General features: G+C 63.6%; 103 protein-coding genes, 7 pseudogenes and 2 riboswitches (2 of these 112 cut by a window edge). Of the genes and pseudogenes, 57 read left to right on the forward strand and 53 right to left on the reverse strand.

Annotation, left to right across the window (positions count from 1 at the left end; all coding sequences use genetic code 11):
- Positions 1-245 (reverse strand): IS3 family transposase gene (locus NTH_RS20750; RefSeq protein ID WP_338529413.1) (it extends 867 nt beyond the left edge of the window). Within the gene, positions 1-245 belong to an annotated coding region that runs on past the window's edge; the region does not span the whole gene.
- Between the two features lie 153 nt (positions 246-398).
- Here NTH_RS20750 and NTH_RS20755 point away from each other — a divergent pair.
- Positions 399-1262: an aminopeptidase P family N-terminal domain-containing protein gene (locus tag NTH_RS20755; protein ID WP_422392458.1), complete on the forward strand. Its 864-nt coding sequence runs from the start codon at positions 399-401 to the stop codon at positions 1260-1262.
- Positions 1263-1292: 30 nt separating this feature from the next.
- Here NTH_RS20755 and NTH_RS20760 read toward each other — a convergent pair whose 3' ends face one another.
- From NTH_RS20760 to NTH_RS20775, 4 genes are read right to left on the reverse strand one after another with little or no spacing between them, the layout of a single operon-like run.
- Positions 1293-2882 (reverse strand): asparagine synthetase B family protein, encoded by a 1590-nt coding sequence (locus NTH_RS20760; RefSeq protein WP_338532123.1) that lies wholly within the window; start codon positions 2880-2882, stop codon positions 1293-1295.
- Between the two features lie 25 nt (positions 2883-2907).
- Positions 2908-3798, reverse strand: coding sequence for a GHMP kinase (locus tag NTH_RS20765; RefSeq protein WP_338532124.1), 891 nt, complete (start codon positions 3796-3798; stop codon positions 2908-2910).
- A 26-nt stretch (positions 3799-3824) separates the two neighbouring features.
- Positions 3825-4646, reverse strand: coding sequence for an NTP transferase domain-containing protein (locus NTH_RS20770; protein WP_338532125.1), 822 nt, complete (start codon positions 4644-4646; stop codon positions 3825-3827).
- 26 nt (positions 4647-4672) lie between these two features.
- Positions 4673-5290, reverse strand: coding sequence for a CDP-alcohol phosphatidyltransferase family protein (locus tag NTH_RS20775; protein ID WP_338532126.1), 618 nt, complete (start codon positions 5288-5290; stop codon positions 4673-4675).
- Between the two features lie 406 nt (positions 5291-5696).
- On the opposite strand from NTH_RS20775, the gene NTH_RS20780 reads away from it, so the two are divergent.
- From NTH_RS20780 to NTH_RS20810, 7 genes and pseudogenes are all read left to right on the forward strand, one after another.
- Positions 5697-6524 carry a DeoR/GlpR family DNA-binding transcription regulator gene (locus tag NTH_RS20780; RefSeq protein ID WP_338532127.1) on the forward strand — a complete coding sequence of 276 codons (828 nt, stop codon included), beginning with the start codon at positions 5697-5699 and terminating at the stop codon, positions 6522-6524.
- Positions 6454-8031, forward strand: coding sequence for an alkaline phosphatase family protein (locus NTH_RS20785; protein WP_338532128.1), 1578 nt, complete (start codon positions 6454-6456; stop codon positions 8029-8031). Before NTH_RS20780 ends, NTH_RS20785 begins: the two co-directional genes overlap by 71 nt.
- The gene (locus NTH_RS20790) at positions 8000-9673 is read left to right on the forward strand and encodes an ABC transporter substrate-binding protein (RefSeq protein ID WP_338532129.1); all 1674 of its coding nucleotides are present in this window, start codon (positions 8000-8002) and stop codon (positions 9671-9673) included. Before NTH_RS20785 ends, NTH_RS20790 begins: the two co-directional genes overlap by 32 nt.
- A gap of 116 nt (positions 9674-9789) precedes the next feature.
- Complete coding sequence (locus NTH_RS20795; protein WP_338532130.1) at positions 9790-11652, forward strand: ABC transporter ATP-binding protein; 1863 nt, start codon at positions 9790-9792, stop codon at positions 11650-11652.
- A pseudogene (locus NTH_RS20800) lies at positions 11649-11891 on the forward strand (ABC transporter permease); the annotation flags it as partial. The gene NTH_RS20795 and the pseudogene NTH_RS20800, both read left to right, overlap by 4 nt.
- Before the next feature lie 84 nt (positions 11892-11975).
- Complete coding sequence (locus NTH_RS20805; protein WP_338532220.1) at positions 11976-12596, forward strand: ABC transporter permease; 621 nt, start codon at positions 11976-11978, stop codon at positions 12594-12596.
- Positions 12593-13459: an ABC transporter permease gene (locus NTH_RS20810; RefSeq protein ID WP_338532131.1), complete on the forward strand. Its 867-nt coding sequence runs from the start codon at positions 12593-12595 to the stop codon at positions 13457-13459. The genes NTH_RS20805 and NTH_RS20810 overlap by 4 nt, the downstream gene beginning before the upstream one ends.
- 5 nt (positions 13460-13464) lie before the next feature.
- On the opposite strand, the gene NTH_RS20815 is transcribed toward NTH_RS20810, so the two are convergent.
- Entirely contained in the window at positions 13465-14361 is an 897-nt protein-coding gene (locus NTH_RS20815) for a LysR substrate-binding domain-containing protein (protein WP_338532132.1), read from the reverse strand.
- Positions 14362-14481: 120 nt separating this feature from the next.
- Between NTH_RS20815 and NTH_RS20820 the strand changes: the two genes are divergently transcribed.
- The 7 genes from NTH_RS20820 to NTH_RS20850 are packed head-to-tail and all read left to right on the forward strand — an operon-like array spanning position 14482 to position 21191.
- Entirely contained in the window at positions 14482-15540 is a 1059-nt protein-coding gene (locus NTH_RS20820; RefSeq protein WP_338532133.1) for an ABC transporter substrate-binding protein, read from the forward strand.
- A gap of 45 nt (positions 15541-15585) precedes the next feature.
- Complete coding sequence (locus NTH_RS20825) at positions 15586-16659, forward strand: ABC transporter ATP-binding protein (protein ID WP_338532134.1); 1074 nt, start codon at positions 15586-15588, stop codon at positions 16657-16659.
- Positions 16652-17539, forward strand: coding sequence for an ABC transporter permease (locus NTH_RS20830; protein ID WP_338532135.1), 888 nt, complete (start codon positions 16652-16654; stop codon positions 17537-17539). The genes NTH_RS20825 and NTH_RS20830 overlap by 8 nt, the downstream gene beginning before the upstream one ends.
- The gene (locus NTH_RS20835; RefSeq protein WP_338532136.1) at positions 17536-18330 is read left to right on the forward strand and encodes an ABC transporter permease; all 795 of its coding nucleotides are present in this window, start codon (positions 17536-17538) and stop codon (positions 18328-18330) included. The genes NTH_RS20830 and NTH_RS20835 overlap by 4 nt, the downstream gene beginning before the upstream one ends.
- Position 18331: 1 nt before the next feature.
- Entirely contained in the window at positions 18332-18655 is a 324-nt protein-coding gene (locus NTH_RS20840) for a (2Fe-2S)-binding protein (RefSeq protein ID WP_338532137.1), read from the forward strand.
- Positions 18652-20064, forward strand: a complete 1413-nt coding sequence (locus tag NTH_RS20845; RefSeq protein WP_338532138.1) for an FAD-dependent oxidoreductase — start codon at positions 18652-18654, stop codon at positions 20062-20064. Before NTH_RS20840 ends, NTH_RS20845 begins: the two co-directional genes overlap by 4 nt.
- On the forward strand, positions 20061-21191 hold the full coding sequence (locus NTH_RS20850) for an NAD(P)/FAD-dependent oxidoreductase (protein WP_338532139.1): 1131 nt from the start codon (positions 20061-20063) through the stop codon (positions 21189-21191). Before NTH_RS20845 ends, NTH_RS20850 begins: the two co-directional genes overlap by 4 nt.
- Positions 21192-21225: 34 nt before the next feature.
- On the opposite strand, the gene NTH_RS20855 is transcribed toward NTH_RS20850, so the two are convergent.
- From NTH_RS20855 to NTH_RS20865, 3 genes and pseudogenes are all read right to left on the reverse strand, one after another.
- The gene (locus NTH_RS20855; protein ID WP_338532140.1) at positions 21226-22482 is read right to left on the reverse strand and encodes an MFS transporter; all 1257 of its coding nucleotides are present in this window, start codon (positions 22480-22482) and stop codon (positions 21226-21228) included.
- A gap of 24 nt (positions 22483-22506) precedes the next feature.
- Positions 22507-23664, reverse strand: a complete 1158-nt coding sequence (locus tag NTH_RS20860) for an ornithine cyclodeaminase (protein WP_338532141.1) — start codon at positions 23662-23664, stop codon at positions 22507-22509.
- Positions 23665-24058: 394 nt separating this feature from the next.
- A pseudogene (locus tag NTH_RS20865) lies at positions 24059-24319 on the reverse strand (transposase); the annotation flags it as partial.
- Positions 24320-24365: 46 nt separating this feature from the next.
- Between NTH_RS20865 and NTH_RS20870 the strand changes: the two are divergent.
- From NTH_RS20870 to NTH_RS23170, 3 pseudogenes are all read left to right on the forward strand, one after another.
- A pseudogene (locus NTH_RS20870) lies at positions 24366-24666 on the forward strand (NAD-binding protein); the annotation flags it as partial.
- Positions 24667-24819: 153 nt separating this feature from the next.
- A pseudogene (locus NTH_RS20875) lies at positions 24820-25074 on the forward strand (transposase); the annotation flags it as partial.
- Positions 25075-25344: 270 nt separating this feature from the next.
- Positions 25345-27558, forward strand: a pseudogene (locus NTH_RS23170) (IS3 family transposase).
- On the opposite strand, the gene NTH_RS20890 reads toward NTH_RS23170, so the two are convergent.
- On the reverse strand, positions 27555-27821 hold the full coding sequence (locus NTH_RS20890) for a gamma-glutamylcyclotransferase family protein (RefSeq protein WP_338532142.1): 267 nt from the start codon (positions 27819-27821) through the stop codon (positions 27555-27557). The pseudogene NTH_RS23170 and the gene NTH_RS20890 overlap by 4 nt on opposite strands.
- 505 nt (positions 27822-28326) lie before the next feature.
- Between NTH_RS20890 and NTH_RS20895 the strand changes: the two genes are divergently transcribed.
- Entirely contained in the window at positions 28327-28833 is a 507-nt protein-coding gene (locus tag NTH_RS20895; protein WP_338532221.1) for a cytochrome P460 family protein, read from the forward strand.
- Positions 28834-28982: 149 nt separating this feature from the next.
- On the forward strand, positions 28983-29261 hold the full coding sequence (locus NTH_RS20900) for a hypothetical protein (RefSeq protein ID WP_338532143.1): 279 nt from the start codon (positions 28983-28985) through the stop codon (positions 29259-29261).
- 67 nt (positions 29262-29328) lie between these two features.
- On the opposite strand, the gene NTH_RS20905 is transcribed toward NTH_RS20900, so the two are convergent.
- Both NTH_RS20905 and NTH_RS20910 read right to left on the reverse strand, forming a co-directional pair.
- Entirely contained in the window at positions 29329-29691 is a 363-nt protein-coding gene (locus NTH_RS20905) for a response regulator (RefSeq protein ID WP_338532144.1), read from the reverse strand.
- A complete protein-coding gene (locus NTH_RS20910; RefSeq protein WP_338532222.1) occupies positions 29688-31904 on the reverse strand; it encodes a PAS domain-containing sensor histidine kinase in 2217 nt (738 codons plus the stop codon). Before NTH_RS20910 ends, NTH_RS20905 begins: the two co-directional genes overlap by 4 nt.
- 421 nt (positions 31905-32325) lie before the next feature.
- Here NTH_RS20910 and NTH_RS20915 point away from each other — a divergent pair, with 421 nt between their 5' ends.
- Complete coding sequence (locus NTH_RS20915; protein WP_338532145.1) at positions 32326-33840, forward strand: malonate--CoA ligase; 1515 nt, start codon at positions 32326-32328, stop codon at positions 33838-33840.
- An 87-nt stretch (positions 33841-33927) separates the two neighbouring features.
- On the opposite strand, the gene NTH_RS20920 is transcribed toward NTH_RS20915, so the two are convergent.
- On the reverse strand, positions 33928-34407 hold the full coding sequence (locus NTH_RS20920; RefSeq protein ID WP_338532146.1) for an Lrp/AsnC family transcriptional regulator: 480 nt from the start codon (positions 34405-34407) through the stop codon (positions 33928-33930).
- A gap of 144 nt (positions 34408-34551) precedes the next feature.
- Between NTH_RS20920 and NTH_RS20925 the strand changes: the two genes are divergently transcribed.
- Positions 34552-35565, forward strand: coding sequence for a 1-aminocyclopropane-1-carboxylate deaminase (locus NTH_RS20925; protein WP_338532147.1), 1014 nt, complete (start codon positions 34552-34554; stop codon positions 35563-35565).
- On the opposite strand, the gene NTH_RS20930 is transcribed toward NTH_RS20925, so the two are convergent.
- Entirely contained in the window at positions 35544-36077 is a 534-nt protein-coding gene (locus tag NTH_RS20930; RefSeq protein ID WP_338532148.1) for an Lrp/AsnC family transcriptional regulator, read from the reverse strand. The genes NTH_RS20925 and NTH_RS20930 overlap by 22 nt on opposite strands.
- Before the next feature lie 171 nt (positions 36078-36248).
- Here NTH_RS20930 and NTH_RS20935 point away from each other — a divergent pair, with 171 nt between their 5' ends.
- Positions 36249-36812, forward strand: coding sequence for a dihydrofolate reductase family protein (locus NTH_RS20935; RefSeq protein ID WP_338532149.1), 564 nt, complete (start codon positions 36249-36251; stop codon positions 36810-36812).
- The gene (locus NTH_RS20940; protein ID WP_338532150.1) at positions 36809-37570 is read left to right on the forward strand and encodes a class I SAM-dependent methyltransferase; all 762 of its coding nucleotides are present in this window, start codon (positions 36809-36811) and stop codon (positions 37568-37570) included. Before NTH_RS20935 ends, NTH_RS20940 begins: the two co-directional genes overlap by 4 nt.
- Before the next feature lie 145 nt (positions 37571-37715).
- On the opposite strand, the gene NTH_RS20945 is transcribed toward NTH_RS20940, so the two are convergent.
- The 5 genes from NTH_RS20945 to NTH_RS20965 all read right to left on the reverse strand — a co-directional run bounded on the left by NTH_RS20945 (position 37716) and on the right by NTH_RS20965 (position 41588).
- Positions 37716-38552 carry an SIR2 family NAD-dependent protein deacylase gene (locus NTH_RS20945; RefSeq protein ID WP_338532151.1) on the reverse strand — a complete coding sequence of 279 codons (837 nt, stop codon included), beginning with the start codon at positions 38550-38552 and terminating at the stop codon, positions 37716-37718.
- Between the two features lie 30 nt (positions 38553-38582).
- Complete coding sequence (locus tag NTH_RS20950; RefSeq protein WP_338532152.1) at positions 38583-39173, reverse strand: NUDIX domain-containing protein; 591 nt, start codon at positions 39171-39173, stop codon at positions 38583-38585.
- 52 nt (positions 39174-39225) lie between these two features.
- Entirely contained in the window at positions 39226-40146 is a 921-nt protein-coding gene (locus NTH_RS20955) for an NAD(P)/FAD-dependent oxidoreductase (RefSeq protein ID WP_338532153.1), read from the reverse strand.
- Between the two features lie 184 nt (positions 40147-40330).
- Positions 40331-40627, reverse strand: a complete 297-nt coding sequence (locus tag NTH_RS20960) for a DUF2934 domain-containing protein (protein WP_338532154.1) — start codon at positions 40625-40627, stop codon at positions 40331-40333.
- 73 nt (positions 40628-40700) lie between these two features.
- A complete protein-coding gene (locus tag NTH_RS20965; protein WP_338532155.1) occupies positions 40701-41588 on the reverse strand; it encodes a choline sulfate utilization transcriptional regulator in 888 nt (295 codons plus the stop codon).
- Between the two features lie 111 nt (positions 41589-41699).
- Between NTH_RS20965 and NTH_RS20970 the strand changes: the two genes are divergently transcribed.
- From NTH_RS20970 to NTH_RS20980, 3 genes are all read left to right on the forward strand, one after another.
- The gene (locus NTH_RS20970) at positions 41700-42641 is read left to right on the forward strand and encodes a choline ABC transporter substrate-binding protein (protein WP_338532156.1); all 942 of its coding nucleotides are present in this window, start codon (positions 41700-41702) and stop codon (positions 42639-42641) included.
- A gap of 78 nt (positions 42642-42719) precedes the next feature.
- A complete protein-coding gene (gene betC / locus NTH_RS20975) occupies positions 42720-44234 on the forward strand; it encodes a choline-sulfatase (RefSeq protein ID WP_338532157.1) in 1515 nt (504 codons plus the stop codon).
- A gap of 326 nt (positions 44235-44560) precedes the next feature.
- Complete coding sequence (locus NTH_RS20980) at positions 44561-45127, forward strand: HdeA/HdeB family chaperone (protein WP_338532158.1); 567 nt, start codon at positions 44561-44563, stop codon at positions 45125-45127.
- Between the two features lie 139 nt (positions 45128-45266).
- Here NTH_RS20980 and NTH_RS20985 read toward each other — a convergent pair whose 3' ends face one another.
- Positions 45267-46181, reverse strand: a complete 915-nt coding sequence (locus NTH_RS20985) for a helix-turn-helix domain-containing protein (protein WP_338532159.1) — start codon at positions 46179-46181, stop codon at positions 45267-45269.
- 128 nt (positions 46182-46309) lie between these two features.
- On the opposite strand from NTH_RS20985, the gene NTH_RS20990 reads away from it, so the two are divergent.
- From NTH_RS20990 to NTH_RS21010, 5 genes are all read left to right on the forward strand, one after another.
- Positions 46310-47677: an alpha-glucosidase/alpha-galactosidase gene (locus NTH_RS20990; protein ID WP_338532160.1), complete on the forward strand. Its 1368-nt coding sequence runs from the start codon at positions 46310-46312 to the stop codon at positions 47675-47677.
- Positions 47678-47831: 154 nt separating this feature from the next.
- Positions 47832-48710 (forward strand): manganese catalase family protein, encoded by an 879-nt coding sequence (locus tag NTH_RS20995; RefSeq protein WP_338532161.1) that lies wholly within the window; start codon positions 47832-47834, stop codon positions 48708-48710.
- A 329-nt stretch (positions 48711-49039) separates the two neighbouring features.
- Positions 49040-49303, forward strand: a complete 264-nt coding sequence (locus tag NTH_RS21000) for a helix-turn-helix domain-containing protein (protein ID WP_338532162.1) — start codon at positions 49040-49042, stop codon at positions 49301-49303.
- Between the two features lie 578 nt (positions 49304-49881).
- Positions 49882-51084: an MFS transporter gene (locus NTH_RS21005; RefSeq protein WP_338532163.1), complete on the forward strand. Its 1203-nt coding sequence runs from the start codon at positions 49882-49884 to the stop codon at positions 51082-51084.
- A gap of 49 nt (positions 51085-51133) precedes the next feature.
- Positions 51134-52273, forward strand: a complete 1140-nt coding sequence (locus NTH_RS21010) for a hypothetical protein (RefSeq protein WP_338532164.1) — start codon at positions 51134-51136, stop codon at positions 52271-52273.
- A gap of 49 nt (positions 52274-52322) precedes the next feature.
- Here the strand turns inward: NTH_RS21010 and NTH_RS21015 are convergent, their stop codons facing one another.
- From NTH_RS21015 to ugpB, 4 genes are read right to left on the reverse strand one after another with little or no spacing between them, the layout of a single operon-like run.
- Positions 52323-53399: a sn-glycerol-3-phosphate import ATP-binding protein UgpC gene (locus NTH_RS21015; protein ID WP_338532165.1), complete on the reverse strand. Its 1077-nt coding sequence runs from the start codon at positions 53397-53399 to the stop codon at positions 52323-52325.
- 16 nt (positions 53400-53415) lie between these two features.
- Positions 53416-54252 (reverse strand): sn-glycerol-3-phosphate ABC transporter permease UgpE, encoded by an 837-nt coding sequence (gene ugpE, locus NTH_RS21020; protein WP_338532166.1) that lies wholly within the window; start codon positions 54250-54252, stop codon positions 53416-53418.
- Positions 54253-54261: 9 nt separating this feature from the next.
- Positions 54262-55143: a sn-glycerol-3-phosphate ABC transporter permease UgpA gene (gene ugpA, locus NTH_RS21025; RefSeq protein ID WP_338532167.1), complete on the reverse strand. Its 882-nt coding sequence runs from the start codon at positions 55141-55143 to the stop codon at positions 54262-54264.
- Between the two features lie 57 nt (positions 55144-55200).
- The gene (ugpB, locus tag NTH_RS21030) at positions 55201-56523 is read right to left on the reverse strand and encodes a sn-glycerol-3-phosphate ABC transporter substrate-binding protein UgpB (protein WP_338532168.1); all 1323 of its coding nucleotides are present in this window, start codon (positions 56521-56523) and stop codon (positions 55201-55203) included.
- A gap of 382 nt (positions 56524-56905) precedes the next feature.
- Here ugpB and NTH_RS21035 point away from each other — a divergent pair, with 382 nt between their 5' ends.
- The 5 genes from NTH_RS21035 (at position 56906) to NTH_RS21055 (ending at position 62622) form a co-directional block, all read left to right on the forward strand.
- Complete coding sequence (locus NTH_RS21035) at positions 56906-58525, forward strand: ABC transporter substrate-binding protein (RefSeq protein ID WP_338532169.1); 1620 nt, start codon at positions 56906-56908, stop codon at positions 58523-58525.
- A 70-nt stretch (positions 58526-58595) separates the two neighbouring features.
- A complete protein-coding gene (locus NTH_RS21040) occupies positions 58596-59576 on the forward strand; it encodes an ABC transporter permease (RefSeq protein WP_338532170.1) in 981 nt (326 codons plus the stop codon).
- 3 nt (positions 59577-59579) lie between these two features.
- Positions 59580-60536: an ABC transporter permease gene (locus NTH_RS21045; protein ID WP_338532171.1), complete on the forward strand. Its 957-nt coding sequence runs from the start codon at positions 59580-59582 to the stop codon at positions 60534-60536.
- Positions 60533-61591: an ABC transporter ATP-binding protein gene (locus NTH_RS21050; RefSeq protein WP_338532172.1), complete on the forward strand. Its 1059-nt coding sequence runs from the start codon at positions 60533-60535 to the stop codon at positions 61589-61591. The genes NTH_RS21045 and NTH_RS21050 overlap by 4 nt, the downstream gene beginning before the upstream one ends.
- Complete coding sequence (locus tag NTH_RS21055; protein ID WP_338532173.1) at positions 61588-62622, forward strand: ABC transporter ATP-binding protein; 1035 nt, start codon at positions 61588-61590, stop codon at positions 62620-62622. The genes NTH_RS21050 and NTH_RS21055 overlap by 4 nt, the downstream gene beginning before the upstream one ends.
- Here the strand turns inward: NTH_RS21055 and NTH_RS21060 are convergent.
- Together NTH_RS21060 and cobD are read right to left on the reverse strand one after the other, a co-directional pair.
- Positions 62614-63120, reverse strand: coding sequence for a tyrosine phosphatase family protein (locus NTH_RS21060; RefSeq protein ID WP_338532174.1), 507 nt, complete (start codon positions 63118-63120; stop codon positions 62614-62616). The genes NTH_RS21055 and NTH_RS21060 overlap by 9 nt on opposite strands.
- Positions 63117-64157: a threonine-phosphate decarboxylase CobD gene (cobD, locus tag NTH_RS21065; protein ID WP_338532175.1), complete on the reverse strand. Its 1041-nt coding sequence runs from the start codon at positions 64155-64157 to the stop codon at positions 63117-63119. The genes NTH_RS21060 and cobD overlap by 4 nt, the downstream gene beginning before the upstream one ends.
- Between cobD and cbiB the strand changes: the two genes are divergently transcribed.
- Positions 64156-65115, forward strand: a complete 960-nt coding sequence (gene cbiB, locus NTH_RS21070) for an adenosylcobinamide-phosphate synthase CbiB (protein WP_338532176.1) — start codon at positions 64156-64158, stop codon at positions 65113-65115. The two genes, cobD and cbiB, sit on opposite strands and share 2 nt — an antisense overlap.
- A gap of 109 nt (positions 65116-65224) precedes the next feature.
- Here the strand turns inward: cbiB and cobO are convergent, their stop codons facing one another.
- The 4 genes from cobO to NTH_RS21090 are packed head-to-tail and all read right to left on the reverse strand — an operon-like array spanning position 65225 to position 67317.
- The gene (cobO, locus tag NTH_RS21075; protein ID WP_338532177.1) at positions 65225-65839 is read right to left on the reverse strand and encodes a cob(I)yrinic acid a,c-diamide adenosyltransferase; all 615 of its coding nucleotides are present in this window, start codon (positions 65837-65839) and stop codon (positions 65225-65227) included.
- Position 65840: 1 nt separating this feature from the next.
- Positions 65841-66380, reverse strand: a complete 540-nt coding sequence (gene cobU / locus NTH_RS21080; protein ID WP_338532178.1) for a bifunctional adenosylcobinamide kinase/adenosylcobinamide-phosphate guanylyltransferase — start codon at positions 66378-66380, stop codon at positions 65841-65843.
- A complete protein-coding gene (locus NTH_RS21085; protein WP_338532179.1) occupies positions 66373-67119 on the reverse strand; it encodes a CbtA family protein in 747 nt (248 codons plus the stop codon). Before NTH_RS21085 ends, cobU begins: the two co-directional genes overlap by 8 nt.
- A gap of 15 nt (positions 67120-67134) precedes the next feature.
- Positions 67135-67317: a CbtB domain-containing protein gene (locus tag NTH_RS21090; RefSeq protein ID WP_338532180.1), complete on the reverse strand. Its 183-nt coding sequence runs from the start codon at positions 67315-67317 to the stop codon at positions 67135-67137.
- A 34-nt stretch (positions 67318-67351) separates the two neighbouring features.
- Positions 67352-67549: riboswitch (cobalamin riboswitch) on the reverse strand.
- A gap of 61 nt (positions 67550-67610) precedes the next feature.
- Positions 67611-67816, forward strand: a riboswitch (cobalamin riboswitch).
- 39 nt (positions 67817-67855) lie between these two features.
- Here NTH_RS21090 and NTH_RS21095 point away from each other — a divergent pair.
- Genes NTH_RS21095 through NTH_RS21125 form a run of 7 tightly spaced genes read left to right on the forward strand, consistent with a single transcriptional unit; the run spans position 67856 to position 76035 of the window.
- Positions 67856-68314, forward strand: a complete 459-nt coding sequence (locus tag NTH_RS21095; RefSeq protein WP_338532181.1) for a DUF1636 family protein — start codon at positions 67856-67858, stop codon at positions 68312-68314.
- Positions 68311-69348 (forward strand): cobalamin biosynthesis protein CobW, encoded by a 1038-nt coding sequence (cobW, locus tag NTH_RS21100; protein WP_338532182.1) that lies wholly within the window; start codon positions 68311-68313, stop codon positions 69346-69348. Before NTH_RS21095 ends, cobW begins: the two co-directional genes overlap by 4 nt.
- A gap of 4 nt (positions 69349-69352) precedes the next feature.
- On the forward strand, positions 69353-72703 hold the full coding sequence (gene cobN / locus NTH_RS21105; RefSeq protein WP_338532183.1) for a cobaltochelatase subunit CobN: 3351 nt from the start codon (positions 69353-69355) through the stop codon (positions 72701-72703).
- On the forward strand, positions 72700-73905 hold the full coding sequence (cobG, locus tag NTH_RS21110) for a precorrin-3B synthase (RefSeq protein WP_338532184.1): 1206 nt from the start codon (positions 72700-72702) through the stop codon (positions 73903-73905). Before cobN ends, cobG begins: the two co-directional genes overlap by 4 nt.
- A complete protein-coding gene (locus tag NTH_RS21115) occupies positions 73905-74537 on the forward strand; it encodes a precorrin-8X methylmutase (protein ID WP_338532185.1) in 633 nt (210 codons plus the stop codon). The genes cobG and NTH_RS21115 overlap by 1 nt, the downstream gene beginning before the upstream one ends.
- Entirely contained in the window at positions 74534-75274 is a 741-nt protein-coding gene (locus NTH_RS21120; RefSeq protein WP_338532186.1) for a precorrin-2 C(20)-methyltransferase, read from the forward strand. Before NTH_RS21115 ends, NTH_RS21120 begins: the two co-directional genes overlap by 4 nt.
- Positions 75271-76035, forward strand: coding sequence for a precorrin-3B C(17)-methyltransferase (locus tag NTH_RS21125; RefSeq protein WP_338532187.1), 765 nt, complete (start codon positions 75271-75273; stop codon positions 76033-76035). The genes NTH_RS21120 and NTH_RS21125 overlap by 4 nt, the downstream gene beginning before the upstream one ends.
- Here NTH_RS21125 and NTH_RS21130 read toward each other — a convergent pair.
- Positions 75999-76769 (reverse strand): cobalt-precorrin-6A reductase, encoded by a 771-nt coding sequence (locus NTH_RS21130; RefSeq protein ID WP_338532188.1) that lies wholly within the window; start codon positions 76767-76769, stop codon positions 75999-76001. The genes NTH_RS21125 and NTH_RS21130 overlap by 37 nt on opposite strands.
- 1 nt (position 76770) lies before the next feature.
- Between NTH_RS21130 and cbiE the strand changes: the two genes are divergently transcribed.
- Genes cbiE through cobF form a run of 8 tightly spaced genes read left to right on the forward strand, consistent with a single transcriptional unit; the run spans position 76771 to position 83864 of the window.
- The gene (gene cbiE / locus NTH_RS21135) at positions 76771-78039 is read left to right on the forward strand and encodes a precorrin-6y C5,15-methyltransferase (decarboxylating) subunit CbiE (RefSeq protein ID WP_422392459.1); all 1269 of its coding nucleotides are present in this window, start codon (positions 76771-76773) and stop codon (positions 78037-78039) included.
- Positions 78036-78422 (forward strand): cobalamin biosynthesis protein, encoded by a 387-nt coding sequence (locus NTH_RS21140; RefSeq protein ID WP_338532190.1) that lies wholly within the window; start codon positions 78036-78038, stop codon positions 78420-78422. Before cbiE ends, NTH_RS21140 begins: the two co-directional genes overlap by 4 nt.
- Positions 78419-79183 carry a precorrin-4 C(11)-methyltransferase gene (gene cobM / locus NTH_RS21145; protein WP_338532191.1) on the forward strand — a complete coding sequence of 255 codons (765 nt, stop codon included), beginning with the start codon at positions 78419-78421 and terminating at the stop codon, positions 79181-79183. Before NTH_RS21140 ends, cobM begins: the two co-directional genes overlap by 4 nt.
- Positions 79180-79956 carry a uroporphyrinogen-III C-methyltransferase gene (gene cobA / locus NTH_RS21150; RefSeq protein WP_338532192.1) on the forward strand — a complete coding sequence of 259 codons (777 nt, stop codon included), beginning with the start codon at positions 79180-79182 and terminating at the stop codon, positions 79954-79956. Before cobM ends, cobA begins: the two co-directional genes overlap by 4 nt.
- Positions 79953-81266, forward strand: a complete 1314-nt coding sequence (locus tag NTH_RS21155; protein ID WP_338532193.1) for a cobyrinate a,c-diamide synthase — start codon at positions 79953-79955, stop codon at positions 81264-81266. Before cobA ends, NTH_RS21155 begins: the two co-directional genes overlap by 4 nt.
- A gap of 3 nt (positions 81267-81269) precedes the next feature.
- Positions 81270-82058 (forward strand): adenosylcobinamide-GDP ribazoletransferase, encoded by a 789-nt coding sequence (gene cobS, locus NTH_RS21160; protein WP_338532194.1) that lies wholly within the window; start codon positions 81270-81272, stop codon positions 82056-82058.
- 10 nt (positions 82059-82068) lie between these two features.
- Positions 82069-83082 carry a nicotinate-nucleotide--dimethylbenzimidazole phosphoribosyltransferase gene (gene cobT, locus NTH_RS21165; protein ID WP_338532195.1) on the forward strand — a complete coding sequence of 338 codons (1014 nt, stop codon included), beginning with the start codon at positions 82069-82071 and terminating at the stop codon, positions 83080-83082.
- A gap of 8 nt (positions 83083-83090) precedes the next feature.
- On the forward strand, positions 83091-83864 hold the full coding sequence (cobF, locus tag NTH_RS21170) for a precorrin-6A synthase (deacetylating) (RefSeq protein ID WP_338532196.1): 774 nt from the start codon (positions 83091-83093) through the stop codon (positions 83862-83864).
- A gap of 113 nt (positions 83865-83977) precedes the next feature.
- Here cobF and NTH_RS21175 read toward each other — a convergent pair whose 3' ends face one another.
- On the reverse strand, positions 83978-84607 hold the full coding sequence (locus NTH_RS21175; protein WP_338532197.1) for a cysteine hydrolase family protein: 630 nt from the start codon (positions 84605-84607) through the stop codon (positions 83978-83980).
- A gap of 109 nt (positions 84608-84716) precedes the next feature.
- The gene (locus tag NTH_RS21180; RefSeq protein ID WP_338532198.1) at positions 84717-85859 is read right to left on the reverse strand and encodes an ABC transporter substrate-binding protein; all 1143 of its coding nucleotides are present in this window, start codon (positions 85857-85859) and stop codon (positions 84717-84719) included.
- Positions 85860-86050: 191 nt separating this feature from the next.
- Between NTH_RS21180 and NTH_RS21185 the strand changes: the two genes are divergently transcribed.
- Together NTH_RS21185 and NTH_RS21190 are read left to right on the forward strand one after the other, a co-directional pair.
- Complete coding sequence (locus tag NTH_RS21185) at positions 86051-86947, forward strand: MurR/RpiR family transcriptional regulator (protein ID WP_338532199.1); 897 nt, start codon at positions 86051-86053, stop codon at positions 86945-86947.
- On the forward strand, positions 86944-88260 hold the full coding sequence (locus NTH_RS21190; RefSeq protein WP_338532200.1) for a glutamine synthetase family protein: 1317 nt from the start codon (positions 86944-86946) through the stop codon (positions 88258-88260). Before NTH_RS21185 ends, NTH_RS21190 begins: the two co-directional genes overlap by 4 nt.
- A 3-nt stretch (positions 88261-88263) precedes the next feature.
- On the opposite strand, the gene NTH_RS21195 is transcribed toward NTH_RS21190, so the two are convergent.
- Genes NTH_RS21195 through NTH_RS21215 form a run of 5 tightly spaced genes read right to left on the reverse strand, consistent with a single transcriptional unit; the run spans position 88264 to position 92352 of the window.
- On the reverse strand, positions 88264-88905 hold the full coding sequence (locus NTH_RS21195; protein WP_338532201.1) for a cysteine hydrolase family protein: 642 nt from the start codon (positions 88903-88905) through the stop codon (positions 88264-88266).
- Positions 88902-89957 carry a branched-chain amino acid ABC transporter permease gene (locus NTH_RS21200; protein ID WP_338532202.1) on the reverse strand — a complete coding sequence of 352 codons (1056 nt, stop codon included), beginning with the start codon at positions 89955-89957 and terminating at the stop codon, positions 88902-88904. Before NTH_RS21200 ends, NTH_RS21195 begins: the two co-directional genes overlap by 4 nt.
- A gap of 1 nt (position 89958) precedes the next feature.
- Positions 89959-90849, reverse strand: a complete 891-nt coding sequence (locus NTH_RS21205; RefSeq protein WP_265517194.1) for a branched-chain amino acid ABC transporter permease — start codon at positions 90847-90849, stop codon at positions 89959-89961.
- Positions 90846-91568, reverse strand: a complete 723-nt coding sequence (locus NTH_RS21210) for an ABC transporter ATP-binding protein (protein ID WP_338532203.1) — start codon at positions 91566-91568, stop codon at positions 90846-90848. Before NTH_RS21210 ends, NTH_RS21205 begins: the two co-directional genes overlap by 4 nt.
- The gene (locus tag NTH_RS21215; protein WP_338532204.1) at positions 91561-92352 is read right to left on the reverse strand and encodes an ABC transporter ATP-binding protein; all 792 of its coding nucleotides are present in this window, start codon (positions 92350-92352) and stop codon (positions 91561-91563) included. The genes NTH_RS21210 and NTH_RS21215 overlap by 8 nt, the downstream gene beginning before the upstream one ends.
- 132 nt (positions 92353-92484) lie before the next feature.
- Between NTH_RS21215 and NTH_RS21220 the strand changes: the two genes are divergently transcribed.
- Positions 92485-93264, forward strand: a complete 780-nt coding sequence (locus tag NTH_RS21220) for an N-formylglutamate amidohydrolase (RefSeq protein ID WP_338532205.1) — start codon at positions 92485-92487, stop codon at positions 93262-93264.
- A 198-nt stretch (positions 93265-93462) separates the two neighbouring features.
- Here NTH_RS21220 and NTH_RS21225 read toward each other — a convergent pair whose 3' ends face one another.
- The 13 genes and pseudogenes from NTH_RS21225 to NTH_RS21280 all read right to left on the reverse strand — a co-directional run bounded on the left by NTH_RS21225 (position 93463) and on the right by NTH_RS21280 (position 112128).
- Positions 93463-94884, reverse strand: coding sequence for a UDP-N-acetylmuramoyl-tripeptide--D-alanyl-D-alanine ligase (locus NTH_RS21225; protein WP_338532206.1), 1422 nt, complete (start codon positions 94882-94884; stop codon positions 93463-93465).
- A complete protein-coding gene (locus tag NTH_RS21230) occupies positions 94865-96547 on the reverse strand; it encodes a hypothetical protein (RefSeq protein WP_338532207.1) in 1683 nt (560 codons plus the stop codon). The genes NTH_RS21225 and NTH_RS21230 overlap by 20 nt, the downstream gene beginning before the upstream one ends.
- 65 nt (positions 96548-96612) lie before the next feature.
- The gene (locus NTH_RS21235) at positions 96613-97761 is read right to left on the reverse strand and encodes an HlyD family efflux transporter periplasmic adaptor subunit (protein ID WP_338532208.1); all 1149 of its coding nucleotides are present in this window, start codon (positions 97759-97761) and stop codon (positions 96613-96615) included.
- The gene (locus tag NTH_RS21240) at positions 97758-99932 is read right to left on the reverse strand and encodes a type I secretion system permease/ATPase (protein WP_338532209.1); all 2175 of its coding nucleotides are present in this window, start codon (positions 99930-99932) and stop codon (positions 97758-97760) included. The genes NTH_RS21235 and NTH_RS21240 overlap by 4 nt, the downstream gene beginning before the upstream one ends.
- Before the next feature lie 58 nt (positions 99933-99990).
- Positions 99991-101184, reverse strand: a complete 1194-nt coding sequence (locus tag NTH_RS21245; RefSeq protein ID WP_338532210.1) for a TolC family protein — start codon at positions 101182-101184, stop codon at positions 99991-99993.
- Positions 101185-101676: 492 nt separating this feature from the next.
- Positions 101677-104631, reverse strand: a complete 2955-nt coding sequence (locus NTH_RS21250) for a hypothetical protein (protein WP_338532211.1) — start codon at positions 104629-104631, stop codon at positions 101677-101679.
- A gap of 99 nt (positions 104632-104730) precedes the next feature.
- Positions 104731-104997: pseudogene (locus tag NTH_RS23175) on the reverse strand (BapA prefix-like domain-containing protein); the annotation flags it as partial.
- A gap of 263 nt (positions 104998-105260) precedes the next feature.
- The gene (locus NTH_RS21255; RefSeq protein WP_338532212.1) at positions 105261-106391 is read right to left on the reverse strand and encodes a glycoside hydrolase family 88/105 protein; all 1131 of its coding nucleotides are present in this window, start codon (positions 106389-106391) and stop codon (positions 105261-105263) included.
- 130 nt (positions 106392-106521) lie between these two features.
- Entirely contained in the window at positions 106522-107787 is a 1266-nt protein-coding gene (locus NTH_RS21260) for an ABC transporter substrate-binding protein (protein ID WP_338532213.1), read from the reverse strand.
- Positions 107788-107811: 24 nt separating this feature from the next.
- Positions 107812-108939, reverse strand: a complete 1128-nt coding sequence (locus NTH_RS21265) for an ABC transporter ATP-binding protein (protein ID WP_338532214.1) — start codon at positions 108937-108939, stop codon at positions 107812-107814.
- Between the two features lie 2 nt (positions 108940-108941).
- Positions 108942-109775: a carbohydrate ABC transporter permease gene (locus tag NTH_RS21270; protein ID WP_338532223.1), complete on the reverse strand. Its 834-nt coding sequence runs from the start codon at positions 109773-109775 to the stop codon at positions 108942-108944.
- Between the two features lie 74 nt (positions 109776-109849).
- Entirely contained in the window at positions 109850-110734 is an 885-nt protein-coding gene (locus NTH_RS21275; RefSeq protein WP_338532215.1) for a carbohydrate ABC transporter permease, read from the reverse strand.
- Positions 110734-112128, reverse strand: coding sequence for an alpha-galactosidase (locus NTH_RS21280; protein ID WP_338532216.1), 1395 nt, complete (start codon positions 112126-112128; stop codon positions 110734-110736). The genes NTH_RS21275 and NTH_RS21280 overlap by 1 nt, the downstream gene beginning before the upstream one ends.
- Positions 112129-112293: 165 nt before the next feature.
- Here NTH_RS21280 and NTH_RS21285 point away from each other — a divergent pair, with 165 nt between their 5' ends.
- Positions 112294-113211 (forward strand): helix-turn-helix domain-containing protein, encoded by a 918-nt coding sequence (locus NTH_RS21285; protein ID WP_338532217.1) that lies wholly within the window; start codon positions 112294-112296, stop codon positions 113209-113211.
- Positions 113212-113307: 96 nt separating this feature from the next.
- On the opposite strand, the gene NTH_RS21290 is transcribed toward NTH_RS21285, so the two are convergent.
- Entirely contained in the window at positions 113308-114765 is a 1458-nt protein-coding gene (locus NTH_RS21290) for a mannitol dehydrogenase family protein (RefSeq protein ID WP_338532224.1), read from the reverse strand.
- Positions 114743-115343: pseudogene (gene kduD / locus NTH_RS21295) on the reverse strand (2-dehydro-3-deoxy-D-gluconate 5-dehydrogenase KduD) (it continues 142 nt past the right edge of the window). Before kduD ends, NTH_RS21290 begins: the two are co-directional and overlap by 23 nt.

Raw genomic sequence — 115343 nt, forward strand, 5'->3', positions numbered from 1 at the left:
TCGCGCAGCGTCGACACGTCCATCATCGACTCCGCCAGAAGCTTCTTCAGGCGCGCATTCTCCTCCTCCAGCGCCCTCAGCCGCTTGGCCTCCGAGACCTCCATGCCGCCATACTTCTTGCGCCAGGTGTAGAACGTCGCGTCGCTGATCCCGTATTTGCGGCACAGCTCCGTCGCCGATAGCCCGGCCTGGTGCTCCTTCAGAATGCCGATGATCTGCTCGTCCGAAAAGCGCGATCGCTTCATTGCCAGTCTCCTCTCTCCAAAGAGAGACTAACCACAAAGCGAGGACATTTCAGGGGAGCACGTCAGGAGCAGGCTGGAAACGTACCGGCGAGAAGGCCGGTGATTACGTCGCACTGCTGTTCGACGATGCGAGGTGCCGGGTATGATGCTTTCTTGCTGTTCAAAAGCGAGGATATGTATTGGCTCACCGGTCTGGACACCGATGGCTTTTATGTCCTCCACGCGATGCTTGTTACTGCCGATGGCAAAGTCGACTATCTCGGCCGTCAGGCTGACTACAACAACGTTTTTTATAGCTCGATCCTGGAAGGTTGCAGGGTTTTCGATGAACTGGCCGGTTCCAGCCGTGGGCAGGCTATCAAAACGTTGCTCCAGGACCACGGTCTAGCAGGAGGCCGGATCGGAATTCAGTACAATACGATGGGTCACCGTGCCGATCTCTACGTCGACGTCGTCGCCGCCCTTGAAGGCTGGTGCAGCTTCTCTGATGCCTCGCCGACGATTGACAGGCTTCGCCTAGTGAAGTCTCCGGCAGAAATCGAGATGATGCGCAAGTCCGCGAACATCGTCCAACTGATGACGGAAACTGCTATCGCGGAGACCAGGGCCGGCGTTTTCGAAGGGAAGATCTTCGGAGCCCTTGCCCAGACGATCTATGAGAACGACGGCGATCCATGCGCGCTACGCTATCCAATCGGATGCGGGCCGGCATCCAAGCTCGGCCGCTACACGTCGGGCCGACACCATGTGGCCGACACAGATCAGTTCATGTTCGAGATCGGATGCGGATACAGACACTATCATACCGCCATCTACTTCCACGTCCTCGTTGGTGATGCCCCGCGGCAAAGGTTGTGCGGCAGACGAAAAGTATCAGAAAGGGTACGAACGACAGTCCGGCGACAAGTTGCATGTCCGCGCTGTCTGGCAGCAGTCGAACGAACATGCCCGCCATCGGGCTCAACACGGAAGCGAGCAGCATGGCCGGAACGGCCAAGGCTCCACCCGTACGCCTGAAACGCCGGAAGTCCTGGACCGTTGCCAATTTCATTGGACTGCCCCGACTGCCTCCGGGCGCACCGGAAGTTCATGCGCGAACGCCCGGTACCAGGCGTCGAGAGCACACAGGTTCCAAGCGCGGTGTACAGCCGGTCTGGCTGCAGAGACCGACAGTTCATGGATGGCATCGCCAATGCAATCGGCGTTGAGGACGGCCCCGATCGGCCCTGGTCGCTCGCGCTGGATAGCGCCAAGCCGACCGACCAGCCATTCGATCATCGCGCTGTCGTAGCGGAGCTGTTGAATGCCCTTTGGGCGCTCGGCGATCTCGCGAGGCAGTATCTGCGCAGCTGCTTGCCGCAGGATGATTTTGTTGCGGCTTTCGTCGAGCTTCTGGTCATCTGGTATAGAAAGGGCAAGAGTGATCAGGCGCGAAGCGGTGAATGGCATAAGCGCCTTCATATCGAACCGCTGCGCGAATCTCTCCTGCGCACTCAGCCTTTCGTCGCGCGCGAGCAGCGCCTTTTGAAGGGCGGCTGACAGGATGCGGCCACCCGTGCCCGTACCGTGGCGACCGCCGATTGGATAGCAGTCGCGCCAAATGGCACGATGCGAGTCCATTCCGGCAAACAGGGTGTCGGACATATTGCCGGAGAACAATATGTCGACTTTGCCGGCAGCGGCCTCGTGGGCAGCAAAGAGGCAGGGGTATTCATCATGTCCGCCAAGCGTTTCCATCGCCAGAATCGCAGCCGGCAGAAGCCGATCGAGATCACCTGGTGAGACGAACACATCGTGATGCGTAAAGTTTAGGGCTGCCGCAGTCGCACGTGCGCCGATGATCTCAGGATCGTCTTCGCCATACCCGACGGTGAAGGAATGAATTTGGGCTTCGGGTAGGCGCTGACGGAGTGTTCCGCCGATCAGTGCCGAATCGATTCCGCCGCTCAGCATGATCCCCACCCGTTGGTCGGTTTTTGCACCGAACAAGGCTGCAACGCTTTCTTCAAGCGCCCGTGTAATGTCGCGCGGGCTGGCTGCAACCGCCTCGTGCGAGGCCTCCCACGGCGTTTGGCGGTGCATTCTGATCGTGCCCGAAGCTTCACGGACCAACAAATATCCCGGTGGAACAGGCCGAATGCTTTGGAAAAAAGTCCTGTGAGCAGGGGTCCAACCGTCATCGAGAAAGCGTTGCATGGCGCCGGCGTCCAAGGACCGGTCGATGCCATGCTGCATGAGAAGCAATTTGCATTCGCTGGCGAAGAATAGTTCGGTCGGGCTGGCGGCGTAGTAGAGTGGTGTGATTCCGATGGCGTCGCGGCACAGCAAAAGCCGATCGGCGACGTCGTCATAAAGGCCAATAGCGAAATGACCGTCAAAGCGGGACGTATCGAGCGTTCCATCGCGGCGATACTGGTCTGCAATGTCTCTTGCGGTGATTTTTTTGCCTGCCTGCAAGCAAATTCCACTCAGCGCGACCATGACGCCGCCGCCTTCATGCAGCTCGTCATCATCACAATGGGCGGCCATCGAGCAGCCGTTCCGATTGAGTCTGCGCTCGTGCGTGGCACGTAGCCAGGATGCCGGCCTTTCGAATTGTGAGTACCCTTTCCCGGATACACCCGCTATCTGGCCCATTTCCAGCCTCCTCCTCTCATCGCCCTCACACACAGTGGGGGTGAGGCGCGCCGTGATACTCGGGGAAGAAACCCAGATGGAGCAGCTCGCGCTGAATCGTCTGTACTGAACGACTGTGGTAGCGCCACTCCGGTCTCAGGATGATGCCGATCATCCGACCGCTATGGGCAACCTGCAGCCCAGGAGCTTTCGCGTCACGAACGATTTCCAGAATTTCATCGAAGTGCGGCTGTGGGAGATGGCGCTGATTGATGATCGAGCTTCGCGTCGCCACTTCCGCGAGCAAGGCAAGATCCTGCTTTTTGAAGGCGCGGCGCAGCAATGCGCGGAGCACTTGAAATTCATCGATCTCGTCATCGCTGTAGCGCGCTGCGGTGTAGTCCAAAGTATCCACCGGATCATTCGGAGCGGCATTGAAGCTCAGCAGGGAAAAGCGGGGCAATCGCCATTTGTAGCGTTCGAGCACCCTGCCTTCGCGCTGGCAGACAAGATGCGGCCACTTGAGAAACATAATTCCGTCGCTGGCGGTTTCTGCTTGTACAGCAAGCCGGAACAGGTCCCTCGATTTGACCGACGCGCCGAGCAGGCGGGCTGTTGCACCAACGCTCGACACAATATCGGCGGTCGAGGATCCAAGGCCAAAGCCCTCGGGGATATTTGACTTGATCGTCACATGGATGCCGGTTGCGCCCCGGTTCGCCCTTTCGAGGAACATCTTGATCGCTTGGAGCGCCTTCCGCTTGTGTTTAGGCTCGATCTCGACGGTTGCACTATTGGTGCTTCTAGCCAGCGCGATACTGTGGCGCGGGACGAACGGCAGCGTGACCAATCCACGATGCAAACGATCCTCCCCGTCGCGGAACACGCCCTGGATGATCTCGCCGTGATGGCCTATCGACGATGCGCTTGCATACATTGTAGCTCCTCCCTTCCGCCGGAGAATTAGGCATTCGCTGCCCACTGCTCCGCGGCTTGCAGGTCAATCGGTCGGTCAATCTCGAAAGCGGCGATCCCTTGATCTTCGATTGCGACGTCTGCAATCGTGTAGGTGTCACGCAGAACGCCTGACAGGACATCTTCGTAGTAAAGTGACGTCTCGCGGTTGGCGACTGTGCGACCGATCTCGCGGAAAAATATCTTGATGAGGTCAGAGGAGAACAACAGGTACAGGCTGATTGTCTTGCGGTCGCCAGCTCTCGCCTCTGACGGCTGGCGCAGGACCTTCAGCCGCCATCTGCCGTTCTGCATGCGCAAAACGGTGCCTGCTTCATCGCGGGCCAACGCACGAGTCGGAATGACGATGTCGGAACCCGTTTCCCGGAGCCAATCGTGAGGCAGCCGCGAAAGGAACACATCGCAATCGGATATGGCAACAGGGGCAGTTGGGCAGGGGGCGACCGCCAGAGACGCGATATTGTTTGTGCTCGCGTAGTTGGCGGCGTGCACATAACTCACCTGCATACCGCCGGCGTTGGTGCCGAGCGCGTCACGGATCTGGTCACCCCGATAGCCGAGAACGACAGTAAGATTCTTTACGCCCGCTTGCGAAAGCTGCTTCGCCAGCCTTGGCAATAGCGGCTCGCCATTGACGGCAACAAGCGCCTTGGGGCATTCGCGGGTGAGGGTACCGAGGCGTGCTCCCAGTCCCGCAGCGGAGACGATGGCGCTCGTGACAGGGCCCACGCTCGATCCGGATTCGGTGGAGGATTTCCGAGCTTCCTGACGTGCTTTTGCTTCATTGTCAGACGGATTTTTGACGGACATGTCGATCGCTCCTAGGGGCGGCTGAGTCATAGGAAAGTCGCAAGGGACAGGCCGAGGGCGAGGATCAGCGTCACCACAACCGCGCCCATGTTCATCTTGGGGAAAGGAAAGGGTGCCACGTGCAGAAATGCTGTCAAAATCGCCGCCGATCCAACAAGAACAGGCTGTGCTTGCGGTGCAACAAGAAGCGAGGCCCAATAGGTTGCCGTCAGCACCAGGATGTTGTGCGGCAGAGGGAGCCCCAGGAAAGCGCCGTCCTTGAGGCCATGCACGTTGAAATAGCTCAAGCGCAGCAGTCCGGCCGCGCATAGGAGGAAGCCGCCCGCAAGGGCGATGGGGTCGCCCTTTCCCAGTACGATGAGAAAAATCAGCGGAAAGCCGCTCCCGGCGAGAAAATCGGCATGGGAATCCATCTGCTTGCCGATTTGTTGCATCTCTGGAGTCCTGCCCGGTTGCCGCCGGGCAAGAAGGCCGTCAAAGGAATCCGCGACATGAGCCCAAAGCGCGAATGTAAGCGCTGCGGCTAGAGCTCCGTTCAGCGCACAGTAGCAGGCCGCCATTGCAGCCAGTGCGCCTGCGAAAGTCATGAGGTTCGGCCCGTCTTCCAAGGAGCCGAGGATGGGCAGAGCGTTTCTCAGTTGCATCACATAAGGTCCGCTGCACTCGTTTCCGGGGATAACCAAAGAGATGTCATAAAACTGTCATTTGATTAAGAAATAAAAATCTGTACAGAGCAAGCAAATAATTCCAATAGAAAATACGCATACATCAGACAAAAAATAAAATAATCTACGCGCTGCATATTGTGATCGTATATTCATAAATTTCATTCAGCCATTCGGTTAATCTATAGTTTCATTGTTCGCGACCTCGTAACGGGAAAGCGCGGAGTGGTTTCTGCGATCTGTGAGAGGCAAGAGGCGGGGCGCGCTACGGCGATTCGCTACCTGTCGTGACTTCTCCACATAATCACAAGTGCCACCAAAGATTGTCACATCGCTGAAGCATTAGGCTCCTAATGTCCGCCCCTGAAATAAGGGGATGTGTGGGATGTTGAGACTTACTGCGGCCAGCAGGCAGCAAGCGTTGGCCGAAATGATCGGTGCCGGGACGGGTATTACGATCAGCGATGTCGCCGAGAGCTATGGTGTTTCCACCGAGACCATCCGGCGCGATTTGCTCCAACTGGAGAAGAACGGCCTCATCAAACGCGTTCATGGCGGCGCAATGCCTGTCGGCCGGGAGGCACCGGTCGCCTTGCGTATGCAGGAAAATGCAGTGGAGAAGCGCCGAATTGCGAAACTCGTGCCTCCGCTGCTTACGACCGATCAGTGGGTCTTCATCACCGGCGGAAGCACCACACTGGAAGTCGCCAAAGAGCTGAGCTACGGGCCGTCGCTTTCGGTACTCACCAACATGCCGGCAATCGCCGAAGCGCTGCAGGGGCCGGCCCGACACAAGGTTGTTTTGACTGGTGGGGAGTATGCCAGTGAGGACGGCGCGCTGATAGGTTCTCAGGTCCTCGACGCCATCGATGAGTGCGTCTTCGACGCGTCGATTATCGGCGTCTACGGCTTCGACGAGTCCTATGGCTTGTTGGAAGCGGAGAAATATTATCAGCGGCTGAAACAGCGCATCGTGGCCCGTTCCAGGAAAGCCATTTTTGTCGCCGATCGCAGCAAATTCGGCTCCTCGGGAAAGTACTGCAGTGTCCCGCTTGATCGGATCGGGACACTGGTCACGGATGCCGCGCCGCCTGCTTCGCTGGCTGCCCGCCTGAGAGAGGCCGGCGTGCGCACCATCCACCATGAAGTTGCGCGCCGCCAAGAAGCCGATGCGCCGGAACACACAGGCATGGAAGGCGGGCAAAATGACTAGGCCGGAGCGCGTCATTCTCTTTGGTATAGACGGGTTGCGGCCTGATATGGTGACCGAAGCGTCCATGCCGAACCTGACAGCGTTGCGTAGTTGTGGCGTGTGGTGCGGCAATCATCGCACGGTTTTTCCGAGTGAAACGCGGGGAGCCTTGACGGCGCTGGCAACAGGCACGCAGCCGGCTGTCAACGGCGTGCTTGGCAATCAGTTTCACGCGCGCGGCGGGCACATGGGGCAGACCTTCACGCACGCTGTCCAGCATTGGCGAACTGCTGACGCAATGCTGCCCGGGGGTATGGTCAATGCGCCTGGCCTGGCGGAGATCCTTGCGCGCGAAGGACGGTCCTTGGCCGTGGTTACCTCGAGCGGGCAGGGCTCTCTGGCTGCGTTGAACTGGAAGGGAGCCATTCACGGGCAAACCGGCTTCAATGTCAGGCATCCGCAATTTTCCTTTCCAGCCGGGGCCGCTGCTGCGATCCGTGAGCGGCATGGCATTCCACTTGATGGATGCGCTGAGGGCTCCGAGGGTAAGGCCGTGGAGACGTTTATTGACACGATTTGGCCGGATGTGAGGCCCGATGTCTCCATTATCTGGCTAACGGAAGCCGACAGCGCGGCGCATGTGCACGGCCTCGGCGCAGAAGAGCATCTGGCGGCGATGCGCCGATGCGACCAAGCTTTGGGGCGCCTCGTCGCCTGGCGGGATGCACTCCCCGAGCGCGAAGAGATATCCCTGATGGTCACATCCGACCATGGTCACGTCACCATCTCCGACCATATATCGGTAGGGAGCGTGCTCGTGGCGGCCGGGTTCAACGCCGATGATACCTTCGAAGGCGGTGCGGACATTCTGGTCGGCGCCGGTCGCGCAGCGGGGCTGTGGTTCAGGAAGCCCGAACTTTCCCTGATGCAGGACGTTTTCGACTGTCTCGGTGAGCAGCCATGGTTCGGGGGCGGATTTAGCACTCCGGCCGATCCAACCAGCCATCTCGGCCAGGTGGAGGGAACACTGTCGCTCAACCTCATAGGCGTCGGCCATAGGCGCGCACCCGATCTTTACATCAACCTGGCTGGCAACAATGGCAGTAACCGCAACGGCATTGCCGGCGGCGCCTGGTGCGACGTCAGCAACTATAACATCGCCGTCGGCGGCGGCACACATGGTGGCCTGCATCGCCTTGAATTGGCATCGGTCTTGCTGGCGGAGGGACCGCGTTTCGCGACCGGGGCGATAAGTCATCTGCCCACGGGCATCTGTGATCTCGCTCCGACAATCCTGCACCTGCTGGGTTGCGAGTTGCCCCGGTCTGCAAGCGGTCGGCCGCTAACAGAGATCATGCGCGGCGGTGCGCCGTCCGAAGAGCCGTGTCTGCACGAATACATGGCGAGCCGTGGTGGATCCGCCACGTATCTGACCGTTTCTCGGTTCCTGGCGGTCAATTATCTCGGCGAGGCATGGTCCGCAGTCGAGCGATCCCGTGAGGCGGCCAGAACCGACGAAGCCGCGTAGCGGCGAAAATACATCATCCGGTCGGACCGCGATGGTCCGGACACAACGACGACAGGAGGCAGGCGTGAACGATAAGCATCTTACAAGTCATTTTGAACTGCTAGGCAGAATTTCAGGTGGCTTCGCCGCTGCAGCTCTTTTCTTGTCGGCGATGCCGGTGCAGGCGCAGCAAGTAGCCGACAGACCGCGGCTCACGGTCGCGGTGCAGGAACTGCCCGACAGTCTGGAACCGGTCATGAAGACACGAACATCTGCATTCCAGGTCGTCCCAAGCATCTTCGATTTCCTTATCGAGACCGACTACAGCGACAATTTCGACAGGAAGCCGGGTCTTGCAACGAACTGGAAGCGCATCGACGAGAGGACGATGGAGGTGGACCTGCGCCCCGGCGTGGTCATGCATGACGGGCGCGTGATGACCGCGGAGGACGTGGCGTTTTCCTTCGGGCCGCAGCGGGTCAGCGGCGAAGATGCGCCCGCCTATGGCCCCAGCCGCGCCTATCTGAAGACAATCGAGCGTGTCGAGGTGGTGGACGAGGACACGGTCCGCTTCGTCACCTCCAAGCCGGACCCGGTCCTCGAAGCCCGCTTGTCGGGATGGATGTCCCAGGTCGTCAGCAAGAAGGCGTTCCAGGAGGCGGAGAGTTTTTCCGATTGGGAGCGTGCACCCGTTTCGACAGGACCCTACAAGGTGCAATCGTTCAAGACCAAGGACGAACTGGTGCTTGCGGCGCATGACGATTATTGGGACGGTACGCCGCCCTACAGCACCATCAGATATGTCGAAGTTCCTGAGCAGTCCTCCCGCATCGCGGGGCTTGTTGCTGGCGATTATGACATCATAACGGATATTGATCCCGACCAGTTGGAACTGGTCGAAAGCTACGGCGATCTGGAGGTGGTTGGCGGCGATACGATCATGACCCGGTCCATCCGCTTCAGCACAAACCATCCGGTTTTGAAGGATCCTCGCATACGGCTTGCCCTGTCGCTTGCCATCGACCGGCAGGCGATCGTCGATAGCCTGTGGGATGGCCGCGTCGGTCTCACCAATGGCTTTCAGTTTCCGTACTACGGGGAACTCTATATCGAGGAGCATAAGGGGCCAGGCTACGACCCCGACAGGGCAAGGGAGCTGATGGCTGAGGCGGATTATGACGGTTCGCCCATCCCGTATCGGGTGCTCGAACACTGGTATCCGGTGGAGTTGCCAACCTCAGAGGCGATCGCTGCAATGTGGGAGGCAGTCGGCTTCAACATCGACATGCAGGTACAGGCAAGCTGGGATACGATTCTTGTCGAGAACCCCGCATTTATCCACAACGGCGCCACATTGATGAACATTCCCGATCCGGTTGGCGGTCTCTGGAGGGTTTACGGGGAGGGGAGCAGCATTGATCGCCGCAATCAGTGGCGCAACGAGGAGTTCAACAAGCTGGGGAACGTTCTGGAGACGAGCCTCGATCCGCAAGCGCGGCGCGATGCCTTCAAACGCATGCTGCAGATCGTCGATTGGGAAGACGTGCCGGCGACGGAACTGCATATGCGTGGCGCTTTCTACGGCAAGCGTGCCGGGATTGATTGGCAACCGACACCTGCTCCTTATCTGGATTTCGGACCGACCGATACGGGAGTGAATTAGTGGCGGCGGCCGAATACCCGGAAAGCCTATCGCTAGCGACCGCTACGCGCCGCCGGGTTGAGCACCCGCCGGCGGCTCGTTCCGACGATGTCTTGCTGAGGGTGCGGGGCTTCGGCGTGACGTTTCAGACAGCGCGAGGTGAAGTCCGCGCCGTAGAGAATGTTTCCATCGATATCGAGCGCGGCGCTACATATGCATTTGTCGGCGAGAGTGGCAGCGGCAAAACGGCAACCTGCCTCGGGCTTGCGCGGCTTCTGCAAAGCAGGCACCGCCTGACCGGTTCGGCTGCCTTTGACGGGTTCGATCTTGCCACCGCGGATGAGCGCACCTTGGCTGCCATTCACGGCCGGCGGATCGGGTTTGTCTTTCAGGATGCCGCCGGAAGGCTCGACCCCTTGCGCAATGTCAAAAGCCATTTCCTTACGACGACAAGGCGGCTCCTCGGCCTGCGCGGACCTGCCGCGCTTGCCCGCATCCTTGAAAGCCTCCGCAATGTGGGGCTATTCGATGTCGAGGCGGTCCTTGCGAAGTTTCCGCACGAACTGTCGGGCGGCATGGCACAGCGGGTGATGATTGCACTGGCCCTTGTCGGCAATCCGGACCTCATCATTGCGGACGAGCCGACCACGGCGCTTGATGCAGGTAACCGGCTGACCATTCTCTCGCTGCTGACGCGCCTCGCGCGACAGCATAGCGCGTCGCTTATATTGGTGACCCATGACCTTAAGGCGGCTTCGTTCTGCGACGTGCTCGCGGTGTTCTACGCCGGCCAGGTCGTCGAGATCGCCCGGATCGACCACGGCTATGACATGCTGCGTCACCCATACAGCAGGGCCCTGCTGCGAGCCGCGCCGCACCTTGCTGAAGAATGGCCGGCCCGTCCCATTCCCGGCACGATGCCAGCGCATGGCGAGCGCGGCTCCGTTTGCCGCTTTGCACCGCGCTGCAGTGCCCGCCGTATCGCCTGCATGAACGAGCCACTGACTTTCAAGGAAGATCGACAGGGGGGCGTTCTCTGCCAATTCCCTATGGTCGAGGAAAGCTTCGACGAGGCCACAGAGCTGATATCGGCCGGCGAAACGCGTGGCGCTGCGCGGCCGGTTCTATCGGAGCCGGTGCTCGAACTCGATCGTGTTTCCAAGGCATTCCACGCAAGATCCTTATTCGGCTTTGGTCGGAAGCGGTTGGGCGGCCATGCATTGCTGGACGTTTCCCTGGTGGTGCACAAGGGAGAGTGTCTGGCCCTCGTCGGGGAAAGTGGCAGCGGAAAATCGACAATATGCAATCTCGTGCTAGGGATGTGCCAGCCAAGCGCGGGCCGGGTCAACCTTCGTATCGACGGGGAAGAACCCTTCGCCGGCGCAGCGCGAAAATCCGTGCCGCGCGTACAGATGATCTTTCAGGACCCGCAATCGGCGTTCGATCCTCGCATACCGATCGGCGAGCAGGTCGCCGAGCCTTTGCGGGTGAATGGGATTGGCACTGCAGCAAGCCGCCTTCGGGAGGCACGCGCCATGTTCGATACGGTGCGGCTGGAACACGACTTCCTTTCGGCGCGTCCCCGGCAATTGAGCGGCGGACAATTGCAGCGCGCTGCCATCGCCCGCGCCTTGATCCTGCGTCCGCAGTTGCTTGTATGCGACGAGCCGACCTCCGCCCTCGATGTTTCCGTGCAATGTGAGATCGTCAACCTGTTCGGCGAATTGAAGCGATCGATGGGCCTGGCGATGCTGTTTGTAACGCACGATCTTGCCGCCATACGGCCAATTGCCGACCGCATCGCCGTGATGCGGGCCGGTGAAATCGTCGAGGAAGGCAGTACCGCGCAAATCATTGCAGAGCCCCGCCACCCCTACACACAAAACCTCATTGACCTGAGCGGCGGTCTTTCGCTTGGCCGGGCGGATGCCCAGGACCGAGGCCGGCAACCAGATTTGTGGCCGCTCGGACATGACGTGAGGGAAGGCGTTGTGGCGTGACAGCCGTCTTCATCCTGACGAAGCTGTTCCGTTCAGCGCTGACGGTCGTCCTCGCCCTGGCGTTCACCTTTGTGCTTCTGCGTTTCGCTGGCGATCCAGCGCTGGCTGTCCTGGGCGTCGATGCGGCGCCGGAGGCGCTCGAACATTTCCGCACACGCTATGGGCTCGATCACAGCGTTGCGCATCAGTTCGTCTTCTACCTCTCGAATCTTATGAGCGGCGATTTCGGAACATCCTTGCGCGACGGGCGTCCGGTCGTCGACGTCGTCTTTGAGGCGTTGCCGAAAACACTGCAACTGATGGGCATCGGTTTCCTTCTGGCAATGGCCATCGGCATTCCGGCGGGCCTTTTGGCCGCCTTGAAGCAGGGACGGTTTCTCGATCGCCTGGTGATGTCGCTGTCGGTCATAGGCTTCAGCCTGCCGAACTTCTTTCTTGGCCTCCTCTTGATACTGATTTTCACGCTGTGGCTTCGCCTCCTTCCGGCAGGCGGCTCGTCGTCCCCGTTGCACTTCGTGATGCCGGTCATCACGCTTGCTACGGCCTATATCGGGATCGTTGCCCGCTATGCGCGCGCGTCGATGCTGACGGTTCTCGAAAAGCCATATCTCGTGGCAGCGCGCGCGCGCGGCGCGTCGACGATCACCATCGTTATACGACATGCCCTGCCGAACGCCGCTATTCCGATCGTAACGATCTGCGGCCTTGTCTTCGGCAGCCTGCTTGGCGGGGCCGCCGTCATCGAAACAGTTTTTGCCTGGCCGGGCATGGGCCGGCTCTTGGTGAACTCGGTGTTGGCGAAGGACCTGCCGGTCGTGCAGTTCATCGTGATCATGCTGACCGTCGTTATGGTTGTCACCAATCTCTGCATTGATTTGGCCTACCGCCTGTTGGACCCGCGTATCGCTTCCTCGCCTGCAGGAAGCCAAAGGAAAGGCGCGTGAGTGTGAGGACGTCGCCATCCCGCCAAGAGATTCAGCCTTTCCGCCCGCCAATCGCAGCAGGCCTGGCGCTGGGGTGGATACTGGCTCTCCTATCCCTGGGCCTGGTCGTCCCGCTTCTCGCCCCGCTTGATGCCAATCAAGTGGATCTGTCCGCCCGACTCCTGCCGCCGGCTGGCTTTGGCGGATCGCTCGAACATCCTTTCGGGACGGATCAGTTGGGCCGCGACTTGTTCGCGCGCGTTTGCTCGGCCATTCGCATCAGCCTGCTTTTGGCATTGGTCGGAACCGTCGCCGGCGCATGCCTGGGCATTGCGCTCGGCTTCGCCGCCGCGCATTTCGGCGGTCTCGTTGACGATCTCGTTACGACCCTGATCGATTTTCAGGCAGCGTTGCCATTTCTCGTACTGGCCATCGCCAGCATCGCTTTCCTGGGAACCAACATTTATGTCTTGCTGCTCCTCGTCAGCCTTTACGGCTGGGAGCGCTATGCACGCCTGGCGCGCGGGCTCGCCTTGTCGCATAGAAACAACCGCTATGTCACCGCGGCGCGAACCTATGGCGCAAGCTGGCCGACTATCTACTGGCGTCATATCCTGCCGAACGTCTCGGGCATTCTGGCGGTCAATGCCACCTTGAACTTTCCCGAATCCCTTCTTCTGGAAACGACCTTGAGCTTTCTGGGCCTCGGCGTGCAGCCACCCAATGCAAGCCTGGGCTCAATCATGAATGCCGGGCGCGATCATCTTTTCTCGGCATGGTGGATTGCGGTGGTTCCGGGGCTGCTGATTTTTTTCACCACATTCTCTCTGAGCGTTCTGGGCGACATGCTGAATAGCGGGGACATGGCGGAGCGTGTTGCTTAGGAGTGTCATTTCACCTCGTTCAACCGCGCCACTCCCGACAGATGTTCCAGGAAATCGTTGACCAACACGGGACGGGATCCGTGCTTCGGCAGCGCCGCATAGGTTGTGAACGGTATGCGAGGACGAAACGGCCTTACGACGATATCAAGTGACTGGTGCCGGTCCATCGCGGTGACCGGATCGACGATGGATACGCCCATGCCATCTTTGACGAACGCGCAGGCTGTCGCGGACAGCCCTGTTTCGATGACGATCCTGCGGGCGATGTCCGCTTCCTCGAATACGCGATCGACATGGTGGCGGAAGGCTGAGTCCGGTCCCAGCGAGATGAAGTGTTCTCCCGCCAGGTCTGCGGGTTCAATGGCTGTTTTTTCCGTCAAGGGATGACCCAGCGGAAGGATGCAGACGCCCGCCAGCGATTGAAAGGGCTGCAGTTCCACGCCGGCATTTGCCGCGATGTCGGAGGCAAAGCCGAGATCTGCGTGACGGCCTGCGATCCATTCCACCACCCGGCTTGCCGCCCTTGCATTCAGCTCTACCGTTATGTCGGGGCGCCTCTTCATGAAGGAAGCCACAGCACGCGGAAGATAGTCGAGCACCAGCGCCGGAATGGCCACGATGCGCAGGTGGCCCGACTGGCCGCGCGCCAACTGACGCGCATTGCGATCAAGATCGTCGATCGCGGTAAACACACGGTCGATCTGCTGAAGCAGCGTCTGCGCTTCCGTGGTTGGTAGAAGGCGACCGTGAGAACGCTCGAAAAGCGTTAGTCCCGTTCCCAACTCGAGATCGGCTATCAGCTTGCTGACGGTCGGCTGCGTGAGGCGAAGGAGTTCGCCCGCGCCCGTTACAGTGCCAGCCAGCATCACCGCTCGAAAAGCTTCAAGTTGCCTCATATTCATCAGCGTCCGCCCTAATGCATGCATTCTATGAATACGGTAGAGGAAAATTTGAATTTGAATCTATATTCTGCTGTCGATAAGTTTGTCAAATTAATGTCATAAAGAGACAAGGGGAACTGAATGCGTCACATTCTCAAATCGCCCGGGATACAGCTTGTGATCCTCTCGCTCGGGGGTGCCTGCGCGGCCGTCATGCCCTCACAGGCCGAAGAGGTCCTGTATTTGGCCGCTTATGGAGGGTCTTCCGAAACGGTCCTGCGCGAGATGATCTTGCCGCCGTTTGAAGAGGAGTACGATGTCAGGGTCAAATACGTGGCTGGCGCTTCGACCAACAATTTGGCGCGGCTTCAGGCCCAGCGCAACAATCCCGAAATCGACGTGGCCATTCTCGATGATGGCCCCATGCAACAAGCCGTCGGGTTAGGGCTTTGCGCGCCGATTGCTGAAGCCCCCATTCTGGATGAGATTTACGATCTCGCCAAGCAAAACGGCGATGGGAAATCGATCGGAGTAGGCATCGTTGCAACGGGGATTGCCTACAACACCGACGTCTTCGGGGCCGAGGGCTGGCCGGCACCGGCGTCGTGGCTTGATCTTGCCGACCCGCGCTTCAAGGGACGGCTGACTGTTCCAGCCATCACCAATACCTATGGCCTGCACACGCTCCTTGCCATAAACAGCATAAAGGGTGGCGATCTCGAAAACATCGATCCTGGCTTTTCCTTTATTTCCGAGCACATCGCGCCGAGCGTGCGGAGCTTCGAGACGTCGTCAAGCAAGATCTCCGAGCTGTTCCAGACCGGAGAAGTGGCGGTTGGGGTCTGGGGTAGCGGGCGTGTTGCCTCCCTCGCCGCTGCAGGGTTTCCAATTGAACTCGTGCAGCCCCGAGAGGGGGCCATGGCCCTCCTGACGACGATCTGCCCTGTCGAGGGGAGCGATCAACCAGAGCTGCAGCAGACCCTCATCCAGCACTTCTTGTCGCCGCAGGTCCAGGCAATTCTGGCTCAACACAAAGGATGGGGGCCAACGAACAAGACCGTCGATCTACCTGAAGCCGTCGCCGAAATGGTTCCATATGGACCGGACGCAGTGGAAAAGCTCGTCAGCGTCGACTGGGCGAGCGTCAACGAGAACCGGTCGGAATGGACAAGGCGGTGGACGCGTGAGGTCGAACAGTGACCGCTGCCGCCCTTTTCGACTACGCGCCGCATGGAGGGATTTGAGATGGCATTCCTCGAACTGCACGGCCTTTCCAGGATGTTCGGCAGTGTCGTTGCTGTGGAGAATATCAATATCGATGTCGCGAAAGGCGAATTCGTCTCCCTTCTCGGACCTTCGGGCTGCGGAAAAACAACAACTCTTAACATGATCGCGGGGTTTCTGGAGCCCAGCTCAGGCCGCATCCGCCTCGACGGCACGATGCTCGATCAGATCAGGCCGTGTGATCGCGGACTCGGCGTCGTGTTCCAGAATTACGCGCTGTTTCCGCATATGACGGTGGCCGAAAACGTGGCCTTTGGACTGGAGATGAAGCGCGTCCCGCAACAAGAGGCCAATCGCCGTGTGGCGGACATCCTCGAGCTTGTGCGCCTCGATGGGCTAGCGGCCCGTTATCCCGCACAGCTTTCCGGCGGCCAGCAGCAACGTGTCGCTGTTGCCCGCGCATTGGTGATTGAGCCGCCGCTGCTGCTGCTGGACGAGCCTTTGTCCAATCTCGACGCCAAGCTGCGCGAAGAGATGCAAGTTGAGCTTCGCCGAATCCAGCGCACGGTTGGGACTACGACGATCATGGTGACACATGATCAGGCGGAGGCGATGGCGCTCAGCGATCGCATCGCCGTGATGAACCGCGGCCGTCTTGAGCAAACGGGCAGCCCACAGGACGTCTATGACCGCCCAGTCACGGCTTTTGTCTCCAGTTTTCTTGGCAAGACCAATCTCCTGCAGGCACGGCTGTTCAAAAACGACCGGGATGTATGCCGGATCGACATCGCCGGGCACTGCTTCTCAATAGCCGGATCGCAATGTTCCGGCTTTGCAGATGGAACGGTGCAGGTTTCGCTTCGTCCCGAGAGAATCCGTGTTGTCACCGGGCGCGCCGCCGGTGCTGCCTCTGTTGCAGGACAGATACGCAGCCGAGTTTTCCTGGGTGACCGTTGGGTCTACGAAATTGAGAGCGCACTGGGCCCACTGCTCGTCCACCAGCCCAATTCGAGCACAACCGTTGCCGAAGGAGATGCGGTGGCGCTTGCCTGGGACACGTCCGACCTGCGTATCGTCGAGGCCGGCCATGCGTAATGCCTCTCTGCCATACTGGCTAAGCGCGCCGGCCCTGACCTTCTATGCACTATGCGTGGCCGCGCCGCTGGCGGCGACATTTCTTCTGAGCCTGAATGGTTATCAGGATGGCATCGGCGTCCTACCGGTCCTCGGGCTCGGCAATTACGCCCAAATTCTGTCGGACCCCTACTTCCACCTCATCTTCGGCCGCACCTTCGTCTTGGCGTTGGCAGTAACCGCGTTGTGCATCTTGCTCGGAGCTCCCGAAGCCTACATCCTCTATCGCATGGAGGCGCCATGGCGCGGCCTGTTCCTGACGATCATCCTCGGGCCGCTGCTGATCGCCGTCGTTGTCCGCACGCTCGGCTGGGCCCTACTATTCGGCAGCCATGGTGCGATCAGTCAGACGCTGCAGATGCTGGAACTGGCTGATCGGCCAATATCGCTCATGTATACCATGACGGGCATGGTGATCGCACTGGTCCATGTGCTGGTGCCCTTTGTGGTGATTGCCGTATGGGCTTCGCTGCAGCGGCTGGACCGCAACATCGAACTTGCAGGAGAGTCGCTTGGCGCGAGCCAGTTGACGATCTTGCGGCGCTTGGTCCTTCCGCAAGTTATCCCCGCGATCGTGTCGGGCTCCATCATTGTTTTTTCGCTGGCAGCGACAGCTTTCGCCACGCCCTCCATCATTGGAGGGCGGCGCCTGAAGGTGGTGGCAACGCTTGTCTATGATGAATTTCTCACCACGTTGAACTGGCCGTTGGGCGCGGCTATCGCGGTCTTGATGCTGATCGCCAATATCGCGCTCATCCTCACCTATAGCCGCCTGATGGAACGGCGGCGCGTGGAGCGCCAGAAGGCGGTGTCGGTTGCTTTTCAGGAGAAGGTCGCATGAGACGTAACGGACCACTGGCGCTGGTATTCCATGCCGCCTTCGTGATGTTCATCGCGGCACCTCTCGTCGCTGTCGGATTGGTGTCGTTTACGGACAAGGCTTATCTCTCAATGCCGTTCGATGGCGTTTCCCTGCGCTGGTATGCTGCTCTGCTCGATGCGCCTGCGTTCCTGCAGGCGTTCCAGATCAGTCTGGTTCTGGGGGCCGCATCCGCGACTATCGCCACCATTCTGGCTGTTCCGGCGGCGCTGGCTCTTGCCAGACTGGATTTTCGCGGTAGGGAAGCCATCAACGCCCTGCTTCTTTCGCCACTGCTCATCCCGCATGTTGTGCTTGGCGTCGCGTTTTTACGCTTCTTCGCGGGCATTGGCCTGTACGGCACATTGGCCGGCCTCATCATGGCCCATGTGGTGATCATCCTCCCCTATGCGTTGCGGCTGACCATTGCGACGGCAAGTGCCATGGATCCTCGGCTGGAGCAGGCGGCAGCCTCGCTCGGCGCGGGCCCGTTTCCGGTGTTCCGCCGGGTGACCCTGCCGATCATTCTGCCAGGCGTCGCCAGTGGCTGGATATTGGCGTTTCTCACAAGCTTCGACGAACTGACGATGACGGCCTTCTTGGCATCGCCGTCGACGGTCACGCTTCCGGTGCGGCTCTACCTGCACATTGAGGAGACTATCGACCCGATGGTGGCCTCCGTATCAACGCTGCTGATCGTCGGCGCTCTCGCGCTCATGATGGTGCTTGATCGGGTCTACGGGCTTGATCGGGTGTTCATCGGAAAGGCTTGAGATGGCGGTATTCGAATTCGTATCACATGCCGGGTTCACTGCGGCGAGCCAAAAGGCGCGGGTTACCATCACTGTGGACGGCGAGCTTGTACAAACGGCTGAGTGCACACGCATCGCCGCCGTCCTGCTCAGCCTGGATGAGCACGCGTTCCGGCGCTCTCCGATCTCCGATGCGCCGCGCTCGGCCTATTGCATGATGGGCATATGCTTCGAGTGCCTGGTCGAGATCGACGGTCGTCCGAACCGGCAGGCGTGTCTTGCCTTTGCACAGGACGGCATGGAGGTTCGCCGTGGCCTTGACTCACAGGCGCAGGCAGAGCGATGAGCGGCGTCTATGACGTGGCCGTCGTCGGTGCCGGTCCGGCCGGCATGACGGTCGCAACTCATGCTGCGGCTCAGGGACTTTCCGTCATTGTCTTGGATGAGCAGGGCGGGCCGGGCGGGCAGATCTACAACAGCGTTGAGCAAAGCCCGTTGCGGGGCCATCCCGCGCTGGGCAAGGACTACGCGCGCGGCCTCGACCTGGCCCGAGAGTTGCGTGGTTGCGGCGCGGAATATGTCTGCGGAGCAAATGTCTGGCAGGCCGAAGCAGGCGGCGCGTTGTGGCAAGTTGTGTTCTCCAGGCAGGCGCGAGCCAGGCGCATCGAAGCGCGCCAACTGGTACTCGCCACGGGCGCGTATGAGCGCCCCTTTCCGATACCCGGCTGGGAGCTGCCGGGAGTCATGTCGGCGGGGGGGGCACAGATACTGCTAAAGTCGGTGGGGCTTGCAAAGCCCAATGCCATCTTCGCAGGCAGCGGACCACTCCTTTATCTCGTTGCGCTTCAATATTTGCGAGCCGGTATTCCGGTACGCGCCATTCTCGATACCACCCACAACGCGAACTACCGTCGAAGCCTGAAGATGATACCCGGTGCCCTTGGCCGGTTCTCCACATTGTTCAAAGGCATGCGAATGCTGCTTGCGCTGCGTTCAAGCCGCACTGCCTTCATAGGCGGCGTAAGTGCGCTTGCGGCGGAGGGGGAAAGGCGTTGTCGGTCAGTGTCCTGCCGTGCGAATGGGAAGGTCTATCGGTTCGAAAGTGCAGAGATGCTGTTTCTGCATCACGGCGTCGTTCCCAACGTTCAACTGGCACTTGCCACCGGTTGCGAGCAGCACTGGGACGCACAGCAACACACATGGTGCATTACCTGCGACCCTTGGGGACGGACTTCGCGGCCGGGCCTCTATGTCACCGGCGATGCTGCCGGCATCTTGGGGGCTGACGCGGCGCGCCTGCGTGCGCAACTGACGGTATTGGCGGTGTCCGCCAAGATCGGGCGCATCGAAAAAGAACAGTTCCATTCGGAAAGCCGCCGACTGCAAGCGCAGTTGCGCAAGGAGGAGGCCTTGCGCCGCTTCCTTGATGCGCTCTATGAGCCACCTGAGCAGTTCCGCATCCCTTCCGATGCCACATTCGCGTGCCGGTGCGAGGAAGTCACTGCCGGCGCGATCAGGGAATGCGTGCGTGCCGGTGATGGCGACCCCAACCGCATCAAGAGCTTGTTGCGCTGCGGGATGGGGCCGTGCCAAGGGCGGATGTGCTCGATCACGGTTTCACAGATCGTTGCCAGAGAGAAGCGACTCTTTCCGGGAGACATCGGGCAGTTTCGTTCGCGCCCGCCGGCAAGGCCCGTCCACCTCGATGAGCTTGCCTCGCTTGCGATGGAAGAGGATACTGGTGTGCCCGCATGACCGTATCGAGTGATGTCATCGTGATTGGTGGCGGGTTGCACGGCTGTTCCGCAGCTTTCCATCTCGGCAGCCGAGGTTACAAGACACATGTGCTCGAGAAGGATTACTCCGGCCGGCACGCCTCCGGGGTCAATGCTGGTGGGGTGCGCACGCTGGGCCGCCACAAAGCAGAATTGCCCCTCGCTGTCGCCGCTAAGAAGCTCTGGGCCAACATTGAAGAGATTGTGGGGGAGGATTGCGGTTTCCGGCCGGTCGGAGGGGTTCGTGTCGCCGAGAATGCTGAGGAAATGCGCCGTCTGAGCCTTCGCAGCAGCTCGGTAGCGCGACTCGGCCTTGAGCATGAGGAAAGGCTGATCGATGCCGATGAACTGCGCGCCCTTTTGCCCGCGATCAGCCGTGCCTGCGTGGGTGGGCTGTATGTTGCAGGCGATGGTTTCGCCAATCCTTTCCGGACAACCGAAGCCTTGCGGCGGCGTGCGATCGAACGTGGCGCGGCCGTGTTCGAGGGCGTTGAACTGGCGCGTCTTTGCTACAAGCAAGGTGTCTGGCATGCCGTTTCGGAATGCGGGCGGGAGTTTCAGGCGCCCATTCTGATCAATTGTGCCGGTGCATGGGGGGATCGCGTTGCCGCACTGGTGGGCGACCGAGTGCCCCTGTCAGCGAACGGCTCAATGATGATGATAACGAGCCGCCTGCCTCGCATCGTCAAGCCAGTTGTCGGCGCAGCTGGGCGATCTCTTTCGCTGAAGCAGTTTGACAACGGAACCATCCTGATCGGGGGAGGGCACAGGGCGCCGGTCAATCGCGACAAGAACGAAACCACTTTGAACGTCAACAAGCTCGCCCTTGCCGCACAAACGGTCGCCGAGCTCTTTCCTGCGCTGAGACAGGTGCAGATCCTGCGCTTCTGGTCGGGTATCGAAGGGTTTACGCCCGACATGCTTCCAATCGTCGGTGCAAGCAAGAACGCGCCGTCTGCTTTTCACGCATTTGGATTTTCTGCCCACGGATTCCAGCTTGGACCGATCGTCGGACAGGTTCTCGCCGACCTTGTGGAAAAGGGCGAAACGGATTTGCCGATAGCGGCGTTCAGCCCCTGCCGTTTCAACAGTAAAGCCGCTGCATGAGGGCCGGGCCGCTGCCCTACGCCCAGGAGGTATCCTACTGCCTCTCACTCGCGTCGAAACGGTCGGAATTCCTCGGAAGCGAAGCGCCAAGTCTCAGAAAGAGGGTGCCTGCAAGAACTGCGGCGGCAGAGAGGAAGGCGGTCCGAACACCCGCATGTTGCGCTAGGCTTCCCCACAGGAGGCTGCCTATCATCAATCCGCCGAAGGCGCAGGTCATGTAGGCCGAAAGAGCCCGGCCGCGAAAGGCATTGCTGGCATTGAGCTGAACGGCCGTGTTCAGCGTCGTCAGCATGACGACCCACGCAAACCCGCCGAGCGCTACCGCGGCCGCCGCCAGCGGCAATATCTCGGCCTGCGCCAGCAGAAAGAGCGACAGCGCAAGAGCCAGGGATGCGCCGGATAGCAGACTCTCAGGGTGCCGGTTCTTTCTCCAATGGGCCAGTGCGAAGGCGCTTACCATAGCCCCCAGGCCAAAGAACCCCAGCAGCAACCCATACTCCATCGATGTGCCGGAAAACCGTTGGTTAGTCAGGACGGGGAGGAGGGCAAGTATCGCGCTTGAAGGAATGCCCACCGCCGCTGCTCTGATCAACACGATGCACATCAGCCGGCTCGAAAGCACATAGGAGGCGCCTGATCGCAGATCTCCAACGAGTTTGGTGAAGGATGGATTGGCCCTTTTCGGGAGATCCTTCGGCATACGCAAGAGAACGAAAATGAGCGCCAGCGAAGCCAGCATGTTGAAGATGAAAGCGCCCATGGGAGCATAAATAGCGACAACCAACCCGCCAATCGCCGGACCGGCGATACGCGAAAAATTAAATCCTACGCTGCTGAGCGTCACTGCCGCCGGCACCTGCTCGTTGGACACGAGATCGCGAATGGAAGCCTGCCATGCAGGCGCTCGCAAGGCAGTCCCCACCCCGACAACGAATGTCAGTAGGAGCACGAGCATTGGATCCGCCAAACCCGACGCACAGATCACCACAAAGATGGTGGCGCCAAAGAGAACCCAAACCTGGGCGCGAAGCTGCAGCGAGCGGCGTTCGCATGTGTCCGCTAAAGCGCCCGCCAGGAAGGAGAGTAATAAAACCGGCGCGCTATTTGCAGCCTGGACATAGGCAACGAGATCGGCCCGATTGACAAGCTCGAGCATGAGCCAGGCAGCGCCGACTGCCTGCGCCCATGCGCCCATTCCGGCCAGCACCGTCGCCACCCAAAGATTTCTGAATGCCGGCACACGCAAAGGTGCGAACACGATTTCGACGGTCGAGGAGGAGGGTTGCGACATGCCAATGTTCCAGCGCTGCCTGGCTTACGCCGCTCCGGCGGTGCTCGCTTCTTGCCGTTGCCTGTCTTCGAATACGTGTTGGGCGACATAAAGATCTAGGACCGGCAGTCCAACGCAGGTTACAAGAGCAGGTTTGCGGAACGCGACGCGCGGACTGCGCGAAAGCGACCAGAGATTGCCGATCTGGTAGTTGGGGGCCTGTTCGGAAAGCTTGAGCCCGCGTGACTTGAAATAGAGCGACACGCTTTGCGAGGCCCTGTGGCAAACCGCATCGACGTCATCACAGAAAACGGTTCCCTGCTCCAGCGTACGGCGAATGTAGGCTCCAGGAGTCTCGTCGCCTCCAAGATGCAGAACCACCGCGTCATGCGCCAGCGCGTTGGCGTCGAACACGGGAGCGGCGGCATTCGATGCCGTGATCACGTAGGCACAGGCACCCAGTCTATCCATACCCTTGGCCGCAACGACCGGAAAAGGCAGGTTTTGATACGCCCTTGTCAGGGTCTCCGCACCCTCCGGAGACCTGCTTTTGACATATACCATTTCGATACGGTCACCATGATGCGCGGCCAGATCCGCCACCACCTTCTCGGCGACCCTTCCGGCACCGATGAGGAAGACGCTGAATGTGTCGTAATCAGGCAAGAAGTGATCAGCCACGATCGAGGCGTAGGCGCCTGTTCGGGCGGCTGAAATTTCGGTGCCATCCATGATGGTGAGGGGCTGCATGGTCAACTTGTCGAAGAGCAGGATCGTTGATTGTGAGCGCGGCAGGTGGCGGACGCGGTTATAGGCGTTCGATCCGACGATCTTGACTGCGCCATATCGGTCATTGACGCTGACCAGGGCGCTGAGTTTCCAGTTCAATCTTTCATCAGCCAGGTCAACGCTTGTATCGGCCGAGCCCAATAGTTCAAGAAGCTCGCATTCCCTGGGTTGAACGGCGACTTTTGCACCATAGGCAACGCCGCTCGCCATGGCTGCTAGTGCCTTTCTCGCAATTTCTCCCACCAATAGCGATGCGTGGCTGTCAAGCGCGTACCCTCCGCTATTGCTGTCTTCGGAGCCGTCCCGGGCATGCGAAGCCACTGGACGAGCTGCGGATTTGGCTCGGCATTCGGGAAGATTGAGGCAAGTGCCGATGCCAGCCGCTGTGTATCCTTGCGTGCGGGAACGCGACATAGGGGAACCTCCAAGTTTACATGCGGTAGCGCAAGTTCACGTGCAGACGGAAAACATTGAAAGGGTCCGGCGGGCGCTGTGTGTGCCTTGAGTAGCGCCTGCTTGTTGCAGGGAAATGACGAGTACGTGTACCTCTTTGGGAAAATATGCTGTTTCTTGGAAAAGCTCCGTGCAGGTGTTTGAAACGGAGGGGACAGCAAACTCCGCGCTCATGGGATCGCAACTGTTCCCCGTATATTGAGCGGGTTTAAGCGATGGTCACACCATGCAGAAGGTGGAGGTCGCGGTAAGTATCCGAAAGTGCGGAACGGCACGGCCTGGACATTGCCTCTCATGCCGCGGCGTGTTGGTAAGCCCGGAGAGTATCGGATATTTTTGCGTGAGGCCGATTTCGTCACTGGCTGACGAACCTTTCGCCGAATGGGACGGCGAACTGCGTCTTGGCCCTGAACCACTCGCATGGCGGCCGTTCCCATTCCGCAACCGCGTGATTGAGCACCAGATATAACAGCCTCATCGTCGCCTCGCTGCTGGGAAATTGGCCGCAGGTGGGAGCGGCCCGGCGCAGCTTCGAGTTCAGCGCCTCGATCGCATTGGTCGCGTATATGATCTAGCGCACGCTTTCAGGGAAGGCGAAGAAGGGAATGACGTGTTCTCAATTGCGCCTATCTCGATGCTCCGCCGGTCCTCGAAGTGATAGCAAGAACATCAATCTGGTGGGTGATGTTGGCGATGGGAAGAGCACAAAAGTCGCCAACCAGATCATCGTCGCACTGACAATCGGCGCGCTGTCTGAAGGCCTTCTCTTCGAAACGGGGGCTGACCCGGCGAAGGTGTGTGCCGCGCTGGGTAACTTCGCTTCGTCGAGGTTTGGAGTTGCACGGTCAGCGAATGACCGATCGGAATTTCGAGCCGGGATTCCGTATTTCGCTGCACCAGAAAGTCATCGAGAGCGCTCTCGATGCAGCGCGCAGTATCAACATGTCGCCGCCCTCGACAGCAAACTTGGACTATGTTGGCCCATCACGCCGCTGCCTGGAAAAGGCACTGCTGACATCGACGGTTGCGCGCCCCCGCAACCAAAAAATCACCATGGCCTGCTGCCGGTTTCGTGGACACCGAGATAAGGTGCTTTGACGAAACCGGAGTTTGTGAATGCAGAGAAGGAAGTTCAGCCGCGAGTTCGAGGTTGAGGCGGTGAGGTTGGTCAAGGAACGAGGCGTGTCGGTCGCCCAGGCTGCCCGCGATCTTGATCTCCATGAGAATGTGCTGCGCAAATGGGTCAGGGAACTGGGCGCTGATCCGCAGCATGCGTTTCCCGGTCATGGGCAGATGAAGCCGGAGCAGCTCGAGATCGACCGGCTGCGCAAGGAGGTCGCGAAGCTCAAGGCGGAGCGTGACATCCTAAAAAACCACCCCGGGCCACTGCTCGCCTGCGCGCGGTAGAAACCGCCCTGTGCTACTCTCGATCCGTGAGGGCAGCGGCCGTTAGCTTATTGGTGGGATCGACCCCGTTAAAAAACGTGGCCCATGGGTTCATGCGCACTTGAGAGTGGTGACGCCGGCTGTCCGCGCGATCCCGATTAGGAAGATGAAGGACTGGCATAACCCACGCCCTCCAACCCGAACGGAGGAGATGCCATGACGAAGATCACGACCGGCGGCCACCCGGACATGAAGATGGTCAATTCACATGCCGCGGCGGTGGACATCGGTTCGACGATGCACATGGCGGCGGTAAATCCCGATGTCTGCGAGACGCCTGTACGTGCTTTTGGAACCTTCACGCGGGATCTGCACGATCTGGCGACGTGGTTCCGATCCTGCGGTGTGACGAGTGTCGCAATGGAATCGACCGGCGTCTACTGGATACCCGCCTTCGAGATCCTCGAGCAGCACGGGTTCGAGGTGATCCTGGTGAATGCGCGTTACGCCAAGAACGTGCCGGGACGGAAGACAGATGTCAGCGATGCCGCCTGGCTGCGGCAACTGCATTCATACGGCCTGCTACGTGGCAGCTTTCGCCCCGAGGCGGAGATAGCTGCGCTGCGGTCCTATCTGCGCCAGAGGGAACGGCTCGTCGAATACGCAGCGGCCCATATCCAGCACATGCAAAAGGCGCTGATGGAGATGAACCTTCAACTCCATCATGTTGTCTCCGATATCACCGGAGTAACCGGCATGCGGATCATCCGGGCTCTTGTAGCCGGAGAGCGAGACCCAGACGCGTTGGCCGCTTACCGGGACGTGCGCTGTCAGTCGTCCATCGACAAGATCCGGTCGGCACTGATTGGGAATGACCGCGACGAACACATCTTCGCGCTGGCTCAATCCCTGGACCTCTACGATGCCTATCAGGCAAAGATTGCCGAATGCGATCAAAAGCTGGAAGCGTCCGTCGAAGTGCTGACCATCCGTAACGCGAACCCGGCCCCGTTGCCGAAGCCGCGCTTCCGTCAGAAGCCAGCCGGCGCACCGGCGTTCGATGTCCGAGCAGCCCTGCACGGCGTCCTCGGCGTGGATCTGACCCAGATACACGGCATCGGACCATCTTTGGCACTGAAGCTCGTCGCGGAATGCGGAACGGATCTACGAGCATGGCCCAGTTCGAAGCACTTTACATCCTGGCTTTGCCTTGCGCCTGGCAACAAGATCTCAGGCGGAAAGCTCCTCTCATCACGGACGCGACGATCCTCAAGTCGGGCGGCGGCCCTGTTGCGGCTGGCCGCGATCACGCTTGGACGCAGCGACACGGCGTTGGGAGCATTCTATCGACGGCTGTCGTCCCGCATCGGCAAACAGAAGGCGGTGACCGCCACTGCACGCAAGATCGCCGTGCTCTTCTATAACACGCTCCGCTTCGGCATGACCTATAGCGACCCGGGTGCGGCAGCCTATGACGAGCGGCATCGAACACGCGTTCTTGCCAACCTCCAGCGTCGAGCCCGATCTCTCGGCTACGAACTGGCTCCCGCGCCAGCAGCAGCGAGTGTTTCTTAGGAAGGCCGCAGCCTACTTTGCAAAGGACGCGATATGAGGTTCGCATTCATTGCGAAGCACCGTTCGATCTGGCCGGTGGCATGGCTGTGCGAGGCGCTGGATGTGTCACGGTCGGGCTTCCATGCCTGGCTCAACCGCAGCCCCAGCAACCGCTCGCGGCAGGATGAGGAACTGGTGACGGCGATCGATCGCAGCTTCAAAAGCAGCGACCGCACCTATGGCGCCCGCCGCGTCTGGCACGACGTTCTGGCCGAGGGTCTTTCCTGCGGCTTACATCGTGTCGAGAGGCTCATGCGCCAGAACGGGCTTCGTGCCCGGCCTCGGCGCCGTGGGTTGCCAAAGGACACCGGCGAGCGAGCGGCTGTGTCGGACAACCTCCTCGACCGTGCCTTCGAGGCGTCGGCGCCGAACCAGAAGTGGATTGCCGACTTCACCTACATCTGGACCGCCGAAGGATGGCTCTACGTTGCCGCAGTCATCGACCTGTTCTCCCGCCGTGTGGTCGGCTGGGCCATGAAGGCGGAGATGACGGCGCAGCTCGTCACCGACGCCCTCATCATGGCGATCTGGCGCCGAGGCAAGCCCGACAGTCTGCTGCATCATTCGGACCAGGGCAGCCAATACACGAGCGAGCAGTTCCAGCGCCTGATGGCCGACCACGGCATCACCTGTTCGATGAGCCGGTCGGGCAACGTCTGGGACAATGCTGCGATGGAGAGCTTCTTCTCGTCGCTCAAAACCGAACGCACCGCGCGCAAGGTCTACAGGACGAGGGATGACGCAAGGGCCGACGTGTTCGATTACATCGAGCGCTTCTACAATCCGCGGCGCAGGCACTCGACACTGGGCTATCTGAGCCCCGTGGAGTTCGAGGAACGAGCTATGTTAGCTTAACCTCGTGTCCGAAAAACCGGCAGCAGGCCAAGCCGATCCAGCTTTTCAGTAGTTTTGTCATCCACCTCGTATAGCTCACCGATGATCTGGCACCCGACACCCGGTTCGTTGAGCATCATCGGCGCGAACCACGGTCCGGCGACGAGGAGGGGATAACGCTTCCGGGTCCTGTGTCCTCCCAGAAACTTCGCTCCCGACAGTCCCTGCTCGTGAAGCGGGAAGCTCGTCTTTAGTGTCCCGAAGACAAATACCTTTTGCACCATGCGTTTTGGCTCCTTGCGATGCGGCGAGCTTCGGAACGTCCACAATAAGTCGTCAGCGAACGGCCGCTTCCCAGAGCTGTTTCATGACGCCTTGGTCCGAGTGCCTCTGATCGCGACGGATCAGTGGCAGGTCGCCGCCAGGAACTTGTCCAGGGCTGGCTGGGTCATGGCGTCATGATAAGTGACCAAATAGCGATGGTCGAACCAGCCGAGGCCTCGCGCGCGTGTGGCTGCGCTCGGGCACTTACTGTCTCCAACATTGCCGATTTCGACTGAATGAGCACTACGACGCATTCGCTACTGCGGCTCGAGGTTTATCGTGCGACTGCCGGCATCGTAGCTAACGCGCCGTTTTGATGCTCAGGCCGCGTGCAATTAGTTCTCGCCGTTTCCATTCGGCCTCGACCAGTTCGCGGCGGCGACTGCAACAAAACTGCCTTTCGCGTGTTTCCTCTTATGGCCTTGCACGGGCCCGATAAGAGGAGGATCCGATATGAGATTGGTGATGATCGCAAGCGCCTTGGGCCTCGCGGCAGGCACCGCGTTCGCGCAAGATTTCGGCGGACAGGAGGACCAGGATTACGCCCGGCAGCTCTGGCAGAACATGGAGGAGCGCAACCTGGCGGGGGAGGGCGCTGTTCAAGCCTTTCCGTACCCAGGGACGGATCCGCACGGCGTGATGCTGGAGACGTTCTATACGGACGCTACGGTCGACGGTCACACGGGAGCGCTGGTGATCAAGCGCAACTATGGTCCGGAAGGCGTTACTGTCGATCAGGTGCTGGACAACCGCGGCGACCATCTTGCCGCCGTGACGGTCATGTTCCGCCGAGTAGAAGGTTATGCGCCCGAGTCCGGCAATTGGTTCTGGGCCAAATACCTGCCCGACGGCTCCCTCGATGAGACCCCGGAGGGCACGCCCATAGCGGGGATGGCTCAGGGCTGCATCAGCTGCCACTCCACGGCAGAAGGCGAAAATTATTTGTTCACGACCAACGCAGATCTCAACTGATCGAGGTCGGGAACAAGGGCACGTGCCAACCCGGCACACCGACCGCCTTTTGCGCGGCCGCCGGCCGCAGCGGTAGCGTCCTGCCCCTGGAGCAAGACCGGCTCTTCGAGCTGCGTCTGTTCCCTTCGGCCGGAGTTCGCCGCGCGAGCGTGCTCCATTCGGATGCCGGCGGCATTGGTGCGGAAGGCCGCGTCGACACGTTCCTGCTGGAAATGTCGGATGGCAAGCTGGCCCTTCGGAGGTCGTTCACCGGCAAAGACCCCTGTCCCTACGAAGCGGTCCGGCTCTCCCTCCCGAGAGCCGGGAACTGGGAGTGCGATGTGGACGGGCAACGGGTCCCTGCGGAGGCGGAAGGCTGGACCGTCCGGCGCGACTTCCACGCGGCACAACTCCTGCCGCCGGCCACGAATGAACGGTTGTCGAACTGAAGCGGCAAACGAACGGGGGAGGGCTTTACGCTGGCTGGCGCGCCGCTTGCTAAGGCTGCCGCCATCCTCAGCGGCGAAGGGCCAATGTCATCATCTTTTGCAAGTCTACGATCGAGAAAGGCTTGCCAAGCACGGGATGGCCGGTGAATTCGCGCGGCAGGCCATTGATCCCGTACCCGGTGCTGAACACCAGCGGTATCTGGCGTTCGCGAAGGATCTCGGCGACGGGAAAGACAGGCTGGCCGTCCAGGTTCACGTCCAGTATCGCAAGATCGATCTCTGCCGTGGCCGCAATCTCGCGCGCACTGGCGAGCCTCGCCACCGATGCAGCTATCTCACAGCCCATTTCCTGGAGCATGTCCTCGATCATAAGCGCCACGAAGCCCTCATCCTCGACGACGAAGACCCTCAGACCTGAAAGCCCGGTCATGCCCTTGCCGGTCCCATGGGTGCCGATCCTGCCAAAGCCGACGGCCCCACAGGAATTGAGATGCGGCAGCATACGCCCGTTGGTTCGAAGACGAGGTCGAACTGGCCCCCGAGATCGCGTTCGATGCAGCGCTCCATCAGGCGGCTGCCGACCCCACGCCGCATCGGCGGTTTTACCGGCGGCCCGCCTTGCTCGCGCCACTCGAGGTTGAGCATCGTCTGATCCGACCTCGCCTCCAGGCGCCAGGCCACCGAAAGCGTTCCGCACTCCGACAGCAGCGCTCCATATTTGACGGCGTTCGTTGCAAGCTCGTTCAGGGCCATCGTGAAGCTCAGGGCGGCCCGGGGATTGAGATGTACGGAAGGCCCGTCGATCGCGATGCGTTCGGCTGCCTCGCCGGCCAGAGGCGTCAGCACCTCACGGGCAAGCAAATCCAGCGGAGCATCATCCCAGTGCCGCTTGGTCAGCAGATCGTGAGCCCGGGAAAGAGCCAGCAGCCGGGCCTCGAACCGCTGAGAAAAATCTTCCAGGCTCTCTGCATGACGCGCAGTCTGCCCGACGAGAGACTGTACGGTGGCGAGCGTATTCTTGACCCGGTGATTGAGCTCGTCGATCAGGGTCCTTTGCCTGCTTTCGGCCTGCTTGCGCTCGGTAATATCGATAAGCATGTTAATGGCGCCGACGAGGTTCCCTTCGGCATCATGCAGGGGCGTGGGGTAGGGGATGAACGGGATGCGCCTGCCATCGGGCCTTTCGGCTATGGCCTCCACGCCGCGCACGGCGCGGTTTTCCCTCAATGCCACCGCCATGGGACACTCGTTGTGCGGCAGGGGTGTGCCGTCGGGATTGTAGAGACGCCAGGTGACGCACCATAGATCGCCGACTTGAGGCGTCCGCCCGGACATCTCGGCGGCCGCTTTGTTGTAGAAGGTAATGTGCCCTTCCGCGTCGGTCGTATAAACTGCGGCCGGTAGCGCCTCGAGCAGGTCGCGCATATGCTGCTGGTTCTCGCGTATCCGATCCTCCATCAGCTTCGCCGCGGTGACGTCCTGTATCACCCGAACGCCGTAAAGAAAGACGCCGGACGCATCCCGCACGGACGAGCTGTGGATGTCGAGGTATACCATTGTGCCGTCGGGCCGAACCGCCCGCTTGCGCAGTGCATAGCTGTCGAGTTCGCCGCGGATCTGACGCGCGTAAAGCGCGCGGTCATCCTCGCGATCGTCTTCCAGCGTATAGTCGAAGAAGGTCACGGTCAGGAGTTCTTCGCGGGAGCGTCCCAGCATTTTGCAGATGGCATCGTTCACGCGAAGCAGGCGCCCATCCGCATCGGCTTCGGCAATCCCGATGGTGGCCGCCTCGTAGGTCGCCGCCAGGCGATCCTCGCTCTCGCGACGGGCACTTTCTGCTTCGTAGAGGTCGGTAACGTCGGTCGTGAAGCAGCGTGTGTTGACGAACCTGCCGTCTTCAAAGCGGCTGTTGGATGTAATCAGCACATGTTTGATGGAGCCGTCCCTGGCGCGAAGGCGTGCGGGATAACGGTGCAACTTTTCACCGCAAGACAGTTTCCGGAGGATATCGCTGATAACCGGTACATCTGCATGGAACTCCCCTATGTGCCGACCGACATATTCTTCGGCGGTGTAGCCGAGAAGGGAGAGTTCGGCCTTGTTCGCGCGCTGGATCATTCCATCGCCGTCCACGATGTGGAGGCCGATCGCGCTGTTCTCGAAGAAATCTTCCAAGTCGGCGCTCTTCCGGCGTATTTCCTTCTCCATGGCCTTATGAGCGGAAATGTCCTGAAAGCAGTTAATCGCCCCTTGGATCTTGCCTTGGTGGTCTCTTAGTGCACGGATGTTGACCAGCGCGACAAAGCGCGAGCCGTCCGGCCTCTCCATGACGATTTCGCCGTTGCGCGTCGGCGCGCCGGTCAAGACTGCCGTCGCCATCGGGCAATCTTCGTGGGCCAGGGGAGTGCCGTCCGGGAGAAAAAGGCGATGCGAGCCGCAGAAGCGCACGCGCTCCTTGCCGAGCGAGGGGGCACGTCTCCAGCGGTCGGCCGCCTCCCTGTTGTACCGAACGAGCCAGCCTTCGTGGTCGCAAAGATAGACCGCCCCGGGGATGGCATCGAGCGCGCTTGGCGCGGCCGCCACGAGCGCATCGTATTCACTCAGCCTGCGGGCCGCTACGGGAAATTCCTCTACACTCGACATTGGCAATCCTGAGCTCTTTAACCTCGCCGGCACCGCATCGACGCCGGCACCCAGAGTCCCGCGCGCAAACACCGGCCCCCGGAGGTCGAGCAGGGAAGGAAGTGAAACGTCCGACGCCACGTGTAGTTCCATTCCTGTCGCTCGAATACGCGCTGCATTAAAACCGGGAAAGCTGCCGGCTGCTACACTGCCACCCGACCGCACGGTTGTAGCGCATGGCCTGATGGCACATTATCTCTATAAGCTTGAAGAAATCGAAGCCAATCGTGAGGCCCTTGCCGGGCGCGGCGAGGTGGTGGCGGCACAGCCCGTCCGGCGGCTGGCGCCGGCAGGCCGTGCTTCGCGAAGCCCGGTGCGAGTGTCCGGCTCGACCGCACGAGAACGAGCACGCCGGAACAAGAGCCAGCAGGGAGCTTTCCGAATGAGCAACCACATGTTCGACGCCATAAGGGATGCGGCCGATCCGGGCACCACCTTCATCGAGACGCTCGATGGGCGGGTATGGACATATGGTGACATGCTCGCCTTCTCCGGCCGCCTCGCGGCCACGCTGGAGAAGTTGTCGGTAGAGCCCGGCGACCGGGTCGCCGTGCAGGTGGAAAAGAGCCCCGAGGCGCTGATGCTCTATCTGGCCTGCCTGCGCGCCGGCGCTGTGTATCTGCCGCTCAACACGGGCTATACGACGGCCGAACTCGACTATTTCATCGGCGATGCGGCGCCGCGGCTGATAGTCTCGACGCCCGCTGCGGCCGACGGCATCCGCGCGATCGCGGCCAAGCACGGAGCACGCGTCGAAACGCTGGACGACAAGGGCGGCGGGACGCTGTTGCAGCGCGCGCGGGGCGAGGGCGCCCATTTCGGCGATGCGCCGCGCGGGCCCGATGATCTGGCGGCGATCCTCTACACCTCCGGTACGACGGGCCGCTCGAAGGGAGCGATGCTCACGCATGACAATCTCCTGTCGAACGCGCTGACATTGCGCGACTACTGGCGGTTCACCGAGACCGACCGTCTGATCCACGCTCTGCCGATCTTCCACACGCATGGGCTTTTTGTCGCCTCCAACGTCATCCTCCTGTCCGGCGCATCAATGCACTTTCTGCCGAAATTCGACGCCGACGAGGTGTTGCGGCTGATGCCGAAGGCGACCGCGTTGATGGGGGTGCCGACCTTCTATGTGCGACTGCTGCAGCATGCGGGGCTGAACCGTGAGGCAGCGTCCGGCATGCGCCTTTTCGTCTCCGGCTCGGCACCGCTGCTTGCCGAGACCCACAAGCGGTTCCGCGAGAGGACGGGCCACGCCATTCTCGAACGCTACGGCATGACCGAAACGAATATGAACACGTCGAACCCCTATGACGGAGAGCGCGTCGCCGGCACTGTCGGTTTTCCCCTTCCGGGGGTTTCGCTGCGCATCACGGACCCCGAGACGGGCAGCCCGCTCGGCACGGAAGAGACGGGCATGATCGAGGTGAAGGGCCCCAATGTCTTCAAGGGCTATTGGCGCATGCCGGAAAAGACGGAGGCCGAATTCCGCCCGGACGGATACTTCATCACCGGCGATCTCGGCAAGATCGACGCGGACGGCTATGTTCACATCGTGGGGCGCGGCAAGGATCTCGTGATCTCCGGCGGATACAACATCTATCCCAAGGAGGTCGAGACCGAGATCGACCTGCTTACCGGCGTGGTCGAAAGCGCGGTCATCGGCGTGCCGCATCCCGATTTCGGCGAGGGCGTCACGGCGATTGTCGTGCGCAAGCCGGAGGCCGGCATAGACGAGAACACAGTGCTCGGCGGCCTCAAGGACAGGCTCGCGCGCTACAAGCAGCCCAAGCGGGTGATCTTTGTCGACGACTTGCCGCGCAACACTATGGGCAAGATGCAGAAGAACGTCCTGCGCGAGACCTACAAGTCGCTTTACGGGAATGGCTGAGCAGGAAATCTCATTCCGGCGGCGAGAACTCCTCATGGACGTCAATTAGGGCGCAGTGGACCTTAAGCGCCCTGGCCCGTGGCGCTGCTAGAAATCGAGCAGCGCCCCGTCCACCACCTCCTTCATGACAAAGAAGGTTCGCGTCTGGCGCACGCCGGGCAGGGCGATCAGCCGGCTGCCGTGCAGGCGATTGAAATCGGCCATGTCGCGTACGCGGATCTTGAGAAAATAATCGAAGTCGCCGGCAACCAGATGGCAATCGAGGATGAACGGCAGTTTCCTGACCGCGGTCTCGAAGGCTGCAAAGCTCTCCGGCGTCGAGCGGTCGAGAACCACGCCGACCATCACCAGTGCTCCACGCTCGACACGCCCGGGGGCGACCGCGGCGTGGACACCGCGAATATAGCCGGCTTTGAACAGCCGCTCGGTGCGGCGGTGGCAGGTGGCCGGGCTGACATCGACCAGCCTGGCCAGATCCGCGTTCGTTAACCGGCCGTCGCGCTGCAATTGCCGCAGGATCTTCCGGTCGATCCTGTCCAGCGCCTGCTTCTCGGAAGATTCTTTCATATATCCGGCCATGAGCTATGATTTCGGTCGAAGCAGGAACATCTACAGCTATTTCTGAGGAGATCAAAAGCAAAGTTTGAAAGCACCTTCCGCAGGTGATGCGCTAGTTTTCGGCATTCTCCCGTTCATCCGGAAAGGCTGCCCATGCTGGAAAAATTCGAGCGCTACCCGCTCACCTTCGGACCCACCCATATCGAGAAACTGGAGCGCCTGACGGCCCATCTGGGCGGCGAGGTGGAGCTTTACGCGAAGCGCGAGGACTGCAATTCGGGCCTTGCCTTCGGCGGCAACAAGCTGCGCAAGCTGGAGTATATCGTGCCCGACGCCATCGCCTCCGGCGCCGACACGCTGGTGTCGATCGGCGGCGTGCAATCGAACCACACGCGCATGGTGGCGGCGACGGCGGCCAGGATCGGCTTCAAATGCCGCCTGGTGCAGGAAAGCTGGGTGCCGCATGAGGACGCCGTCTACGACCGGGTCGGCAACATCCTGTTGAGCCGAGTCATGGGCGCGGATGTGGAACTGGTCGACGAAGGCTTCGATATCGGCATCCGCGAGAGCTGGGAAAATGCGCTGAAGGACGTGGAGGCAAAGGGCGGCAAGCCCTATCCCATCCCCGCGGGCGCCTCGGTGCATAAATATGGCGGGCTGGGCTATGTGGGCTTCGCAGAGGAGGTGCGCGCGCAGGAAAAGGAGCTCGGCTTCAAGTTCGACTATATCGTGGTCTGCACGGTGACCGGCTCGACGCATGCCGGCATGCTGGTCGGTTTTGCTGCGGACGGTCGGGCGCGCAACGTCATCGGCATCGACGCCTCGGCAACGCCGGCGCAGACCAAGGCTCAAGTGCTCGACATCGCGCAGAAGACGGCGGCGCTTGTGGAACTGGGTCGCGCGATCGAGGAAGACGACGTGGTGCTCAATGAGGACTACGCCTATCCCGTCTATGGCGTGCCATCGCAGGAAACCAAAGAGGCGATCCGCCTTTGCGCGCGGCTGGAAGGCATGATCACCGACCCCGTCTATGAGGGAAAATCCATGCAGGGCATGATCGACCTGGTGAAAAAGGGGTTCTTCCCGGAGGGCTCGAACGTGCTCTACGCGCATCTGGGCGGCGTGCCGGCGATCAATGGCTACAGCTACGCCTTCCGCAACGGCTGAAGGCATTCCAGAAAGTGGATTACGGGCGTTCGAGGCAAGTCGACAAAACGATATAGCTCTTGGTGCTCTCCGCGCTCGGGGCCGCATGGAGACGCACGAGAAGGCTTCACGCGCGCGACCTTGAGGCGCAGCGCACCTTGACCGACATGCTCGTGTCGCCCGTTACCGGTGAACTTCTTCCACCTCCGGCAAGCCGGCGATCGACATGAGCTCCTTCGTCGCCCCCCAGCCGACGGTATCGATATGAACAACGGCTGGGAGCGGCTTGCCGGTTGCAGGCCCATCGAGCAGCGCCGCCGTTCGGCGCGCGCAAAGCCCGCCGCACACAGCTTCTTCACTCGGTCGTGAACCGCGGGAGCCGAGAGGCCAACCGTCTGCCCAAGCTCTGCAAAGCTGATCCCGGCGCCAACGGTCAGCGCGCCTAATATCTTTCGGTCGAATGCATCGAGCATGGACCTTGGCGTAGGCTCCGGCCGAATGGTGTCTGTTTTTTTCGCACTCGGCGCCGACATCCTTCCTTTGAATGACGTTCTGCGATTATATCATTCTGCCGAACAGAGTTAGAGCGAATCGATGCTCCTGCGCAGGATGGAGAACCGGCCCATCCGAAGTGACTCTTACTCGCCGGAACAACGAACACCCACGATCCGCTGCTGGCGAAGTCCAAGCCCAAGGAGAGAAAGATGGGAAAGCTGACATACGGGATGATGATGTCGCTCGACGGCTTCGTCGCCGATCCGTCGGCCCATTTCGACGATGAGGTCCTTGCGTTCATCAACGATGAGATGCGCAAGACCGGTACGGAAATTTACGGACGGCGGATGTACGAATCCATGGTCTTCTGGGAAACCTACGACGAACAAAAGAGCGGGTCCGAACACGCGAAGGAATTTGCTCGTCTCTGGAAGGGGCTCGACAAGCTGGTCGTCTCGTCGACGCTGGAACGGGCGTCGAGTGACAAAACGCGGATCGCGCGCGCGTTCCGGCCGGAGGAAATCCGGCGCCTCAAGGCGGGAGCGTCCAAGGACATCGCAGTCGCCGGTCCAACGCTGGCCGCGCATTTCATCAAGGCAGGACTGATAGACGAATACGCGCTCTACTTTGTTCCGGTGGTAATCGGCGCCGGCAATCCGGTCTTCAAAGGTATCGAGGGGCGACTGGATCTCGATCTTGTCGAAGAGCGCAGATTTTCCACGGGCATGGTGTTCCTGCGCTATGCGCCGCGAAACCCCGGAATGTCCGCATGACCTTCAATCGCGCTGATTTCTATGACGCCGAACTGCGCCGCCACAACGAACATCTGCGATCTGCCTTCAAGATCGGCATGCGGGACCACGTGCTCGATGTTGGCTGCGGCGCAGGACAATCCACGCGAGACGCCGCCCGCATCTCTCGGGAAGGGAGCGTTCTTGGCGTCGACGTTTCGGACGCGCTGCTGCAGGTCGCCCGCCGGCGCAGCAAGCAAGAAGGACTGCGCAACATCGCGTTCGAACTGGGTGATGCACAGACCAAGGCGTTCCCTGCCGCGCATTTCGATGTCTGCATCAGCCGTTTCGGTGTAATGTTCTTTGCCGACCCCATCGCCGCTTTCACCAACATTGGCCAGGCAATGCGCCCCGGAGCGCGCCTTGTGCTCATGGTGTGGCAGTCTGCCGACCGCAATGAATGGGCCACCGCCATTCCGAACACGCTGTTTCCAGGGACAGATCCATCCGGCGCCGCCACATTCTCGCTCGCTGACCCGGGAGTGACGAGGTCCATTCTGGCAAAGGCCGGTTTTGCTTCGGTCGAATTTGCCGAAGTGCGTGAGCCCGTCTTCTATGGTCCCGATATCGATGCTGCCTATGACGCCGTGACCAGCCTATTCATGGCGTCGGATGACCAGAAGAGCGCCGAGCCTGAGGACGCCTCTCGGCGACTGCGCGCCTTGCTGGCGTCGCATCTGACTTCGGACGGCGTGCTATTCGATTCGCGCGCCTGGATAATTACAGCGCACAAACCGTAACATGGAAACCGGCCAACGTCGGGGGACGCGCCGGGCAATTGAACTCTCTCTATATCCGGCAGATCGCGTAATCTATCTTATGGAACCATGCGATCGCGGCTTTCGTCAGAGTATCGGCCGGCAGCACCCATTCGCCAGATTTTTATCAGGAGATCGAGGCAACGGCTTCCTTCAACCTGCACAGGAAGCGGTAGGTGGCTTCCTGTGCATCCCCGGCCTCATCATCCGTCAGCATGGTAATGCCCCATCGGGCGAGGACCGCCTCTTCCACGGAATTGCGGCGCGGCATGAAAACGTAGGACTGCGGCCGGTCATCCTCACGGCCGGACCAGTGCCATGTCTGCCACAGGCGATGGAGGAGAAGCCGGATGTTCATGTCGGAGAGGCTGTAGCCGATGAACAGAACCGTGTTGCCGAGGGCGTCGGCGCGGAACTTCACATCCAGCGGCGAGTCGAAGGCCAATCTGTCGAAATAGTCCGTCTCCGTGAGCACCAGAGAAGCATCATCGTCGAAGTCGCCGTGGAACTTGACGATCTGCGTCACGTCCGGACCCGCCTGCGCGATGTCGCGTGCATTGACCACCTTGGCGAAAGGCTTGCCGTGGATCTCGAATGCCACCTCCAGATTGCGATCGTAGTTCGTGGTGCAGATGGCCGGGAAGTCGAGCTCCACGATCAGCCTGTGCAACGGTGAATCCCGCACCTTGTCGCGCGAGACCATCCAGTGCCTGTCCATCCAGCTCCTGAGCGGGCCGAGGCTGCCGAACTTCAGCCTGTAGTATTCGGCCAATGTCTGGTAGCCGCCTTGCCTTCGCTCAACCACCTCAGGACCGACCTCGAGTTCGCGTTCCATGTGCTCGATCAGGCTGTCCCAGGAGGGCAGGCCCACGCTCATCGAGATACCGGCGCCGACAAACAGTATGGAGCGGCGTTCGCGGATGGAGCGCGCAAGATCCTCGATTTCTCTGGCCTGGCCGGACATTCGGACGGAAGAAGCTCCCTTGACGGCGCCCTAACCCTCGGTAGAGTTGGACGTTCCGGCCTCCGCGCCGAAAAGCTCGGGGCGACGCAGTCTCATCGCGAGGACGAGGGTCAGCGTTTTCATGTCGAGGATCCGGCGGCTGTCGGCAAGCGTTGCCAAAGGAAGCTCCACCACCGTTATGTTCTCGTTCTCACCATCAAGCCCGCCGCCTTCGCCATTTCTGCTGTCAGGCGAATAGGTCGCAAGATACAGCGCCACCCGCTCGGTCGACACACCGGGCGTGCTCCAGACGGTAGCGACATGCTCGACGCGGTTGGGCGTGAGGCCGGTTTCCTCGAGAAGCTCGCGCCGCGCCGCCTCCGCAGCCCCCTCGCCTGGATCGATCACTCCGGCGGGAGCTTCAAGCAACTCCTCCTGGAGCCCCCGCAGCAAAACAGGGGCCCGCAACAGCCGCACCAGTGTCGCCACCTTGCGCTCGGGATCGAAAGGCAGGATCGCGGCGGCATCGGCTTGATCGACGATCTCGCGCTCGATTTCCCGATCGCCAGTCAGGATATTGTTCTTCGATACCGTGACATATCCGGAGTAGACGACTTTCCGCCCGGCAATACGCGTCTTCATTTTGCCTTTCCCTTCCTCGCCATATAGTTCGCCGCCGCCCGCGAGCGCGGTGCTACTCTTTCACGTCTTCCGCGCCGAGGCTGTTGTGGATGGCGGTCGCGGCGGTAGCCGCCTGACCGAACGCCACCGCTATCTGGTTCAACGAATGCACCACGTCCCCGGCGGCGAAGATCCCGTCGACGCTCGCCCGCTGATGCGGCCCCACCAGGATATGACCAGCCTCATCGCGTTGAACACCGACCGCAACGGCCAATTCCGACCGCACATTGCAGCCAAGCGCGGGGTAGATGACGTCGAACGGTCTTTTCTCCCCGTCTCGGAGCAAGGCTTCGTAGCCTCCGCTGCCGGATTGGATGTCGCCGGCATTGTCGCAGATGCCGATCCCGGCCTTCCCTGCCCCGGCACGGATATGAGCCGGAACCTGATCGGGATCATTCGCCAGAAGCGTCACGTTCGGGGAGTATGTCCTGAGGAAGACCGCTTCCCGGAGCGCATGATCGCTGATGCCGAACACGGCGATCTTCTTGTCGACGGCCTCAAAGCCATCGCAGACGGGGCAGAGGCGAAGCGTTCCGCGGTCGATATTCTTGTCGATCTCCGGAAGATCGGGAATGAGATCGACGACCCCCGTGGCAAGAAGCAGACGCGGCGCCCTCAGCCTTGCGGCTCCGCAGTCGGCTGCGAAGCCGGCCTCGGTGCGTTCTATGCTTTCGACCGCACGGTCGAAGAACCGCGCGCCATAAAGGGCAGCTTGCTCGCGCAATCTGGCCAGCAGATCACGGCCGCTGATCCCATCGGGAAAGCCGGGGCAGTTGTTGATACGGGGAATTCTCCGCGCACGGCTGTCCCCTGCGTCGGCGACCACCACCCGGCGGCGGTACCGCCCCAGATAGGTGGCCGCGAGCAGACCGGCGGGGCCCGCGCCGACCACGATGCAGTCGAACGCGTCGGGATACTTCGCTCGGGCACTCATGACGCCGACCGTATGGCGATGAAGGCCGGCACCAGCGAGGGCAGACGACGCGATCGGGCTGCCGCGCCAGTTCGCACAGCGACGGCGTCACCCCTGCGAAACATCGGCGGCTCCTGCGGCTGCGCATCCCGTCGCGGCGACGGAAAGGAGGAAGGCGCCCGAAGAGCCAATGATGCGCCTTTCCCTACTTTCTCTTCCTGGCATTCCCGCTCGCCTTGCCGGCCGTTTGCCCGCCTGCGCTCCCGATTGATCCAACGCCGGAGCCGGGGCTCGCTTTGCCTGGGACCGTGCCTCCCGGCTGCAGCCCGCTCGAAAGCCCGCCAGCGCTTGAATCGCCTCTGCCGCTCTCGGCGAGGGATCGATCTTCGCTGTCGATCTGTTCGCTGGCTTGCTGCCAATGCTCGATGTCGCGGCCCTCGGGCCGGCCTTCGCTCACCCACAGATCGTAGGCACGACGTCTGATTCTATCTTCCCGGTCCACCTGTTCTCTCCGCCATCGACAATCGCTATTCGAACTGCTGGTCTTTCCGGTTGTTCCCGGCGGTTGTTTCGATTCAGGCCTCGTCGACCAGCCATTGCGTGAGCGCTTGCGCAGCGCCGGTTGCCGGCCGGTGTGGCACCAGCCAATAGCCGAAATCCTTGCGCTGCACCTCCGGGGCAATTGCGACGAGAGTACCGGCCGCCAGGAAGGCATCCACCAGACCGATCCAACCGAGGGCGATGCCTTGCTCCGCAAGGGCTGCCTGGACTACGAAGCTGTAGGTATTGAGCCCTAGGTCGCCCTGTGCGGGTTCGCGTGTCACGCCCTGCGCGGCAAGCCAGGTCGTCCAGGTGAGCCAGCGCGGTCTGCCGGATGTTTCAAGATGAAGCAGCGGCGCCTTGGCGAGCGCGGCAGCCTCCTCGAAGGGGCCGAACCGGGCGAGGAAGCCGGGAGTGCAAACCGGCACGACACGCTCCGGCATCAGGAGCCGGGCCGTATCGGGAAAATCGTCCTTCCCGCCGAACAGCACCGCCGCATCGGCATTTTCCTCCAGATCGTCCTCCAGGCTTTGCGAGGCGACGATATGCACTTCCACCTGCGGGTGCAGGCGGCGGAAATCGGCCACGCGCGGCATCAACCAGAACGCGGCGAAACCATAGTCGGTGAAGATCCGGATGGCCGGCGCCCTCGCCTTCCGCCGGATGTCGCGTGCTGCCTCGTCGATGCGCTCCAACCCGGAATGGACGGCGCGGAAGAGCGCCTCTCCCGGCTCTGAAAGCCGGCTCCCGCCCTGCGAGCGATGGAAAAGCTGGACCCCGAGTTGGTCCTCGACGCGCCTGATCTGATAGGTCACCGCCGGCTGCGAAAGGCCCAGTTCCTGCGCAGCCCGTGTCAGGCTGCCCAGTCTGCCGACCGCATCGAAGATGCGCAGCCAGCCCACGTCCAATAATCGGTCTTTCATAAAGAATCTCTATGGCCTTGATCAAAAAACAGCGGCTTTAAAGATATGCCCATATGCAGGTTTAATTGAAGCAGCTCGGTACACGTCAAATGCAAATAAGGGGAATCCGCCATGGCACACCGTCGCTTCTGCCTTGCAGTCGCCGCTATCCTTTCTCTCAGCGCCCCGGCTCTGGCCGCCGACCCGGAGAGCTGCAAGACCATCCGCCTCTCCGACCCCGGATGGACGGACATCAGCTCGACCAACGCCATTGCCTCCGTCCTCCTCGAAGGCCTTGGCTACGCACCTGAGGTCCAGACCCTATCGGTGCTCGTCGGATACCAGTCCCTGAAGAACCAGGACATTGACGTGTTTCTCGGCAATTGGATGCCGGCACAGCAGAAATTCGTCGACGACCTCAACGCCGCCAATGCCGCCGAGGTGCTGGTCAAGAACCTTACCGGAGCGAAGTTCACCCTGGCGGTGCCGAATTATGTGGCCGAGATGGGCGTGCGTGACTTCAGCGATCTCGATGCCCATGCCGACGCTTTCGACCGGGAGATCTACGGCATCGAGCCCGGCGCCCCCGCCAATGAGAACATCCAGCGCATGATCGCGGCCGACGATTTCGGCCTCGGAGACTGGAGCGTCGTGGAATCGAGCGAGGCGGGAATGCTCGCCCAGGTGGCGCGCGCCGAAAGGGCACAGGAGCCGATCGTGTTCCTCGCCTGGGCGCCGCATCCGATGAACCAGAACTTCGACATCACCTATCTGGCGGGAGGCGACGACTATTTCGGGCCGGACTATGGCGGCGCGGAGGTGTTCACGCTGGCACGCTCCGGCTGGTCCGAGCAATGCCCCAACGCCGCGCAATTCTTCCGCAACCTCGTTTTCACCATCGAAATGGAGAACGAGATGATGGGCAAGATCCTGGACGAGGGGAAGGATCCGAAGGCTGCCGCCGCCGAATTCCTCAAGGCTCATCCAGAGGTGCTCGAACCGTGGCTCGCGGAGGTCGCAACGCTCGAGGGCGAGCCCGGCCTTCCGGCGGTAAAAGCGTCCCTCGGCCTATAGGCATTGCACCGGCGCGCGCGGCTGTGCCTGCCGCGCCGGCCCACCTCTTCATCATCTCCCCGGGAGCACCCGCGCACCATGAAGCGCCCGAACATCCTCATCCTGATGGCCGATCAGCTTAACGGAACCCTGTTCCCCGACGGTCCGGCCGAATTCCTGCACGCGCCCAACCTTGCCGCCCTTGCCGGGCGGTCCGCCCGCTTCGCCAACACCTATACGGCAAGCCCGCTCTGCGCTCCCGGACGCGCATCCTTCATGTCCGGCCAACTGCCGGGCCGCACGCGCGTCTACGACAATGCTGCCGAGTTCGCCTCCGACATTCCCACCTATGCGCACCACCTGCGCCGCGCCGGCTATCACACCTGCCTTTCCGGCAAGATGCATTTCGTCGGCCCGGACCAGCTCCATGGCTATGAGGAGCGGCTGACGACGGACATCTATCCAGCGGATTTCGGCTGGACGCCCGACTACACCCGTCCCGGCGAGCGCATCGACTGGTGGTACCACAACCTCGGCTCAGTGACCGGCGCCGGCGTAGCCGAGATCACCAACCAGCTCGAATATGACGACGAGGTCGCCTATAACGCCACCCACAAGCTCTACGATCTGGCGCGCGGGCAAGACCCCCGACCCTGGTGCCTGACGGTGAGCTTCACCCACCCGCACGACCCATACGTGGCCCGCCGCCGTTTCTGGGACCTCTACGAGAACTGTCCCGCCCTCGATCCGGCCGTCCTCCCCATCCCCTTCGAAGAGCAGGACCCGCATTCCAGGCGGCTTATGCTTGCCAGCGACCACGCCGCCTACGAGATAACGCCGGAAGACGTGCGCCGCTCCCGCCGGGCCTATTTCGCCAACATCTCCTATCTTGACGAGAAGATCGGGGAGATCCTCGACGTCCTCGAGCGCACGCACCAGGCGGATAATACCATCGTCGTCTTCCTCTCCGACCATGGGGACATGCTCGGCGAGCGCGGCATGTGGTTCAAGATGAGCTTTTTTGAGGGATCGGCCCGCGTGCCGCTGATGATCGCCGCGCCGGGCCTGCCGGCCGCGCGCGTCGATGCACCGGTTTCCACGCTGGATGTCGTGCCCACGCTCGCCGCTCTTGCCGGCGTCGATCTGGCCGAGGTGCTGCCCTGGACCGACGGCGAAAGCCTTGTGGAGGTGGCGTCGGGCAACCATCGGCGCGCGCCGGTGCCGATGGAATATGCGGCCGAGGGTTCTCACGCGCCGCTCGTGGCGCTCCGCGAGGGATGCTTCAAGCTCGTGCTGTGCGAACTCGATCCGCCTCAGCTCTTCGACCTGGAGGCGGACCCGCGGGAGCTTTCCAACCTCGCCGTCCAGCCGGCCCATGCCGAAACGCTCGCCGCGATGACCAAGGCGGCGAGGGAGCGTTGGGATCTCGATCGTTTCGATGCCGAGATCCGCGCCAGCCAGGCGCGCCGGCACGTGGTTTACGGGGCGCTGCGCAACGGGGCCTACTACCCCTGGGACTACCAGCCGCTGCAGCGCGCTTCGGAACGCTACATGCGAAACCACATGGACCTCAACGTGCTGGAAGAGGAGAAGCGCTTTCCGCGCGGCGAGTAGAAGCGGCGCGAACTAAGCGCCCCGCTTGTACATCCGCCGGGGACGGGTAGCGCCAACGGCGCTTGCTTGCCATTGCGCATCGATACGGTCCAGTCCGCTTGGTATCCGGCCCAGCCCGCACATCCCGCAGCTCATTGGCCGACGGCTCGGAAATCCGCCAGCTGATTTGATCGCAACGTCAGACAACGGGTCGGCCCGCAGGGCCCGTCCTGCTCGTCGGCCTGCCGGCTGGTCTATTTTTGCAGGCGGAGGGAACACCGCGCGCGGATGAAGGTTCAGCAGCCGTGAATAAGCAGTACCTCAAACTCGATCGGGAGAATCTAACCATGAAAAAACTTCTCATGACCTCGGTTGGCGCAGTTGCGCTGACAGTAGGGGCCGGCGTCGCGCTGGCGCAAACGGACAGCGGCGCTTCGGCAAACGGAATGGGCATGTCGCCTGACACCATTACCTGTGCGCAGATCGTGGAATTGGAGACTGAGGACCAGGAGCGCACGCTGTATTTCATCGCCGGCTATCAATTAGCGCACGGATCCGACACCTCGGCCGCGGCCTCCGGGACGGCCACGACAGGTGATACTACCGCTTCGGCGGAGACCGGCACGACCGGCGGCGCGGCCGGCACGACCGAACCGTCCGACACGACAGCCGAGGCCGATACCGACGCTACCGGCGACGCCGCGGGCACCGATACCGCAGCCACGGCTGAAACGGACGCGACGGGCACGACTGCCAGTACCGACACGACGACCACTGCCGGCACGACCGGTGACATGGGAGCCGGGGGCACCATGCCCGAAATCGACGTCGAGACCGTCATGACCACCTGCCGGGAGGGTCCGGACCGGATCGTTGTCGATGTCCTCGGTGAACAGGGCGGCACCATGCAGTAGCCCGGCTCGCCGGCCGGAATGCCTGCCGCCCTTTCGGGCGGCGGGCGCCCGCAAGCCTTTGCGGATCGCGCGATTGCCGCGAGCACGGAAATGCACGTGGGCGGCTGTCTCCTCGGGGTCCTCCTGTTTCAGGCGGCGGCTACACGAACGACCGCTTCTGCCGCATCTCGAAAGGCGTCACGCCGTAGGCATCCCTGAAGTGGACGTAGAACTGGCTTTGTGAGGAAAAGCCGGACTGGTAGGCCACATTGGCGATCGACAGATTGCCTTCGAACAGCAGCGCCCGCGTCCGGATAAGCCTCATCCGGATGATGAAGCGGCGCATGGGCGTGCGCATCACGCGCGTAAACAGGTTGAGCGCGTAATTGGGATGCAGACCGACGACCCTGGCAATGTCCTTTGCCGCGATCGGCTCTGTCAGATGTTCATGGATATGGCGCACCATCGAGACGACATATTGCAGCGGCGTAGCCGTGCGTGGTCCTGGCTCCAATGCGTCTACCCATGGCGGCAGGCATTCATCCCATCCGACAAGGGCGGCGCGCCGCAGCATGGTGGTGATTTCCTGCTTCAATATATCCGCCCGCTCGGCATCGCCGCTGCGGTAGTCCCGGTACCATCTTTGAAGAAGGCGGTCGTCCACAGCGTCGGTCGGCAGCAAAATGACGCCGCCGCCGATCATGGTCTCCGTCAACCGGCCAAGGCCCGTCATGCATAGAAATGCATCGAGCGGCAGGTAGATGTTGCATTGGAGGGCGTGCGCGTCGGCCCCGCGGTCGATATTTACCGCTTGATGCGGAATGCCGGCCCAGAACATCGCAAGCCGTCGCGGCGGGATTTCGACGGAACGGCCGTCGAAGCGATAGGCCATTGCGCCTTTCGTCAGCCAGTTGAACTCGATATGGCCGTGCCAGTGCTCGGTCTCCATCGGCCGGGATGCAAACCAGCGCATGCCAAACCGGCCAAACGCCTTGCTGCCGGCGTAAAACCGCCGGTCGGGCCGGGGCAATGGCTTTGCCTTTTCCTGGCCGGCTGAACCTGCTGTTTGCGGCACGCTCACTGCCCTCCTCGCCCACTCGTCTTTAAAAACCGGAACAGATGCTTAGAGAACCGGATTGCGCGCAATGGCGCAAGAGGTACGCTTCGCCCTGACATTGCCGCCTGAATTTCGGAGCCAACGGAATGGCACAGCCAAGAATCGCCTTTATCGGCGCCGGCTCGACCGTCTTCATGAAGAACATCATCGGAGACGTGTTGCAGCGCCCCGCTCTCGGCGGAGCGACCGTAGCGCTGATGGATGTCGACCCGCAGCGCCTGGACGAAAGCGCCCTCGTCGCCGGCAAGCTCGCCGCCACGCTCGGCGTCTCCGCCAAGGTGGAAACCTATACGGACCGGCGCGCCGCCCTTGAGGGCGCCGACTTCGTCATCGTCGCCTTTCAGATCGGCGGCTATCAGCCGTCGACCGTGATCGACTTCGAGGTGCCGAAGAAATACGGCCTGCGGCAGACCATCGCCGACACGATTGGCGTGGGCGGCATCATGCGCGGCATCCGTACCGTGCCGCATCTGTGGAAAGTGTGCGAGGACATGCTGGAGGTCTGCCCCCAAGCCATCCTCCTGCAATATGTGAACCCGATGGCCATCAACACCTGGGCAATCGCGGAAAAGTTTCCGCAGATCAGGCAGGTGGGCCTGTGCCATTCGGTTCAGGGCACGGCCTGCGAGCTCGCGCGCGAGCTCGGGATTGCGGTCGGCAACGTCCGATACCGCGCCGCCGGCATCAACCACATGGCCTTCTACCTCACTTTCGAGGAGAAGATGGCGGACGGCAGCTTCCGCGACCTTTATCCCGACCTCTTGAAGGGATATCTGGAAGGCCGGCTCCCGAAACACCGGTCCATGCCGCGCTGCCCGAACAAGGTACGCTTCGAAATGCTGCTGCGCCTCGGTTATTTCGTGACCGAAAGCTCGGAGCATTTCGCCGAATACACGCCCTGGTTCATCAAGCGCGACCGGCCGGACCTGATCGAAAAATTCGCAATCCCGCTCGATGAGTATCCCAGGCGCTGCATCGAGCAGATCGAGAGCTGGAAGGCGCAGGCGGAGCGGTACAAGACGACCGACCGCATGAAGGTGGAGGCCAGCCACGAATATGCCTCCTCCATTGTCAACGCCGTGTGGACGGGCGAGCCTTCGGTCATCTATGGCAACGTGCCGAACGACGGCTACATCACCTCGCTGCCTCGAGGCTGCGCCGTCGAAGTGCCCTGCCTGGTCGATGCGAATGGCATCCAGCCGACCGTCGTGGGCAAGCTGCCCCCGCAACTGACGGCGATGATGCGCTCGAACATCAGCGTGCAGGAGCTGACGGTCGCCGCCCTCATGTCGGAGAACCGCGAGCACATCTACCACGCTGCGATGATGGATCCGCACACCGCCGCGGAGCTCGACCTCGAGCAGATCTGGAATCTCGTCGACGAGCTTATCGCCGCCCATGGCGGCATGCTTCCCGAATGGACGCGCGCGGAGGCGAAGCGACAGGTCTCCTAGTTGGGTTTCCTCCCAACTTGCGCCCTGTCTTTGCGGCCGGGCGTCTTTTTGGGTTTGCCCCCCTCACGGCTCAGCCGGAACCTATGTCAGCGGTTCCAGTTGGGGGCGAACCGGCAGCGCCGGCTGCAGGTTCCCCCAAGCCAAGGAGACCTACATGTTCTTTCGGACCAACAAGTATCAGTACAATGCTAAACCGGAGCGACCGGATCCCGTATACGCGAAGAAGCTTCAGGAAGTCCTGGGCGGCCAGTGGGGCGAGATCAGCGTCATGATGACCTATCTCTTCCAAGGTTGGAACTGTCGCGCTCCTGAAAAGTACCGCGACATGATCCTCGATATCGGTACCGAAGAGATCGCTCATGTTGAGATGCTGGCCACCATGATCGCGCGGCTGCTCGAGACCTCGCCAGTGGAAGCGCGCGAGGACGCCGCCAAGAACTCGGCCATTGGCGCAGTGCTCGGCGGCACTCGCATGGAGGATGTGCTCGTCTCCGGGATGAACCCTCAGCACGCCATAGTTTCAGGCCAGGGAGCGACCCCTACCGACAGTGTCGGCTATCCCTGGAACGCCCGCTACACCATATCCTCGGGCAATCTTCTTGCCGACTTCCGTTTCAACGTTACCGCCGAATCGCAGGGACGGCTTCAGGTCTGCCGGCTCTACGAGATGACCGACGACCCGGGCGTGCGGGACATGCTCTCATTCCTGATCGCTCGGGACACCATGCACCAGAACCAATGGCTCGCCGCCATCGCCGAGCTCGAGGCGGACGGGCTGGATATGACGCCTGCTCCCGCTACGTTCCCGCAGGAGCGAGAGAAGTCCGAGGTGGCGTATCAGTTCTGGAACTGCTCTGACGGCACCGCGAGCGAGCAAGGCCGCTGGGCCAAAGGTCCCACTCCGGACGGCAAGGGCAAGTTCGAATATCTGGCCGACCCTCAGCCCTTGGGCGAAACGGTCGAAGAGCTCGCGGCGGGCGATCCGCGCCTCCACGGCACGCCTAAGAAGCCGAAGCCGCCGGTCGCGTCGTAACAATTTCAGCTCCCACCAGGAGCCGGTAGCGCACTGGTGGGAGTTGCCGCATGTCGCCTCCCCCGATGGGCTGGTACAGACGAAGATGGCGAGGTCCAACGCCTCCTTCTCGGGAGCGCCGCGCAATGAGTCGATGCGTTGCCGCCGGCGGGAGACGGATTGAGTTCTTGATCGGCGGCCAATCAGCCTCCATATTGTGCGAGCGCCTCTTTGTTTTCGAGAGTGCCTGTACTTTCGGATGCTGCCCCAGGAAGGCATTTCGGCATCCGCCCCACATCGACCGACATCTATCGGATTTCCGCTCGGCCGATCCACTATTTGGAGGCAAAATGGCTACTGCAACGCCCTTTGCGCTGCCAGAGGCAGTGTCCAATGCGATATCAGCGGGGACGAGCATCGTCCGTGCTTACCGGGAACATCTCGGCTACACTATAGAGGACGTGGCCGTCACGAGCGGCCTGACCGCCGAAGAGATAGAACAGATCGAAGCCGGCCACCGCTTCGACAAGGGCTACCGGGAGCGGATCGCCCGGGCGCTGTCGCTGCCAGATGGCGTGTTCGATCTGGAATCGGACATATCTGACGCAGCGTGAGAGCTGAACGCCGATGGCCGCAGCTCGCAAGGTGTCCAGCCACGCAATGGTCAAGCCGAGAAGGATGGCGGTGCGATGACGGCCTCTGCGACTGCGGCCGGGTGACGGACCGCGCCAGGGGCCGAACAAGCCACTGTGAGCCAGGGCCGCAATGCCGAAGATCAAGATTGCGGCACCAGGAAAGATGGAAATCACCCGTCTCAGTTCGAAAGCGAGCGCGGCAGAGCGCGCGGGTTTTTCTCCGGAAGATCGATAGCATTACCTGAACCAGTCCCCAAAGGGCCCCGAATCCAGCTCGTGTCGCAAACGGCATTGAGCAATCCAGGAAAAGTGGAAGCGGTTTTCGTCCGGACCTTCGCAAGATCAAGTCGATGGAATCACCTGGCGTCCCGCATGGATGCGGAAAGCGCCGTGGGTCCGGAGCCATGGGATTGAGGGCCGCCGGCAAAAGCTAAAAAATCCGGTGGTTCTGTCGAATACACGTCCAGCCGATCGTCCTTGGATCGCAAATGACGCCAAAAGGCGCAGATGCCGCCGCTTGGCCGGCGATTGTTGATCGAAACAGGGAGCAACCGGGGATGGACGATTCGTACCGCTGGGTAATCATCGGCGCGGGCGCGCTTATGGGCTGTGTCGCCATGGGGGCGATGTTTTCGCTGGCGGTCTTCCTGGACCCGATGTCCGCGGCAACCGGCTGGTCGCGTACAGGCATTTCCAGCGCGATGACGGTCAATTTCCTGGCCATGGCCCTCGGCAATTTCGGCTGGGGCGCGGCAAGCGACCGCTTCGGCACCCGCATCGTCGTGCTCATCGGCGCGGTGTTGCTCGGGCTCGCGCTGGTGCTGGCGAGCCGGGCCCAATCGCAACTCGAGTTCCAACTGACTTACGGCATTCTCGTCGGGCTGTCGGCAAGCGCCTTCTTTGCACCCATGATTGCAGCGGCCACGGGCTGGTTCGACAAGAACCGCAGCCTTGCGGTCTCGCTCGTCTCGGTGGGCATGGGCGTGGCGCCGATGACGATCTCGCCCTTCGCGCGATGGCTGATCTCGACCTATGATTGGCGCACGGCGATGCTGGCCATCGGCCTTACCGCCTGGGCGCTGCTGATACCGGCCGCCTTGCTGGTGCGCCGCCCACCTGCGCCGGTCGCAGCCGACGCCGCGTCCGGTCTCGCCGCCGGCGCCCACGGCGTTTCGGTGGGGACGGCGCTCCGGTCTCCCCAGTTCCTGGTTCTTGGTCTCACCTTCCTTGCCTGCTGCGCCGCGCATTCCGGGCCGATCTTCCACATGATCAGCTATGCCATGGTTTGCGGCGTGGCGCCGATGGCGGCGGTGAGCATCTACAGCGTCGAGGGCCTGGCGGGGCTCGGCGGCCGCGTTCTTTTCGGCGTCCTTGGTGATCGCTTCGGCGCCAAGCCGGTCCTGATCGCCGGGCTGCTGGTGCAGGCCCTGGCGATCGGGGCCTATACCGCCGTCAATCAGCTTGAGGAGTTCTATGTGCTCGCCGTGATCTTCGGCGCGACCTATGGCGGCGTCATGCCGCTCTACGCCGTGCTTGCCCGCGACTATTTCGGGCAGGCCGTGATGGGAACCGTGTTCGGTGCCGCGACCATGCTGTCGAGCATTGGCATGGCGTTCGGTCCGCTGGCGGGCGGCTGGGTGTTCGACGCTTTCGGCGCCTATGGCTGGCTGTTCATAGGATCCTCTGCCGTGGGCTTCGGCGCACTGGCGGTGGCCTTCGCCTTTCCGGCGCAGCCGCGCGAGCAGCTACGGCCGGCATAGCGCCGGCAGCACGGTTGCCAGAACTTTTGTTCGAGAGATGGAGGAAAAGTTGACGACGACGACAAGCATCTCTGACAGGCGGGCAGTCACGGAGCGGCGAGCGGATCTGGTTATTCTTGCCCTGTTGTTCCTGCTGACCGGGCTCTGCCCGTCCGCCGCGGCGTCGGCGGCGAAATGGAATGCCGCGACATGCGATGGCGAGGCCGACCCCGACTTCATCTGCGGCCCGGCCAATGCCGAGGATCTGGTCAGGATTCCGGGCACGCACTGGGTGCTGGCGAGCCACATGGCCGGTCCCGGCGAAACCCGAGGCATGTTCTATCTCTTGAATGCCGCCGACCACTCCTGGCGCAGCCTTGAAATCGATGCGATCCAGGCGGAACCCGACAGCGCCGCCTATCCCGATTGCCCCGGCCGGCCCGCCTCGGCCTCGTTCCATGGCCAGGGTCTGGCGCTCGCTGAGCGGGAGGACGGTCTGAGGCTGCTCGCTGTGGGACATGGCGGGCGAGAGGCAGTGGAGATCTTCGACATCGTGCTGGAGGCCGACAAGGAGCCGTCGCTCGTCTGGAGGGGCTGTGTGCCGGCGCCCGACGGTGCGCAGTTGAACAGCGTCGCGGCGTTGCCCGACGGAGCTTTCGCCGTGACCAAATTCTTCGACGAGAACGACACCGGATGGACGGAGAAGCTGACGGCCGGGAAAGCCACCGGAGCCGTGCTCGAATGGTCGCCTGGTAACGGCTGGGAGGAGGTCGAGGGAACCGCCATGTCGGGACCCAATGGCATCCTCGCAACGCCCGATGGCAGCGCCTATTTCGTCGCCGAATGGAGAGCCCGCAGGGTGCACAGGATCGAGCGCAGTGCTGTTTCGCCGCGGCGGCAATCGGTCGATATCGGCGTGTTTGCCGACAATCTGCAGTGGGATGAGGCAGGCCGCGTGCTGGTGACCGGGCAGCGCGCGGAGAATGTCGAGGCGTTCGCCGAATGCCCGATGAGCGACGCCCGCGTCTGCCACGGAGCCTTCGACGTGCTGCGCATCGATCCCGAGACCCTCAAGGCCGAGACGATTGTGCGCGATCCCGGATCCAAGGAGTTCGGATCAGGCACGACGGCGCTCGATCTCGGATCCGAATACTGGATCGGCACCTTCCGAGGCAACCGCATCGCCCGCATCTCCAAAACTGGGCCGTGATGCCGCGCATCGGCGCGCACGGGGGAAAGGTGCCACGGTTTTTCCGATCTTAGACCCGCCGCCCCGTTTCGGCGTCGAAGAGGTGCACCGAGCCGCGGTCGATGGCCAGCGGGAGCGTGTCTCCGGGGGCCACTTTGACGCTGCCGGGAAGCCGGGCGATGAGCCCGCTGCCGGCGCCGTTGGCGCCGCTCAGGTTGCCATGGGCGAGCGTGTCGGCGCCAAGCGTCTCAACCGCCGTTACGGAAAGCTCGAGCACCGCCTCGTCCGATGCGGCCAGTTTCAGATGTTCCGGGCGTATGCCGAGCAGAACCGGGCGCTCGGTTTCCGCCAGTTCCGCATCGCCGAATGTTAGCCTTCCGCCCCCTTCCAGCGCGAATACCGGGCCTTTGGCGGTGCCTTCCAGCATGTTCATCGCCGGTGAGCCGATGAAACCGGCGACGAAGCGCGTGGTGGGCCGTTCATAGACCGCCATCGGCGTGTCGATCTGCTCGGCAATCCCGCCATTCATCACCACCAGCCGGTCGGCCAGCGTCATCGCCTCCACCTGATCGTGCGTGACATAAAGCGACGTCGTGCCAACCGAGCGCTGGAGCTGCTTGATCTCGAGCCGCATCTGCACGCGCAGCTTGGCGTCGAGATTGGACAGCGGCTCGTCGAAGAGGAAGACCGCCGGGTCGCGCACCAGTGCCCGGCCCATGGCGACACGCTGTCGCTGCCCGCCGGATAGTTCGCGCGGCTTGCGGTCCAGATAGGGCTGGAGCTGCAGCATGGCCGCCGCCTTGTCGACGCGCGCGCGGATTTCCTCCTTCGACTGGCCGGCGATCTTCAGCCCATAAGCCATATTGTCGAAAACGCTCATATGCGGGTAAAGCGCGTAGTTCTGGAACACCATCGCGATGTTGCGTTCGCGCGGCTCCAGATCGTTGACCACGCGACCGCCGATGTCGATCGTTCCCGCGGTAATGCGTTCCAGCCCCGCGACCATGCGCAGAAGCGTCGACTTCCCGCAGCCGGAAGGCCCGACGATGACGATGAATTCGCCGTCGGCCACGTCGAGGCTCACTCCATGAATGACCTCGGTCTTCCCGTAGCTCTTCCTGATGTCGCGGATGGAAATCGTCGCCATTCCGGTTCTTGTCCTTCTATTTCTCGGTCTCGACGAGGCCTTTGACAAACAGCCGCTGCATCAACAGGACGACGGCCACCGGCGGCAGCACGGCCAGCATGGCCGCCGCCATGGTCACCGGCCAGTTGCCGTAATCGTCGGCGATCGGCATCATCTGCTTCAGCCCCATGACGATGGTGTTCATCTCGGGCTTCGTGGTGATCAGCAGCGGCCACAGAAACTGGTTCCAGCCATAGATGAAGAGGATGACGAACAGCGCCGCGATGTTGGTCAACGACAGAGGCAGTAGAATGTCCTTGAAAAAGCGCCACGGTCCCGCCCCGTCGACGCGCGCGGCCTCCAGCAACTCGTCGGGCACCGTCAGGAAGAACTGGCGGAACAGGAAGGTCGCCGTGGCGGACGCGATCAGAGGCAGGATCAGCCCGGAATAGGTGTTGAGCAGGCCGAGCGAGGCGGCGACCTCGTAGGTCGGCACGATGCGCACCTCGACCGGCAGCATGAGTGTCATGAAGATGGCCCAGAAGGCCAGCATGCGGAAGGGGAAGCGGAAATAGACGATGGCGTAGGCCGACAGGATCGAGATGGCGATCTTGCCGACTGCGATACCCATCGCCATGACCAGAGAATTGAACAGCATCCGCCCCACCGGCACATGGACGCCGGAAGTCAGCGCGCGCGCGTAATTGTCGATGAAGTGCGGACCGGGCACGAGCGGCATCGGCGGCCGGATGATCTCGAAATGCGTAAGCGTCGAGCCGACGAAGGTCAGATAGATGGGAAAGCAGACGATGACGATGCCGGTGATCAGCACCAGATGCATCACGATCGTCCCGATGCCCCGTTTCTCAACCATGCCTGTTCCTCAGTAGTGCACGCGCCGCTCGATGTAGCGGAACTGGATTATCGTCAGCGCGCCGACCACGACCATCAGGATGACGGATTGCGCCGCCGACGAGCCGAGGTCCTGGCCGACGAAGCCGTCGGCATAAACCTTGTAGACGAGGATGGTGGTCGACTGGCCCGGCCCGCCCGCCGTCATCGTGTGGATGATGCCGAAGGTCTCGAAGAAGGCGTAGACGACGTTGACGACGAGCAGGAAGAACGTGGTCGGCGAAAGCAGCGGAAAGACGATCGTGCGGAAGCGGTGCCACTTGCCGGCTCCGTCGATGGCCGCCGCCTCGATCAGGCTCTTCGGGATCGCCTGAAGCCCGGCCAGGAAGAACAGGAAATTGTAGCTTATCTGCTTCCATGCCGCCGCCAGGATGACCAGCGTCATGGCGTGCGTGCCGTCGAGCACGGGATTCCAGCGGAAGCCGGCCGCCTTCATGTAGAACGCCAGGACGCCGATCGACGGCTGGAACATGAACAGCCACATGACGCCCGCCACCGCCGGTGCCACCGCATAGGGCCAGATCAGCAATGTCTTGTAGGTGCCCGCCCCCTTGATGACCTGATCCGCAAGCACGGCGAACAGCAGCGCCACCGACATCGACACCAGCGTCACGAAGAAGGTGAACACCGCCGTCGTCGTGAAGGACTGGAGGTAGTAGCGGTCGGTGAGCAGGTACTCGAAGTTGGACAGCCAGACGAAGCGCGAGCTCAGCCCGAACGGGTCAGGCAGCAGAAGCGACTGGTAGAGCGCCTGCGCCGCCGGCCAAAAGAAGAATACGACGGTCACGACCAGCTGCGGCGTCAGCAGCAGATAAGGCAGGAGCCGATGGTCGAAGGTTACGCGTTTTTCCATATCGGGGCATGCGGCTTGCGGCCGGCAGGTCGCCCCGCCGGCCGCAAGCCTTGTCCGTCAGCGTACCGACTGCTCGAAGCGGCGCAGCAGCTCGTTGCCCCGCGACACCGCCTGGTCGAGCGCCGCCTTGGCGTCCTTCTGGCCCTGCCAGACGGCTTCCAGCTCCTCGTCGATGACCGTGCGGATCTGATCGAAGTTGCCGAGTCGGATGCCCTTGGAATTGTCCGTCGGCTCCTTGCCGGTCATCTGCTTGATGGCAACGTCCGTGCCCGGATTCTCTTCATAGAAGCCCTGCTCCCTGGTCAGCTCGTAGGCCGCATGGGTGATCGGCAGATAGCCGGTGTCCTGATGCCATTGCGCCTGCACTTCCGGGCTCGACAGGAAGGTCAGGAACCTGGCGACGCCGGTATATTCTTCCGCCTCGTGGCCCGACATCACCCAGAGCGAGGCACCGCCGATGATGGTATTCAGCGGCGCGTCCTCCACGTCCGGCCAATAGGGCAGGTTCGTCACCGTGAAGGGGAAGTCGGCTTCCGCCTTGACGCCGGCATAGCCGGCCGACGATTCGGTGAACAGGGCACATTCGCCCGAGCGGAAGCGCGCCCCGCCCTCATTGCGGCGGCCGGAATAGCTGAAAAGCCCCTCCTCGGCCCATTCGCCCAGCTTGGAGATATGCTTGACCTGCAGATCGCCGTTGAAGACGAGCTCCGCGTCGACACCCTCGAAGCCGTTGGCCTGCGTGGCGAAGGGTACGTTGTGATAGGCGCCGAGATTCTCCAGATGAATCCACGATTGCCATGCGGTCGTGAACGGGCAGGCCGAGCCCGATTCCTTCAGCTTGACGAGGATCTCCTCCACTTCCGGCCAGGTGGCGGGCCTGGCTTCCGGGTCGAGGCCGGCCGCTTCCAGCGCGTTCTTGTTGAGATAAAGGACCGGCGTCGAGGAATTGTAGGGCAGCGACAGCATCTGGCCGTCGGCGGTCGTGTAATAGCCGGCTACCGCGGCCAGATAGGCGTTGGCGTCGAACGGTTCCGCGGCTTCCTCCATGATCTCGTAGACTGGCTTGACGGCGCCCTCGGCCGCCATCATCGTTGCCGTGCCCACCTCGAAGACCTGCAGGATATGTGGCTGCTCGCCGGCACGGAACGCGGCGATGCCGGCATTCAGCGCTTCCGAATAATTGCCCTTGAGCGTGGCGACGACCTCATAGTCGTTCTGGCTTTCGTTGAACTTAGCCACCTGTGCGTCGAGCAGCTCGCCCAGCCGTCCCGACATGGCGTGCCAGAACTGTATCTGCGTCTGCGCCTGCGCGGCGCCCACCATGGCCGGCAGCACCACCGTCAAGGCGGTCGCCGCGGAAACGATTGTCCGAAACTTCATGATTGTTCTCCCTGGTTCCTGTATCGCCGGATTGAAGACCGGTCTCTATTGGTCAGCTTGTGTAACGCGCGGATGACATCACCTGGCGAATACGTTGTCCATCCTTTTCAGCCCGATATTTCCGGTGGACGAACGCTGCTACCCGTTCCGGCCGCCGCGCCGGCACGGATGATGCAAGCCGAACCCGTTACGACAGGCTTGTAAAACACGCAGCTTTCGTTACGGTCGCCGGTCGGAATATGAATAAACAAATGAGACATGTCTGGGTGCCAAGGCACCTAGGAACACGTCCGGGGACAATCGAATCGGCACAGACGCCAAGGGTCGGATGGCAATCATGACTGCCGTCCGACCCGAAGCTATACCAAGAGGAGAACGGGTGATGCCGCAAACGCTTTCAAGATATTTTGCCACTTCCTTGCGATGGGCCGGGCTTGCCTTCGTCGCGGCCTGCCTTTCCTTGGCAGCCGCCCAACAGGCCAGCGCCAAGACCCTGCGCTATGCGTTCCAGGGCACGCTGAACGCGCTCGATCCTTATTCGCTCAACGAGACGTTCACGCTCGGCATGCTCGGAAATGTATTCGAGGGGCTGACCAAGCGGGACAAGGATCTCACGATCATTCCCGGCCTTGCCGAAAGCTGGGAAACCGTTGACCCGCTGACATGGCGTTTTCACCTGCGCCAGGGCGTCAAATTCGCCAACGGCAATGACTTTACCGCAGACGACGTGATCTTTTCCGCCGAGCGCGTGCTGGCCGAGGGTTCGGACCTGAAGACGCGCATTCCGGCGGATTCGGAGTGGGTGAAGATCGACGACCACACCGTCGAGGTGAAGCTTAAGACGCCCAATCCCATCCTGCATTACGAGTGGGATACATGGTACATCATGGACAAGGAATGGGCCGAGGCGGAAGGCGCGGTCGGTCCCATCTCGGCGCGCGACACCAATCCTGGTCCGGCGGCCTTCAAGGCCAATGGCACCGGCCCCTTCGTGATCGAAAGCCACGAACCCGGAATCAAGACGGTGTTCAAGCCCAATTCCAATTGGTGGGGCGCGCCCGAGCACAATCTTACGGAAGTTGTCTTCACGCCGATCGCTGCCGACGGCACCCGCGTCGCAGCACTCCTGGCCGGCGACGTCGACCTGATCGATCCCGTCCCCGTGCAGGACATTCCGCGCGTGAACGACAATGCCGACACCGAGGCGCTGGTCGGACCGGAACTGCGCGTCATCCATCTGGGCTTCAACCAGATCCGTGACGAGTTGCCCACCTCGAACGTCAAGGGCAAGAACCCGTTCCGCGATCCGAATGTTCGCAAGGCTGTCTACCAGGCCATCGACATCGAGGCCATCAAGGACCGCATCATGCGCGGCCTGGCGACACCCGTGCCGTTGCTGATAGCGAACGATCTTTATGCCAATGCCGACGAGTTCGAGCGCTGGCCCTACGATCCGGACGCCGCCAAGGCCCTGCTTGCCGAAGCTGGCTATCCGGATGGATTCACCGTGGGCATGGACTGCCCGAACGACCGCTATGTCAATGACGAGGCGATCTGCCAGGCCGTCGTGTCGATGCTGGCCCGCATCGGCGTCACGGTGAACCTCAACGCCCAGCCGAAGGCGCAGTATTTCGCGAAGGTGCTGGCGCCGGGCGGCTACGACACGGATTTCTACCTGCTCGGCTGGACGCCCAGCTCGTTCGATTCGTGGAACATTCTGACCAACCTCGCCGGCTGCCGTGACGAGACGGGCGCCGGCGGTCCGTTCAACCTCGGCGGCTACTGCAACGAGAAGGTGGACGCACTGGCCGAACAGATCGTTGTCGAGATCGACGAGGCCAAGCGCGACGCCCTGATCAAGGAAGCCTACACGATCATGACCGGGGAGACCTCGCACATTCCGCTGCACCAGCAGTCGCTCGTGTGGGGCAAGCGCAAGAACGTCGACATCGTTCAGCGGCCGGACAACCAGGTGCTGTTCTACTGGGCGACGGTGAACTGAAGCCGGCTTCCCATCATCAGGCCCGCGCCGCCGGCGCGGGCCGCACTGCAGGCTTCAGAGTTCCGGGTTCATGATTGCATTCGCCATCAAAAGGCTGGTTCAGGCGCTCGGCGTCATCCTGGTCGTCGCGCTGATCTCCTTCGTCATGTTCCGCTTCGTCGGCGACCCGGTGAACCAGCTCGTCGGCGTCGATACCTCGCCGGAAGAGCGCGCCGCACTGCGCGAGGCGCTGGGTCTCAACGACCCGGTTCTGCTGCAGTTCGGCCGGTTCGTCCTGAAGGCGGCACAGTTCGATTTCGGCATATCCTATCAGTTCAAGCAGCCGGTCGCCTCGCTGATCGCCTCGCGCCTGCCCGCCACGCTGGAACTGTCGCTGGTTTCGGCGCTGTTTGCGCTGGCGGTGGGCGTGCCGATGGGCGTCTATACCGGGCTCTACCGCAACACCTGGCTGGCGCGCGGCTTCCTGGCCGTCAGCCTCATCGGGGTATCGCTGCCGACCTTCCTGATCGGCATCCTTCTGATCTTCGTGGTATCGGTCAATCTCGGCTGGCTGCCCTCTTTCGGCCGCGGCCAGACCGTCGATCTCGGCGGGGTGTGGACAACGGGCCTACTGACCAAGTCCGGCCTGCAATCGCTGATCCTGCCGTCGATCACGCTCGGCCTGTTCCAGATGACGCTCATCATGCGCCTGGTGCGCGGCGAGATGCTGGAAGTGCTGCGCACCGACTACATCAAGTTCGCCCGCGCCCGCGGGCTTTCGCGGCGCGCCATCAATTTCGGCCATGCGCTCAAAAACACGCTGGTGCCGGTGATCACCATCACGGGCCTGCAAGTCGGCTCGATCATCGCCTTTGCCATCATCACCGAGACGGTTTTCCAGTGGCCGGGCATGGGGCTCCTGTTCCTGCAGGCCGTGCAGAATGTCGACATCCCCATCATGGCGGCATATCTGCTTTTGATCGCCTTCCTGTTCGTGCTGATCAATTTCATCGTCGACCTGCTTTATGTGGCGGTCGATCCCCGCATCCGCCTCGGCGGGACAGCGGGGTAAGCCATGGCCAGGATCACCGACACACAGGGTAAACCCGAAGCGCCCGAACCTGGCCGGCTGGCCCGTGCGCTCGATTCGGACATCTGGTACTCCTTCACCCGGTCTCCGCTCGCCGTTGTCTCGGCACTCGTGGTGTCGCTTTTCGTGCTGGCGGCACTGTTCGCTCCGCTGATCGCCCCGCACAATCCGTTCGACCCGGCCACCATCTCCATTCTCGACAGCTTCTACCCGCCGGTCTGGGAAGAGGGTGGCGATCCGCGCTTCCTGCTCGGGACCGACGACCAGGGCCGCGACGTCCTGTCCACCATCCTCTATGGCATGCGCATATCGCTGGCGGTGGGCTTCGCCAGCGTCGTCTTCGCCATGCTGATCGGCATTACGCTGGGGCTGCTCGCCGGCTATCTGGGCGGCTGGGTGGACAGCATCGTCATGCGCATCGCCGATGTGCAGCTGACCTTTCCCGCGATCCTGATCGCGCTCCTCATCAATGGCGTGGCGCGCGCCATGGCCGGCCCACAGTCCTACGACCGGGTGGTGTTCGTCGTCCTCGTGCTGTCGATCGGGCTCAGCTTCTGGGTGCAGTACGGGCGCACGGTGCGCGGCTCCGTCCTGGTGGAGGCCAACAAGGAATATGTACTGGCCGCAAGGCTGATCGGGCTGCGCCCCGCCACCATCATGTTCAAGCACGTGCTGCCCAATGTGCTGGGGCCGGTGCTGGTGATTGCGACCATCAACCTGGCGCTGGCCATCATCACCGAGGCGACCCTCTCCTTCCTCGGCGTCGGCGTGCCGTCGACCCAGCCTTCGCTCGGCACGCTGATCCGCATCGGCAACGATTTCCTGTTCTCCGGCGAATGGTGGATCACCATCTTTCCCGGCATCACGCTCGCCATCCTGGCGCTGTCGGTCAACCTTCTTGGCGACTGGCTGCGCGACGCCCTGAACCCGAAGCTCAGATGACCGAACCCACCCTTTCCGTCCGCAACCTCCGCATCGAGATACCGACGCGCCGCGGCGTGCTGACGGCGATCGACGACCTGTCCTTCGACATCGCCCCCGGCGAGGTGCTGGGCATGGTCGGCGAATCGGGCGCCGGCAAGTCGATCACCGGCTCCGCCGTCATAGGCCTGCTGGAGCCGCCCGGCCGCGTCGCCGGCGGCGAAATCCGCCTGGCCGGCGAGCGCATCGACGATCTGCCGCCGGACCGCATGCGGCGCATCCGTGGCAGGCGCATCGGCATGATCTTCCAGGACCCGCTGACGAGCCTCAACCCGCTCTACCGCATCGGCGACCAACTCGTCGAAACCATCCTTACCCATCAGCGCATGACGACGGGCGAGGCCCGCGACAAGGCGCGCCGGCTCCTCGAAGAAGTGGGCATACCGGCGGCCGGGGAGCGGCTTTCGGCCTACCCGCACCAGTTTTCCGGCGGCATGCGTCAGCGCGTCGTCATCGCGCTGGCGCTGGCCGCCGATCCCGAGCTGGTGATCGCAGACGAGCCCACCACCGCCCTCGACGTGTCGGTGCAGGCGCAGATCATCGCGCTCCTGAAGCGCCTATGCGCCGAGCGCGGCGCGGCCGTCCTGCTGATCACCCACGATATGGGTGTGATCGCCGAGACGGCGGATCGCGTCTGCGTGCTCTATGCCGGGCGGCTGGCCGAGCTCGGCCCGGTGCGCAGCGTGGTCAAGCACCCCCAGCACCCCTACACGATCGGCCTGATGGCGGCGATCCCTTCGCTGACTGGCGACCCCGACGAGATGCTGGCGCAGATTCCGGGCTCCATGCCGCGCCTTGGCGCCATTCCCTCCGGGTGCGCCTTCAATCCGCGCTGCGACTACAGTTTCGATCATTGCACCGCCGAACGTCCCGCACTCTACGAGACCGGCGCCAGCGCGGCCGCTTGCTTCCTGCACGCGCCGGAAATAGCCGCCACGGCGCCGGCGGAGAATCTGAAGGCCGCCAGGGCGGCCGGCATCGCCCTGCCCCAACCCGTCGGCGAGGCAGGCCGATGAACGTCACCGGAAGAAGGCTCAATGCCGGAGCGGCGGAAGCCGGAAAGGCGCTCGTCGAAGTGCAGGGACTGCGCTGCGTCTTCGACCTGTCGAAACCCTGGCTCAACCGGCTGATCGAGCGCAGCGCCCGCGTGTCGCTAACGGCGGTGGACAGCGTCGACCTTACCATCAAGGAGGGCGAGACCTATGCGCTGGTGGGCGAATCCGGCTCCGGCAAGTCGACCATCGCCAGGATGGCCGTCGGCCTTCTGAAACCCAGCGCCGGCACCGTCGTCATCGACGGCACCGATGTCTGGGGCAAGAAGAGCATGGAGACCGAACGGCGCATGCGCCGCAAGATCCAGATGATCTTTCAGGACCCCTTCGCCAGCCTCAATCCGCGCTGGCGCGTCGGCGCAATTATCGCCGAACCGATCAGCGCCTTCGGCCTGATCGCCGACGCGAAAGACCGGCACGCGCGCGTCGGCGAGCTTCTTTCGCTGGTCGGCCTCGACCCGCGCGACGGGCAGAAGTTCCCGCATGAATTTTCCGGCGGTCAGCGCCAGCGCATCGCCATCGCGCGCGCGCTCGCCTCGGAACCGAAATTCATCGTCTGCGACGAGCCCACCTCGGCGCTCGACGTGTCGGTGCAGGCACAGGTGCTGAACCTTTTGCGCGATCTGCAGGAGCGGCTCGGCCTCACCTACCTGTTCATCAGCCACAACCTGGCCGTGGTGCGCCATGTCGCCACCCGCGTCGGCGTGCTCTATCTCGGCCGTCTCGTGGAGGAAGCGCCCGCGCGCGAGCTGTTTTCGGCGCCGCAGCATCCCTATACCAGGATGCTGCTGGAGGCCGTTCCCGACATTGCCATGGAGGGCAGGGAGCGGCTGGCCATCGCCGGCGAAATCCCCAATCCCGTCACGCCGCCGCCGGGCTGTCATTTCCACCCGCGCTGCCCGGCCCGCCTGCCGCAATGCGACATCGACATCCCCCTGCCGAAGCGCGTGGGCGAGGCGGCGGTCCGCTGCCACCTGTTCGATCCTTCACAATAAGGGAAGATGAAAAGGCGTTCCCTCAAACGCCTCCGCTCCACGGCCGATGGCCTCGACCGCCCGCACCATGCGCCCCTCGCGCCCGAGCAGCCGGTCGGCATGGGCGACGACCAGAATGTTCGGCGTCGCGCTCGGCGCGCGGGCGCGCAGCATCTGCGCCAGCTCGGCCTCGTCCCGCTTGGGCATCAAGGCGGCGGCGATGGCATAGGCGGCAGCGGTCGAGCGGCTGATGCCGGCCTGGCAATGCACCACCAGCGGCGTCCGGCGCTCCCATTTGCGCGCGAAGTCGAGCATCGTGCGCACATGATCGGCCGAAGGCACGATCAGGCCCGGCCGCGCCTCGCAAATATCGTGCATGACGAGGTGCAGATGGCTGGCCGAGGCAACGCCCGGCGGCCGCTCGAACACCGCATCCGGCGACAGGAGCGTGATCAAATGGCTGGCGCCGGTGGCCTCAAGCGTCCGCACCAGTTGCGTTTGCGGGCAGACATGGATCATCGTCCTTCTCCCTTCCGCCAGTTCTCCAGCGCGTTCTCCAGGCGCGAGAACTCCGCCTCGCCGCCCGGCAGCCCGATGCGCAGCGCCTCGGGCCGGTCCGCGAAATTGCGCAGGAGAATACCGCGTCCGCCCAGGAAGTCGAACAGATCAGGCGCCGCCGGGGTGAGCACATAGCGGAACAAGTAGGTGCCGCCGGAAACTGCGAGCCCATACCGTTCCAGCAGCCCGTCGAGCCTCGCTGCCTCCGCGCGCAGCGTCTCGCGCATCGCCGCCTGCCATTTGCGGTCGTCCAGCGCGGGCAGGCCGATCTCCATTGCCGGCCCCGCGACGGCCCACGGCCCCAGCCACGCGCCAAGCCTTTGCGCCACGGCAGGGGCGGCGAGCGCAAAGCCCAGGCGCAGCCCGGCCAGACCGAAGAATTTTCCGAAGGAGCGCAGCACGACGATGCCGCCCTCCCCCACATCGCCCGCAAGACTCTCGCCGCCCGGCCCAACATCCATGAAGGCTTCGTCCACCACCAGAAGCCCGCCCTTCTTCGCAAGATGCGCCGCCAGTTCCAGCAGCCGCGCGCGCGGCACCACGCGCCCGTCCGGATTGTTGGGATTGACGACTATCGCAAGATTCGACTCGAAAAGCTGCTCGAAGCGCTCCACCGCCTCCACCCGGTGCCCGGCCAGCGCGGCGGCACGGGCATGCTCGGCATAGGTCGGCGAAAGCACCTTCCCCGCCCCGGGATCGACCAGCGAGGCTACCAGCGGCAGCAGGATCTGCGTGCCGGGCGCGGCGGCCACATGCGCCGCGCTTTCCGCGCCATAGGCGCGTGCGGCGGCAGCCGCTAATTCCTGCGCACGCGCTTCCTCCGGCAGACGCCGATAGGCAGTGGCGGGCAGGTCGAAAAGCGGATAGGAGTGCGGGTTGATGCCGGTGGACAGATCGAGCCACGGCGTCGGCGCATGCGGAAACAGCGCCGCCGCACGCGCCAGACTGCCGCCGTGATCGGTCACCGCCTGCCCCGCCTCACGCAGATGAAGCTTCATGTCCGCCCTCATCGCTTTCCTCGCCCTGCTCGTCGAACTGACTATCGGCTATCCCGAACGGCTTTACCGGCTGATCGGCCATCCCGTCACCTGGATTGGACGCCTGATCGCCGCGCTCGATGAATGGCTGAACCGTGAGGAGGACGCGCCGGCGCGCCGCAGGTTGATGGGCATCGCCGGCCTCGGCATCACCCTGGCCGTTGCCGGCGGCGCGGCGTTCGTCCTGCAAGGTTTCCTCGACGGCTGGGCCGGCCTGCTCGCCGCCGCGCTGGCCGGCAGCACGCTGATCGCGCAGCGTAGCCTCGGCAGCCATGTGGCCGCCGTCGCCGCCGCCCTGGAGAATGATGGCGTTGAGGCCGGACGAAAGGCGGTCTCGCAGATCGTCGGGCGCGACCCGCAGAGCCTCGACGAGGCCGGCATCGCCCGCGCGGCCATCGAGAGCCTGGCGGAAAACGCCTCTGACGGTGTGGTGGCGCCGGTGTTCTGGCTGGCGGTCGGCGGCCTGCCCGGCGGCACGGTCTACAAGGCCGTCAACACCGCCGACAGCATGATCGGCCACCGCACGCCGCGCCATGCCGATTTCGGCTGGGCGGCCGCGCGCTTCGACGATCTCGTCAACCTGCCGGCCTCGCGCCTGACGGCCCTGCTCTTCACCGTCGCGGCCTTCTTCGTGCCCGGCGCCTCCCCTTCCGCCGCCTGGCGCGCTGTTTGGCGCGACGCCAGCCGCCACCGCTCGCCCAATGCCGGCTGGCCGGAAGCGGCGATGGCCGGAGCGCTCGGCCTGGCGCTTGCCGGTCCACGCCGCTACGGCGGCATCCTGATCGACGACGCGCTTATGGGCGAAGGCGGCCGCCGCGACGCAAACGCCTCCGACATCAGACGCGCGCTCAGGCTTTACTGGACGGCGGACCTCCTGCTGGTCGTGCTGGCGGCGGCAACGGCAGCGCTGCTTGTTTGATGCGCCCGTCATCACCTCCCTTTTTCGAAGCTCTGATTCCAACGCCGCGGGTTCCGGATAGGCAGCCTTCGGGCTCTAGGGATGAAGGTCGTCGTCACCGCAACGCCCCTTAGAACTCGATGCCCTGCTGCGCTTTCACGCCGGCGGAAAAGTGATGCTTTTCCTGCCCCATTTCCGTCACCAGGTCAGCCGCCTCGACCAGGGCCGGCTTGGCGTTGCGGCCGGTGACGACCACGTGAAGGTCCGGCCTGCGTGCCTGAAGCGACGAGACGACCTTCTCCAGATCGAGATAGTCGTAGCGCAGGGCGATGTTCAGTTCGTCGAGCACCACGAGGCTGATCGAGGGGTCGGCCATCAGCACCTCGGCCTTTTCCCACGCGCGTTCGGCGGCGGCGATGTCGCGCTGCAGATCCTGGGTCTCCCAGGTGAAGCCCTCGCCCATCGTGTGCCATGAGACGCGGTCGCCGAATGCGGCGAAAGCATCCTTCTCGCCGCTGTGCCAGGCGCCCTTGATGAACTGCACGACGCCCACCCGCTTGCCATGGCCCAGCATGCGCAGCGCCAGCCCGAAGGCGGCGGTCGTCTTGCCCTTGCCGGGGCCGGTGTTGACGATCAGCAGACCTTTCTCGACGGTCTTCCCGCCCACCTCGGCATCCTGCACGGCCTTTCGCTTGGCCATCTTGGCCTTGTGGCGCTCGGCCTCCTTCTCATCGATTTCACGCATGTCATTTCACCTTCATCGGCAGCCCGGCGACCATCAGCGTCACCTCGTCGGCGGCCGCCGCAACCTGCTGGTTTAAACGGCCGGCCGCATCGCGGAAGCGGCGGGCCAGCGCGTTCTCGGGCACGATGCCCAGCCCGACCTCGTTGGAGACCACCACCCATGGCCCGCGCGGCGCGGTCAGCGCCCGCAACAGCCGGCGGCTTGCCGCCTCCACATCGTGCTCGCCCAGCATCACATTGGTGAGCCACAGGGTCAGGCAATCGATCAGCACAGGCTGTCCGTCCGGCACGCTGTCGAGCGTCTCGGCGAGCGCTATGGGCGCATCCAGCGTATGCCAGCGCCCACCGCGGCGGGCGCGGTGCTCGGCGATGCGCACGCGCATTTCATCGTCGAACGCCCGCGCCGTGGCGATGTAGCACCATGGCGCCGGATGCGCCTCGATCAGCCTTTCGGCATGCGCGCTCTTGCCGGACCGGGCGCCGCCCAGCACGAAGCTGAGCGGACCGCGACCGGTCCCCGAACCAAGCCCGGAATCAGGCAAGACCTGCGCGCGGCGCGCCCAGCCGCGCGGCAAAACGCGTCCGCACCAGCCCGGCCATGGTTCCCAGAACCAGCCAGAACACGAGGTTCGTAAGGGTGACGGCCACCACGAAGCGGTGATGCAGGTCGGCCGGCACAGGCGTCTCGTGACTTACCGGTTGGGGCGCGCCGACGACATGCGGCGCCACGATCAGCGCCACGCCGATCAGCGCCATGAGCGGCGAAGCGCGGAACGCGATCAGCGCAAGGCCGGCGGCGGTGAGGGCCACCGTGGCGATCCACCAGACCTGCCGGGACAACAGATCGGCCGCGGGCATGGCCGGCAGTTCGGGCGGCAGGCCCAGCCCCGGCGCCAGCGTGAAGGCGGCAAAGCCGGCAAGACCCCAGAACAGGCCCTGCCGCCAGTTGGCGAGCCCGCCGGCGAATTCCGACGCCACCAGCAACAGCAGCGCGAAACCGATGCCGGTGACGATGTTGGCCAGCGCCGTATAGGCCGCCCGCTCGAACCCGTCGGCCGGCGCCCAGGCGTCTTCGTCGTGGGAATGTGCCGCGGCAGCATCCTCCGCGCCGCCGGCCGCTTCACCATGCGCCTCGTGGCTGTGCCCGGACCCCGCTGCCTCGAACGTCTCCGCCTGCAGGATCAGCGGAACCGTGAAAGCCGTCTGCAGGACCGTCATGACAATGCCGGCGCACAGCCCGGCGAGCGCGGCGGCGAACACCACGTTGCGAAAAATACTCATGATCTCACCCTCTCGTCAGTGGCAGGGAAACGCCATGGAGTGGCGGTAATCGTGCCCGGCATTGTGCATGGCTTGGAGCTGTGAAAAGCCCACGAAGCCGATGATGAAGATGCCGAGCAGCCCCGCCAGGGCGAGCTGCAAATTGCGAGATTGTGCGGAAGAAGCCACGTCGTGCGTGGTCGAAGCATGTGTCGCCATATCCGTCCTCTCCCCTCCACCCGAGGGTATTGGTGTCAATTTTCGGTCGCCGGCAGGTTTCCTGGCTCGCGGGTCGATGTTCTTGCCCGCCTTCCCAAAGCTTCAAGCCTCAGTGGCAGATGGACGCGAACTCTCCGCCTACAGTTGCGGGGGCAGCCGCGGCATTGGCGCTTTCGCGCCGCACCGCATTCCCTTTTGGTCCCTTTCGAGGACCGGCGACGCGCCGACCATAACGAAAATGTGGCCCGCCGCAAACGGTTTGTTGAGCGCATTGACAGGAAGGACGAGCCGGCTCTAAATGCATCGCTGACGGTCTTCCTTCCGCAACGAAGGAAGCTAAGAGGGAATACGGTGCGGACTTCCGTCCAATGCCGTAGCTGTCCCCGCAACTGTAAGCGGAAAGTTTTCGCCGACACGCCACTGAGGCTTGAAGCTTTGGGAAGGCAGGCAAAAGCATCGATCCGCGAGCCAGGAAACCTGCCGTCGAAACGAGAAATCCTGACCGCCTGGCGGGTGACCCGGGCAAGGAGAATGTGTTTTGACGATCGACGGCGCCGTTGCGCGCGAACCCCTGACCGACCGTCCCTCTGCGGACTGCGATGAAACCGCCGGCGATTCCGGGCCGCGGCATGGCGTCACCGTCATCGTCTGCAGTTCCTGCCGGCATCCCGGTGAGACCGATGTCTCCCCGCGCCCGGGTTCGCTGCTGGCGGCCGATACAAGGCGCGCGGGCGAGAACAGCCAAGTCAGCGTCAGGCATGTTGCCTGCCTGGGCAACTGCAAGCGTGGCCTCAGCGCCGCCATCCTCAAACCCGGCGCCTGGAGCTATGTCTTCGGCGAGCTCACCACCGACAGCGGTGCCGATCTCATCGCCGGCGCCGAGCTTTTCGCCCGGTCGGCGGACGGCTTCATGCCGTTCCGTGCCCGCCCCGAAAGCCTGAAGCGGGGTCTCATCGCCCGCGTCCCCAATTTCGACAACCTGAAGGACCTGCCATGACCGCGTCCGCCGATCGCGTCCCCTGCACCGTCGTCACCGGCTTTTTAGGCGCCGGCAAGACCACACTCATCCGCAACGTCCTGGAGCGGGCTGGCGGCAAACGGCTGGCGATCATCGTCAACGAGTTCGGCGATGCCGGCATCGACGGCGAGATCCTGAAGAGCTGCGGCATCGAGAACTGCCCGGAGGAAAACGTGCTGGAACTGGCCAATGGCTGCATCTGCTGCACCGTGGCCGACGATTTCGTGCCGGCGCTCGAACAGATCCTCTCCCGCGAGCCGAAGGTGGACCACATCCTGATCGAGACCTCCGGTCTGGCGCTGCCCAAGCCGCTGGTGCAGGCCTTCCAGTGGCCGGCCATCAGGAACCGCGTCACGGTGGACGGTGTGATCGCCGTGGTCGATGGCCCGGCACTGGCCGAAGGCCGTGTCGCCGCCGATCTCGACGCGCTGGACGCGCAACGCGCGGCGGACGATTCGCTCGACCATGACGACCCCATCGAAGAGGTGTTCGACGATCAGGTCGCCTGCGCCGACCTCATCATCCTGTCGAAGAGCGATCTTCTCGACGCGGCCGGCAATGAGCGCGCAAGGGGCCGCATCGAGGCGCATCTGGCGCGCAGCGTGAAGATCGTGCCGAGCGCCCATGGCAAGGTCGATCCGGCGCTGCTTCTGGGCCTCGGCCTGGCGGTCGAGGACGATATAGAAAACCGCAGAACGCATCATGACGGCGCGGATGACCATGAGCACGACGATTTCGACACCTTCATCGTCAACCTGCCGGCGGTGCCACATCCCGAGGATCTGGAACGCCGCGTGACCGCCGCCGTCGACACCGGCGAGGTGCTTCGTCTCAAGGGTTTCGCCCATGTGACGGACAAGCCGATGCGGCTGCTCGTGCAGGCGGTCGGCCCGCGCGTCTCGCAATATTACGACCGCGCCTGGAAGGCCGACGAGACGCCCCGGAGCCGCCTGGTCATCATCGGGCTGAAAGGCATCGACCGCGCGCGGATCGAAGGCCTTCTGATGACTTGATCCGATGCATATCCTCGCCACCACCACCGCTTCGCTTGACGATCTGATCGAGCCCGTCGATCTGCGGCAGGCGCCGGCGGATATGGTGGCGCTGTCTTTCACCGACAGCGATCTGGCGGGGCTGGCGGCGGCCTGGCGGGCCGAGCGCGATACGCTGCCATCCATGCGGCTTGCCGCCCTGCGTGATCTGCGCCACCCCATGTCGGTGGACCTTTGGGTGGACGCCGTGGCGGCGCATGCGCGCATCATCCTGGTCCGCGTTCTCGGCGGCTACGACTGGTGGCGCTATGGCTGCGACCGGCTCGCCGCGCTGGCTCGGAAAAAGGGCATCGCGCTGGCACTCCTGCCGGGCGAAGGCCAGGCGGACGATTCGCGCCTTGCCGAGCGCTCCACCGTATCGGCGGAAGAACGCGCGGCGCTGCTCGCCTATTTCCGCGAGGGCGGGCCGGGCAATATGCGCGCGCTGGCGCGGCGGCTGGCCTCTTTGGCGGGACGCGGGATCGAGGCTCCCGCCCCGGTGCCGCTCGCCAAGGCGGGGTTCTACGCGCCGGATCGCGGTATCGTGCCGCTCGACTTCTTCACCGCCCGGTTGGACGAGGCGCGCCCCCTCGTGCCGATCCTGTTCTACCGCTCCATGCTGCTTGCCAGCGACGTGGCGCCCATCGACGCGCTGAGCGCAGCGCTGGAGAAACGCGGCTTCCTCGCCGTCCCCATCTTCGTCTCCAGCCTGCGCGACGGGGACGCGGCGGCCTTCGTGCAGGAAGCGGCCGGGCGCCTGCGGCCTTCCGCTCTCGTCACCGCCACCGCCTTTTCCAGCGGCGCGGAGCCTGGCGAGAAAACGCTGTTCGACCGGCTGGGCCTGCCCGTCTTCCAGGTGATCACCGCCACCACCCGCCGCAAGGCCTGGCAGGAGGGCCAGCGCGGGCTGGCGCCGGCCGATCTCGCCATGCATGTCGTCCTGCCGGAGCTGGATGGCCGCATCATGGCCGGCGCGATCTCCTTCAAGGACGAAGCCGACATCGATGACGGCCTGTCCTTCGGCATCCAGCGCAACCGGCCGGAGGAGACCCGCGTCGAGCAGGCCGCCGCCCGCATCGCGGCTCTGCTGGCGCTGCAGGCGAAGCCGCGCGGAGAGCGCCGCATCGTCATCCTCATCCCAGACTATCCGAGCGCGCCCGGCCGCACCGGCTATGCCGTCGGCCTCGACGTGCCGGCCAGCGTGCTTGCCATGCTGCACGACCTCAAGGAAGCCGGCTATGGGGTGGGCGAAATCCCGGCAACATCGCGCGATCTGATGCGCTTGCTGGAAAAAGCATCAGGATCTCTCCCCCTCTCCGACTACCGGCCCTTTTTCGACCGCCTTCCCGAAGCCGCGCGCAACGCTGTCAAAGAAACCTGGGGCGAGGCGGAAGACAAAGAATTCCGCTTCCGCGCCGCCCATTTCGGCAATGTCAGCGTGGCGCTCGCGCCCGACCGGGGCAGTGCCGCCGACCGGCGCGCTGACTATCACGATCCGGCGCTCGCCCCCCGCCACGCGCTGCTCGCCTTCGGCGCATGGCTGCGCGAGAAGCTTGAGGCGGACGCGCTCGTCCATGTGGGCGCGCATGGCACGCTGGAATGGCTGCCCGGCAAGACCGTCGCGCTGACGGAAACCTGCTTTCCCGAAATCGTCACCGGGGCCCTGCCGGTCGTCTATCCCTTCATCGTCAGCAATCCCGGCGAGGCGGCCCAGGCGAAAAGGCGCATCGGGGCGGTCACGCTCGGCCATCTGACCCCGCCGCTCGCCGGCGCGGGACTTTCCGACGAAGAGCGCGAGCTCGAACGGCTGGTCGACGAATATGCCCAGGCCGACGGGCTCGACCGCCGCCGCCGCGACCGGCTGGCCAGGCTGATCGTCGAGACGGCGCAGCGCACCGGCCTGTCGCGCGAGGCGGGGGTGGAAGATACGGGCGACACCGACACCGCACTGATGAAGATCGACGCCTGGCTGTGCGACCTCAAGGATTTCGCCATCAAGGACGGGCTGCACATCTATGGGCGCGGCCAGCGACCCGGCGACACGCCCGAGAGCTCCGAACGCGCCGCCTGCGCGGAGGCCGAGCGCACCGCCCTTCTGGCCGCGCTGGACGGCCGCCATATCCCGCCCGGCCCTTCCGGCGCGCCGGCGCGCGGTCGCACCGACGTGCTGCCCACCGGCCGCAACCTCTTTACCGCCGACCCGCGCACCCTGCCGACGCCGACGGCGACCGCGCTCGGGCAAATGGCGGCCGACGAAGCCGTGCGCGGCTACTGCCAAGAGCACGGCGATTGGCCGCGTGCGCTCGTGATCGATCTGTGGGGCAGCGCCAGCCTGCGCACCGGCGGCGAGGAGATCGCGCAGGGGCTCGCTCTGATGGGATGCCGCCCGCAATGGGACAACGCCACCGGCCGCCTCATCGGCATCGAGGTGCTGCCACCGGCCAGCATCGGGCGGCCGCGCATCGATGTCACCTGGCGCATTTCCGGCCTGTTCCGTGATATGTTCCCGACCCAGATCGCACTTCTCGACACGGCGATAGCGGCGGTCGCCGCGCGCGACGAGGCGGACGGCGAAAACCCGCTCGCCGCCGCGGCGCGCGCCACCGGCAAGACCCCGGCCCGCATATTCGGCTCGGCGCCCGGCACCTATGGCGCCGGCATAGAGGAGCGCCTGTCGCGCGGCGACTGGCGGGAGCGCACTGAGCTCGGGCAGGCCTATCTCGACGCCGCCTCCCACGCCTTCGGCGGAGCGGAAGGGGAAGGGCGCAGCCTGCCCGGCGCCTTCGCGGCACAGGTGGCGGGAGCCGACATGCTGATCCACACCGGCGACGATGCCGGCCGCGACATATTGGAGGGCTCCGCCGATGTCGCCTTCATCGGCGGCTTTTCCGCCGCCGTGGCGGCGCTCGGCGGCAAGGCCGATGTGGTAGTGCTCGATACCACCGACCCCGAACGTCCGCGCGCCCGCTCGCTTGCGCAGGCCATCGCACGCACGGTGCGGGCGCGGGCCATCAATCCCCGGTTCATCGCCGGCCAGATGCGGCACGGTCCGCGCGGCGCGGCCGAGCTGACGGAAACGGTCGACCGGCTGGTCGGCTTCGCCGAGGCCACCGAGGCCGTTTCGAGCGCGCTGATCGACGCCGTCTTCGACGCCTATCTTGGCGATGAGGCGGTGCGCGGCTTTCTGCTCCACGAAAACCCCACTGCGGCCCGCGCCATGGGCGAGCGCTTTCGGTCCGCGCGCCGGCGCGGCCTGTGGCACGCGCGCCGCAACACGATCGACGACGACCTGGCGGCGCTCATCGCCGAGGCCGAGAGCGAGGAGGCGACGGCATGACCCTGCGGCGCGGCGCCTGCCCCTCCCTGGCCCAGCCGATGCAGACCGGCGATGGCCTGCTCGTACGGCTGGCGCCCGCCCACGGACGCCTCACGCCGTCCAAGCTCGCGCAGATCGCGCAGGCGGCGGATCGCTTCGGCAACGGGCTTCTGGAAATCACCACGCGCGGCAATCTGCAGATCCGCGGCCTGACCGCGCGAACCGCGCCGCTTCTGGATGACTTCATGGCCGATTTGGACCTCGGCATCGCCAGCGGCCTCGCCGTCGAAACCGGGCCGCTGGCCGGACTTGCCGTCGACGAGATCGCAGACCCACGTGGCCTTGCCAGCGCAATTGCCGCGCAAGCCGCCGAACTGCGGCTCGCCCCGAAAGTCTCCGTCACGGTCGACGGCGGCGGACCCTTGCATCTCGGCGAAATCGGCGCCGACATAAAGCTCGAGGCGCTGGGTGGCGGCGAATGGCGGATCGGCATCGGTGGGGCGCGCCGAACCGCCCGCTGGCTGGGCGCCGGCGGCGAAGCGGCGGTGCTGTCCGCGAGCATGGCGATCCTCCGCCTGCTCGCGCAAAAAGGTTGCGAAGCGCGCGCGCGCCATCTGGACCACCGCGATCTCTTCGACCTCACGGAAGAATTGCAGCCGGCAAACGACCTTGCCGCAAGCAGCTGCGCCAAGCCGATCGGCACCTTCGACTTGAGCGATAATTCCCATGCGATCGGCTTCGCCCTGCCCTTCGGCCAGGCGCGCGCGGCCCATCTCATAGCCCTGTGCGAAGCGGCATCCAACGCTAGGGAAATCCGTCTGGCGCCCGGCGGCGGGCTGCTGGTGCTAGGTCTGCCGGCAGGCGAGGAAGGCACCCTTCGTCTCGCTGCCAGACATTTCGGCTTCATCATCGAGACCACCGATCCGCGTCTTGCCATATCCGCCTGCGCCGGCGCGCCCTTCTGCGCCTCCGCCCATCTCGGCACCAAGGCGCTGGCCGAGGAAGCCGCCGCCGCCGGGCTGATCGACGGCACCTTCCGCCTGCATGTGTCCGGCTGCGAAAAGCGCTGCGCCCAGCCGACCGGGGACTGCGTCAGCCTGATCGGCCGCGAGGGCGCGTTCGTCGTTACCGCCGACGGCACGACCGCCCCGGCATATCTCCGCACCTTCCTTGTCGAGCGGGCGGAAGCGCTGCGCTCGACCCCATCGCGAAAGACCGCCTGATGCCGCAAACCGACTACATCCGCGACGGCAATGCCATCTACGAACAATCCTTCGCCATCATCCGCAACGAGGCCGACCTTTCGCGCTTTTCGGATGAAGAGGCCGATATTGCGATCCGCATGATCCACGCCTGCGGGCAGGTCGAGGCGGCGGCGCATTTCGTCTTTTCGACGGACTTCGTCGGGCAGGCGCGCGCGGCGCTCAAGGCGGGCGCGCCGATCCTGTGCGACGCCGAGATGGTGGCGCGGGGCGTCACCGCTACACGCCTGCCGGCCGGCAACGAGGTGATCTGCACCCTGCGCGACGAGCGCACCCCGGCGCTTGCCGAAAAGCTCGGCAACACCCGGTCGGCGGCGGCGCTGGAATTGTGGCGCGACAGGCTGGAAGGCGCGCTGGTCGCCATCGGCAATGCGCCGACCGCCCTTTTCCACCTACTCGACATGATCGATGCGGGCGCGCCCAGGCCCGCGGCCATCATCGGCATGCCCGTGGGCTTCGTCGGCGCGGCCGAATCGAAGGAGGCATTGGCCGCAGGCAGCCATGGCATCCCCTTCGCCATCGTTCGCGGCCGCATGGGCGGCAGCGCCATGACGGCGGCCGCCGTCAACGCATTGGCGAGGGCCGGGCTATGAAGGGAACACTGATTGGCGTCGGCACCGGCCCCGGCGATCCCGACCTCCTGACGCTGAAGGCGTTGCGCGCCCTGCAGCAGGCCGAAGTGGTCGCGTATTTCGCCAAGCGCGGGCGCAAGGGCAATGCCCGGCGCACCGTCGAAGGCCTGTTGAAGCCCTCCGTTATCGAACTGCCGCTCGATTATCCCGTCACCACGGAAATCGACAAGGCGCATATCGACTACATCGGCGCCATAGCCGGGTTCTACGAGGAGGCCGCGCGCCGGGTCGAAAGCCATCTCAGCGAAGGCCGCGACGTGGCGGTGCTGAGCGAGGGCGATCCCTTGTTCTACGGCTCCTACATGCATCTGCATGTGCGGCTCGCGCCCCTTTATCCGACGCGGGTGATCCCCGGCATCACCGCCATGTCCGGCTGCTGGTCGCAGGCGGGCCTGCCCATCGTGCAGGGCGACGACATATTGAGCATCCTGCCGGGCACGCTGCCGGAAGCCGAGCTCGTGCGCCGGCTTTCCGACACGCAGGGCTTCGTCATCATGAAGGTCGGCCGCAACCTGCCGAAGATCCGCCGCGCGCTCGCCGCCGCCGGCAGGATGGACGGCGCGCTCTATGTGGAGCGCGGCACGATGGAAAACACGCTGACCCGCCCGCTTTGCAACAAGCCGGACGATGAAGCCCCCTATTTCTCGCTGATCCTCGGGCCGGGCTGGCAGGACAGGCCGCACGAGGCTGTCGCATGAGCGGACGTCTCGTCATCATCGGCACCGGTCCCGGCAACCCTGCGCAAATGACGCCGCAGGCGCGCACGGCAATCGCCGCGGCCAGCGATTTCTTCGGCTACGGCCCTTATCTCGACCGGCTCGACCTCAACGACAGGCAGACCCGCCACGCCTCCGACAATCGCGAGGAACTCGCCCGCGCCAGGGCGGCGCTGGCAATGGCGGCCTCGGGCCGGCATGTGGCGGTCGTCTCGGGCGGCGATGCCGGCGTCTTCGCCATGGCGGCCGCCGTCTGCGAAGCCATTGAGCATGGCCCGGCCGAATGGCGGCGGCTGGATCTGGAGATCGTCCCCGGCATCACCGCCATGTTGGCGGTGGCCGCACGGGTCGGCGCGCCGCTCGGCCACGATTTCTGCGCGATTTCGCTATCGGACAATCTGAAGCCGTGGGCGCTCATCGAGGAACGGCTTGCCGCCGCCGCCGCCGCCGGTTTCGTAATCGCGCTCTACAATCCGATCAGCCGCGCCCGGCCCTGGCAGCTCGGCCGTGCCTTCGAACTTCTGCGCGAAAAGCTCTCCGGGCAAACGCCGGTGATCTTCGGCCGCGCCGCCGGGCGGCCCGACGAGCGCATATCGATTGTCCGGCTGGACGAGGCGCAGCCCGAAATGGCCGACATGGCCACCTGCGTGATCGTTGGTTCGCAAGAGACCCGCATGATCGCGCGCGACGGCCTGTCCCCGCTGGTCTATGCGCCGCGTTCCGCGGAAAGGCCGATGAGATGAGCCTCGACCTGCTTCACGGCGTCCCCTACGGTGTGAACGACGGCAGCACTGGCCTGCTTCGGCCGGACGACCATGATCACCGGCAGCCCGAGCGCACGGGCGGCGGCGATCTTTCCATAGGTGGCCGTCCCGCCGCTGTTCTTGGCAACGATCGTTTTGCATCCGTGCCGGATCAGCAGCGCCCGTTCGTCATCTTCAGAAAAAGGCCCGCGCGACAGGATGCAGGTCGCGCGCGGCGGCAGGTGCGCGGGATCGACCGGCTCGACGCTGCGAATGAGATAGTGATGCTGCGGCGCTTGGGCGAAGGCAGCCACCTCCTGCCGGCCTATCGCCAGGAAGACGCGGCGCGACGCGGCGCCCAGAAGTCCGGCCGCCTCTGCCACGTCATTCGCCATTCGCCAGTCGTCGCCCTCCCCCGGCTCCCAGGCGGGCCGCGTCAGCGTGACGAGGCGCACGCCGGTTATGGCGGCGGCCTCCGCCGCGTTGCGCGCCATGCGCGCGGCGAAAGGATGCGTGGCGTCGATCAGCAGGCCGATATCGTTCTCGCGCAGATAGCGGACCAGTCCCTCCGCGCCGCCGAAACCGCCGACGCGCGTTTCGCCGGCCAGTGGCCGTGGCGTGCGGGTGCGTCCGGCCAACGAAGTGGTAACGCGCAGATCGCCCCGCGCCGCGAGATGTTCCGCCAATTGCCGCGCCTCGCCGGTTCCGCCGAGAATGAGGATATGGGTGGTCATGATGTCTTCTAGGGCAAAAGAGGCCGCTTTGGGAACGGGGTCGGCCGCCCGCCGAGACCCGTCCTCGAGATGGCTTACCATCGTCGGCATCGGCGAGGACGGCCTTGCGGGCCTGAGCGAAGCCGCCAAGGCCGCCATCGGCGAGGCCGAGTTCGTCTTCGGCGGCCATCGTCATCTGGCGCTGGCCGAAAGCATGATCGCCGGTGAAAAATGCCCATGGCCCACGCCTTTCGCGAAAGCGGTGAACGACATCGCCGCGCTCAGCGGCCGCCGCGTCTGCGTGCTCGCCTCGGGCGATCCGTTCCACTTCGGCGTCGGGGCGACGCTGGCCCGGCGGGTTACTGCCGCCGAGATGCACATCCTGCCCGCGCCGTCCGCCTTCAGCCTTGCCGCGGCGCGCCTCGGCTGGCCGCTCCAGGAAGCGGAGACGGTCTCGCTGCATGGCAGGCCAATCGCTCTGATCCGCCCGCTGCTGCATCCCGGCCGCCGCGTCATTGCTCTCACTTCCGACGGGCAGGCACCCGCCAAGGTTGCGGCATTGCTGATGGAAGAAGGCTTCGGCGCATCGCGCTTCCATGTGCTGGAAGCGCTGGGAGGACCGCGCGAGCGCCACACGCGAGCCACCGCCGAAGACCTCGGCGCCCCCACCTTCGACGATCTCAACGTGATCGCCGTCGAGGTCGCCGCCTCGGCTGGCGCCCGCATCCTGCCGCTGGGCACCGGACTAGCCGACACGCTGTTCGAGCATGACGGCCAGATCACCAGGCCGGAAGTGCGCGCCGTCACGCTTGCCGCCCTTCAGCCGAAACGCGGCCAGCTTCTGTGGGACATCGGCGCGGGCTCGGGGTCGATCTCCATCGAATGGATGCGCCAGCATCCCTCCCTGCGCGCCATCGCCATCGAAGCCGATGCCCCGCGTGCCGAACGCATCGGCCGCAATGCGGAAAGCTTCGGCGTGCCGGACCTGCAAATGGTGACGGGAACAGCCCCGGAGGCGCTGGCAGGCCTGCCGACGCCAGACGCGGTCTTCATCGGCGGCGGCGGAAGTGTTCCCGGCGTCACGGAAACCGCCATGGAAGCGCTCCCCACCGGCGGGCGCCTGGTCGCCAATGCCGTAACGCTGGAGATGCGCGCCATGCTCATCGAGCTTCATGCCCGGCGGGGCGGCGAACTCATCGAGATCGCCATCGCGCGCGCCGCGCCCGTCGGCGGCATGACGGCCATGCGCCCCGCTCTGCCCGTCATGCAATGGCGCTGGAGCAAGCCATGATCTGCGCCGGGCTCGGCAGCACGAGCAACACCACACGCGAGACGGTTCTGGCCGCCCTCGACGCCGCGCTGGCGCATCACAGCCTCGGGCGCGCCAAACTCGACGCGCTCGCCACCGTGCCGCGCAAGAAGGACGAGGCCGGCTTTCACGAGGCGGCAAGCCATCTCGGCCTGCCGCTGATCGTCGCAAGCGAGGAAGCTCTTGAAGCCGCAGCGGGAAGCTGCCTCACCGTCTCCCGCGCTTCCCTGCGCGCGACCGGCTTCGACTCCGCCTCCGAGGCCGCCGCCCTTGCCGCTTGCGGCGCCACCGCCCGCCTCCTCGGGCCAAGGCTCGTGCGGGAGGGCGTCACCTGCGCCATCGCCACAACCGGAAACCAACCATGACCGTTCACTTCATCGGCGCCGGACCGGGCGCTGCCGACCTCATCACCGTGCGCGGGCGCGATCTTCTTTCGCGCTGCCTCGTCTGCCTCTATGCCGGCTCGCTGGTGCCGAAGGAATTGCTCGCGCATTGCCCGCAGGGCGCGCGCATCGTCGACACCGCACCCTTCTCGCTCGACGAGATCGAGGCCGAGTATATGGCCGCCCATGAGGCAGGACAGGATGTGGCGCGGCTCCATTCGGGCGATCTGTCGGTCTGGAGCGCCGTTGCCGAACAGATGCGCCGTCTCGACCGGCTGGGCATTGCCTACACGCTGACGCCCGGCGTGCCGGCCTTTTCGGCAGCCGCGGCGGCGCTGGGCCGCGAACTGACCATTCCCGAAGTCGCGCAGAGCCTGGTCCTGACGCGGGTATCGGGCCGCGCGTCGAAGATGCCCGAAGGCGAAAACCTGGCCGCCTTTGCCGCCACCGGCGCGACGCTCGCCATTCATCTGGCCATCCACGCGCTAGACCGCGTGGTGGCCGAGCTCACGCCCTTCTACGGCGGCGATTGCCCCGTTGCCATCGTCGTGCGTGCCAGCTGGGCGGACGAGCGCGTGGTGCGCGGCACGCTCGAAACCATCGAGGCGGAGGTGGCGAAGGACCCCATCGACCGCACGGCGCTGATCTTCGTCGGCCCCGGCCTGACCGCACGCGAGTTCCGTGAAAGCGCGCTCTACAGCGCCGAGTATCAGCGGCGTTTCCGGGGGCGCGAGGGCCTATGAGCACGGTCGACACCCTGGCCCGGCTCGGCTTCGAGCCGGCCGATTTCGAACCCGGCCATGTCTGGCTGGCAGGCGCCGGTCCGGGCGGTCTCGGCTGCCTCACGCTCGACGTGCTGGCGGCTCTCGGCACGGCGGAATCGGTGGTCTACGACGCGCTGGTCGACCGGTCCGTCTTGAAGGCGGCGCCGCAGGCCGAGCACCATTATGTGGGCAAGCGCGCCGGCCAGCCTTCCACCAGCCAGGACGAGATCAACCGCCTGCTGGTCGAAGAGGCGAAAGCCGGCCGCCGCGTGCTGCGCCTCAAGGGCGGCGACCCCAACATGTTCGGGCGCGGCGGCGAGGAGGCGTTCGTGCTCGCCCGCGCGGGCATCCCCTTCCGTTTCCTGTCCGGCATCACCTCGGCGGTGGGGGCGCTGGCCGGTGCCGGCATCCCGGCAACCATGCGCGGCGTCAACAAGGCCATCGTCTTCGCCACCGGCCATGCCGCCGGCGATGCCGACGATCTCGACTGGGCGGCGCTGGCGGCGACCGGCCAGCCCATCGTCATCTATATGGGCATGCAAAAGCTGGCCCTGATCGCCGACGCGCTTGCCAGAGGCGGCCTTGCGCCGCAAACGCCGGCCGCCCTCATCATGGACGCCACCACGCGCCGCGAACGCATCCTCGTCACCGATCTCGAAAGCCTCGTGCGGGAGGCCGAGGCACAGGGTTTCGGTTCGCCGGCGATCATCGTGATCGGCGGGATCGTGGCTCTCAGGAAGGAACTCCAATGACCGCCCGCGCGCTCATCGTCGGTGCGGCCCGCTCCGGGTCCGGCAAGACCAGCGTGACCATCGGCCTGATGCGCGCCCTGCGGCGACGCGGGCTTGCCGTGCGCGGCGCCAAGTCCGGTCCCGACTATATCGATCCCGGCTTCCACATGGCCGCCACCGGCCATCCCGGCGTTAATCTCGACAGTTGGGCGATGCATCCCGACCTTCTGGCGCACCTTGCCAAAGGCCAGGCGGCGGATGCCGACATCCTGCTGATCGAAAGCGCCATGGGCCTGTTCGACGGCATCGTTTCGGAACCGGGACGATCCGGCGCCGCCGCCGACATCGCCCGTCTTTACGACGTGCCCGCGCTCGTCATCCTCGACGTCTCCGGCCAATCGCAGACTGCGGCGGCGCTCGCCAAGGGCTTTGCGGCCTATGATCCGCGCGTGAAGATCGCCGGCATCGTGCTCAACCAGGTGGCAAGCGCCCGGCACGAAACGATGGCGCGCGATGCCATTGAGGCGATCGGCATGAAAGTGCTGGGCGCGGTGCACCGAAACCCCGACATGGCCCTGCCGGAGCGGCATCTGGGGCTCGTGCAGGCGAGCGAGCACGACGCGCTGGAAGCCTTCATCGAGCGGCTGGCCGATGTGATGGAAAGATCCATCGATCTCGATGCGGTGCTGGCCGCGGCCGCCCCTCTGTCCGTGCCCGCCGTCACGACCAGTCACAGGCTGCCACCCCCCGGCCAGCGCATCGCCATCGCCCGGGACCGCGCCTTCAGCTTCGTCTATCCGCATGTGGCGGCGCACTGGCGCCAGGCCGGGGCCGAGCTCCTGCCCTTCTCGCCGCTGGCCGACGAAGGGCCCGATCCGTCCGCCGATGCCTGCTGGCTGCCCGGCGGCTACCCGGAGCTTCATCCCGGAAGGCTGGCGGAAGCGGAGACTTTCCGCGCCCGCATGCGTGCCTTCGCAAAAACGCGGCCGGTGCATGGCGAGTGCGGCGGCTTCATGGTGCTCGGCCGCGCACTGGAGGATGCCGACGGGATAACGCATCCCATGCTCGGCCTGCTCGACCATGTGACGAGCTACGCAAAGCGCAAGATGAATCTCGGCTACCGGCAGGCGAGATTGACGCGAGACTGTCCCATAGGCAAAGCCGGCGAGACTATAAGGGGCCACGAGTTCCACTATTCGCGGCTGGTCGAACCAGGGAATGACGAGCCGCTTGCCGAACTGGCCGACGGCCAGGGCCGCGCCCTCGGCCGCTCGGGCGCCCGGCGCGGAAACGTGTCCGGCACCTATTTCCATGCAATCGCGCGAGGCTGAGCTATGACGGCCTCTCCTGCCAGCGCGCTCCTGCGCGACGTCGCCGCCTGCATCGGCTTCTACACCCGCCTGCCGCTGCCGGCTTTCGGGATGCCGGAGCGCGGTTTCGCCGCCGCGCAATGGGCTGCGCCCGTCGCAGGCTGCCTCATCGGTGCGGCGGGCGGGCTGGTGCTCCTGTTCTCATTGTGGCTGGGCCTGCCCGCGACCGTCGCCGCCGCGCTGGCCCTGGCCGCCACCATGGCGCTCAGTGGCGCCCTGCACGAGGATGGTTTGGCCGACGTCGCCGATGGTTTCGGTGGCGGAACGACCCGCGAAAGCAAGCTCGCCATCATGCGGGACAGCCGCATCGGCACCTATGGCGTCGCGGCGCTCGTCCTTTCCATCCTCCTGCGCTGGTCGGCGCTGACGGCGCTGGCCTCGGCGGCCCTGCCGGCGCTGATCGCCGCCCATGCCGTCTCGCGCGCGCTGATGCCGGCGTTGATGGCGCTTCAGCCGCCCGCGCGCGACGACGGACTTTCGGCCGGCGCCGGCAAGCCAGACGGCCGCGCCGTCTTCTTCGCGCTCCTCATCGGCGGTGGTGTCCTGCTTGTCGCGGGCACCGGCCTTTTCCTGATCGCCGCGCCGCTCCTGGCGCTCTGCCTGTTTCTCGTCAAGCGTCTGGCGGAGCGGCAGATCGGCGGCCAGACCGGCGACGTTCTCGGCGCGCTGCAGCAGGCGGCCGAAACGCTCACCCTGCTTGCGGCGACGCTCCATTGGAGTCCGCTGTGGTTCACAGCGGGCTCCTACACCTGAAGGACTTTTCATGACCCAATTCAAGACGATCGAACGACTGCGCGACGCCTGTCTCTCGCTGCCGGCGGGCGACGAAGACGCCGCGCAGCAGGCAGCCGCCCGTCAGAACACGCTGACCAAGCCACCCGGCAGTCTCGGTCGGCTGGAGCAAGCCGCGATCTTCCTCGCGCGCTGGCAGGGACGGCACTTGCCGCGGCTCGAAACGCTTCATGTGCTGGTCTTTGCCGGCTCGCACGGCGTGACCGCGCGCGGCGTCTCGGCCTTCCCGGCCGAGGTCACGGCGCAGATGGTGGCGAACTTTTCCGCCGGCGGCGCAGCCGTCAACCAGCTTGCCCGCCAGGCCGGTGCGACCCTCACCGTAACGCCGCTCGACATTGAGCGGCCGACCGCCGACTTCACCCAGGCGCCGGCGATGACGGAGGCCGAGTTCCTCGCCGCCGTGCAAACGGGTTATGATGCCGTGCCGGAACAGGCCAACCTCGTCGCGCTTGGCGAGATGGGCATCGGCAACACCACCGCCGCCGCCGCGGTCGCCGCCGCCCTGCTCGGCGGCAGGGGCGCGGACTGGGTTGGTCGCGGCACCGGCGTCGACGATGCCGGCCTGACCCGCAAGGCGGAGGCGGTGGATGCCGGGCTTGCCTGCCATGGCACGATGCTCTCCGACCCGCTCGCCGCCCTTCGCTGCGTTGGCGGGCGCGAAATTGCGGCAATGTTCGGCGCGCTGCTCGCAGCGCGCCGCAAACGCATTCCCGTGCTCCTCGACGGCTTCGTCTGCGGTGCGGCTGCCGCCACGCTCGCCAGCCTGAACGGGGCTGGCCTGGCGCATGCGCTGGCCGCCCATGTCTCGGCCGAGCCGGGGCATCGGAAGCTGCTCGCCGCCCTCGGCATGGTCCCGCTGCTCGACCTCGACATGCGGCTCGGCGAAGCCTCCGGCGCCTGTCTGGCGATCAACGTCCTGCGCGGCGCGGTCGCCTGCCACAACGGCATGGCGACCTTTGCCGAGGCAGGCGTTTCGGACGGATAGGATCATCGATGCGCAGGCTCTCCATCATCGGCATCGGCACGGGCAATCCTGAGCACATGACGGTGCAGGGCGTCGGTGCGCTGAACCGCGCCGATGTCGTCCTCATCCCGCGCAAGGGCGCCGCCAAGGAGGACCTTGCCGACCTCCGCCGTGCGATCTGCGACCGTTTCCTCGCCAACCCCGTCACCCGCATCATCGAATTCGACCTGCCGGAGCGCGATGCGGGTGATCCTTCCTATCGCAAGGGCGTAGACGACTGGCACGCGGCCATCGCCGACCTTTATGCGGCTCTCCTTGCCGAGCACACGGGCGAGAATGGCCATGCGGCCTTTCTCGTCTGGGGCGACCCGTCGCTTTACGACAGCACGCTACGCATCGTGGAGCGGCTGCGCGCCGATGCCGGCATGGAGCTCATGCTCGACGTCGTGCCCGGCATCACCAGCATCCAGGCGCTGGCGGCGAGCCATGGAATGCCGCTCAACACTATCGGCGGGGCGGTGCACATCACCACCGGGCGAAAGCTTCGTGCGGAAGGATTCCCGCAAACCGCCGACACGGCGCTGGTGATGCTGGACGGCGGCTGCGCCTTCCGCGATCTTCCCGGCGATGCCTATGACATTTTCTGGGGCGCCTATCTCGGCACGCCGGACGAAATCGCCATCGCCGGCAGGCTCGACGATGTCGCGCAAGAAATCGAGGAAGCCCGCGCAAGCGCACGGGCCGCCAAGGGCTGGATCATGGATACCTATCTCTTGCGGCGGCGGGACACGCGGGAGCGTTAGCGGGCCATCGTCCGTTCGGACGCTACGCAAGGACGCTCGAACACCTTCGGTTCACGCATCGCGCTTTCCGAAAACCGATGCCGATTTTCGGGCCGATGCGGTAATCCCATCGCTCAAAGATCCCTCACGATCTCCTCGACATCCTGCACCCGGCAATATCCCCCGAAAGCCCGCAAGGCGGTCTCATGCCGTTCCTGCGTATAGGCCGCACAGGCATCCTGCGCGCAGACCATGTAATAGCCCCGGTCGGCGCCGTCGCGGATGGCCATGTCCACGCATTGATCGGTGACGAAGCCGGCGACGATGACATTCTCGATGCCGAGATTGCGCAGCACATAGTCGAGATTGGTGGAATTGAAGACGCCCGACGACGTCTTCGGCAGGACGATTTCATCATCCTGCGGCGCGACGTCCTCGATCACCTGGGCAAGCCGCGACCCCCGAGGCACGAGAATATTCGACAGCTTGTGGTCCAGCGAACGGTCCCTGCCATCCTTCGTCAACGCTTCGATCACGGTGTAGATCACTTCCGCGCCCCTGCCCCGCGCCGCCTCCAGAAGCTTGCGCATGGCCGGCAGCGCGCGGCTCTTCAGCGCGTCGGCGAACTCGGGATGGTTCTCGAAAATCTCGGGCTCGAGTTCCGCGTTCTGCGCGTCGACGACCAGCACCGCAGTCTTCCGCGGCTCCAGCTTTCTGTCTCGCCCTTCGTGGCGCGCAAGGGTGCCGCCGGCTTGGCTGCTCATGGGCATTTTCTCCGGGAGGGGATGGCCTGTGCGCCGTTGTATGATGTTCGAGCACAGTAAGGAAAGGGACGGGGCCTTGCGGCCCCGTCAGCCGCGCAAAAGCAAGCAGCTAGTTTGTCCCCGGCGTCCAGATTTCTTCGACCTGATATTCGCCGTTGTGCACGCTGATGATGGAAACCGGCTTCGGCGGCACCATGCTTTCGCGCGTATAGCTGATCTCGCCCGTCACGCCCTTGAAGCCGCGGGTTTCGGCCAGCGCATCGCGGATATCGGCCGGTTCGGCGGATCCTGCGCGGCGGATCGCATCGGCGACCAGCATCATCGCATCATAGCCAAGGGGTGCAAAAGCGTTCTCGGGCTCAATGCCGTACTCGGCCTTGTAGTCCTCGATGAACTTCTTCACCTCTTCCCGATCGTCGGCGCGATAGGTGTGGGTGGAGAAGTAGACGTCATCGGCAAGTTCAGGTCCCGGCACGGTCGAGACCAGTTCCGTATCGAAACCGTCGCCCGAAACGATCGGCATCGTGATCCCCTGCTCGCGGATCTGCTTCACGGAAAGCCCGGCTTCGGAAGGAATGGCCGAGACGAAAACCGCGTCCGGCGCGGGATCGATGGAGGCAAGGCGCGCAATCTGGGCGGAGAAATCGGTATCGCCCATCATGAAGGTGTCCGTGCCCACGATCTCCCCGCCCCGTTCTTCGAACCGCTCGATGAAGAACTTGCTGAGCGCCTTTGTGAAATCCATCGAATTGTCGGTCCACACGGCGATCCTGCGCGCGCCGAGCTCGTCATAGGCATAGTCGGCGATTGCATAGGACTGATCGTCGTCGCCGAACGGCGTCATGAACATGTAGTCGCCGACCCACTGCGGCAATTCCGGATGGGTTGCGCCCGATGTGACGAAGGGTACGCCCTGTTCCTGAAACAGCGGCGCAGCCGCCATAACGAAGGTGGTGTCGGACTGGCCGATGCCGGCCACCACGCCCTCGGAGAGAACGCGCTGCGCGGCCTTGGCCGTCTCCTGCTGGTCGGTCTTGCCGTCGGGCGCTATGAGCTCGACCTGCCGGCCGAGCAATCCGCCCTCCGCGTTGATCTGCTTGGCGGCAAGCTGGGCGCCCTTCAGCGAGGGCCCGTCGAGCGAAGACATGCCGCCGGTCACGTTGTAAAGTGCACCGATCTCTATGGCTTCCTGTGCATGGGCCGCGCCCAGCATGGCGGCGATGGCCACCGATGCGGCAATTAATCCTTTCATGCCAATCTCCCTGGTTGTCGTTGATTGTTCACCCTCTTACGCAAGCTGCCCTCACAAACCTCATGCGCTGGAGGTAGCATGACTCTGCTAGGGGGTGTCGTCAATCGAATGATACATTTTTTCTTTCACAACGCCAGTTTGTCTGATTTGATACAGAATGTGTCGTGACGCCGGAAGGCGGAAAGGAACCGATGAGCGTATTGGAGGATCTGCGACGGGCGCTGCCCGAACTCAGCAGCCGCGAGGCGCGGGCGGCGCGTCATCTGATGGCCAATTACCCTATGGCAGGCCTCACGACAGTGGCCGAATTTGCCAGCCAGAGCGGAGTCAGCACGGCCACCGTTCTGCGCCTGGTAAAACGGCTCGGCTTCCCCGTCTATGCCGATTTCCAGGAGGCGCTCCGCAGCCATATCGAGGAGACGTTGCAATCGCCCCTGCTGCGCTTCGGAGAGCGCAAGGTGCGCGATGAAGCGGCCCAGGCATCTTTCCTGGCGCGCACCAGCAACCGCATGGCCGAGCATTTTCGTGCCCTGCCGGAACTCATTTCCGAGAAGGAGTTCGACCGCGTCGCCACGCTCCTGGCCGACCCGAAGCGCGATATCCACCTCCTGGGCGGGCGCTATTCGTCCCACGTGGCCCGCTACATGGGGGACCTGCTGACCGCGGTGCGGGGCAAGGTCCATCCCATCGGCGGCCAGACGCAGAGCTGGCCGCAATGCCTCCTGGACATGGGCCGCGGCAGCGTCCTCGTGGTGCTCGACGTCCGCCGTTACCAGGCCGATGTCGTGCAGTTTGCGCACGCCGCGTCGCAGCGTGGCGCGACCGTGGTCCTGCTGACGGACATCTGGCAGTCGCCGGCCGCGCGCTCGGCCGACCTCGTTTTGACCTTCCCCGTCGAATCGCCGTCGATCTTCGACGTGCTCACCGTGGGCATGGGCGTCGCCGAGGCGCTTGTGGGCGCGGCCGCCAGCAAAGCGGACACGACTGGCAAACGGCGGATCGAGACGCTGGAGGATCTGCGCTCGCGGTTGGCCGAGGGCGCCTTCGCCCAAGGCCAGGTCAAACCGAAGAACATGAGGGATCGATGATACGCGAAGAAGTCGTCATGCTGTGCACGGCCGATCTTGCCGGCCAGGTAAGGGGAAAAGGCTTTCCCGCTTCCGACCTGAAGGATCGGCTCAGAAAGGGCATCGGCTGGACCCCCACAAACAGCATGATCACGGCGCACGGGCCGATCGCGCCGAGCCCTTGGGGGCCTTACGGCGATACCGTGTTGATGCCCGACGAGGCTACCCGCATCCGCATCGATCTCGGCCCCGAGGCCGCCGCGCTCCACTTCATGATGGCCGACATCGAAAATCTCGACGGAACGCCGTGGAACGTCTGCCCGCGCGGCTTCCTCAAGCGGATGCTGGACGAGCTCGAGCAACGCCACGGGCTGAAGATCAAGGCCGCATTCGAGCATGAGTTCATGCTCGAGGACATTGAGGAAAGGCCCAATTCCAGCTACGCGCTGGACTCCTTCCGCCGGCAGGGGCGCTTCGCCGAAACCTATCTCGGCGCCCTCAAGGCGGCGGGCCTGGAGATCGACACCTTCATGCCCGAATACGGGCCGATGCAGTATGAAGTGACGGTCGGGCCGGCCGAGGGCGTATCGGCGGCCGATCAGGCCGTCGCCGTGCGCGAAGTCGGCCGCGCGGTCGCTCACCAGGCCGGTACGCGGGCCAGCTTCACGCCAATCCTGCGGCCCGATGCCGTGGGCAACGGCGTTCACGTGCATTTCAGCCTGATGGAGGCGGCGGACGGCACGCCGGTCAACCACGATCCATCCGCACGGGATGGCGTGTCGGAAACCGCTGCGAGCTTCCTTGCAGGCATGCTGGAGCTCATGCCGGCGATCACGGCGGTGACGGCGGCTTCAACCATTTCCTACCTGCGCCTGACGCCCAACAGATGGAGCGCGGCCTACAACAATCTCGGCGACCGCGACCGCGAGGCTGGATTGCGTATCTGCCCGGTGTTTCCCGGTGCCGGCGGTGATGTTTCGAGGCAGTTTCATTTCGAGTTCCGCGCCGCCGATGCCGCAGCCAGCCCTTACATGGTGCTGGGCGCCATGGTGGCGGCAGGCCTTTCCGGGCTGGGCAGGAAGCTGCAACGGCCCAAGGTCTGCCCCAAGCCGCCCCAGCATCTGAGCGATGGGGAGCGCGATGCCCTCGGCATCGTGCGCCTGCCCCAATCGCTCCCCCAGGCGCTGGACCTCTTCGAGAAGGAGGAGGCGCTGCGGCCGCTGTTCGGCGAGGAACTGGTCTCGGCCTATCTGACGCACAAGCGTTTCGAGACGGAGCTCATGAAGGACCTGTCGCCGGAGCAGCAATGCGGGAAGTACCGGCTGGCCTACTGAGCCTCACCTGCCGAAATCGCGCTCCATCGCCGCAAGGAGGCTGTCGGTGGTCTCCATGCGGCAGTAGCCCTTGAAGGCATTGAGCGCGGCTTCGTGGCGGGCATGGGTATCGGTCGCGCAGCCATCCTTCACGCAGATCATATGAAACCCCCGGTCCGCCCCGTCGCGGATCGTGTGGTCGATGCATTGGTCGGTGAGAAAGCCGGCGACGATGATCGTGTCCAGCCCGATATTGCGGACGAGATACTCGAAATTGGTGGAATTGAAGAGGCTGGACGAGGTCTTAGGAATGACCATTTCGTCGCCGCACGGAGCGACTTCATCGATGACTTTTGCGTCCCACGATCCCTTGGCGATGAAGAAGTTCGACAGCTTGTAATCGAGGCTGCGGTCGCGCCCGTCCCCGGTGAAGTTCTCCATCACCGTATAGATGACCTCAACACCCGATGCCCGCGCCCGGTCGATCAGCCGCGCGATATTGGCGATGACATGGCCGCGTGCCGCCTTGTAGAATTCCGGCCTCGGCTGGCGGTTCTCCTCGTCCATGACCCAGTTCTGGACATCGACGACCAGCAGCCCGCAGCGTTCCGCATGCAGCGGCTGCTCCCGCCTTTCGTAGACGTCCCGTGCGCGCGGCGCGCTCATGGTTCTTTCCTCCCGCTGAACAGGCGCCGCACGACAGCCGGCTCCCCGCTGCCGAACAGACCCGCCGGTTTCAGATAGAGAACCAGGATCAGGCACAGCGCCACGATCACCTGGCTCAGGCCGTAAAGGCCGACGCTTTCCTCCACCGGCCGCAGGGACTCCGACAGGATGGTAATGGCGGCGGCCGCGACCAGCGCGCCGGTGATGCTTCCCGATCCGCCGATCACCACCATGACGACGATGTTGAAGGCCAGAAGCACGGAATAGGTCTTGGGCGTGACCACGCTGATGAGATGGGAAAGCAGCGCCCCCGCCATGGCGGCGAGAACGGCGCCGACGACGAAGGCCAGGATCTTCAGCCGGGCAGCGTTGATGCCGCTGCACTCGGCCGCCAGCTCGTTCTCCCGAACCGCCATCATGGCCCTGCCGAGCGACGAGAACTTCATCCGCCAGGTCAGCGCCACCACGAAGACCAGGAAGCCGAAGGCCCACCAGACATTGACATGCCGGGGCAGGCCGCTGAGCCCCGCCCCGCCCCGGGTGATGCCGTCCCAGTTGGTGGCCAGCCCCTGGACGACGATGATAAGGCCAAGCGTGGCCACGGCCAGATAGTGACCCTTCAACCGCAGCACAGCGCCGCCGATGGCAAGCGCGACGATCCCGCCGGCAAGCCCGGCGATCAGCAGCGCCGGCAGCATGGAGAGTTCCGTCGCCGCCAGCCATTCCGGCAGGTCGGGCAGCATGGAGCCCTTGCGCCGCGCCGAAAATGTCAGGATGGCGGCAACATAGGCGCCGATGGTCATGAAGGCCGGGTGCCCGAGCGAGAACAGCCCGGTGAGCCCATTGGTCAGGGTCAAGGAAACCGCGAGCGCCGCATTGATGAAGAGCAGCGCCAGCAAGGTGACGACATAGGCGCTGAAACCGTGCTGGGCCGCGAACACGGCTGCCGCGGCGGCAAGCACGGTAAGCGCGGCGGCGATAAACCCACCGCGCGGCACGACCGTCCCCACCGCCGTGTCGTTCGAAGGTTTCACTTCCTGGGTCGCCGCCATGTCAAGCCCGCTCCTCGGTCTGGCGCACGAACAGGCCGGACGGCCGCACGAGCAGGATGACGATCAGAAGCAGAAAGACGAACGTGTCGCGATAGCCGGAAAATTCCTGCGGCAGCAGGCCAACGAACAACACTTCCGCAAGCCCCAGAATGTAGCCGCCCATCATCGCCCCGCCTATCGACCCGACGCCTCCGATGACGCAGGCGACGAACGCCTTGAGCCCCGGCACGAAGCCCAGCAGCGGATCGATCTGGCCGAACTTGCCGCCCCAGAACAGCCCGGACACGGCGGCCAGCGCGCTGCCGATGGCGAAGGCCGCCAGTATCGTCCGGTTCACGGCGACGCCCATCAGGCGTGCGGCGGTAAGGTTCTCGGCCGTCGCTCGCATCGCCGTGCCCAGCCGCGTTCGATAAACGATCAGGAAAAGGCCTGCGATGAGCGCCAGCGTGAGGACAATGATGACGATATCCGTCAGCGAGGCATTGACGCCGCCGAGCCCGACGCGCTGCCGCATCCCGGCCGGAAACAGAAAGTTGCGCGGCTGACCTGAAAGGATCATCAAGGCGCTGTTCTGGATGGCGATGGAGACGGCGAGCGTCGCGATGAAGCCAGTCACCTGGCTTGCGCCGCGTATCGGCCGGAAAACGATCGTCTCGATGGTCATGCCCGCGATGGCCCCGATCGTGAGCACGAAGACGAGGATCAGGGGCCAGGGCACGCCGGCGGTCACCAGCGCCAGCGTCGAGAACGCACCGATCATCACGAGGTCGCCATGAGCGAAATTGATGAGGCGGACGATGCCGTAGATCATCGAAAAGCCGATGGCCACCAGTGCATACAGGCTGCCCAGCGCCAGCCCGTTTATGAGTTGCTGGAACAGATATTGGCTCATGCGGCGATCCCGAGATAGGACTGTCTCACCCGGTCGTTGCTGGCCAACTCCGCGCCCGTGCCGGAAAGGACGATGCGCCCGTTCTCCATCACATGGGCGGCGTCGGCCACCTCCAGCGCCATCGCCGCGTTCTGCTCGATGAGGAGAATGGTGACGCCGGTGGATTTCAGCCGTGCGATGACGTCGAAGATCTTCTCCACAACCTGCGGCGCAAGGCCCAGCGACGGCTCGTCGAGAAGCAGCATTCGCGGCCGCGCCAGAAGCGCCCGACCGATGGCCAGCATCATCTGTTCCCCACCCGAAAGAGATCCGGCGGCAAGGCCCGCGCGCTCGGCAAGGATGGGAAACAGGCTGTGCACCTCGTCGAGCGTTTCCCTGATCCGTACCTTGTCGCGCTGGGCATAGGCCCCCATCGCCAGGTTCTCGGCCACGCTCAGCGACTGGAATATCTGGCGTCCCTCGGGACAGTGGATCAGGCCCGCGCGCACGATCTTTTCCGAAGCCAGCCGGGTCAGATCGAATTCCTTGCCGCCGCTTCGCAAGATAGCCGTTCCCGAGCGTGGGCGCAGCAGTCCCGAGAGGGCCAGAAGCGTCGTGGACTTGCCCGCGCCGTTGGCGCCGATCAGCGCCGCCAGCTCCCCTTCCCTCACCTGGAACGAGACCCCCTTGAGGACATGCGTGGCGCCCCGGAAAACGTTGAGGTCGCGTATCTCAAGCATGGGCCTTTTCCTTGCGCCCGGTTCCCAGATAGGCCTCGATCACGTCGGGGTCGCCCTGCACCGCCGCCGGTGTGCCCTCGGCGATGAGCTTGCCGCGGTTGAGCACCTGCACCCGGTCGCACAGGCCCATGACGAGATGCATATCGTGCTCGACGACCAGCACGGCGATGCCGAACTCCTCGTTGATCTGGCGGATGAAGCCGACGAGATCCTGCGTTTCGGAAGGGTTGAGCCCGGCGGCCGGCTCGTCGAGCAGCAGTGCCGCCGGCCCGCCGGCCAGCGCGCGGCCGATCTCCACGCGCCTCTGGTCGCCATAGGAAAGGTCGCCGGCGCGCCGGTCGGCGAGCGCCGCCAGGCCGATGCGCTCCACGATGTCGCGGCCGACCCTGCGCAGCGTATCTTCCGCCCGCCAGAAGGAAGGGAGTTGCAGCATGGTGGAAACCGTACTCGCGCCATGCCGCATGTGGCCCCCGCACATGATGTTCTCGAGCACGGACAGGTCGTCGAACAGCCTTATGTTCTGGAACGTCCGGGCAAGGCCGGCGCGGGCCATGGCATGCGGGGAAGCGCCGGTCATGTCGCGCCCGTCAACGTGGATCTTGCCCGACGAAGGCTTCAGGACGCCCGTCAGGAGGTTGAATGCGGTGGTCTTGCCCGCGCCGTTCGGCCCGATCAGGCCGACCAGATCGCCCTTTTCGAGCTTGAGGTCGTACCCGTCGACGGCCAGGAGCCCGCCAAATCGTTTCTCCAGCCCGCTCGCCTCGATAACCGGCGCGTCGCTCACGACATACCTGCTCCTCTTGTTTATGGGTCACGATAGGTCGGGCGGCGGACATGCGTCAACAAAAAGATACATCTTGCAATCAAACAACCTGATTTGTACCATTTCATACAAAGCATCCACGGAGCGGCCAGCGTGTCTGATTTGCAAGCAGCGACCAAGGGGCGGGTATTGGCCGCGCATGAGCCTCATCCTTTGGAAATGTTCAACGAAGCCGCCCAATCGCAATATCTGATTGTGTGCGAGCATGCCGGCAGGCGCATTCCCCAGAGCCTCGGCACGCTGGGCCTGCCGGAGGAAGACAGGCGCCGGCACATCGCCTGGGACATCGGCGCCAAGGCGGTTGCGATGGAACTGTCGGACATTCTCGCCGCGCCGCTTTTCACCCAGCGCTATTCCCGCCTCGTTTGCGACTGCAATCGCCGGCCCGATGTCGCCGCCTTCACGCCGGATGTAAGCGAGGCGACCTCCATTCCGGGGAACCGCGACCTTTCCGAGGAAGACAGGCAGGCGCGGGCCGACGAGATCTTCTGGCCGTTTCATGACGCCATCACCGCCGCCCTTGATGCGCGGCAGGAGAAGGGGCTGCCGACGAAACTGATCACCGTTCACACGTTCACGCCCGTTTATCTCGGCCGGTCCCGCCCGTGGGAAATCGGCGTGCTCTTCAACCGCGACCGCGGCTTCGCGGCTGCCATCGCGCGATGGCTGCAGGATAACACGGAGCTATGCGTGGGCGTGAACGAGCCCTACGCGGTCGGCGACGAGACCGACTATGCCATCCCCGTGCACGGGGAAAGGCGCGGCATCCCCTGCGTCGAATTCGAGATCCGCAACGATCTCGTCGCCGGCCGGGCCGAGGCGCGGAGCTGGGCAGATCTCATCGCCCGCAGCGTCTCTGCGGTCGCCGCCTGACGAATCGAAACCGAGCCGCAGGGCCCCATGTATCAACATTTCGGTGAGCTCTCGTTACAAGGTGATGTTGCGCTTGTCCGCCCGCCGGCCGATGCTCGCAGCTGAAACTCCAGGAAAAGTGGAACCCGGTTCTCGTCGGAGTTGCGTAGGATCAAACTATTGGATCAGTTCAACGCTTCCGTGAAACGGTGGACTGATCTAGCTGCAGGTTTTCATCCAGGAGACCAGATGATGGATGCGGGCGCCGTTGGACCCCTTGAACAGGACGATATCGCCATCGATCAGATCCCTGCTTAGCGCCACCTTCAGTTCATCCAGCGAGGCGGCATGGGCGCCGCGGCATGCGGCCGGGATTCTGTCCCAGAAATCTCCATATAACGCGCCCACCGCATATACCCGATCGATTGCGTTGGACGCGACGAGGGTAGCAAGTTCGCTGTGGTAGTTCCCGGCATTCTCACCGAGATCGAGCATCTCGCCGAGGACGGCGATACGCCGGCCCGCGCCCCTCTTCCCGCCCAGATGGCCAAGGGCGGCCCCCATTGAGCCGGGATTGGCGTTATACGCATCGTCGATGATTGTCAGACGCCGCCCTTTGAAGGTCAGTTGAAGCTCTTCGCCCCGGCCTGGCAACGCCTTGAAGGTGGACAGCCGTTCCATGGCGGGCTCCAGCGGATATCCCAGGGCCGCTGTCGCGGCCAATACCCCGAGAGAGTTCAAGGCCATGTGCGCGCCGCCCGCACCGACTTGATATCTCACCTGCCTTCCCTGGACCCGCGCGCGGACAAGTCCCTCGGCCGCGTCGTAGCTCAGCATCTGGAAGTCGCTGGCATCCGTGGCTCCATAATGCACGATCTCCAGCCCTTGCCCATGCGCGGCCTCGTGCACCGTCTCCCATTCCTGCATATCCCGATTAAGCACAGCGACGCCGCCCGGCGACATTCCCAGGAATATGGCGCGCTTCGTCATGGCTATATCCTTGGTCGTGCCGCGCTCGCCAAGATGCGCCGGCAGGATATTGGTGACCATGGCGACGTGCGGGCGCGCCATCCGGGCGCTTTGCGCCATTCGGCCGACGGCAAGCTCCAATACCAGGTGAGGCATCTCCCAGCCCATCGAGGCCAGGTTCCAGGCCACGCCATGCGGCAGGTTGGCGTTGTGGGATGTCCGCGCAGCTCCGCCCCATGCCTCCAGAACATGAGACAGCATCGCCACTGCCGTGGTCTTGCCGGCGCTTCCTGTGACCGCCAGGACTTTGCCGCTCATGCGGCTGCGCGAATATCGTCCCATCGCCAGGATGGCCTCGCCGACATCGGGGACAGCCAGCGCCGGCACATTGTGCAGCGGGGCTTCGCCGGTTTTGCCGACGATCAACCCCACCGGCCGCGGGTCCATATCCCGCACAATGCGGGGAAGGACACCTTTGCCTTCCTCCGGGCCGCGCACTGCCACGATATTGCCCGCGCGCATGGCCGGCGCATAGAGGCAGAGTCCGGTCGCGGACCACCCTTCCGGCGGGCGGACGAGCCAAGAACCGCCCGTCGCCTCTTCGATCAGGGCCGCCGTCCATTCGGGTGTCGTGCCCCGCACGGCAGAGGGCTCATGTGGGCGAATGGGCATGGTTGGCCTCCAGAAACCTTAGGTAGGCGACGAACCCCGAAAGATAGTGCTCCACGTCGTCGATACGGACGCGAAAGGCGTGATGGCGGATGAAGAAGCTGCCGGTGATCCTGTCGGGATTGGCGAAGAACATGGAAAGCTCGGGCCAGAAGTGGCCGTTCAAAAGATGGTGGGCCCGCGCATGCAGGGCGCGGTAAAATTTGTCCAGATCCACGTCGGCCAGCAGATGTTTCAGTTCCGGCTGCCGCTGCAACCGGGCAATCATACACTCCGCTGCCATCATCAATTCGAGCAGCGTCGGAAAGGTCGTGATGCGATTGAGGACGAAATCGAGATGATCGAGGAAATTGCGGATGCCGAATGCGTAGTAGCGTTCAAGCGGCCTGTACAGGGTAAGCTCGTTTACACAATAGCTCAGCCAGTGATCGTGTACCTTCCAATGTTGCGCCGCAATAAAATGCTCGAACGCACGCTCAACCGCGGCGAGCCAGCGCCCATCGCCCGTCAGCCCGTAAAGGCGCATGAGCCCGAAGGCGGCCTCGCCATCATAATATATGATGCGGAAATCCTCTTTCACCGTCAGCGACGGGTAGTTCAGGACATGGCTGAACCTGCCGCTGACCGCATCCTGCATGTGGAGGATGCCGGACGCCAATTGATCGAGCAGGCCGAGATAGCGATCCGTTCCCGTAAGCTCATTATACTTTACCAGCGCAAGGAGGCAGACCGCGTTGCCCCCGAGCTTGATCTCGTCGCCCTCATCGATGAGGAACGCGGCCATCCGCGATGGCGCAAGTTCGACGAGCCTGATCATTGTACCAGTCAGATAGTCTAAGGAACGGTCGATGGCGGCCTTGAGCTTTGCATCGCCGGTGACTTCCCATGCTTCAAGCATCGCATAGAGCGTGCTGGCGTGCCGCAGGCTGTTATAGGCGTTGATAGGGCGGTCGAAACATGGATGCCAGCCATAGATGAAGCGGCCCTCAGGACCGACCTGTGTCGCAAGGTAATCGCTGCCGCGTCTGATCAACGACCGCACATCACCCGGTTCCAGCCGGTCCAGCACCCGCCGGCTGGCGTCAGGGCCCGCGCCGTGAAGAAGAACGACGTCCTTCGACTGGTCCGACGTGAAGGTACCCCGCGCCGAAAAGACATAGACCTGTTCGGCATCAACAAACTCGACCGTATCCAGTTGGTGGCGGCGACGGGCGTAGCGCTGGAAGTTCCGCTCATTCAGCACGGCATGCTCGACATCCGCGCCGCCATAAAGCATGGCGTTGGCGTTCAATTCGGTCTCAAGAAATGCCGTTTTGAACTGGCGATCCAGAGACAGGCCGTTTCGAAAGTAGTTTCGCTTGGTCCTGCGGAGACGTTCTCGCAACTCCCGCCAGGTCACCGGTTCGACGCTCTCGACCCAGTCCACCCGAACCCATCGCGGCACCATTCGCTCGGCCGCTGCCGCGCGCCGCGCGCGGCCGGCGCCCTGTTTCCAAGTCCCCGCAAAATCCGTGCCGGTCGCGGTGACGACCTTTGCCTGTTTCTTGCCATCGCTGATCGAGAAGAAGAGCACATAGCCTGGAAAGGGCTCAGGCAGGGCGGCAGCCTCTTGTTGGACCGTAGGACGCAGCCGCGCCAGAAGTTGCGTAAGATGAGAGGGCTTCACTGTGTCGATCCAGTTTCTGGTTCATGCGGAACGGCGGCGGATGGCGTCCCTTGCCGGCATGCTGTTCACCTCTGGCTGAAAGCTTCCGTGCCGCGCAGGAGCGGCTTGATGATCGAGGCGATCACCCGCCGGTTGCTGGTCTTGATGCTGACTTCGGCAATCATTCCCGGAATTATCGGCAGGGGTTCGCCCTCAGCATCCTTCAGGGTCTCGCCGCTCGTTTCTATTCTTACGGCGTAGTAGGGCTTGGCGTCCGGGCGGGTGCTATCCAGGATCGTATCGGGGCTGATGTAAACGAGCTTGCCTTCAAGCATGCCGAATATCGTATAGTCGTATGCAGTCAGCTTGACGCTCGCCTCCAGTCCTGCGGAAAGAAACGCAACGTCCTTGGGATCGATCTCGGCCTCGATAAGCTGTCGTTCCCCGATCGGCACGATCTCCATGATCGGCTGGCCCGGGGCGAGAACACCGCCCTGCGTCGTCACATGCTGCTTGCTGACGATGCCGTCGACGGGAGAGCGCAGGACGGTGCGCTGCAGGACGTCGGCCTTCTGCGATAATTGCTGGCGCACGCTGAAGAGTTCGGCTTCGCGCCCGGCCAGCTCTGTGGCGAGCTCCTGGTAGTAGCCGTTCTGGATCTCCGACATTTCCTTGCGCATGTCGGCCTGGGATCTTTGCAGCTGGATGACGTTGACCTGACTGGCGGCACCGCTGCGCGCCAGGCTTTGCGCAATATCCAGCTCGCTCTGCACCAGATCGAGCCGCTTCGTTTGTGCTTCCTCCAATTCCCGGATACGGCGCGAGCGCGCTTCAAAGAGCGACCGCTCCGTCTCCACGATGTTCTGATACGCCTCGAAATCAGGGTCGAACTCGATGTTCTTGCGGTTCTCCAGCTCGGCCTTGATGCGCGTGATCGCGGCGCGCAGATAGACGGAACGGCCCTGCAGATCCTCGAAGGCGGCGCGCACGCTCGTATCGTCCAGGATGGCCAGCTCCTGGCCCTTGCGGACGCGCGCGCCCTCCTCCACCTCCAGCGATCTGAGAATACCGCCCTCCAAGCTTTGGATGACCTGCGACCCGCCGAGCGGCACGACCTTGCCCATACCCCGCGCGAACTCATCGATGCGGGCAATGCAGGCCCAGACGATGAAGGCGCCCACGAGCCCGGCGATGGTCCAAAGAAGAACGCGGTCTTTCTTGACGCTGAACATCATGACGCGGCCCCTGCCGATCCGGCAGCGAAGCGCTCGAGAATTTCCTCGCGTGCGCCAAAAGCGACGACACGCCCGGATTTCATGACGAGCGCCTTGGAAACCAATTTGAGAATCGGTTGGCGATGAGTGGCGACGACGAGCGTCCGTCCCCCGATCCACCGCCGCATGTTCTCGATCGCCTTCGCTTCGGTCGACTGATCCATCGCGGCCGTCGGCTCGTCCATGAGGACAATGGCCGGGTCGCGCAACCAGAGCCGCGCAAGCCCCACCGATTGACGCTGTCCTCCCGAAAGACCCCTGCCGCTCTCGCCCACTGGCCGGTCCAGGCCTTTCGGGTGGTTGCGCAGGAGATCGGCGGCGCCGGCAAATTCCAGGGCTTCGATGAGTTCGCTGTCGTCGGCGGGTCCCAAGCCAAAGGCCAGGTTGCTGCGCAGCGTCCCGAAGAAGAGCACCACTTCCTGCGGCAGATAGCCGATCTGGCGGCGCAGGTCGGCCGGGTCGATCTGGCCGATATCCGTGCCATCCAGCAGCATTTGGCCGCCCGTGGGATGGTAGAGGCCCGCCATCAGCTTGAGCATGGTCGATTTGCCGGCGCCATTGTTGCCCAGGAGAGCCACCGCCTCACCGGCGGCAATGCTGACCGCCGGAGCGGCGACAGCCGCCGGCTCGTCCTTTCCATAGGCGAATTTGAGTTCGCGTAGATCAAACGAGCCGGCCAGTCGCGGACGGCTGACGAACTGCCGATCGCGCGGCCTGTCGACCGGCAGCTTCATGATCTTGGTCAAGCCTCCAAGGGCCGTGCGCATCTGTTGCCAACGGCTGAAGATCACCGAAAGCTGCGCAAGAGGCGCGATGGTGCGGGATGTCAGGATGGAACTGCCCAGGAGCGCGCCGACGGAAATGGAGCCGGCTTCGACCAGGTAAACGCCGGCAACAACGACGAAAACATAGGAGAGCTGCTGCAGCGACGTCGTGAAATAGGTCAGGCCCGATCCAAGGCCGCGCTGCTTCAAGCTGTTCTGGGCGAGAAGCTGTGTATATTCTTCCCAAAGGCGCTGGAACCCCGCTTCCCCCTGATAGGCCTTGACGGTCTCGGGATTGGAGACTGCCTCCATCAGGATGCCGTTCCGGATCGATGCCTCCTTGTGATGCTTCTTGGATAGCTTGGACAAGGGATACTGGGCCAGCAGGCCGGCCCCGATGATCAACGGGATTGCAACCGCCAGGACTACGACCAGCGGGCCGGCGATCAGCCATATGACAAAAAGAAAGAGCAGAACGAACGGCAGATCGCTGACGGCGCCGATCGTCGAGGAGGTGAAGAACTCGCGCACCGCCTCCACTTCCCGCACCTGGTTCACGAACGACCCGGTGGAACGCGGCCGCGCAGCGCATTGAATGTTCATCGCCTGCTCGAAAACATCGGCCGAGATGCGCTGATCGATGCGGCGGCCGATCTTGTTCATGATGTGCGAGCGGACATTTCTCAAGATGGCCTCGAACAGGATGGCGATGCAGACTCCGATCGCGAGCGCCCACAATGTTGCAAAGGCGAAATTGGGGATCACACGGTCGTAGACCTGCATGGCGAACAGCGCCGTCACCGTAGCCAGGATGTTGGCGATGGCGGCCGCCACTCCGACCTCACCGAAAGCCCCGGCATTTGCCTTGACGTGCGACCAGAACCAGTGGCCGGTCGTATCCGCGGCGATGTCGTCGGCGCGTCGGTCTACGACATCGCGTTCCCCGGCATAGACGACCGTTCCGGAGAACCGCTGCAGGAGCGTCTTGCGCGGGAAGACGATCTGCTTTCCGCTCAGCTCGGGCCGGATGCAGGTGTAGTGTTCGCCCTCGACGGCGATAAGCGCGCAAAAGCTGCCGTCGTCGAGGGAAAGCAATGCAGGCAGCAATTCTTCCGCGATTCCGCCAAGCGTGCTTTGGCCCCACTGGGCCTGAAGGCCAGCGCGGCGCGCGGCGCGCGGCACCAGCTCCAGGGTGAGCTTTCCATCGACCAGCGGAAGCCCGGCCGTCAATGTCCGGACGGGCACATCGCGGTTGTTGAGCTGGCAAAGCAGCGCGAGCCCCTCGGCAAGCGGATCGCTGATACGCGAAGAGGCGGCTGGGGTCGTCTTCACCGCCTCCGTTTCCACCCCCGAGCCAACAAATGTCATTGGAATTCCGTTCCTGAAAAATCGGCGAAGTTCGAAAAGCGCTGCCCGTTGTTTGCGGCTACAGTCCCACTGCGGCGCGGAGCAAGCCGACGTCTGACAGCGTCACATACTGGTTGTTGACCGCCTCCCGCATGAGGTCCTCCCTCCTGACGAGCAGGTCCTTCACATTGCTCTGCACGCTAAGCAGATCCGTAATGGAGCGTTCCGCCGAGACGAACTGCCGTTCGTAGATCCCACGCAGCTCAATCGCGTTGGCGATTTGCTTCTCAATGCTCCGTATCTGGCGATCCAGAAAGGGAACGCGCTCGATCTGGCTCTTCACTTTGCGAAGAAGCGTGTTGCGTTCGGTCTCTGCGGTCCAGCGGCTGGCGGCCGCCGCCTGCCGCGCGGCCTCGACGCGCTGGAAGTTGCTGAAGCCGGTGAATGTCGGTCCCTGCAGCCGCAGGCCTATCGTGGTGTCCACATCGTCGAAATCGCGATTGGTGGAAATGGTCGCAATGGCATTGACGCCCGGGAGCAGAGCGCGCTGCTCTGCCTTGGCGGCTTCTTCCCGTCCGGCGGCTTCCAGCGTCCTTGTCACCACCGACGGCGCCTGCGCGACCAGGTCCTCGACGTCCAGCCCATCGAAAATATCGGCCTGATAGGGCAAGGCCTCGGCCTCGTCGATGCTCAGCCCGACCCGATTGCGGTAAGCGGCCAGCGCCTGGGCCAGGTTCGACCGTTCCTGCTCCAGAACAGATCGCGCCTCGTCGAGGCGGAGCCTGACCAGATCCCGCTCCGAGGCGTCGCTGGCCCCTGCTTCAAGCCGCTCGCCGGCCAGCGCCGCGATGCGGCTCAGCGCTTCGATATCGTCGTTCGCCACCGCGATCTTGCGCTGGAACTGACGAATGTCGATATAGCCGGCGATCGCCTCGAGCGCCACCTGGTCCTGGCGCTGGCGATGCACTTCGGCAGCGGCGTCGCGCGCGGCCCTGGCCTCCGCGACGCGGGCGGCGGTCCCGCCCCAATCGACCAGCTTTTGCGACACTTCCACCTGCCCTCGGACGCCGCGCCGGGTATCCTTGGGGTCGTAGTCGACACGGGAGCTGACCACCGGCAAATATCCGGACCATGCGGCCGAAACATTGGCTTCCTGGCTTTCGAGGGAGAGAGCCGCCGCCTTTACCTCCGCGCCGCGATCGAGGGCCGAAAGGACGATCGGCCGCAAGGGCGCGCTGCCATTGACGGGAAAGCGCTTCAGAAGCGCCGCCATATCCGGCGATGCGGGACCCCTTTTCTGGCTCGATCGAACGGTTCGGTACGGGGCCTCGTGCGCCGGTCCGGTTGTGGACGAAAGCTGAATCGACGGTTCTTTCCGGTTGCCTGTCTCGCCCGGCGGCGGGCTGCCGGCGCACCCGGCGAAAAAGACGAGCGAGGCAAGAAAGGCCGGTGGGACGCGAAAAATGCCAAAACTGGCCATGTCACTCCAATTCACAAGGCAAAGAGGAACCAAATTGAAAACACCTGTCCATCGCAATTCGATCGGTCGTGGTTCGCCCATGGAGGCACCACGGGAGCGAGTGTCGCGACAGGTTGTTTATAGCATAAACCGGCATCGTTTACATGCAGTATCCGCGCATATTTCGAACGCATTAGGGGAGAGGCCGCACTACGGTGCCGCCGCAGTTGGGCCTCTCCCATCGGGCTCGTAGTAGCGCCTGAATAGGGTGGCGCGTTGCCGCGCCACCCTTGCGATCGCTAACGATCAGACGAGATGCTGCTCTTGGGTGTCGACCCATTGCAAGGAGTTCGCTGGCGGCAGTGTATCCGCAAAGGTCTCCGTTGTATCGACGTCAGCGGCGGTCTCCGTGGCAGGTTCGCCACCTTCCTGAGCCGCCTTCGCATCGGCATCGGTCTCCTCGCCGGCTTCGGCGAAGACAACGGCGATCTCGCCCTTGTCCTCCGATTCGATCGTCAGTTCCTCAACCGGGTCGGTTTCGGATACAGCCTCGGCTGGGACCTCTGCGTCGAAGTCGGGCAGCGGCTGCTCCGCTTCCGCCAGGACCGGCTGATCGGCTTCGGCACCCTCGCTCACCGCTTCGGCTTCCGCCACCGCGTTGAACTCCGGCCTTATCGCCTCGTCGACATCGATCGTCCTGGTTGTCGGATCCTCGACTTCGTTGTTGTAGCCGGTAATCGTCCGCGTCTCGCCGATGCGTACACTCTCGTAGTGCGAGAACACAGACTCATTATGGGAGAACTGCTTTTCGATCCGCGGTCTGTACGTAAATCCTACAGCCGCTCCGGCAGGTTTGAAGAAATTGGTGATCCCGTTGTTTGAATAGAATCCCCAATAGATTTCTCCGAACAAACCGTTCGAGTACTTATCCCAACCAGTCACAACGTCTTTGTATACCGCGACAGTCTTGTACCGGGCCTCCTGCCGATAGATCGGCGTCGTCGTAACTATCGGATCGATCGTCGCCGTTGTTTCCCCGGACTCGTTGCCGGCGCGGTCCTTTGCGGTCAGCTTGAAGTCCGTCGGAGAATTGCCAAGACGCGGTGAGAAGGTGAATGTGAACACACCGTTCTCATCAGCCGTCTCGGTCTGTTCCCTTCCACCGGCGAAGGTAAGCGTGACAGTTGCATATGCCTCCGTCGTACCCGTAAGGCCATCCACCGTCATATCGTCTGGATTGACGGCAATGGTCGGCGCTGCCAGGTCGATTTCGACATCGAAGTTGCTTGAGTTGCCGCTGGGCTCGCTTACGTTGAGCACGGCCTGGCCACCATGAGGCAACGGCGGGACCAGATCGACCTCAAAACGACCGTCCGTACCGACTGTTCCCGTTCCAAGCACTTTCGACGGGTCGCTGGCGTCGTAAACCGTGACCGTCGAGCCCGGATCCGTATCGGCGATATCAAACCGACCTTCGATCTTGTCGCCGTTGTTCCACCACAGTTTTGGCGACCCGGCCCTGAGCTGCCTGGTTTCCAACTGCGGCCCATCCCCCTCTAGCGCTGTGTCGTCGAGCGAACGTCCGAGGATCGGACCCACTGGGACCGTGGCGTCGATGGTTACTTCGACAGGGTCGGAAGAAACGCCGGTCCCGCTTTCGATCACCACTTCCAGGAGCAGAGCGTTCGGGAAGCCAAGCGAATAGAGCGCCGTGAGGCTCGCCTGGAACTCAAAGTTTCCATCGACATCAACCGGAACCCGATCGACCTCGACGCCTGTCAGCGGATTGCGGAGAACCGCTGTCAGACCCGGCTTGGCCGTCCCCGAAATCACGCTGCCATTGAACTGATCGATTTCAGCCGGATCAGGCTTATCGCTGTCCGAGTCGGCATCCGCATCGGCGTCGGCATCGGCATCTGCGTCGGCATCGGCATCCGCGTCGGCATCAGCGTCCGCATCTGCATCGGCATCCGCATCTGCATCGGCATCGGCATCTGCATCCGCGTCCGCATCGGCATCTGCGTCAGCGTCGGCATCTGCGTCAGCGTCGGCATCCGCGTCAGCGTCGGCATCTGCGTCCGCATCGGCATCGGCATCCGCATCTGCATCGGCATCCGCGTCAGCATCGGCATCTGCGTCAGCGTCAGCATCCGCATCTGCATCTGCATCCGCGTCGGCATCCGCATCTGCATCGGCATCCGCGTCAGCATCGGCATCTGCGTCTGCGTCAGCATCCGCATCTGCATCTGCATCGGCGTCGGCATCCGCATCTGCATCGGCATCTGCGTCAGCGTCCGCATCGGCGTCAGCGTCGGCATCTGCGTCAGCGTCGGCATCCGCATCAGCGTCGGCGTCCGCGTCAGCATCGGCGTCAGCATCGGCGTCGGCGTCGGCATCCGCGTCCGCATCGGCATCCGCGTCCGCATCGGCGTCAGCGTCGGCATCTGCATCGGCGTCGGCGTCGGCATCGGCATCCGCGTCCGCATCGGCATCGGCGTCAGCGTCGGCATCTGCGTCAGCGTCGGCATCCGCATCAGCGTCAGCGTCCGCGTCAGCATCGGCATCTGCATCCGCGTCCGCATCTGCATCGGCGTCCGCATCTGCATCTGCATCGGCATCCGCGTCAGCATCGGCATCGGCATCTGCGTCTGCGTCAGCATCCGCATCTGCATCGGCATCCGCGTCCGCATCTGCATCGGCGTCAGCGTCGGCATCTGCATCGGCGTCGGCGTCGGCATCGGCATCCGCGTCCGCATCGGCATCGGCATCCGCGTCCGCATCGGCATCCGCGTCCGCATCGGCGTCAGCGTCGGCATCTGCATCGGCGTCGGCGTCGGCATCGGCATCCGCGTCCGCATCGGCATCGGCGTCAGCGTCGGCATCTGCGTCAGCGTCGGCATCCGCATCAGCGTCAGCGTCCGCGTCAGCATCGGCATCGGCATCTGCATCCGCGTCCGCATCTGCATCGGCGTCCGCATCTGCATCTGCATCGGCATCCGCGTCAGCATCGGCATCGGCATCGGCATCTGCGTCTGCATCTGCGTCGGCATCTGCGTCTGCGTCGGCATCAGCATCGGCATCCGCGTCCGCATCGGCATCTGCGTCGGCATCGGCATCCGCATCTGCATCTGCGTCTGCATCGGCATCAGCATCTGCATCGGCATCTGCGTCAGCGTCGGCATCTGCATCCGTGTCGGCATCTGCATCAGTATCGTCGCCCGCAGCCAAGGCAATGGATGCGCCACCGACGGCGCCGAGCATCAGAAGCGGCAGGAATCCAAGCGCCAGTGCTTTATGGTGGCCCCCATAAACAGGCGTTAGAATACCCTGCTCGGCGTTAGGAAAATTGACCTCAATGTATGCAAGCGTTCCGTCTGCTTCTTCGTTGGCGAGAAAGAGCTCACGGTGAACGCGGTTCTCATTCTCAAAGAACCCGGCCAGAACGATCCTTCCACCATTGGTGAGAACAATGATGAGGTCATCGCCCTGGCGGATGTGCTCCGAGACCGATTTTACGGGGACGTTAAGAGCAATTCGGCTATAGATGGATGCATTGATGCTCCCGCCTGTGTCCCTTAATTCCAATGTCTTATTGCCGGATTCCGACGCAACTTCCGCTCTTAACAAATCAAATCCCCATTTCTAAAATCTGCATCGCTTAAATAGTTTCTATTCCGCCCTGCCGGCTAAAGCCGGCAGGGCTCCGGACGCGCGCAAGGCGGACCGGCCTGGCTGACCCTTCAGTCATCCAGACGGTTGCTACGGCCCTAGCGTTGCACTGCGGGTACGGCCCTCTATGGCCTGTTGTTTGCGAATACAAGTCACAAACTATTGACTACGGTAAACTGGATATCATGTAACTGTATGTCGATAGACGCCGCCTTGATGCTTCAAAGACGCGAAGAGGCAGCCGGCACAATGGGGTGCTCCCGCCTACGCAGGCCGAAGCGAATGGATTCGGCCTCGGCCATCATAAGGGGCCCAACGCCCTTGGCGTCGTCCTCGACGACCGGCTCGGTCAGATAATAGCTGGCCGTGCCGTCGCGATAGACGTTGGAGAGCCCGCCAAGCCCCGCTACGTGACAGATGCCGCCAAGCCGCAAGGTGCCGGTGCCGTCGTCCCGCAGCCCCTTCCCTGCCAAGGTCAGCAGGGAGCCGTGTCCGACGGAGGCGAACTCCTCGGAAAAGCCGATACGCCCGGCTTTGAGCAGCGCATAGGCGAACATGGCGGTCGCCGAGCTCTCGGCATAGTTGCCGGGCAGATCGGGCCTGTCGATGACCTGCAGCCAGGTGCCGTCCGCCGCGCGCAGGGCCAGAACCTGTGCCAGAAGAGCGCGCATATGCTCGCCGGCGCCTGCGGCCTCCAGCCGCTCCGTGCCCACCAGTTCGGCAATATCGACCAGCGCCATCGCCAGCCAGCCGAGCGCTCGCGCCCAATGCGCGGACGAGCGGCCGGTATCGGGGTCCGCCCACTGCTGCTGCCGGCTCTCGTCATAGCCGTGGGCGTAGAGCCCCGTCGTTTTTTCCCATGTCAGCGAGAGGGCTTTCGTCAGCTGCTTCAAAGCGTCGTCAACGAGCGCATCGTCCCCGCTCAGGCGCGCGAACTCCATCTGAAAGGGAAGGCCCATATAGATGCCGTCGAGCCATATCTGCCACGGATACACCTTCTTGTGCCAGTAAACGCCCGAGCGGGTACGCGGGTGCAGCGCAAGCTGCCTGGCGAGCAGATGGGCGCCGGCTCTGTATTTCTCATCCCCGGTAGCTTGGTAGAGATAGATGAGAGCGCGGCCCGGCAGGATATGGTCGATGTTGAACTCCTCGACCGTATAGCCCGCCAGATCGCCGTCGGGCGAGATCTGTGCGTCCAGCAGGCGCTTCAGATGAGCGAACCAGCGCCTGTCGCCCGTCGCCTCGTGCAGCAGCGCGAGCCCCCGATAGATGCAGCCGTCCTCGTAACACCAGGAGCCGCCCTTGTAGGGCGTGTAGGCCGCGGCATAATTGTCGAAATATTCCATCAGCATGCCGCGGCAGCTCCCTCCATGATGCAAAGACCCTCCTCACCCGGAGAATGGTTCCGGAGTTGCCGGTGCCTGCAGAGGCCTGTTTGGGGAGATGACGGCGGCAGGCAGGGCCCGCCGCCGCATCAGGTTTTCAGAACTTTTCGAGCACGCCGTTGACGCCCTCGATGATCTCCACCGCCGCATCGGCGGCCGAGATCTGGCCATAGGCATGCGCTTCCAGCGTATCCTGGAAAATTTCGCGCACCTCCGGATGTTCGTTGAAGGGCGAGACGGTCGGCCCCTTTGCCTCCATGACGATCCGGTTCGCCGCGAGCAGCTGCGGATTGATGGCACCGCTGTCTGCGAGCGTCTCGGAGGCGATCCGGCTTGCCGGGATGCCGCGCGAATCGCCCAGCGCCTGAATGCCTTCGGGCTCGTTCAAAAGGCAGTTGACGATCTGGGCCGCAGCTTCCGGGTTCTTGCTGTTCTTGGAGATCGAGAAGACCATGGACGGCTTGCGGTATACGCCTTCCGTCACCGCATCCTGGACCGTCAGCAGCTTCACCGGCACGAGCTCCTGGCCCTCCTCCAGAGGGTCGTTGAACTTGGAATAGGTCGAATCCCATTCGTAGGACCCCGCGATGCGGCCGTCCGACCAGGCAGGCAGCTCGAACAGTTCCACATTGCCGCCACCGGCGACCGTCTTCCATGACCGGATGACGCCCTGGTCGACGAGGCTCTGGTGGAACTCGATGCCCTTCTGCAGTTCCTCCGCGGTCCAGGCGACCGTGTTGGTTGCCGGATCGATCAGATCCTTGCCGGTCATCTGCGTCGTCGCCAGCGAAACGATGAGAACGGCGGTCAGCCCGTTCTGTCCCGTGGCGTCGAAGGGGAAATAGTCCTCGCCCAGCTTTTCCTTGAAGACGGATGCCGCCGAGATGAGGTCGTCCCAGGTGCTGGGAAGAGGAACGCCGGCCTTCTCGAAGGACGCCTTGTTGAAGAAGAAGACGCGGCCCGTGGTGGAGATGGGCAGGCCGTTCAGCTTGCCGTTCATCGTCCCGCTTTCGAGCTGCTCCTCCGGCCACTGGCCGAGATCGATCGTATCGGAATACTCGCGCAGATCGGCAAAGCCCGAGCCGTCCAGCGACAGCAGCGGCAGCCACGGCCAGTTGATCTGCATGATGTCGGCCTCCGTGCCGCCGGCAAGCTGCGTGGTCACCTTCTCCTGGTGGCCTGTCCACCCGGTGAATTCGGGCTGGATCGTATGGCCGTGCTTTTCGCCGCAGGCCTTCAGCGCCTCCTGCGTGGCGATGTGGCGGCTGTCGCCGCCCCACCACGACATACGCAGATCCGCCGCCTGCGCGGCGCCCGCGCCCAAGGCGAATATCGTTGCAAGTGCTGTTGCTGTCTTCCTCATTTCATCCTCCCGGTTTGATCTTGTTCAAGCTTCTGGCGGCAGGCTGATATTCCTCCCAGTCTGCCGGTCGAAGATGTGGACTGCCTCCTCGCGCGGGGTCAGCCGGATATGGTCGTCGTGGATGTCGGCGGGGTTGTAGCGATCGGAAGGCACGACGGCGACGAGCCGCATGCCGGCGATGTCGACGTGGAGATAGACCTCGTGCCCCATGAACTCGACATGGGCCACGGTGCCTTCCAGTGCATTGTCGTCGTCCTGTGCGGCGATGCTCAGATGCTGAGGCCTGATGCCCACCGTCACCGCATCGCCGTCCTTTGCCTTCAGCCGGTCGGTCAGCGCTGGCCCGAAGGACAGCGGCTGCCCGGCGAGCGCGACCGTCAGCCCGCCATCGGCGACGACTGTCCCCTCCAGAAGGTTCATTTCGGGGCTGCCGATGAAGCCGGCGACGAAGGCGTTTTCCGGCCGGTTGTAGAGCGTCACGGGGTCGGCCACCTGCATGATATGCCCATCCTTCATGACGCAGATCCGGTCGCCCATGGTCATGGCCTCGGTCTGGTCGTGGGTCACGTAGACCACGGTGGAGGACAGCCCGTCGCGCTTCAGGCGCTTGTGCAGATCGGTGATGCGCACGCGCATGGAAGCGCGCAGCTTGGCGTCGAGATTGGACAGCGGCTCGTCGAACAGGAAGACTTCCGGCTTCTTGATGAGCGCCCGGCCCACGGCCACGCGCTGCGCCTGACCGCCGGAAAGCTGCTTGGGCAGCCGCTCGAGCAATGGATCGATCTCCAGGATGCCCGCCACCGCGCGGGTGCTCTCCTCGATCTCGGGCTTCGGCCGCCGCTTCAGCTTCAGCCCGAAGGCAAGGTTGTTGCGCACCTTCATGTGGGGGTAGAGCGCATAGTTCTGGAACACCATGGAGATCCCGCGCTGACCGGGCGGCAGATTGTTGACCATCCTGTCGCCGATGCGCACCTCGCCCCCGGTGATCGTTTCCAGCCCGGCAATCATACGCAATGTCGTGGATTTGGCGCAGCCGGAAGGACCCACCAGCACCATGAACTCACCGTCGTTCACGTCGAGGCTGATCCCGTGCACCGCCTTGAAGGCGTTGCCATAGACCTTTTCCAGGTTTCGGATCTGCAAGCGCGCCATGGCTAACCTTTCACTCCGCCCGTCGAGATGCCCTCGATGAAATATTTCTGCGCCAGGAAGAACACGACGAGCGCGGGCATCAGCGCCAGCACGGACATCGCCAGGATGCGGTTCCACTGGAACGCCTCGGTCGTGTCGATCGACAGTTTCAGGGCCAGCGAGATAGGATACTTGTCGACCGAGGACAGGTAGATGAGCGGACCCAGGAAGTCGTTCATGGTCCACATGAACTGGAACAGGCAGACCGAGATCAGCGCCGGCGCCAGCATCGGCACGACGATGTAGATGAGCGTCTGCAGCGTGTTGGCCCCGTCGACGCGGGCGGCCTCCTCCATGTCGCGCGGTATGGCCCGCAGGAACTGGATCAGCATGAAGACGAAGAACGCGTCTCCCGCGAAGGCCGACGGCACCCAGAGCGGCAGGAAGGTGTCGAGCCAACCGAGATCGCGGAACAGCAGATATTGCGGAATGCGCGTGACCACGTTGGGCAGGAGCAGCGTCGCGATGAGTGTGGCGAAGAGGATCTTCTTGCCCGGAAATTCGAAGCGGGCAAAGCCGTAGGCCACGGCCGCGCAGGAGATGGCGGTACCGATCGTCTTGGGCAGGATGATGAGGAACGTGTTCCAGAAGAAGGTCGCGAACGTATAGGGCGTCGAGGTCTTCCAGCCCTGGATGTAGCCGTCGATCGTGGGCTCCTGCGGGATGAAGCCCGGATTGGTGAAGATCTCCGAATTGGTCTTGAAGGAGGCGCCGATCAGCCAGATCAGCGGGTAGAGCATGACGAGGCCGACGCCCGCCAGGAGAAAATAGCGCACGGCCGACGAGATCGCGTGCATGCGCCGGCTTTCGATATGCGCGCGCGCGGTTTCGAGTTCGGCGGCGGCGGGGACGGCGATCTCCTGTGTCATCGTCAGCTCCTCTTGTCCCCGGCGTAGTAGACCCAGTGGCGCGACGACCAGAAGGCGATCAGCGTCAGCACCATGATGATGGCGAACAGCACCCAGGCGATCGCCGAGGCGTAGCCCATGTCGAACTTCTTGAAGGCTTCCTCGTAGATGTAGAGAGGCAGGAGATAGGTCGATTTCAGCGGCCCGCCCTGGGTGATGACGTAGGGGCCGTTGAACTCCTGGAACGCCTGCACCATCTGCATGATCAGGTTGAAGAAGATGACCGGCGTGATGAGCGGCAGCGTGATATAGACGAAGGTATGCCACTTGCCAGCCCCGTCGATCGCCGCCGCCTCATAGAGCGTCTTGTCGATGCTTTGCAGCGCGGCGAGGAAGATGACCATGGCCGAGCCGAACTGCCACAGGCGCAGCAGCGTGATGGTGAAGAGCGCATTGTCGGGATCGCCGAACCAGTTGACCGGCTCGCCGCCAAGCGCCGTGATGACCATGTTCACCAGGCCGGAATCGGCGAAGATGTAGCGCCACAGCACCGCAACCGCGATGGATCCGCCGAGGATCGACGGCACGTAATAGGCCGTCCGGAAGAAATTGATGAATTTCAGCCGATAGTTCAGGATATACGCGATGAACAGCGCGAAGACGAGCTTCAGCGGCACCGTCAGGAGCACGTAGAGAAGCGTGACCCTCAGGGATTTCTTGAAGGTCCGGTCGCGGGTGAACAGTTCCGTGTAGTTGTCGAGGCCCGACCAGCGCGGCTTGCTCAGCAAATTGTAGTCGGTAAAGCTCAGATAAAAGGACGCGATGAACGGGATCGCGGTAAAGATCAGCAGCCCGGCAATGTAAGGCGCCACATAGGCAAGGCCGAGATATCTGCTGTCGCCGCCCATCAGCCGGCCCTTTTCAACGCTTCCGGAAGGAACTCGGCCGTAGCCGCCACCATCTGGCCGAACAGGTCTTGAGCCTTGTCGGGGCCGAGGGGAGCGACCAGCGGGTCGCCGAGGAACAGCGGGAACAGATCGTCCCGCCGGCCCTCGAGAACCGCCGCGACCAGTGCGGTCTGGCGCTCGGCATGCGGCTTGACGATGAGTTCCAGCGCCTCGGGCAGCCGGCCCGAATGCAGCGGCTGGATGCCGCCGGCGGAAAACCGTGCATTGGTCTCCACCACGATGCCCTCGGCAAATCCGGAAAGCTGGCCGCGATTGGGCAGGTTGACGTTGGTCACATGCGGCGCGCCGCCGGCCAGCGCCTTGATCTCCGCCACCAGCGCTTCCTCGGAAACGTCGAGCGGCGGCAAGGGCGCGCCGGCATCGAGTTCCGCCGCCACGCGCCGCTTTTCGTCCCGCTCGCGCATGCGGTAGTCCACGGGCGTCAGCCCGAAGCCGAACTCTTCGTTGCGATCGAGATACCAGGTCTGGGGCACGAACTCGGCCAGGTGCCGGTCCCCTGCCGCCGCGGCAATGCCGAACCGCGAGGCAAGGTCGAACTTGACCATGTTGTGGTCCAGGAAGCAGCGCTCCTGCTCGTTGTCGGGATCGATCGGCGTCGCGCGCCAGCCGGACGCGCGATGGGTCCGGGCGAAATCCAGATAATCCTGCAACATGTCGACACCGCCGACCACGGCGCGGTCGACGAAGGTGAAATGGTTGATGCCAAGCACGTTCACCTCGACATCGCGGAAGCTGTAGCTGACGCTGCCCGCCTTGCGGTTGGCGAGCCATGCCACGATGTGCCGCAGCTTGGTCACCTCGTGGCACTCGCCCCACGCCTTGATGCCCGGGAAAACGGCGTAGAGCGTCCCCGTCAGCGCCGACATCGGATTTGTAAGGTTGCAGACATAGGCATCCGGGCAGCATGCCCTGATCGATTGCGCTATCTCCGCCAGCATGGGAATGGACCGCATGGCGCGCACGAAGCCGCCCGGCCCGACCGTGTCGCCGACCGACTGGCGGATGCCGTAGCGTTCCGGCAGGGCGATGTCGGAGGCCATCGTCTCCAAAGTGCCCGGCAGGATCGAGATGACGACCACATCGGCACCGTCGAGCGCATCCTCGATGCGCTCATGCGCCGTATAGCGGGCCGGCTTGCCCCTGCCGGCCTCCGCGATGCGCCGCCCGAGACGGGCGTTGCGCTCGGCGGCGGCGAAATCGATGTCGTAGAGGCGCATGTCGACGACCAGCGTGCCGTCCTGGGCGATGTCGCCCATCAGTTTGGTCGCCCAGTTGAGCGAGCCTCCGCCGATATACGCTACCGCAAGGCTCTTTTGATCTTCAAAATCATGCATGTCGATATAGCGGACGATGCCGTGATCTGGAGCGGAGTGCCCAGATCGGGTGCCCGGCGTCGTCGGATCCTCCCAGAATGACGTGGTTTTCGCGCTTGCCGCGATGTATGGAGACAGTATTCTGTCTCACGCGTCCATTTGAAATTGACGAATCTGGAAAAAGGGATGGAGAAAACTGAAGGTGGCGTTCTGGCCGGCATCCCGGAGAACGCCCTGAAGCTCAACCTGACGCGCTCCGCCATCAAGATGCAGCACCCGCGGACATGGCGCGTCGACAAGTCGAACACCGTTCACGACCTCATCGTGTGCCTGAGCGGCAGCGGCAGCTATGTCGTCGACGACAGCGCCTACACGCTGACGCCGGGCGACGCCATGCTGATACCGGCTGGCAGCCATTTCGTCGGCTGGCATGCTTCCGGCGAGGCCTATACGGGCGTGGCGCAGCACTTCACGCTCGACGTCTTCGGCAGGCACGACCTCATCTCGCAGATGCACATCGAGCGGATCGTGCGCTTTTCGCGCTGGCCGCTGCTGGAACCGGTGATCCGCTACTATCACGACATCGCCCCGGCATCCTCGACGACGCTCCTGCAGCACCATCTCTTCATGTTCATCCTGATCGAATTCCTGGAGGATGCCTTCATCGCCTGGAACACGCCGCCGGTGGGCGCCGTGAGCACCGCCGACGGCATCTCGCTCAGCATCATGCTGGCCGCCGCCCGGATAACGGCCGAGCCGCTCGACGAGGGGATCTGCGAGCGCGTCGTCGCCGAGGCGCCCTACAACCCCGAATATTTCAAGCGGGAGTTCCGCCGCCAGATCGGCTGGACGCCGAGAAAGTTCCAGGAGTTCAAAAGGATGGAGCGGGCCATGAACATACTCGCCAGCGGCAACACGGTCAGCGACACCGCCGCCCTCGTCGGCTATTCCGACGTCTACTACTTCTCGCGCATGTTCAAGCGCCACATCGGCACCAGCCCGGTCGGCTACAAGCTTGCCGTCCAGGAAAACCAGAACGGCCGGTTCCCGCGCGGGGAGGAGGACGGCCAGGTCATGTACCCGCTGGTGCAACGGCTGGAATAACAGTTCCAAGAGAAGCGGAAACGGCTTCCGTCCGCGACTACGTTGAATGAGACACCGGGTCGTTTCGCCGCTTCGGACAAAACGATCCGAGCATGACTATCCCGCGACACCCGCCGCGCATTTGCGCGCGCCCTCGTCGGCCAGCGCGGCATAGGCCTCCTTCAGCGGCCCCGCAAAGCGCGCATCGGCGGCGAGCCCGGCCGGGAACACCTCGCGCACGGAGAGCAGGGCTTCGACCTTCGCGTCGGCGCCGTCGGCGCTCTCGCTCAACTGCCTGAGCCGGTCGGCCAGCGGATCGCGCACGTCGATCGCCGCGCCCTTCTCGTCGATACCGCCGACATAGCGCATCCAGCCGGCGACCGCGAGAATGAGGCCGTCGCATGGACGGCCGGCCTCGATATTGTCGCTTATCGTTCCCAGAATGCGCTGCGGCAGCTTCTGCGAACCGTCCATGGCGATCTGCCAGGTGCGGTGGCGGATTGCCGGATTGGCGTAGCGATCGAAAAGCGCCTGCGCATAGGCTGCAAGGTCCACCCCTTCCGGCGGCGTCAGCGACGGGATGATCTCCCTGGCCCACAGGTGCCGGACAAAACCGGCGAAGACGGGATCGGCCACCGTGTCGGCAATGGTCTCGTGGCCCGCCAGATAGCCGAGATAGGCCAGCGCGGAATGCGTTCCGTTGAGGCAGCGCAGCTTCATGTGCTCGAAGGGTGCGACTTCCTTCACGATCTCGACGCCGACAGCCTCCAGGTCCGGCCGGTCGCCATCGACGAAATCGTCCTCGACGACCCATTGCCGGAAGGGCTCGTGCATGACCGGAGAAAGGTCGAGGACGCCCGTCTCGCTCGCCAGTCGCTCGATATCCTCTTCCTTCGTCGCCGGCACGATGCGGTCGACCATGGTCGAGGGGAACGCCCCCTCCTCCGCGATCCAGCGCTCGAGCGCCGGGTCGATGAGCCCGGCAAGTTCCAGCACCACGCCGCGCACCATCCTGCCATTGTCCGGAAGGTTGTCGCAGCAAAGCACGGTGAACGGCCTCAGCCCCGCCTGCCGGCGCCGCGCCAGAGCGCGCACGAGGAAACCCGGCGCCGACCGGGGGCTCTCAGGGTTCTCCAGATCGTTGACGATGTCCGGGTGGCTGCGGTTCAACGCGCCGGTGGAGGGCTCATGGCAATAGCCCTTCTCCGTAACCGTCAGCGACACGATGCGGATCGACGCGTCGCTCATGGCGTTCAGCACCGCCTGGGGATCTTCCCTGGCGACCAGGACATCGCGCACGATTTCGACCACCCGGCGCGACTGCCCTTCCGGGCCGAGCTCCACCGCCGTATAGGCAAAGCCCTGCGGCGCCAGCGCGTCGCGCTGGGCGGGGCGCACGAGGCTCACGCCGACAATGCCCCAGTCGCCGCCCGAATGCCGCATCGCCTCTTCGACATAGAGCGCGCCGTGGGCCCGGAAGAAGGCGCCGAGGCCCAGATGCACGATGCCAGGACGGGGACGGTTTTCCAGCGGGCGCGAAAGGCGCGGCAGATCAGCGGGCAAGCCAGCCTCCATCGACATTGAGGATCGCGCCATGCACGTATTTGGCGGCGGGCGAGGCCAGGTAGACGGCCGTGCCGCCGATATCGTCGGGCTCGCCCCAGCGGCCGGCGGGAATGCGGTCGAGGATGGCCTGCGCCCGGCCGGGATCGTTACGCAGGGCCTCGGTGTTGTTGGTGGCGATATAGCCGGGCGCAATGGCGTTCACATTGATGCCCTTGGCCGCCCACTCATTGGCCAGCAGCCGCGTGAGACCCGCCACGCCATGTTTGGACGCCGTATAGGCCGGCACGCGAATACCACCCTGAAACGAGAGCAGCGAGGCGACATTGACGATGGCGCCGCCCGCCCCGCGCGCGAACGCCGCCCTGGCGAAAGCCTGGCACATGAAGAACACCGCCTTCAGGTTGACGTCCATGACGTCGTCCCAATCGGCCTCTGTATAGTCGACCGCATCGGCGCGGCGGATGATGCCGGCATTGTTCACCAGGATGTCGACCGGCCCTTCCTGCTCGAATATCCGTCCCCCGCCATCGAGTCGGAAAGATCCAGATGCAGGCTGCGCGCCTTGCCGCCGCCCTTCTCGATCTCGG

The organism is Nitratireductor thuwali (assembly GCF_036621415.1).
In the GTDB taxonomy this organism is placed as follows: Bacteria; Pseudomonadota; Alphaproteobacteria; order Rhizobiales; family Rhizobiaceae; genus Chelativorans; species Chelativorans thuwali.

Coding starts and splice junctions, on each gene's coding strand:
- NTH_RS20840 (WP_338532137.1), top strand. CDS start 18,332: ATGGCGGTATTCGAATTCGTATCACATGCCGGGTTCACTGCGGCGAGC.
- NTH_RS20935 (WP_338532149.1), top strand. CDS start 36,249: ATGGGAAAGCTGACATACGGGATGATGATGTCGCTCGACGGCTTCGTC.
- NTH_RS21255 (WP_338532212.1), bottom strand. CDS start 106,391: ATGCTGATGGAATATTTCGACAATTATGCCGCGGCCTACACGCCCTAC.
- NTH_RS20760 (WP_338532123.1), bottom strand. CDS start 2,882: ATGGGCCAGATAGCGGGTGTATCCGGGAAAGGGTACTCACAATTCGAA.
- NTH_RS21210 (WP_338532203.1), bottom strand. CDS start 91,568: ATGCTTGAGATACGCGACCTCAACGTTTTCCGGGGCGCCACGCATGTC.
- NTH_RS21240 (WP_338532209.1), bottom strand. CDS start 99,932: ATGACATTTGTTGGCTCGGGGGTGGAAACGGAGGCGGTGAAGACGACC.
- NTH_RS20815 (WP_338532132.1), bottom strand. CDS start 14,361: ATGAATATGAGGCAACTTGAAGCTTTTCGAGCGGTGATGCTGGCTGGC.
- NTH_RS21015 (WP_338532165.1), bottom strand. CDS start 53,399: ATGGCGACGATTTCCATCCGCGACATCAGGAAGAGCTACGGGAAGACC.
- cobT (WP_338532195.1), top strand. CDS start 82,069: ATGACCCAATTCAAGACGATCGAACGACTGCGCGACGCCTGTCTCTCG.
- NTH_RS20855 (WP_338532140.1), bottom strand. CDS start 22,482: ATGTCGCAACCCTCCTCCTCGACCGTCGAAATCGTGTTCGCACCTTTG.
- NTH_RS20820 (WP_338532133.1), top strand. CDS start 14,482: ATGCGTCACATTCTCAAATCGCCCGGGATACAGCTTGTGATCCTCTCG.
- NTH_RS20850 (WP_338532139.1), top strand. CDS start 20,061: ATGACCGTATCGAGTGATGTCATCGTGATTGGTGGCGGGTTGCACGGC.
- NTH_RS21200 (WP_338532202.1), bottom strand. CDS start 89,957: ATGGCGGCGACCCAGGAAGTGAAACCTTCGAACGACACGGCGGTGGGG.
- NTH_RS21040 (WP_338532170.1), top strand. CDS start 58,596: ATGATTGCATTCGCCATCAAAAGGCTGGTTCAGGCGCTCGGCGTCATC.
- NTH_RS20920 (WP_338532146.1), bottom strand. CDS start 34,407: ATGAAAGAATCTTCCGAGAAGCAGGCGCTGGACAGGATCGACCGGAAG.
- NTH_RS21085 (WP_338532179.1), bottom strand. CDS start 67,119: ATGAGTATTTTTCGCAACGTGGTGTTCGCCGCCGCGCTCGCCGGGCTG.
- ugpA (WP_338532167.1), bottom strand. CDS start 55,143: ATGGAAAAACGCGTAACCTTCGACCATCGGCTCCTGCCTTATCTGCTG.
- NTH_RS21190 (WP_338532200.1), top strand. CDS start 86,944: ATGATACGCGAAGAAGTCGTCATGCTGTGCACGGCCGATCTTGCCGGC.
- NTH_RS21260 (WP_338532213.1), bottom strand. CDS start 107,787: ATGAGGAAGACAGCAACAGCACTTGCAACGATATTCGCCTTGGGCGCG.
- cobD (WP_338532175.1), bottom strand. CDS start 64,157: ATGAAGCTTCATCTGCGTGAGGCGGGGCAGGCGGTGACCGATCACGGC.
- NTH_RS21285 (WP_338532217.1), top strand. CDS start 112,294: ATGGAGAAAACTGAAGGTGGCGTTCTGGCCGGCATCCCGGAGAACGCC.
- NTH_RS20990 (WP_338532160.1), top strand. CDS start 46,310: ATGGCACAGCCAAGAATCGCCTTTATCGGCGCCGGCTCGACCGTCTTC.
- NTH_RS21090 (WP_338532180.1), bottom strand. CDS start 67,317: ATGGCGACACATGCTTCGACCACGCACGACGTGGCTTCTTCCGCACAA.
- NTH_RS21060 (WP_338532174.1), bottom strand. CDS start 63,120: ATGATCCATGTCTGCCCGCAAACGCAACTGGTGCGGACGCTTGAGGCC.
- cobN (WP_338532183.1), top strand. CDS start 69,353: ATGCATATCCTCGCCACCACCACCGCTTCGCTTGACGATCTGATCGAG.
- NTH_RS21000 (WP_338532162.1), top strand. CDS start 49,040: ATGGCTACTGCAACGCCCTTTGCGCTGCCAGAGGCAGTGTCCAATGCG.
- NTH_RS20835 (WP_338532136.1), top strand. CDS start 17,536: ATGAGACGTAACGGACCACTGGCGCTGGTATTCCATGCCGCCTTCGTG.
- NTH_RS20825 (WP_338532134.1), top strand. CDS start 15,586: ATGGCATTCCTCGAACTGCACGGCCTTTCCAGGATGTTCGGCAGTGTC.
- NTH_RS21175 (WP_338532197.1), bottom strand. CDS start 84,607: ATGAGCAGCCAAGCCGGCGGCACCCTTGCGCGCCACGAAGGGCGAGAC.
- NTH_RS21265 (WP_338532214.1), bottom strand. CDS start 108,939: ATGGCGCGCTTGCAGATCCGAAACCTGGAAAAGGTCTATGGCAACGCC.
- NTH_RS21050 (WP_338532172.1), top strand. CDS start 60,533: ATGACCGAACCCACCCTTTCCGTCCGCAACCTCCGCATCGAGATACCG.
- NTH_RS20805 (WP_338532220.1), top strand. CDS start 11,976: ATGGCCATCGGCATTCCGGCGGGCCTTTTGGCCGCCTTGAAGCAGGGA.
- NTH_RS20970 (WP_338532156.1), top strand. CDS start 41,700: ATGGCACACCGTCGCTTCTGCCTTGCAGTCGCCGCTATCCTTTCTCTC.
- NTH_RS20780 (WP_338532127.1), top strand. CDS start 5,697: ATGTTGAGACTTACTGCGGCCAGCAGGCAGCAAGCGTTGGCCGAAATG.
- NTH_RS21235 (WP_338532208.1), bottom strand. CDS start 97,761: ATGATGTTCAGCGTCAAGAAAGACCGCGTTCTTCTTTGGACCATCGCC.
- NTH_RS21155 (WP_338532193.1), top strand. CDS start 79,953: ATGACCGCCCGCGCGCTCATCGTCGGTGCGGCCCGCTCCGGGTCCGGC.
- NTH_RS21205 (WP_265517194.1), bottom strand. CDS start 90,849: ATGAGCCAATATCTGTTCCAGCAACTCATAAACGGGCTGGCGCTGGGC.
- cbiE (WP_422392459.1), top strand. CDS start 76,771: ATGTCTTCTAGGGCAAAAGAGGCCGCTTTGGGAACGGGGTCGGCCGCC.
- NTH_RS20915 (WP_338532145.1), top strand. CDS start 32,326: ATGAGCAACCACATGTTCGACGCCATAAGGGATGCGGCCGATCCGGGC.
- NTH_RS21140 (WP_338532190.1), top strand. CDS start 78,036: ATGATCTGCGCCGGGCTCGGCAGCACGAGCAACACCACACGCGAGACG.
- NTH_RS20770 (WP_338532125.1), bottom strand. CDS start 4,646: ATGTCCGTCAAAAATCCGTCTGACAATGAAGCAAAAGCACGTCAGGAA.
- NTH_RS20785 (WP_338532128.1), top strand. CDS start 6,454: ATGAAGTTGCGCGCCGCCAAGAAGCCGATGCGCCGGAACACACAGGCA.
- NTH_RS20895 (WP_338532221.1), top strand. CDS start 28,327: ATGATCGCAAGCGCCTTGGGCCTCGCGGCAGGCACCGCGTTCGCGCAA.
- NTH_RS20905 (WP_338532144.1), bottom strand. CDS start 29,691: ATGACCGGGCTTTCAGGTCTGAGGGTCTTCGTCGTCGAGGATGAGGGC.
- NTH_RS21280 (WP_338532216.1), bottom strand. CDS start 112,128: ATGCATGATTTTGAAGATCAAAAGAGCCTTGCGGTAGCGTATATCGGC.
- ugpE (WP_338532166.1), bottom strand. CDS start 54,252: ATGGTTGAGAAACGGGGCATCGGGACGATCGTGATGCATCTGGTGCTG.
- NTH_RS21270 (WP_338532223.1), bottom strand. CDS start 109,775: ATGCACGCGATCTCGTCGGCCGTGCGCTATTTTCTCCTGGCGGGCGTC.
- NTH_RS20765 (WP_338532124.1), bottom strand. CDS start 3,798: ATGTATGCAAGCGCATCGTCGATAGGCCATCACGGCGAGATCATCCAG.
- NTH_RS20980 (WP_338532158.1), top strand. CDS start 44,561: ATGAAAAAACTTCTCATGACCTCGGTTGGCGCAGTTGCGCTGACAGTA.
- NTH_RS20775 (WP_338532126.1), bottom strand. CDS start 5,290: ATGCAACTGAGAAACGCTCTGCCCATCCTCGGCTCCTTGGAAGACGGG.
- NTH_RS21005 (WP_338532163.1), top strand. CDS start 49,882: ATGGACGATTCGTACCGCTGGGTAATCATCGGCGCGGGCGCGCTTATG.
- NTH_RS21035 (WP_338532169.1), top strand. CDS start 56,906: ATGCCGCAAACGCTTTCAAGATATTTTGCCACTTCCTTGCGATGGGCC.
- NTH_RS20955 (WP_338532153.1), bottom strand. CDS start 40,146: ATGAGTGCCCGAGCGAAGTATCCCGACGCGTTCGACTGCATCGTGGTC.
- NTH_RS21045 (WP_338532171.1), top strand. CDS start 59,580: ATGGCCAGGATCACCGACACACAGGGTAAACCCGAAGCGCCCGAACCT.
- NTH_RS21130 (WP_338532188.1), bottom strand. CDS start 76,769: ATGACCACCCATATCCTCATTCTCGGCGGAACCGGCGAGGCGCGGCAA.
- NTH_RS20940 (WP_338532150.1), top strand. CDS start 36,809: ATGACCTTCAATCGCGCTGATTTCTATGACGCCGAACTGCGCCGCCAC.
- NTH_RS21125 (WP_338532187.1), top strand. CDS start 75,271: ATGAGCGGACGTCTCGTCATCATCGGCACCGGTCCCGGCAACCCTGCG.
- cobS (WP_338532194.1), top strand. CDS start 81,270: ATGACGGCCTCTCCTGCCAGCGCGCTCCTGCGCGACGTCGCCGCCTGC.
- cobO (WP_338532177.1), bottom strand. CDS start 65,839: ATGCGTGAAATCGATGAGAAGGAGGCCGAGCGCCACAAGGCCAAGATG.
- ugpB (WP_338532168.1), bottom strand. CDS start 56,523: ATGAAGTTTCGGACAATCGTTTCCGCGGCGACCGCCTTGACGGTGGTG.
- cobW (WP_338532182.1), top strand. CDS start 68,311: ATGACCGCGTCCGCCGATCGCGTCCCCTGCACCGTCGTCACCGGCTTT.
- NTH_RS21185 (WP_338532199.1), top strand. CDS start 86,051: ATGAGCGTATTGGAGGATCTGCGACGGGCGCTGCCCGAACTCAGCAGC.
- NTH_RS20925 (WP_338532147.1), top strand. CDS start 34,552: ATGCTGGAAAAATTCGAGCGCTACCCGCTCACCTTCGGACCCACCCAT.
- NTH_RS20930 (WP_338532148.1), bottom strand. CDS start 36,077: ATGTCGGCGCCGAGTGCGAAAAAAACAGACACCATTCGGCCGGAGCCT.
- NTH_RS21115 (WP_338532185.1), top strand. CDS start 73,905: ATGCCGCAAACCGACTACATCCGCGACGGCAATGCCATCTACGAACAA.
- cobA (WP_338532192.1), top strand. CDS start 79,180: ATGAGCACGGTCGACACCCTGGCCCGGCTCGGCTTCGAGCCGGCCGAT.
- NTH_RS20965 (WP_338532155.1), bottom strand. CDS start 41,588: ATGAAAGACCGATTATTGGACGTGGGCTGGCTGCGCATCTTCGATGCG.
- NTH_RS21275 (WP_338532215.1), bottom strand. CDS start 110,734: ATGGGCGGCGACAGCAGATATCTCGGCCTTGCCTATGTGGCGCCTTAC.
- NTH_RS21195 (WP_338532201.1), bottom strand. CDS start 88,905: ATGAGCGCGCCGCGCGCACGGGACGTCTACGAAAGGCGGGAGCAGCCG.
- NTH_RS21055 (WP_338532173.1), top strand. CDS start 61,588: ATGAACGTCACCGGAAGAAGGCTCAATGCCGGAGCGGCGGAAGCCGGA.
- cobG (WP_338532184.1), top strand. CDS start 72,700: ATGACCCTGCGGCGCGGCGCCTGCCCCTCCCTGGCCCAGCCGATGCAG.
- NTH_RS20860 (WP_338532141.1), bottom strand. CDS start 23,664: ATGTCGCGTTCCCGCACGCAAGGATACACAGCGGCTGGCATCGGCACT.
- cobF (WP_338532196.1), top strand. CDS start 83,091: ATGCGCAGGCTCTCCATCATCGGCATCGGCACGGGCAATCCTGAGCAC.
- NTH_RS20830 (WP_338532135.1), top strand. CDS start 16,652: ATGCGTAATGCCTCTCTGCCATACTGGCTAAGCGCGCCGGCCCTGACC.
- NTH_RS20945 (WP_338532151.1), bottom strand. CDS start 38,552: ATGTCCGGCCAGGCCAGAGAAATCGAGGATCTTGCGCGCTCCATCCGC.
- cobM (WP_338532191.1), top strand. CDS start 78,419: ATGACCGTTCACTTCATCGGCGCCGGACCGGGCGCTGCCGACCTCATC.
- NTH_RS21250 (WP_338532211.1), bottom strand. CDS start 104,631: ATGCTCGGCGCCGTCGGTGGCGCATCCATTGCCTTGGCTGCGGGCGAC.
- NTH_RS21290 (WP_338532224.1), bottom strand. CDS start 114,765: ATGGAGGCTGGCTTGCCCGCTGATCTGCCGCGCCTTTCGCGCCCGCTG.
- NTH_RS20845 (WP_338532138.1), top strand. CDS start 18,652: ATGAGCGGCGTCTATGACGTGGCCGTCGTCGGTGCCGGTCCGGCCGGC.
- betC (WP_338532157.1), top strand. CDS start 42,720: ATGAAGCGCCCGAACATCCTCATCCTGATGGCCGATCAGCTTAACGGA.
- cbiB (WP_338532176.1), top strand. CDS start 64,156: ATGTCCGCCCTCATCGCTTTCCTCGCCCTGCTCGTCGAACTGACTATC.
- NTH_RS20910 (WP_338532222.1), bottom strand. CDS start 31,904: ATGTCGAGTGTAGAGGAATTTCCCGTAGCGGCCCGCAGGCTGAGTGAA.
- NTH_RS21245 (WP_338532210.1), bottom strand. CDS start 101,184: ATGGCGGCGCTTCTGAAGCGCTTTCCCGTCAATGGCAGCGCGCCCTTG.
- NTH_RS20890 (WP_338532142.1), bottom strand. CDS start 27,821: ATGGTGCAAAAGGTATTTGTCTTCGGGACACTAAAGACGAGCTTCCCG.
- NTH_RS21120 (WP_338532186.1), top strand. CDS start 74,534: ATGAAGGGAACACTGATTGGCGTCGGCACCGGCCCCGGCGATCCCGAC.
- NTH_RS21180 (WP_338532198.1), bottom strand. CDS start 85,859: ATGAAAGGATTAATTGCCGCATCGGTGGCCATCGCCGCCATGCTGGGC.
- NTH_RS20950 (WP_338532152.1), bottom strand. CDS start 39,173: ATGAAGACGCGTATTGCCGGGCGGAAAGTCGTCTACTCCGGATATGTC.
- NTH_RS21225 (WP_338532206.1), bottom strand. CDS start 94,884: ATGCCCATTCGCCCACATGAGCCCTCTGCCGTGCGGGGCACGACACCC.
- NTH_RS20995 (WP_338532161.1), top strand. CDS start 47,832: ATGTTCTTTCGGACCAACAAGTATCAGTACAATGCTAAACCGGAGCGA.